The 112,868-nt window shown below is 59.5% G+C and carries 104 protein-coding genes, 4 tRNA genes and 2 pseudogenes (2 of these 110 cut by a window edge); 60 read left to right on the top strand and 50 right to left on the bottom strand.

What is annotated here, in order from left to right; all coding sequences use genetic code 11:
- From EAH78_RS13050 to hemB, 3 genes are all read left to right on the top strand, one after another.
- Positions 1-513, top strand: the 3' portion of a protein-coding gene (locus tag EAH78_RS13050; protein WP_140667887.1) for a glutathione S-transferase family protein. The gene continues 192 nt to the left of window position 1, outside the view; the window shows 513 of its 705 coding nt (coding positions 193-705); the start codon falls outside the window, past its left edge; it ends in the stop codon at positions 511-513.
- Between the two features lie 24 nt (positions 514-537).
- Positions 538-1,380 carry a PhzF family phenazine biosynthesis protein gene (locus tag EAH78_RS13045; RefSeq protein WP_140667886.1) on the top strand — a complete coding sequence of 281 codons (843 nt, stop codon included), beginning with the start codon at positions 538-540 and terminating at the stop codon, positions 1,378-1,380.
- Positions 1,381-1,648: 268 nt separating this feature from the next.
- Positions 1,649-2,623, top strand: coding sequence for a porphobilinogen synthase (gene hemB, locus EAH78_RS13040; RefSeq protein WP_140667885.1), 975 nt, complete (start codon positions 1,649-1,651; stop codon positions 2,621-2,623).
- A 124-nt stretch (positions 2,624-2,747) separates the two neighbouring features.
- Here hemB and EAH78_RS13035 read toward each other — a convergent pair whose 3' ends face one another.
- Entirely contained in the window at positions 2,748-4,283 is a 1,536-nt protein-coding gene (locus EAH78_RS13035; protein ID WP_140667884.1) for an FAD-dependent oxidoreductase, read from the bottom strand.
- Positions 4,284-4,467: 184 nt separating this feature from the next.
- On the opposite strand from EAH78_RS13035, the gene EAH78_RS13030 reads away from it, so the two are divergent.
- Complete coding sequence (locus tag EAH78_RS13030) at positions 4,468-5,562, top strand: DUF1615 domain-containing protein (RefSeq protein WP_140667883.1); 1,095 nt, start codon at positions 4,468-4,470, stop codon at positions 5,560-5,562.
- Between the two features lie 80 nt (positions 5,563-5,642).
- Here EAH78_RS13030 and EAH78_RS13025 read toward each other — a convergent pair whose 3' ends face one another.
- A complete protein-coding gene (locus EAH78_RS13025; protein ID WP_140667882.1) occupies positions 5,643-6,044 on the bottom strand; it encodes a hypothetical protein in 402 nt (133 codons plus the stop codon).
- Positions 6,045-6,305: 261 nt separating this feature from the next.
- Between EAH78_RS13025 and EAH78_RS13015 the strand changes: the two genes are divergently transcribed.
- Positions 6,306-6,929, top strand: coding sequence for a glutathione S-transferase (locus tag EAH78_RS13015; protein WP_140667880.1), 624 nt, complete (start codon positions 6,306-6,308; stop codon positions 6,927-6,929).
- 127 nt (positions 6,930-7,056) lie between these two features.
- Here EAH78_RS13015 and EAH78_RS13010 read toward each other — a convergent pair whose 3' ends face one another.
- A complete protein-coding gene (locus tag EAH78_RS13010) occupies positions 7,057-7,497 on the bottom strand; it encodes a CBS domain-containing protein (RefSeq protein ID WP_140667879.1) in 441 nt (146 codons plus the stop codon).
- 222 nt (positions 7,498-7,719) lie between these two features.
- Here EAH78_RS13010 and EAH78_RS13005 point away from each other — a divergent pair, with 222 nt between their 5' ends.
- Positions 7,720-10,080, top strand: a complete 2,361-nt coding sequence (locus EAH78_RS13005; RefSeq protein WP_140667878.1) for a DNA polymerase II — start codon at positions 7,720-7,722, stop codon at positions 10,078-10,080.
- On the opposite strand, the gene EAH78_RS13000 is transcribed toward EAH78_RS13005, so the two are convergent.
- Complete coding sequence (locus EAH78_RS13000) at positions 10,045-10,515, bottom strand: DUF1810 domain-containing protein (RefSeq protein ID WP_140667877.1); 471 nt, start codon at positions 10,513-10,515, stop codon at positions 10,045-10,047. The genes EAH78_RS13005 and EAH78_RS13000 overlap by 36 nt on opposite strands.
- Positions 10,516-10,545: 30 nt before the next feature.
- A complete protein-coding gene (locus EAH78_RS12995; RefSeq protein ID WP_140667876.1) occupies positions 10,546-11,367 on the bottom strand; it encodes an aldo/keto reductase in 822 nt (273 codons plus the stop codon).
- 232 nt (positions 11,368-11,599) lie between these two features.
- Between EAH78_RS12995 and EAH78_RS12990 the strand changes: the two genes are divergently transcribed.
- From EAH78_RS12990 to EAH78_RS12975, 4 genes are all read left to right on the top strand, one after another.
- A complete protein-coding gene (locus EAH78_RS12990; protein WP_140667875.1) occupies positions 11,600-12,349 on the top strand; it encodes a hypothetical protein in 750 nt (249 codons plus the stop codon).
- Between the two features lie 225 nt (positions 12,350-12,574).
- Positions 12,575-13,360 carry a sulfite exporter TauE/SafE family protein gene (locus EAH78_RS12985; protein ID WP_140667874.1) on the top strand — a complete coding sequence of 262 codons (786 nt, stop codon included), beginning with the start codon at positions 12,575-12,577 and terminating at the stop codon, positions 13,358-13,360.
- A gap of 278 nt (positions 13,361-13,638) precedes the next feature.
- A complete protein-coding gene (locus EAH78_RS12980) occupies positions 13,639-14,211 on the top strand; it encodes a DUF4174 domain-containing protein (protein WP_140667873.1) in 573 nt (190 codons plus the stop codon).
- A 426-nt stretch (positions 14,212-14,637) separates the two neighbouring features.
- Entirely contained in the window at positions 14,638-15,039 is a 402-nt protein-coding gene (locus EAH78_RS12975) for a DUF6124 family protein (protein ID WP_240051878.1), read from the top strand.
- 216 nt (positions 15,040-15,255) lie between these two features.
- Here EAH78_RS12975 and ampC read toward each other — a convergent pair whose 3' ends face one another.
- A complete protein-coding gene (gene ampC / locus EAH78_RS12970; protein ID WP_140667872.1) occupies positions 15,256-16,422 on the bottom strand; it encodes a class C beta-lactamase in 1,167 nt (388 codons plus the stop codon).
- Positions 16,423-16,584: 162 nt separating this feature from the next.
- Here ampC and EAH78_RS12965 point away from each other — a divergent pair, with 162 nt between their 5' ends.
- Entirely contained in the window at positions 16,585-17,469 is an 885-nt protein-coding gene (locus EAH78_RS12965) for a LysR family transcriptional regulator (protein WP_140667871.1), read from the top strand.
- A 104-nt stretch (positions 17,470-17,573) separates the two neighbouring features.
- Here the strand turns inward: EAH78_RS12965 and gudD are convergent, their stop codons facing one another.
- Positions 17,574-18,917, bottom strand: coding sequence for a glucarate dehydratase (gene gudD, locus EAH78_RS12960; RefSeq protein WP_140667870.1), 1,344 nt, complete (start codon positions 18,915-18,917; stop codon positions 17,574-17,576).
- A 21-nt stretch (positions 18,918-18,938) separates the two neighbouring features.
- Positions 18,939-20,285 (bottom strand): MFS transporter, encoded by a 1,347-nt coding sequence (locus tag EAH78_RS12955; protein ID WP_140667869.1) that lies wholly within the window; start codon positions 20,283-20,285, stop codon positions 18,939-18,941.
- Between the two features lie 269 nt (positions 20,286-20,554).
- Here EAH78_RS12955 and EAH78_RS12950 point away from each other — a divergent pair, with 269 nt between their 5' ends.
- On the top strand, positions 20,555-21,271 hold the full coding sequence (locus EAH78_RS12950) for a FadR/GntR family transcriptional regulator (RefSeq protein WP_140667868.1): 717 nt from the start codon (positions 20,555-20,557) through the stop codon (positions 21,269-21,271).
- Positions 21,272-21,314: 43 nt separating this feature from the next.
- Here EAH78_RS12950 and EAH78_RS12945 read toward each other — a convergent pair whose 3' ends face one another.
- Positions 21,315-22,232, bottom strand: a complete 918-nt coding sequence (locus tag EAH78_RS12945; RefSeq protein WP_140667867.1) for a DMT family transporter — start codon at positions 22,230-22,232, stop codon at positions 21,315-21,317.
- A gap of 97 nt (positions 22,233-22,329) precedes the next feature.
- On the opposite strand from EAH78_RS12945, the gene EAH78_RS12940 reads away from it, so the two are divergent.
- Positions 22,330-23,193, top strand: a complete 864-nt coding sequence (locus EAH78_RS12940) for a LysR substrate-binding domain-containing protein (protein ID WP_140667866.1) — start codon at positions 22,330-22,332, stop codon at positions 23,191-23,193.
- A 109-nt stretch (positions 23,194-23,302) separates the two neighbouring features.
- On the opposite strand, the pseudogene yegQ reads toward EAH78_RS12940, so the two are convergent.
- Positions 23,303-24,698, bottom strand: a pseudogene (gene yegQ, locus EAH78_RS12935) (tRNA 5-hydroxyuridine modification protein YegQ).
- Between the two features lie 177 nt (positions 24,699-24,875).
- On the opposite strand from yegQ, the gene EAH78_RS12930 reads away from it, so the two are divergent.
- Positions 24,876-25,940, top strand: coding sequence for an AI-2E family transporter (locus EAH78_RS12930; protein WP_140667864.1), 1,065 nt, complete (start codon positions 24,876-24,878; stop codon positions 25,938-25,940).
- Here EAH78_RS12930 and EAH78_RS12925 read toward each other — a convergent pair.
- The 3 genes from EAH78_RS12925 to EAH78_RS12915 all read right to left on the bottom strand — a co-directional run bounded on the left by EAH78_RS12925 (position 25,937) and on the right by EAH78_RS12915 (position 27,023).
- Positions 25,937-26,119 (bottom strand): hypothetical protein, encoded by a 183-nt coding sequence (locus tag EAH78_RS12925; protein ID WP_140667863.1) that lies wholly within the window; start codon positions 26,117-26,119, stop codon positions 25,937-25,939. The genes EAH78_RS12930 and EAH78_RS12925 overlap by 4 nt on opposite strands.
- Before the next feature lie 100 nt (positions 26,120-26,219).
- Positions 26,220-26,414, bottom strand: coding sequence for a hypothetical protein (locus EAH78_RS12920; protein ID WP_092270506.1), 195 nt, complete (start codon positions 26,412-26,414; stop codon positions 26,220-26,222).
- Between the two features lie 231 nt (positions 26,415-26,645).
- Positions 26,646-27,023 (bottom strand): hypothetical protein, encoded by a 378-nt coding sequence (locus EAH78_RS12915; RefSeq protein WP_140667862.1) that lies wholly within the window; start codon positions 27,021-27,023, stop codon positions 26,646-26,648.
- 246 nt (positions 27,024-27,269) lie between these two features.
- Here EAH78_RS12915 and EAH78_RS12910 point away from each other — a divergent pair, with 246 nt between their 5' ends.
- On the top strand, positions 27,270-28,088 hold the full coding sequence (locus EAH78_RS12910) for a shikimate 5-dehydrogenase (RefSeq protein WP_140667861.1): 819 nt from the start codon (positions 27,270-27,272) through the stop codon (positions 28,086-28,088).
- 23 nt (positions 28,089-28,111) lie between these two features.
- On the top strand, positions 28,112-28,630 hold the full coding sequence (locus EAH78_RS12905; RefSeq protein ID WP_140667860.1) for a cupin domain-containing protein: 519 nt from the start codon (positions 28,112-28,114) through the stop codon (positions 28,628-28,630).
- Between the two features lie 130 nt (positions 28,631-28,760).
- On the opposite strand, the gene EAH78_RS12900 is transcribed toward EAH78_RS12905, so the two are convergent.
- Positions 28,761-29,408: a YceH family protein gene (locus tag EAH78_RS12900; protein WP_140667859.1), complete on the bottom strand. Its 648-nt coding sequence runs from the start codon at positions 29,406-29,408 to the stop codon at positions 28,761-28,763.
- A 312-nt stretch (positions 29,409-29,720) separates the two neighbouring features.
- Between EAH78_RS12900 and EAH78_RS12895 the strand changes: the two genes are divergently transcribed.
- From EAH78_RS12895 to EAH78_RS12880, 4 genes are all read left to right on the top strand, one after another.
- Complete coding sequence (locus EAH78_RS12895; protein ID WP_140667858.1) at positions 29,721-30,461, top strand: glycosyltransferase family 2 protein; 741 nt, start codon at positions 29,721-29,723, stop codon at positions 30,459-30,461.
- Positions 30,458-30,736, top strand: coding sequence for a lipid-A-disaccharide synthase N-terminal domain-containing protein (locus tag EAH78_RS12890; RefSeq protein ID WP_140667857.1), 279 nt, complete (start codon positions 30,458-30,460; stop codon positions 30,734-30,736). Before EAH78_RS12895 ends, EAH78_RS12890 begins: the two co-directional genes overlap by 4 nt.
- Positions 30,737-30,739: 3 nt before the next feature.
- Positions 30,740-32,149, top strand: a complete 1,410-nt coding sequence (locus EAH78_RS12885; RefSeq protein ID WP_140667856.1) for an ArnT family glycosyltransferase — start codon at positions 30,740-30,742, stop codon at positions 32,147-32,149.
- 94 nt (positions 32,150-32,243) lie between these two features.
- Positions 32,244-32,753 carry a DUF1993 domain-containing protein gene (locus EAH78_RS12880; RefSeq protein WP_027925391.1) on the top strand — a complete coding sequence of 170 codons (510 nt, stop codon included), beginning with the start codon at positions 32,244-32,246 and terminating at the stop codon, positions 32,751-32,753.
- Between the two features lie 192 nt (positions 32,754-32,945).
- Here the strand turns inward: EAH78_RS12880 and sstT are convergent, their stop codons facing one another.
- Complete coding sequence (gene sstT, locus EAH78_RS12875) at positions 32,946-34,178, bottom strand: serine/threonine transporter SstT (protein WP_140667855.1); 1,233 nt, start codon at positions 34,176-34,178, stop codon at positions 32,946-32,948.
- 379 nt (positions 34,179-34,557) lie between these two features.
- Here sstT and EAH78_RS12870 point away from each other — a divergent pair, with 379 nt between their 5' ends.
- Positions 34,558-35,712, top strand: coding sequence for an MFS transporter (locus tag EAH78_RS12870; protein WP_140667854.1), 1,155 nt, complete (start codon positions 34,558-34,560; stop codon positions 35,710-35,712).
- A 4-nt stretch (positions 35,713-35,716) separates the two neighbouring features.
- Here EAH78_RS12870 and nhaR read toward each other — a convergent pair whose 3' ends face one another.
- Positions 35,717-36,616, bottom strand: coding sequence for a transcriptional activator NhaR (gene nhaR / locus EAH78_RS12865; RefSeq protein WP_140667853.1), 900 nt, complete (start codon positions 36,614-36,616; stop codon positions 35,717-35,719).
- A gap of 135 nt (positions 36,617-36,751) precedes the next feature.
- Here nhaR and EAH78_RS12860 point away from each other — a divergent pair, with 135 nt between their 5' ends.
- Both EAH78_RS12860 and EAH78_RS12855 read left to right on the top strand, forming a co-directional pair.
- Complete coding sequence (locus EAH78_RS12860; protein WP_140667852.1) at positions 36,752-36,994, top strand: hypothetical protein; 243 nt, start codon at positions 36,752-36,754, stop codon at positions 36,992-36,994.
- A 26-nt stretch (positions 36,995-37,020) separates the two neighbouring features.
- Positions 37,021-37,770 carry a TerC family protein gene (locus tag EAH78_RS12855; protein ID WP_140667851.1) on the top strand — a complete coding sequence of 250 codons (750 nt, stop codon included), beginning with the start codon at positions 37,021-37,023 and terminating at the stop codon, positions 37,768-37,770.
- Between the two features lie 73 nt (positions 37,771-37,843).
- Here EAH78_RS12855 and EAH78_RS32315 read toward each other — a convergent pair whose 3' ends face one another.
- Positions 37,844-38,014, bottom strand: coding sequence for a hypothetical protein (locus tag EAH78_RS32315; protein ID WP_170219118.1), 171 nt, complete (start codon positions 38,012-38,014; stop codon positions 37,844-37,846).
- Between the two features lie 166 nt (positions 38,015-38,180).
- Here EAH78_RS32315 and EAH78_RS12850 point away from each other — a divergent pair.
- From EAH78_RS12850 to EAH78_RS12840, 3 genes and pseudogenes are all read left to right on the top strand, one after another.
- Positions 38,181-38,908, top strand: a pseudogene (locus EAH78_RS12850) (peptidase C39 family protein).
- A gap of 93 nt (positions 38,909-39,001) precedes the next feature.
- A complete protein-coding gene (locus EAH78_RS12845) occupies positions 39,002-39,208 on the top strand; it encodes a DUF6021 family protein (protein ID WP_076028026.1) in 207 nt (68 codons plus the stop codon).
- 17 nt (positions 39,209-39,225) lie between these two features.
- On the top strand, positions 39,226-39,444 hold the full coding sequence (locus EAH78_RS12840; RefSeq protein ID WP_140667849.1) for a hypothetical protein: 219 nt from the start codon (positions 39,226-39,228) through the stop codon (positions 39,442-39,444).
- A 56-nt stretch (positions 39,445-39,500) separates the two neighbouring features.
- Here the strand turns inward: EAH78_RS12840 and pbpG are convergent, their stop codons facing one another.
- Together pbpG and folD are read right to left on the bottom strand one after the other, a co-directional pair.
- The gene (pbpG, locus tag EAH78_RS12835) at positions 39,501-40,439 is read right to left on the bottom strand and encodes a D-alanyl-D-alanine endopeptidase (RefSeq protein WP_140667848.1); all 939 of its coding nucleotides are present in this window, start codon (positions 40,437-40,439) and stop codon (positions 39,501-39,503) included.
- Between the two features lie 235 nt (positions 40,440-40,674).
- Positions 40,675-41,529, bottom strand: coding sequence for a bifunctional methylenetetrahydrofolate dehydrogenase/methenyltetrahydrofolate cyclohydrolase FolD (gene folD / locus EAH78_RS12830; protein ID WP_140667847.1), 855 nt, complete (start codon positions 41,527-41,529; stop codon positions 40,675-40,677).
- Positions 41,530-41,803: 274 nt separating this feature from the next.
- Between folD and EAH78_RS12825 the strand changes: the two genes are divergently transcribed.
- The 11 genes from EAH78_RS12825 to EAH78_RS12770 all read left to right on the top strand — a co-directional run bounded on the left by EAH78_RS12825 (position 41,804) and on the right by EAH78_RS12770 (position 52,266).
- A tRNA-Arg gene (locus EAH78_RS12825) sits at positions 41,804-41,880 on the top strand.
- 32 nt (positions 41,881-41,912) lie between these two features.
- A tRNA-His gene (locus EAH78_RS12820) sits at positions 41,913-41,988 on the top strand.
- Between the two features lie 57 nt (positions 41,989-42,045).
- A tRNA-Leu gene (locus EAH78_RS12815) sits at positions 42,046-42,130 on the top strand.
- A gap of 77 nt (positions 42,131-42,207) precedes the next feature.
- Positions 42,208-42,283: transfer RNA gene (locus tag EAH78_RS12810), tRNA-His, on the top strand.
- Between the two features lie 395 nt (positions 42,284-42,678).
- Positions 42,679-43,989, top strand: a complete 1,311-nt coding sequence (tig, locus tag EAH78_RS12805; RefSeq protein ID WP_140667846.1) for a trigger factor — start codon at positions 42,679-42,681, stop codon at positions 43,987-43,989.
- A gap of 93 nt (positions 43,990-44,082) precedes the next feature.
- Positions 44,083-44,718 carry an ATP-dependent Clp endopeptidase proteolytic subunit ClpP gene (gene clpP / locus EAH78_RS12800; protein ID WP_027926070.1) on the top strand — a complete coding sequence of 212 codons (636 nt, stop codon included), beginning with the start codon at positions 44,083-44,085 and terminating at the stop codon, positions 44,716-44,718.
- A 112-nt stretch (positions 44,719-44,830) separates the two neighbouring features.
- Complete coding sequence (gene clpX, locus EAH78_RS12795) at positions 44,831-46,114, top strand: ATP-dependent Clp protease ATP-binding subunit ClpX (RefSeq protein WP_007946893.1); 1,284 nt, start codon at positions 44,831-44,833, stop codon at positions 46,112-46,114.
- A gap of 161 nt (positions 46,115-46,275) precedes the next feature.
- Positions 46,276-48,672, top strand: coding sequence for an endopeptidase La (gene lon / locus EAH78_RS12790; protein WP_027926069.1), 2,397 nt, complete (start codon positions 46,276-46,278; stop codon positions 48,670-48,672).
- A gap of 148 nt (positions 48,673-48,820) precedes the next feature.
- Positions 48,821-49,093 carry an HU family DNA-binding protein gene (locus tag EAH78_RS12785; protein ID WP_027926068.1) on the top strand — a complete coding sequence of 91 codons (273 nt, stop codon included), beginning with the start codon at positions 48,821-48,823 and terminating at the stop codon, positions 49,091-49,093.
- 233 nt (positions 49,094-49,326) lie between these two features.
- The gene (locus tag EAH78_RS12775) at positions 49,327-51,198 is read left to right on the top strand and encodes a SurA N-terminal domain-containing protein (protein WP_140667845.1); all 1,872 of its coding nucleotides are present in this window, start codon (positions 49,327-49,329) and stop codon (positions 51,196-51,198) included.
- 228 nt (positions 51,199-51,426) lie between these two features.
- Entirely contained in the window at positions 51,427-52,266 is an 840-nt protein-coding gene (locus tag EAH78_RS12770; RefSeq protein ID WP_140667844.1) for a DUF2242 domain-containing protein, read from the top strand.
- Positions 52,267-52,609: 343 nt separating this feature from the next.
- Here EAH78_RS12770 and EAH78_RS12765 read toward each other — a convergent pair whose 3' ends face one another.
- Positions 52,610-53,650 (bottom strand): AraC family transcriptional regulator, encoded by a 1,041-nt coding sequence (locus tag EAH78_RS12765; protein ID WP_140667843.1) that lies wholly within the window; start codon positions 53,648-53,650, stop codon positions 52,610-52,612.
- Between the two features lie 3 nt (positions 53,651-53,653).
- Entirely contained in the window at positions 53,654-54,784 is a 1,131-nt protein-coding gene (locus EAH78_RS12760) for a carbon-nitrogen hydrolase family protein (protein WP_140667842.1), read from the bottom strand.
- Positions 54,785-54,993: 209 nt separating this feature from the next.
- Between EAH78_RS12760 and EAH78_RS12755 the strand changes: the two genes are divergently transcribed.
- Together EAH78_RS12755 and EAH78_RS12750 are read left to right on the top strand one after the other, a co-directional pair.
- Positions 54,994-57,033 carry an NADPH-dependent 2,4-dienoyl-CoA reductase gene (locus EAH78_RS12755; protein WP_140667841.1) on the top strand — a complete coding sequence of 680 codons (2,040 nt, stop codon included), beginning with the start codon at positions 54,994-54,996 and terminating at the stop codon, positions 57,031-57,033.
- A gap of 163 nt (positions 57,034-57,196) precedes the next feature.
- The gene (locus EAH78_RS12750; protein WP_140667840.1) at positions 57,197-58,114 is read left to right on the top strand and encodes a 1-aminocyclopropane-1-carboxylate deaminase/D-cysteine desulfhydrase; all 918 of its coding nucleotides are present in this window, start codon (positions 57,197-57,199) and stop codon (positions 58,112-58,114) included.
- Between the two features lie 13 nt (positions 58,115-58,127).
- On the opposite strand, the gene EAH78_RS12745 is transcribed toward EAH78_RS12750, so the two are convergent.
- The 3 genes from EAH78_RS12745 to EAH78_RS12735 all read right to left on the bottom strand — a co-directional run bounded on the left by EAH78_RS12745 (position 58,128) and on the right by EAH78_RS12735 (position 60,948).
- Positions 58,128-58,676, bottom strand: coding sequence for a cytochrome b (locus EAH78_RS12745; protein WP_140667839.1), 549 nt, complete (start codon positions 58,674-58,676; stop codon positions 58,128-58,130).
- A 189-nt stretch (positions 58,677-58,865) separates the two neighbouring features.
- Complete coding sequence (phnX, locus tag EAH78_RS12740; protein WP_140667838.1) at positions 58,866-59,693, bottom strand: phosphonoacetaldehyde hydrolase; 828 nt, start codon at positions 59,691-59,693, stop codon at positions 58,866-58,868.
- 145 nt (positions 59,694-59,838) lie between these two features.
- Entirely contained in the window at positions 59,839-60,948 is a 1,110-nt protein-coding gene (locus tag EAH78_RS12735) for a 2-aminoethylphosphonate--pyruvate transaminase (protein WP_140667837.1), read from the bottom strand.
- A 109-nt stretch (positions 60,949-61,057) separates the two neighbouring features.
- On the opposite strand from EAH78_RS12735, the gene EAH78_RS12730 reads away from it, so the two are divergent.
- Positions 61,058-61,918 carry a LysR substrate-binding domain-containing protein gene (locus EAH78_RS12730; RefSeq protein WP_140667836.1) on the top strand — a complete coding sequence of 287 codons (861 nt, stop codon included), beginning with the start codon at positions 61,058-61,060 and terminating at the stop codon, positions 61,916-61,918.
- 104 nt (positions 61,919-62,022) lie between these two features.
- Here the strand turns inward: EAH78_RS12730 and EAH78_RS12725 are convergent, their stop codons facing one another.
- The gene (locus EAH78_RS12725) at positions 62,023-62,895 is read right to left on the bottom strand and encodes a LysR family transcriptional regulator (protein WP_140667835.1); all 873 of its coding nucleotides are present in this window, start codon (positions 62,893-62,895) and stop codon (positions 62,023-62,025) included.
- Between the two features lie 267 nt (positions 62,896-63,162).
- On the opposite strand from EAH78_RS12725, the gene EAH78_RS12720 reads away from it, so the two are divergent.
- A complete protein-coding gene (locus EAH78_RS12720; protein WP_140667834.1) occupies positions 63,163-64,488 on the top strand; it encodes an MFS transporter in 1,326 nt (441 codons plus the stop codon).
- Positions 64,489-64,557: 69 nt separating this feature from the next.
- Positions 64,558-65,949, top strand: a complete 1,392-nt coding sequence (locus tag EAH78_RS12715) for an FAD-dependent oxidoreductase (RefSeq protein ID WP_140667833.1) — start codon at positions 64,558-64,560, stop codon at positions 65,947-65,949.
- Here EAH78_RS12715 and EAH78_RS12710 read toward each other — a convergent pair.
- Positions 65,946-67,346, bottom strand: a complete 1,401-nt coding sequence (locus tag EAH78_RS12710) for a type VI secretion system Vgr family protein (protein ID WP_140667982.1) — start codon at positions 67,344-67,346, stop codon at positions 65,946-65,948. The two genes, EAH78_RS12715 and EAH78_RS12710, sit on opposite strands and share 4 nt — an antisense overlap.
- Before the next feature lie 233 nt (positions 67,347-67,579).
- Between EAH78_RS12710 and EAH78_RS12705 the strand changes: the two genes are divergently transcribed.
- Positions 67,580-68,287 (top strand): YebC/PmpR family DNA-binding transcriptional regulator, encoded by a 708-nt coding sequence (locus EAH78_RS12705; protein WP_123432313.1) that lies wholly within the window; start codon positions 67,580-67,582, stop codon positions 68,285-68,287.
- Between the two features lie 130 nt (positions 68,288-68,417).
- Here the strand turns inward: EAH78_RS12705 and EAH78_RS12700 are convergent, their stop codons facing one another.
- The 9 genes from EAH78_RS12700 to EAH78_RS12660 form a co-directional block, all read right to left on the bottom strand.
- Positions 68,418-69,731 carry a leucine-rich repeat-containing protein kinase family protein gene (locus tag EAH78_RS12700; RefSeq protein WP_140667832.1) on the bottom strand — a complete coding sequence of 438 codons (1,314 nt, stop codon included), beginning with the start codon at positions 69,729-69,731 and terminating at the stop codon, positions 68,418-68,420.
- Positions 69,732-69,811: 80 nt separating this feature from the next.
- Positions 69,812-70,942 carry a cell division protein ZapE gene (gene zapE / locus EAH78_RS12695; protein WP_140667831.1) on the bottom strand — a complete coding sequence of 377 codons (1,131 nt, stop codon included), beginning with the start codon at positions 70,940-70,942 and terminating at the stop codon, positions 69,812-69,814.
- A 309-nt stretch (positions 70,943-71,251) separates the two neighbouring features.
- Positions 71,252-72,298, bottom strand: a complete 1,047-nt coding sequence (locus EAH78_RS12690; protein WP_140667830.1) for an ABC transporter substrate-binding protein — start codon at positions 72,296-72,298, stop codon at positions 71,252-71,254.
- Between the two features lie 18 nt (positions 72,299-72,316).
- On the bottom strand, positions 72,317-73,432 hold the full coding sequence (locus tag EAH78_RS12685; protein ID WP_140667829.1) for an NAD(P)/FAD-dependent oxidoreductase: 1,116 nt from the start codon (positions 73,430-73,432) through the stop codon (positions 72,317-72,319).
- Positions 73,429-74,784, bottom strand: a complete 1,356-nt coding sequence (locus EAH78_RS12680) for an NAD(P)/FAD-dependent oxidoreductase (RefSeq protein WP_140667828.1) — start codon at positions 74,782-74,784, stop codon at positions 73,429-73,431. Before EAH78_RS12680 ends, EAH78_RS12685 begins: the two co-directional genes overlap by 4 nt.
- A 196-nt stretch (positions 74,785-74,980) precedes the next feature.
- Positions 74,981-75,271 carry a (2Fe-2S)-binding protein gene (locus tag EAH78_RS12675; protein WP_027925044.1) on the bottom strand — a complete coding sequence of 97 codons (291 nt, stop codon included), beginning with the start codon at positions 75,269-75,271 and terminating at the stop codon, positions 74,981-74,983.
- Between the two features lie 7 nt (positions 75,272-75,278).
- Positions 75,279-76,073 carry an ABC transporter permease gene (locus EAH78_RS12670; protein WP_140667827.1) on the bottom strand — a complete coding sequence of 265 codons (795 nt, stop codon included), beginning with the start codon at positions 76,071-76,073 and terminating at the stop codon, positions 75,279-75,281.
- 6 nt (positions 76,074-76,079) lie between these two features.
- A complete protein-coding gene (locus EAH78_RS12665; protein ID WP_140667826.1) occupies positions 76,080-76,949 on the bottom strand; it encodes an ABC transporter permease in 870 nt (289 codons plus the stop codon).
- Positions 76,946-77,965: an ABC transporter ATP-binding protein gene (locus tag EAH78_RS12660; protein WP_140667825.1), complete on the bottom strand. Its 1,020-nt coding sequence runs from the start codon at positions 77,963-77,965 to the stop codon at positions 76,946-76,948. Before EAH78_RS12660 ends, EAH78_RS12665 begins: the two co-directional genes overlap by 4 nt.
- Positions 77,966-78,207: 242 nt before the next feature.
- Here EAH78_RS12660 and EAH78_RS12655 point away from each other — a divergent pair, with 242 nt between their 5' ends.
- Positions 78,208-79,044 carry an IclR family transcriptional regulator gene (locus tag EAH78_RS12655; RefSeq protein WP_140667824.1) on the top strand — a complete coding sequence of 279 codons (837 nt, stop codon included), beginning with the start codon at positions 78,208-78,210 and terminating at the stop codon, positions 79,042-79,044.
- 134 nt (positions 79,045-79,178) lie between these two features.
- On the opposite strand, the gene EAH78_RS12650 is transcribed toward EAH78_RS12655, so the two are convergent.
- Together EAH78_RS12650 and EAH78_RS12645 are read right to left on the bottom strand one after the other, a co-directional pair.
- Positions 79,179-79,931, bottom strand: coding sequence for an anti-sigma factor family protein (locus tag EAH78_RS12650; protein ID WP_140667823.1), 753 nt, complete (start codon positions 79,929-79,931; stop codon positions 79,179-79,181).
- Positions 79,928-80,434, bottom strand: coding sequence for an RNA polymerase sigma factor (locus EAH78_RS12645; protein ID WP_140667822.1), 507 nt, complete (start codon positions 80,432-80,434; stop codon positions 79,928-79,930). The genes EAH78_RS12650 and EAH78_RS12645 overlap by 4 nt, the downstream gene beginning before the upstream one ends.
- A 316-nt stretch (positions 80,435-80,750) precedes the next feature.
- On the opposite strand from EAH78_RS12645, the gene EAH78_RS12640 reads away from it, so the two are divergent.
- The 5 genes from EAH78_RS12640 to EAH78_RS12620 all read left to right on the top strand — a co-directional run bounded on the left by EAH78_RS12640 (position 80,751) and on the right by EAH78_RS12620 (position 86,205).
- Positions 80,751-82,304, top strand: coding sequence for an amino acid adenylation domain-containing protein (locus tag EAH78_RS12640; protein WP_240051880.1), 1,554 nt, complete (start codon positions 80,751-80,753; stop codon positions 82,302-82,304).
- On the top strand, positions 82,301-83,626 hold the full coding sequence (locus EAH78_RS12635; protein ID WP_140667820.1) for a hypothetical protein: 1,326 nt from the start codon (positions 82,301-82,303) through the stop codon (positions 83,624-83,626). The genes EAH78_RS12640 and EAH78_RS12635 overlap by 4 nt, the downstream gene beginning before the upstream one ends.
- Positions 83,627-83,681: 55 nt before the next feature.
- A complete protein-coding gene (locus tag EAH78_RS12630) occupies positions 83,682-84,446 on the top strand; it encodes an enoyl-CoA hydratase-related protein (RefSeq protein WP_140667819.1) in 765 nt (254 codons plus the stop codon).
- 122 nt (positions 84,447-84,568) lie between these two features.
- Complete coding sequence (locus tag EAH78_RS12625) at positions 84,569-85,663, top strand: catalase family peroxidase (protein WP_140667818.1); 1,095 nt, start codon at positions 84,569-84,571, stop codon at positions 85,661-85,663.
- The gene (locus EAH78_RS12620) at positions 85,660-86,205 is read left to right on the top strand and encodes a cytochrome b (protein ID WP_140667817.1); all 546 of its coding nucleotides are present in this window, start codon (positions 85,660-85,662) and stop codon (positions 86,203-86,205) included. Before EAH78_RS12625 ends, EAH78_RS12620 begins: the two co-directional genes overlap by 4 nt.
- A gap of 52 nt (positions 86,206-86,257) precedes the next feature.
- Here EAH78_RS12620 and EAH78_RS12615 read toward each other — a convergent pair whose 3' ends face one another.
- The 3 genes from EAH78_RS12615 to EAH78_RS12605 form a co-directional block, all read right to left on the bottom strand.
- Positions 86,258-87,409, bottom strand: coding sequence for a M14 family metallopeptidase (locus EAH78_RS12615; protein ID WP_140667816.1), 1,152 nt, complete (start codon positions 87,407-87,409; stop codon positions 86,258-86,260).
- 90 nt (positions 87,410-87,499) lie between these two features.
- Positions 87,500-87,877: a cupin domain-containing protein gene (locus EAH78_RS12610; RefSeq protein ID WP_161599683.1), complete on the bottom strand. Its 378-nt coding sequence runs from the start codon at positions 87,875-87,877 to the stop codon at positions 87,500-87,502.
- A 19-nt stretch (positions 87,878-87,896) separates the two neighbouring features.
- Positions 87,897-89,933 carry an NADH:flavin oxidoreductase gene (locus EAH78_RS12605; protein WP_140667814.1) on the bottom strand — a complete coding sequence of 679 codons (2,037 nt, stop codon included), beginning with the start codon at positions 89,931-89,933 and terminating at the stop codon, positions 87,897-87,899.
- Between the two features lie 135 nt (positions 89,934-90,068).
- On the opposite strand from EAH78_RS12605, the gene EAH78_RS12600 reads away from it, so the two are divergent.
- From EAH78_RS12600 to EAH78_RS12575, 6 genes are all read left to right on the top strand, one after another.
- Positions 90,069-90,728, top strand: coding sequence for a TetR/AcrR family transcriptional regulator (locus tag EAH78_RS12600; protein ID WP_032833623.1), 660 nt, complete (start codon positions 90,069-90,071; stop codon positions 90,726-90,728).
- A gap of 32 nt (positions 90,729-90,760) precedes the next feature.
- Entirely contained in the window at positions 90,761-91,600 is an 840-nt protein-coding gene (locus EAH78_RS12595) for a pyrroline-5-carboxylate reductase family protein (protein ID WP_140667813.1), read from the top strand.
- 41 nt (positions 91,601-91,641) lie between these two features.
- Positions 91,642-92,643, top strand: a complete 1,002-nt coding sequence (locus EAH78_RS12590) for an ABC transporter substrate-binding protein (protein ID WP_140667812.1) — start codon at positions 91,642-91,644, stop codon at positions 92,641-92,643.
- 154 nt (positions 92,644-92,797) lie between these two features.
- Positions 92,798-93,661: an ABC transporter permease gene (locus EAH78_RS12585; protein WP_430539933.1), complete on the top strand. Its 864-nt coding sequence runs from the start codon at positions 92,798-92,800 to the stop codon at positions 93,659-93,661.
- A complete protein-coding gene (locus EAH78_RS12580) occupies positions 93,651-94,742 on the top strand; it encodes a quaternary amine ABC transporter ATP-binding protein (protein ID WP_140667810.1) in 1,092 nt (363 codons plus the stop codon). The genes EAH78_RS12585 and EAH78_RS12580 overlap by 11 nt, the downstream gene beginning before the upstream one ends.
- 55 nt (positions 94,743-94,797) lie before the next feature.
- Complete coding sequence (locus EAH78_RS12575) at positions 94,798-95,016, top strand: hypothetical protein (RefSeq protein ID WP_140667809.1); 219 nt, start codon at positions 94,798-94,800, stop codon at positions 95,014-95,016.
- Between the two features lie 167 nt (positions 95,017-95,183).
- Here EAH78_RS12575 and EAH78_RS12570 read toward each other — a convergent pair whose 3' ends face one another.
- Entirely contained in the window at positions 95,184-95,525 is a 342-nt protein-coding gene (locus EAH78_RS12570) for a DUF6124 family protein (protein WP_140667808.1), read from the bottom strand.
- 129 nt (positions 95,526-95,654) lie between these two features.
- On the opposite strand from EAH78_RS12570, the gene EAH78_RS12565 reads away from it, so the two are divergent.
- The gene (locus EAH78_RS12565) at positions 95,655-96,296 is read left to right on the top strand and encodes a S24 family peptidase (protein ID WP_140667807.1); all 642 of its coding nucleotides are present in this window, start codon (positions 95,655-95,657) and stop codon (positions 96,294-96,296) included.
- Positions 96,297-96,335: 39 nt separating this feature from the next.
- On the opposite strand, the gene EAH78_RS12560 is transcribed toward EAH78_RS12565, so the two are convergent.
- The 4 genes from EAH78_RS12560 to EAH78_RS12545 are packed head-to-tail and all read right to left on the bottom strand — an operon-like array spanning position 96,336 to position 101,894.
- Positions 96,336-98,285: an acetyl/propionyl/methylcrotonyl-CoA carboxylase subunit alpha gene (locus EAH78_RS12560; protein ID WP_140667806.1), complete on the bottom strand. Its 1,950-nt coding sequence runs from the start codon at positions 98,283-98,285 to the stop codon at positions 96,336-96,338.
- Complete coding sequence (locus tag EAH78_RS12555) at positions 98,285-99,097, bottom strand: gamma-carboxygeranoyl-CoA hydratase (protein ID WP_140667805.1); 813 nt, start codon at positions 99,095-99,097, stop codon at positions 98,285-98,287. The genes EAH78_RS12560 and EAH78_RS12555 overlap by 1 nt, the downstream gene beginning before the upstream one ends.
- A 13-nt stretch (positions 99,098-99,110) precedes the next feature.
- The gene (locus EAH78_RS12550) at positions 99,111-100,718 is read right to left on the bottom strand and encodes a carboxyl transferase domain-containing protein (RefSeq protein WP_140667804.1); all 1,608 of its coding nucleotides are present in this window, start codon (positions 100,716-100,718) and stop codon (positions 99,111-99,113) included.
- 12 nt (positions 100,719-100,730) lie between these two features.
- A complete protein-coding gene (locus EAH78_RS12545; protein WP_140667803.1) occupies positions 100,731-101,894 on the bottom strand; it encodes an isovaleryl-CoA dehydrogenase in 1,164 nt (387 codons plus the stop codon).
- A 328-nt stretch (positions 101,895-102,222) separates the two neighbouring features.
- Here EAH78_RS12545 and EAH78_RS12540 point away from each other — a divergent pair, with 328 nt between their 5' ends.
- The gene (locus tag EAH78_RS12540; protein WP_140667802.1) at positions 102,223-103,920 is read left to right on the top strand and encodes an AMP-binding protein; all 1,698 of its coding nucleotides are present in this window, start codon (positions 102,223-102,225) and stop codon (positions 103,918-103,920) included.
- 675 nt (positions 103,921-104,595) lie between these two features.
- Here the strand turns inward: EAH78_RS12540 and EAH78_RS12530 are convergent.
- From EAH78_RS12530 to EAH78_RS12520, 3 genes are all read right to left on the bottom strand, one after another.
- Entirely contained in the window at positions 104,596-105,495 is a 900-nt protein-coding gene (locus EAH78_RS12530; protein WP_140667801.1) for a hydroxymethylglutaryl-CoA lyase, read from the bottom strand.
- A gap of 145 nt (positions 105,496-105,640) precedes the next feature.
- On the bottom strand, positions 105,641-106,042 hold the full coding sequence (locus tag EAH78_RS12525) for a MerR family transcriptional regulator (RefSeq protein ID WP_027925069.1): 402 nt from the start codon (positions 106,040-106,042) through the stop codon (positions 105,641-105,643).
- Between the two features lie 222 nt (positions 106,043-106,264).
- Positions 106,265-107,194 (bottom strand): LysR family transcriptional regulator, encoded by a 930-nt coding sequence (locus tag EAH78_RS12520; protein ID WP_046032527.1) that lies wholly within the window; start codon positions 107,192-107,194, stop codon positions 106,265-106,267.
- Positions 107,195-107,347: 153 nt separating this feature from the next.
- Here EAH78_RS12520 and EAH78_RS12515 point away from each other — a divergent pair, with 153 nt between their 5' ends.
- The gene (locus tag EAH78_RS12515) at positions 107,348-108,577 is read left to right on the top strand and encodes an acyl-CoA dehydrogenase (RefSeq protein WP_140667800.1); all 1,230 of its coding nucleotides are present in this window, start codon (positions 107,348-107,350) and stop codon (positions 108,575-108,577) included.
- A gap of 126 nt (positions 108,578-108,703) precedes the next feature.
- Here the strand turns inward: EAH78_RS12515 and EAH78_RS12505 are convergent, their stop codons facing one another.
- Together EAH78_RS12505 and xthA are read right to left on the bottom strand one after the other, a co-directional pair.
- On the bottom strand, positions 108,704-110,044 hold the full coding sequence (locus EAH78_RS12505) for a substrate-binding domain-containing protein (protein ID WP_140667799.1): 1,341 nt from the start codon (positions 110,042-110,044) through the stop codon (positions 108,704-108,706).
- Between the two features lie 189 nt (positions 110,045-110,233).
- Complete coding sequence (xthA, locus tag EAH78_RS12500) at positions 110,234-111,046, bottom strand: exodeoxyribonuclease III (RefSeq protein ID WP_140667798.1); 813 nt, start codon at positions 111,044-111,046, stop codon at positions 110,234-110,236.
- A 293-nt stretch (positions 111,047-111,339) separates the two neighbouring features.
- Here xthA and EAH78_RS12495 point away from each other — a divergent pair, with 293 nt between their 5' ends.
- Together EAH78_RS12495 and EAH78_RS12490 are read left to right on the top strand one after the other, a co-directional pair.
- Complete coding sequence (locus EAH78_RS12495) at positions 111,340-111,990, top strand: GNAT family N-acetyltransferase (protein ID WP_140667797.1); 651 nt, start codon at positions 111,340-111,342, stop codon at positions 111,988-111,990.
- A gap of 66 nt (positions 111,991-112,056) precedes the next feature.
- Positions 112,057-112,868: the 5' end (the start) of an autotransporter assembly complex protein TamA gene (locus EAH78_RS12490; RefSeq protein ID WP_140667796.1), read on the top strand. Its footprint extends 916 nt past the window's final position; the window shows 812 of its 1,728 coding nt (coding positions 1-812); the start codon lies at positions 112,057-112,059; the stop codon falls past the right edge of the window.

Here is a 112,868-nt window from a genome sequence, read left to right as displayed (position 1 = left end):
TTGAGCCCCAACAACAAGATTCCGGCGATCCTTGACCCCCACGGCCCCGAGGACAAACCCCTGCCATTGTTCGAGTCCGGGGCGATTCTGATTTACCTCGCCGACAAGAGCGGGCAATTGCTGGCGCAGGAATCGGTCGCGCGTTACGAGACAATTCAATGGCTGATGTTTCAGATGGGCGGCATCGGGCCGATGTTCGGCCAGGTTGGTTTTTTCAACAAATTCGCCGGCAAGGACTACGAAGACAAACGGCCCCGCGACCGTTATGTCGAGGAAAGTAAACGTTTGTTAAATGTTTTGGATGGACGTCTTGAAGGGCGCGACTGGATCATGGGCGAACGCTACACCATCGCCGACATCGCGACTTTCCCGTGGGTGCGCAACCTGATCGGCTTCTACGAGGCCGGCGATCTGGTGGGCATCAAGGACTTCAAGAACGTCACGCGCGTGCTGGAGCGCTTCTTGGCGCGGCCGGCGGTGATCCGTGGGCTGGAAATCCCTAACCCTAAATAGAATGTGTCACGAACAAGGAAGATCATGCGTTCATTCGATTTCAAGCAAGTAGATGTCTTCAGCCGCGTCGCCCTCAAGGGCAATCCGCTGGCGGTGGTGTTCGGGGCCGATGCGCTCAGTGATGAACAAATGGCGGCGTTCGCGACCTGGACCAACCTCAGTGAAACCACGTTCGTGCTGGAACCGCGTGATCCGCGGGCCGACTACCGCGTGCGGATCTTCACCACCCTGAACGAATTGCCCTTCGCCGGTCATCCGACCCTGGGCACTTGCCATGCCTGGCTTGAGGCGGGAGGCGTGCCCAAGGGCGAGGAGATCATTCAGGAATGCGGCGTCGGGCTGGTGCGGGTCCGTCGCGAAGGCGCAGAGCTGGCCTTTCTTGCGCCACCCCTGATCAACGCCGGTCCGGTGGACGTCGAAGTAGTGGAGCGCGTGCGCCGCGGGCTCGGTCTGGAGGTCGGGGCGATTGTCCGGGCGCAGTGGGTGGATAATGGTGCCGGCTGGTTGGCGGTGATGGTCGCGGACCGCCAGCAGGTGCTGGACTTGCAACCGGATCACTCGCAGATGCTGGGGCTGGCGGTCGGCGTGATCGCACCGTGGGATAGCGAGCGTGATGGCGATGACGCGCAATTTGAAGTACGGGCCTTCATCTCCGGGGACGGCATGCCGGAAGATCCGGCGACCGGCAGTTTGAATGCCGGGATTGCGCAGTGGTTACTCGCCGAGGGGCTGGCGCCAGCGTCCTATGTGGTTAGTCAGGGCCTGACGATGGGACGGGCGGGGCGCATTCAGGTGGATCAGGTGGGCGATGAAATATGGATTGGCGGGGCGGTGGTGACCTGCATTACCGGCACCCTGAAGCTCTGAACCTGGAGTGAGCCTCTGTGGCGAGGGGGCTTGCCCCCGTTCGACTGCGAAGCAGTCGTTGAGATTCTGGGGCCGCTTCGCAACCCAACGGGGCGGTGCGGCGGTCCGACAAGCCCCCTCGCCACAAAGGGTTTTGTGTTTGCCGGGGGGATTATTGCCGAATCGGTAAGGGTTTGTTCCGCGCCTGAGGTTTGTACCTTGCACCGCGCAAGGCATAAGCTTCGCCCCCTACGACGTTCGTCCAATCCTTCGTTTTCCAGGAATGCCCATGTCCAGTCAGTTCCCCGAAGCACGTCCACGCCGTCTGCGCCGCAATGCGAGCCTGCGCAGCCTGTTCCAGGAAACCGAATTCAGCCTGAATGACCTGGTGCTGCCGATTTTCGTCGAGGAAGAAATCGACGACTTCGTGCCGATCAAAAGCATGCCCGGCGTGATGCGCATTCCGGAGTCGAAACTGGCTGGCGAGATCGAACGCTACGCCCGCGCCGGTATCAAGTCGGTCATGACCTTCGGCGTGTCGCATCATCTGGACAGCAGCGGCAGCGACACCTGGAGCGACAACGGACTGGTGTCGCGCATGTCGCGAATCGCCAAGGATGCCGTGCCGGATATGATCGTGATGTCCGACACCTGCTTCTGCGAATACACCGACCACGGTCATTGCGGCGTGATGCACAACCACGAAGTCGATAATGACCAGACCCTGATCAACCTCGGCAAACAAGCCGTGGCCGCTGCTCGGGCGGGCGCCGATGTGATTGCCCCGTCGGCGGCCATGGACGGGCAGGTGCAGGCGATTCGCCGGGCGCTGGACGACGCCGGTTTCAGCCAGACGGCGATCATGGCCTATTCGACCAAGTTCGCTTCGGCGCTCTACGGCCCGTTCCGTGAGGCTGGCGGCAGCGCGCTCAAGGGCGACCGCAAAAGCTATCAGATGAACCCGATGAACCGCCGCGAAGCGGTGCGCGAATCGCTGATGGACGAACAGGAAGGCGCTGACGCATTGATGGTCAAGCCGGCCGGCGCCTACCTCGACATCATCCGCGACATCCGCGAGGTATCGCGTTTGCCGCTGTCGGCGTATCAGGTCAGCGGCGAGTACGCGATGATCAAATTCGCCGCGCAAGCGGGGGCGATTGATGAGGCGCGTGTGGTGCGAGAAAGCCTGGGGGCGATCAAGCGGGCGGGGGCGGATCTGATCTTCACCTACTTCGCCATGGACCTGGCCCTGGCCGGGATCTGAACCCCGACATAGATCCAATGTGGGAGCGGGCTTGCTCGCGAAGGCGGTATTTCAGTCAATACATGTACTGAATGACACACCGCCTTCGCGAGCAAGCCCGCTCCCACATTTTTATCGTGTTGAATCAGGGAGTGCCGAAGTACGGCCGGATCCCGTGGTGCTTGAAATACCGCTCAATCACCTTCGGATCGGAACACGTCTCGGCAATCGCCACATACGTGTCCGGTCGCAGCAGGTAGAACCCGTTACGCCCCAGCCCCGCCGCGTCAAACGCCGGTCGCCAGTCAAACACATGCAAGGGCAGATGATGCTCGATGCACCAGGCGATCATTTCGTCGCTGGTGTCGCCATACACGTGCACCTGCCAGATCGGATTTCTCAGCGATTCAAAGTTGTCGCCTTCGCCATCATGCGCCCAGGGCAGGCGATCGCCGCCGTGAACGTGCCCGGCAACGCCGGTGCTCAACGGCGTGCCGCGATAGTTGAGGGTGATCTGCGAGACCGTGCGGAACAGGAACTCGCGGGACGATTCAAACGAGGCCATTTTGGGAATCACGAAGGGCGCCAGCCGTGTCCGTAGCACATCGGCCAGGCGTCCTTCTGCGGTGGCGAAACTGAACACGCGATCGGTGGTGGCGACGAGTTTGCGCGCAAAGGCGATTCGCTCGGTTTCATAGGTATCGAGCAATTTGGCCTCGGCTCCGCCACTCAACACCGCGGCGAATTTCCACGCCAGGTTGATCGCATCGCCAATCCCGGTGTTCATGCCCTGGCCACCAGCCGGGCTGTGAACGTGGGCGGCGTCGCCCAACAAAAACGCGCGGCCGGTGCGAAAGTGATCGGCGACCCGGTGATGCACGCGGTAGGTCGAGAACCAGTTCACGTGTTCGATCTGGACCTTCATGTGCTCGATGGCCCGGCTGCTGACGTCCTCAAAACGCAGGGTTTCGGCTCGGTCCGCACGCTCGTCGCGTACCGTGCCGATCAGCCGGGCTCGACCTTCGCCGGCCAGTGGGAACACGGCAAGGAAATCCGCTTCATCAAGGTCCACGTGCAGTTCGCCGTTGATTGCCGGCCCGCTGGCCTGCACATCCGCCACGTAGAAAATCTGTTGGTAGGTGCCACCGGGAAACCCGGTGTCCAGCGTTTTACGCACTATCGAGCGGGCGCCGTCGCAACCGGCCAGGTAACACGCCTGGCAGGTTTCCTGTTGGCCATCGGGCAGGCGCAAGCGGGCGGTGATGCCATCGCCAGTTTCTTCGAAGTCCTCCAGTTCGATGCCGCGTTCCACCTTGATGCCGAAGGTTTCAAGACGCTCGATCAGTAGTCGTTCGTGATGGTCTTGTGGAAAGATTTCCATGAAGGAATAAGGTGTCAGGCCAGCGCCGATGTTGCTCAGTGGCAACCGTGCAACCGATTCACCGCTGACCCAGAAATTGGCGCCCGCCACGCGATGACCGTTTTGCACCACCGCTTCGCTGAGGTCGAGTTGGCGATACAGCTCCAGCGTCCGCGCCTGGACCGCCAGCGCACGCGACGTGGTACCGGGCGCCGACGTCTTGTCGATAATCCGCACGCGGATCCCCAGTTTGCTCAACCACAGCGCCAGGACCAACCCGGTCGGGCCGGCGCCGACGATCAGTACGTCGCTACGGTGCATGAGCCTGTCCTCCTCGGTGACTGGCTCAAGTATGGTTCAGTCGCAGCCGGCAGGAAGGCTGACCGCCCAACGGAAAAGGTCCCGCTGACCTGACGATGGAACAGCGGGCGGCCGCAGGAGTCATAGCCTGCGCCATGCCATTGGTCGTATGGTTAACCCGGCTCAACGGATTTGATGGAGCACCATGCAAGCCAATAGATTGATCATGGGGGGCACGGCGCTGTTGCTGCTGGCCGGTTGCGGCACGCAGCGCACGCAGGAGCCGCCGGCGCGCCCGCCCGCCGAGGTCAAGGCCGAAATCGTGCGCCTGCTGCCGGCCAAAACCACGGATCGCCAGGGTTGGGCCACCGACATTTATGCAGCCTTCGCCGCCCAGAAGATCTATCCGTCCACGCAAAACCTGTGCTCGGTGCTCGCCGTGACCGAGCAGGAATCCACTTTCCAGGTCGACCCAACCGTGCCGGGCCTGGGCAAGATCGCTCGGGACGAAATCGACCGTCGCGCCGCTAAAGTCCACATTCCCAGCCTGTTGATCAGCGGTGCGCTGCAGGTGAAATCACCCAACGGCAAAAGCTACAGCGACCGACTCAACGCTGCGCGCAGTGAAAAGGAACTCAGTGCGATTTTCGATGACTTCATTGGCATGGTGCCCATGGGCAAGACCCTGTTCGGCGGCTTCAATCCGGTACACACCGCCGGGCCGATGCAGGTCAGTATCGAGTTCGCCGAGCAGCACACGCGGGACTATCCGTATCCGGTGGAAGGCTCGATTCGCCATGAGGTGTTCACTCGGCGCGGCGGCATGTACTTCGGCATCGCCCATTTGCTCGGTTACCCGGTGAGCTACACGCAACCGCTGTATCGCTTCGCTGATTTCAACGCCGGTTGGTACGCCAGCCGCAATGCGGCGTTTCAGAACGCGTTGAGCCGGGTGTCAGGCATCCCGTTGGCGCTGGATGGCGATCTGGTGCGCTATGACTCGATCATGCCCGGTACCACGGAAGTGGCGGTGCGCAGCCTTGGCAAGCAGTTGGGGATGCGCAATACGACCCTTCGTAATCAATTGGAGGAGGGCCAAAGCCTGAAATTCGAGGAGACGGAACTTTACCGGCGAGTGTTCGCGTTGGCCGATCAGGCCGAGGGCAGGGCATTGCCTCGTGCCGTATTGCCGGGGATCGAACTGCAAAGCCCGAAAATCACCCGAAAACTCACCACTGCATGGTTTGCCAAGCGGGTCGATGAGCGCTATCAGCGCTGTATGAAGCGAGCTGGCCAGTAACCCTGATCAAACATAAGGCGTAAAAAAACCCGGCGGATCAGGCCGGGTTTTTCATTGAGTACTGCGGTAAAGCCCTGCATTTATGCGGCGCGGCTTTCGATCAGCCGGTCGGAACCACCTTCGGCAACGCGGTTCTGCATCAGACGATCGGAGCCATCAGCGGCTACACGATTCTCGATCAGGTGGTCGGAGCCATCAGCGGCTACACGGTTTTCGATCAGATGGTCAGAACCATCAGCGGCTACGCGGTTTTCCATCAGATGGTCGGAGCCATCAGCGGCTACGCGGTTTTCCATCAGATGGTCGGAACCATCAGCGGCTACACGATTCTCGATCAAACGATCCGAACCACCTTCAGCCACGCGGCTTTCAATCAGACGATCCGAACCGCCTTCAGCAACTACAGGTTGAGCAGAAGTTGCGGCAAAAGCGTTGACTGCAAAGACCGAGAAAGCGATAGCGATGAGGGTTTGGCGTTTCATGATGGTGTGCTCCGGGGTGTTTATTGGTTGGTATGGAGCGGATGTTACGCCGAGGATTTTTTATGAGAACTTCATTGATGTGATGGTGAACATCGACAGTATTGATAGACCCTGTGAGTCGCCCCACGCGGGCGTGATGGTTCAGTCGTCGGATGGTGTGGGTAGGGGGGATCGACGCTTCTACACTGATTAGCTGGATCACCACGACCGGCAGGTGACGCCTCTAATGACCCCATTTTCGTCTCGCCAGGAGGCCGCACCATGTATCAACTCTATGGACACCAGAACTCCGGCGCGGCGGCAATAGAAGCGGCGCTGGAGCTGTGCGAAATTCCTTATCGCTTCATCGACGTCGAATTGTCCACGGAGGCCGCCGAGGCACTGGAGAAGCTCAACCGACTCAAGCAGATCCCGACGCTGCAACTGCCCGATGGCAGCATCCTGACTGAAAGTGCGGCGATCCTGATTCATCTCGGGCTGACCTTTCCCAAGTCAAACCTGTTACCGTCACTGGCCGCTGACCGCGATCAGGCGATCCGTGGCCTGACGTACATCGTCAGCAATTGCTACGCGGCCATTGGCATCATCGATTACCCCGAACGCTGGTTGGCCGAGACGGATGAGGCGTCCAGGCAAAACCTTATGGCCGGCGCCCGCGCGCGATTGCACTGGAGCTGGGAGCTGTTTGCCGATCAGTTTTCCGGCGAGCTGTATTTGGGGGATGAGACGCCGGGTGCGCTGGATGTGCTGGCGGCGGTGGTGTCGAGGTGGGCCGGCAGCCGGGAGCATTTACGCAACGCCCGTCCCGGTTTTTTCGCGTGGCTGGAGCGCATCGACCGGCACCCGACACTGGCACCGGTCTTCGCCCGGCATTGGCCAACCTGAACACCGAAGTTCGAATGTGGGAGCGGGCTTGCTCGCGAAAGCGGTGTGTCAGTCAGCATTTTTGTTAACTGATACACCGCTTTCGCGAGCAAGCCCGCTCCCACATTTGATTTATGGTGTACCCGGATTATTCGCCGCGGATGTACTGCTCCAGTTGGCGAATCAGTTCAGCCTGTTCGGCAATTGCTTCCTTGACCAGGTCGCCGATCGACAGCAAGCCAATCAACTTGCCGTCCTCCACCACCGGCAGGTGGCGCAGGCGTCTGTCGGACATGATGCCCAGGCAGGTGTCGACGGTTTGATGGGTGTCCACGGTGATCACCGGGGACACCATGATGTCGCGCACCGGCGTACCCACCGAAGAACGGCCATGCAGCACCAGTTTGCGTGCGTAATCACGTTCACTGATGATGCCCAGCACCTCGTCATTTTCCACCACCAGCAAGGCGCCGACGTTTTTCTCGGCCATCTTCATCAGCGCTTCCAGCACCATGTGATCAGGTTTGATCTGGTGCACTTCCTGATTCTTCTGATCTTTGAGCTTGAGCAGTTGGGCGACGGTTTTCATGGTGGCTTCTCGGGTGTTGTCGTTGTCCTTGAAGAATCGTAGACCCAAGCGCTGAGGGCAAGGGAGAAAGCGGCAGATAACACTCAAAAAACGCCATTCGGGGGTTTTTCTTCGGTAAACCGCGGGTAAATCCCATAGGAAAGTCGAAAGTATCGTGCATGACCCGCTGCCCCTCGATGACGCGTAGAATTGCCGCCTGAATCAAAACGTGAGGTTGCAGTGGTGGATTTACAGCAGGGCTTCGTCCTGACCCGGCATTGGCGCGACACCCCCGCCGGCACGGAAGTCGAGTTCTGGCTGGCGACCGACAGCGGTCCCCGGCGCATCCGCCTGCCTCATCAACCGTCGGTGGCGTTCATTCCAGCCGCCCAGCGTGAACAGGCGCAAGAGGTGCTGCGCGGCGAGAAAAACGTCGAGCTCAAGCCCTTGGCCCTGCTGGATTTCGAGCATCGCCCGGTGCTCGGCCTGTATTGCCAGCAGCATGGCCAGTTGATGCGCCTGGAAACCGCGCTGCGCAAGGCCTGCGTCGAGATGTTCGAAGGCGATGTCCGACCGCCCGAGCGCTACATGATGGAGCGTTTCATCACGGCGCCGGTGATCTTTGGCGGAACGCCCGATGCGGACGGCCTGCTGCTCGACGCGCAGATGAAACCCGACCCGAAATACCGTCCCAACCTGCGGCTGGTCTCGCTGGACATCGAAACCACCGCGCAGGGCGAGTTGTATTCCATTGCCCTGGAAGGCTGCGGCGAGCGCCAGGTGTACATGCTCGGGCCACCCAACGGCGATGCCAGCGCGGTGGATTTCCAGCTCGAATACTGCGACTCGCGAACCGTGCTGCTGAAAAAACTCAATGAATGGTTTGCCTGCCACGACCCGGACGCGATCATCGGCTGGAACGTCGTGCAGTTCGACCTGCGCGTCCTCCACGAGCACGCCCGACGCCTGGGCGTACCGCTCAAGCTTGGGCGCGACGGCGAAGAGATGCAGTGGCGCGAACACGGCAGCCGCAACCATTACTTCGCGGCAGCGGCGGGGCGCCTGATCATCGACGGCATCGAATCCCTGCGCTCGGCGACCTGGAACTTCCCCTCGTTCAGCCTGGAAAACGTTGCGCAAACCTTGCTCGGTGAGGGCAAGGCGATCAGCACGCCGTATCAGCGCATGGACGAAATCAATCGCATGTTCGCCGAGGACAAACCGGCCCTCGCCACCTACAACCTCAAGGATTGCGAGCTGGTAACGCGGATTTTCGCCAAGACCGAACTGTTGACCTTCTTGCTGGAGCGGGCCAGCGTCACCGGTTTACCGGCAGATCGCAGCGGCGGCTCTGTGGCGGCGTTCACTCATCTCTACATGCCGTTGATGCACCGCCAGGGTTTTGTGGCGCCGAACCTGGGCGGCAAGTCACCGCGGGCCAGCCCCGGCGGTTTTGTCATGGACTCGCAGCCGGGCCTGTACGAATCGGTGCTGGTGCTCGACTACAAAAGCCTCTATCCGTCGATCATCCGCACTTTCCTGATCGACCCGGTCGGGCTGATCGAAGGCCTGCAGCATCCCGACGACAGCGACTCCGTGCCGGGTTTTCGCGGGGCACGTTTTTCACGAACCCGGCATTGCCTGCCGGCCATCGTCGCCCGGGTCGCCGAGGGCCGCGAAACCGCCAAGCGCGAACACAACGCGCCGCTGTCCCAGGCGCTGAAGATCATCATGAATGCCTTCTACGGCGTGCTCGGGTCCAGCGGCTGCCGCTTCTTCGACACGCGTCTGGCCTCGTCGATTACCTTGCGCGGCCACGAAATCATGCTGCGCACCCGGCAGTTGATCGAAGCCCAAGGCCACACGGTGATCTACGGCGATACTGACTCCACCTTCGTCTGGCTGCGCCGCGCCCACGGTCAGGAGGAGGCCGCGCAGATCGGCCACGCGCTGGTGGATCACGTCAATCAGTGGTGGCGCGAACATGTACGAGAGGAGTACGGGCTGGAAAGTGCCTTGGAATTGCAGTTCGAAACGCACTACAAACGCTTTCTGATGCCGACTATCCGTGGTGCGGAGGAGGGCAGCAAAAAGCGCTACGCCGGTCTGGTCACCCGCGCCGATGGCACCGATGAAATGGTCTACAAAGGCCTGGAAACCGTGCGCACCGACTGGTCACCGTTGGCCCGGCAATTCCAGCAAGAGCTGTACTCGCGGATCTTCCACCGCAAGCCTTATCAGGATTACGTGCGCGATTACGTGCAGAAAACCCTGGCCGGCGAGTTCGACGACCGACTGATCTACCGCAAGCGCCTGCGTCGTACCCTCGACGACTACGAGCGCAACGTGCCGCCCCATGTGCGTGCTGCGCGCATCGCCGATGACTTCAACGACCGCCAGGGCCGTCCGCGTCAGTACCAGAACGGTGGCTGGATCAGCTATGTGATCAGCGTCGCCGGGCCCGAACCGCTGGAGATCCGCAGCGCGCCCATCGACTACGACCATTACGTCACGCGGCAACTGCAACCGGTGGCAGACGCGATCCTGCCGTTTGTGGACGATGACTTCTCAACCTTGATTGGTGGGCAAATGGGCCTGTTTTAAGTCCAGCAACGACAGTGTCCAATCGTCCGGTATGCCGTGGAAATATTGCTCAAGGGCTCGATGAAAAAGACTCTTATCCGGGGCGACCTGGGCAAACAGCGTCATCGAGGAGTGAAATTTCAGGTCGTCGGGATGGCCGAAAATCTCGGTGATCGAGCGCTGTTTGACGTTCAGCACCAATTGCGTGCACGTACACAATCGTGGACCCAGCAGTGGATGCTCCAGATACGCCACGGCTTCCTTTTCGGAGCGAATGGCAAAGTAGCGGGACATCTCGCTGCCGCCCAGTCCGGCAAACTGCGGAAAAATGAACCACATCCAGTGACGGCGTTTTTTACCGGCGTTCAGTTCTTCCTGAACCCACTCAAAGACCGGGTCTTGAGCCTGGACGAAACGTGGCAAGTTAAAAGCATCGAGCTGATCGGTGCTTCGCATGCAGAAACCCTCTGACAATACGACGATGGCTCAGACCATGGCCAATCGCTGTTTGCGTCGTGGCGCGTGAAACGCGTGGTCCAGCGCCTCCAGATCCCCGGGTTCGAGCCGCACTTGCGCGGCTTGCGCATTCAATTGTACGTGTTCAGGCTTGACCGCTTTGGGGATGGCGATCACGCCGGGTTGCCGCAGGATCCACGCCAGCGCTACCTGAGCCGGTGTCACCCCGTGACGGGCGGCAATCTTTGCCAGCGTCGGATGCGTCAGCATTTCACCGCCCTGACCGATAGGACAGTACGCCATCAGTGGCTGCTGATGTTGTTGGCTCCAGGGCAGCAAATCAAATTCGATGCCGCGCTCCTCCAGGTTGTAGAGCACCTGATTGGTGGCGCAGGCCGATGAGTTCAGTTCATGCAGATCGTCCACATCGAAATTGGACACGCCCCAACGGCCAATCTTGCCGTCTTCACGCAGGCGTTCGAAGGCTTCGACAGTTTCTTCCAAGGGATACTGGCCACGCCAATGCAGCAGGTACAAATCGATGTAATCGGTTTTCAAGCGCCGCAGGCTGCGCTCGCACGCCTGGGGGATGCCTTGGCAACTGGCGTTGTGCGGGTAGACCTTGCTAATCAGAAAGACCTGGTCACGCAGACCGGTGATGGCTTGCGCGACCACTTCTTCGGCGCCGCCTTCAGCGTACATTTCCGCGGTATCGATCAGCGTCATGCCCAATTCGATGCCCAGGCGTAGCGCCGCGACTTCACGCGAGCAGGCCGAAGGGTCCTCGCCCATACGCCAGGTGCCCTGGCCAATGACCGGTACGTTGACGCCAGCCAGTTCAAGGAACCGCATGAAAACCTCCTGTGCGCAATTCGGCGGATACTCAGTTGGCAGTAAAATAGCCCGGTGGTTCCATGGAACGCCACATTCCAGGTAAAAGCGAACACGACGAAATATCACTTTTCGGTGGTTGGCGGTTTCGTTCACGGATCACCGGCACTGCACTTTTTTGGCATTTATGGCTCTATCCTTGGGCAACTGGCGGCGATCCCCACCGCTGGCCCATGCCCAAGTTCAAGAACCCATGGCTCGAGTGTTACCCCGCATCACCTCACCGATCCGCCGCCGTTGCTTGCTTATGGTTGGCTTGGCGTTGTTTTTTGTCAGCGGTTGCAGCCAGCAACAGGGCAATGACATCGTCAGCCAGTTCCGCGAAGGACGTCCCCAGGAGTTTCTGCAGACCAGCGTCGACCGTATGGCCACGCTGGCGATGCGTGACAACCTCGACAGCCTCTATGTGTTGATGAGCAAGCTTTACCTGCGCAACCCCGAGGAGCTGAAAAAGTCCGGCTTCCTTAATGCCCGGACCGCTGGCAAGCAAGTGCGCATGGCCATCGAGCAGCAACAGCCACTGCCCACCCTTGGCGGCAAAAAAGACCTGGCGGCGCTCAGGTATGCCATGAGCCCGGAGTTTCTCGGAGACCGGGTCGGCGCCTTCATCTATGCCATCGGCAGCATGCTGGTGACCGCACATGGCAATCGCCTGGAGTTCTACATGACGGATGCGATAAACCCGACCTTCGTCAGTAATGCCGCGCGCAACATCGAGATCGCCACGTGGATACTCAGTCAGCGGCAAACCAAACAAGGCGAACCGTTGCTGTTCTCCAACGAGATCTCGGAGGAGGGCAGCAACCTGAGTTTCGCCGTGGAGTTCGGCAAGATTGTTGCGCGGCTGGATTTGCTGACGCAGATGCTCGACGAACGCTACCGGCGGATCGGCTTGAATTATGCGCAGAGCCTGTTGTTCCTGAATTTCCTGCCGGTGCAATAAGTCCCGACACAGATCCTGTAGGAGTCAAGCTTGCTCGCGATAGCGGTATAGCACTCTCCTATATTTTGGCTGACAGTTCGCCATCGCGAGCAAGCTCGGACGCTACAGGGGAAGGGGGGTGGTTAGATCTCGGGCATAACGATAGTCCGCATCGATATAAGTGGTTATAAGAAAAATCGCTATGCTGCGGACCAGATTTCTCCTGCGGTCTTTGTGGACGTCTCAATGGATTTAGTGAACATCGGGTTGATCGTTGCCGGGTTGGTGGTTGGCTTTATTGTTGGCATGACTGGCGTCGGTGGTGGGTCGTTGATGACCCCGATTCTGCTGTGGTTCGGTATCAATCCCGCGACGGCGGTCGGTACTGATTTGCTATACGCGGCGATCACCAAATCCAGCGGCGTGCTGGTCCACAGGAAAAACAACAACATCGACTGGGCGATTACCGGCTGGCTGACCCTTGGCAGCGTGCCGGCGGTGGCATTGACGCTGTGGTTCCTGAGCAGCTTGCACACCGCGCCTGAAACAATGAACGCCATCATCAAACAGGCGCTGGGGTTCGTCTTGTTCGCCACAGCATTGGCGATTCTCTTCAAGAAACGCCTGCTCGATTTCGCTCACAAACGCGCCGGTGGCAACTACAACCCCAGTGGCAAGCGCCTCAACGGCATGACGGTGATTACCGGCCTGGTGCTGGGCACCATGGTTGCGCTGACGTCCATCGGTGCTGGCGCCCTGGGCACCGTGGCGCTGTTCATTCTGTATCCGCTGCTGCCTACCCGTCGCCTCGTCGGCACCGAAATCGCCCACGCCGTGCCGTTGACCCTGGTCGCCGGGCTTGGCCATGCGAGCATGGGCAACATGGACTGGCACGTGCTGGGCTTCTTGTTGATCGGTTCGCTTCCGGGGATCTGGATGGGCAGTCATTTGACTGGCAAGATCTCCGATGAGGTGTTGCGCCCTTGCCTGGCGACGATGTTGGTCCTGATTGGCTACAAATTGGCGTTCTGACTCCGATCGATTCGCCAGCCTCTCTCGCGGGTGAAAATCTCTAGAAGGTGTCTGTCCGGGTCATCGAAATACACCCGCCGTCCACCTGTGTAGTCATTGATTCCCTTCGGCCGCTGCTTGCCCGGGTCCGTCCACGGCGATGAGATTAGCCCAGTCTGTTGCGCAATGACCGCCCTGACCTAAGCTTGGGTCAAGGCGAAACACAATTGCGGTGCGTCACCCGGAACGAACGCCGCGATGCGCAATCATTAGAGCGTGGTTATCAAAAGGAGATGCGCATGCTCATCAGGTTTTTGACCCTGACAACCTTGCTGGCTTTCGCCGGTCCCTTGTTCGCAACCGAAAGCGATTCACCCTTGGATATCGACAAAGGCCGGTCCCGGCCCTTGATTATCATTGCGCCCAGTACCGTCGATCCGGTCTGGGTCGGGCTGAAAAAGTCACTGGACGATCCCGCTAACAAAGAGGGCATTGCCCAGCGCAACATCCGGGTGTACAGCGTGCTGAACATGTTCGGCCAGCTCGACGGCAAGGACCTTGGTCAGCAGGACACCATGGCGCTGATCCGCTCCCTGAAACTCGGTGCGGGGGCATTGCCCAAAGTGATCCTGATCGGCAAGGACGGCGAGATGAAGCTTGAGAGTTCGGGGGAAGAAACCAAGTCGGTCGATTTGAAGAAAGTGTTCGACACCATCGACGCCCTGCCTGCGGCCGAGAAAGAAGTCACGGCGCCGGCGGTGGTGACTGCGCCTGCCGAGGCCGAACCGGTCAAAGGGGCCAAAGGCACCAAGGCAACCAAGTCTGGCAAACCCGCCAAGCCGACCAAGCCCCCTGAAATGCCCGATGACTGAAAGGCCATTTGAACAACCGATACCTGTGGCGAGGGGGCTTGCTGTGGCGAGGGGGCTTGCCCCCGTTGGAGCGCGAAGCGGTCCCGCTTTTTATGTTCTCAGATCTTGCGTCTGCTTCGCAGCCGAACGGGGTGATGCGGCATTCCGACAAGCCCCCTCGCCACAGGGTTTGAGTCGACCGTTTACCCGTTATAGCGATACCCGACCGTCACCGTCACCGCCCACGGCTGCGTGATCGGACGACGATTGCGGGCATAGCAACAAAAAATGGGCGATCTAAACGATCGCCCTTTTTTTTGCGGGTGAAGTATCCGCCTTCACGGGCTTCGGAAATTTCCTTCAAGTTGTGTCGCACTTGATGAACTGGTGTCTGTAAGCCCGCACCGCTAGCCTTCGTGGAAGTCCGCGATATTGAGGGACCCAAGGATGAAAACACCCGTGAAAAAAGGAGCCTCGCCTGTGAAAAAGTTCAGCAAGCCTCAATCAGAAATTCCTGACGATACCGATCATCCCGCGCCTGTGAAGGTGTGCGGGACCGCCGACGTGGCGGTCATTCCACGCCCCAGGCGTACGCTCTCGCCCCAGCCTATTTTCACCATTGCCCCCGGAGTCGACACGCGGACGCTACTGAAACAAGCTTGCGAAACCCTTGCGTCGCTGACTGCGCTGCTTGAGAACTTTGCCGCAAAACTGGAAGCGCCAAACCGCGGTGAAATATTTTCAATTCAGCAGTTGGCGATGGTCGCCGAGTTGTTGGTGACTCAGGCGTGGGACAACCTTGTTGCGGATAGGGAAGCCTCTGGCGGTGGGCCAGAGACCCGGCATTAAACAGGCGTAAAAACGAAAATGGGTGACCTCAAGAGGTCACCCATTTTCTTCGTCGACACTGAACCCTGTGGCGAGGGGGCTTGTCGGAACGCCGCATCGCCCCGTTCGGCTGCGAAGCAGGCGCAAGATTCGAGAATAAAAAAGCGGGACCGCTTCGCAGTCCAACGGGGGCAAGCCCCCTCGCCACAAGTGAATGGTTGGACTTGCCAGTTGAGACTATTCGCTCAGGGCACTCAATATCGTGTGGGCGATTTTGATCCGCTCGGGATTTGGATAGTTTTTGTTGGCCAGGATCACGATGCCAATGTCCTTCGACGGCACAAACGCAACGTAGGCACCGAAGCCGCCTGTGGAGCCGGTTTTGTTGAGCAACACGTTTTCCGGCTGCGGCTGCGGCGGGTTCAACCACTTGACCTCGTGAGCTTCCATTGCCATCTCGGTCGAATTGCCGGCGAGCAGCCGATCCAGTGTGACCGGGTAGGGGTAGAGCTCCCAGCCCAGCCCCTGTGTCATCTCACCCACCGTGTAATAACCGGTGTGAGTGGCGGCGATGGCTTGCTGCAATGGCTTTTCCAGTCCTGCCGGTTTCATGTTCGCTTCAACATATTTAATCAGGTCCGAAGCACTGGTTTTCACGCCGTACGCTTCGGAATCCAGTGCACCCGGTCCGACACGCACCGGCTTGTCGTCCTTGCTGTAACCCTGAGCGTAAAGCCCCATCTGCGCTTGCGGGACCTTGAGGTAGGTGTGCTTGAGGCCCAGTTTCGGCAGCAAGGTTTTTTCCATCAGGTTATCGAACGGCTGGCCCATGCTGTGGGCGGCAAGATAACCGAACAGCCCTATGCTTGGGTTCGAATACAGGCGATGGGTGCCAGCAGGGTAAACCGGTGTCCACCGTTTGAAGTAACTGAGCATCGTGTCTGCATGGTCAGCGTCGTCGGGGAACTGCAGCGGCAACCCGCCAGCGGTGTAAGTGCCCAGCTGCAACACACTGATGCGATCGAACGCACTGCCGCGCAATGCCGGTAAAACTGCGCTGGCAGGGGCGGACAGGGACAGCTTGCCGCTGGCCTGCGCGTACCCGCCCAGCGTAGCGGTGAAGGTTTTGCTGACCGAACCGATTTCGAATAGCGTGTCCTGGCTGACCGGTTTACGATCCTCTTTAGAGGCCACGCCGTAATTAAAGTAATGCTGCTGACCATTCTGGGTGATCGCGACGACGAGCCCCGCGATGTTCTGTTGCTGCATCACGGGACCGACGGCGGCGTTGACCAGGGTTTCGAGTTGCTGGTGAGACGAGGTCGCTGCAATACAGGGTGCTGCGCCGAGGATAAGGGAGAAAGCACCGTAGGACGCAAGTCTTGGCAATTTGTTTGTGTACATGTCAGATCCACTCTTCATGAGTTGTGTCGATGGTAACCCGCTACACTCCATGCGCTCTTGCAAATCGGGCTACCTGATAGGCGAGCCAAATCTAGGCAGTCCGCCGAGCGTCGACAAACGACGATATTTCGGGTGAGCCATTAGAAAAACTATGGAGTTGGCATGATTCGTCCTCACTTGCCGCTGAATGCGTTGCGCGCTTTCGAGGCTTCCGCGCGCCATTTGAGTTTCACTCGGGCGGCGGTGGAATTGTTCGTTACGCCTGCGGCGGTGAGTCATCAGGTCAAAAGTCTCGAAGCCCAACTCAACGTAACACTGTTCAAACGCTTGTCACGCGGGCTGATGCTGACCAGTGAAGGTGAAACCTTGCTGCCGGTCCTGCGTGAGTCTTTTGACCGAATCGCCGAAACGCTTGAGCGGTTCGAGGGCGGGCACTATCGGGATGTGTTGACAGTGGGGGCGGTGGGGACGTTCGCGGTCGGGTGGTTATTGCCGCGGCTGGCGGACTTCCAGGAGAAACATCCGTTCATAGATTTACGGCTGTCGACCCATAACAATCGGGTGGACGTGGCCGCTGAAGGGCTGGATTACGCCATTCGGTTTGGCAATGGCGCTTGGCACGGGATTGAAGCGCAGCGGTTGATCGAAGCGCCGCTGTCGGTGCTGTGCGTTCCCGAACTTGCCCGGCAGTTAAACGCGCCCGAGGACCTGTTGAAACAAACGTTGTTACGTTCCTATCGTACAGACGAGTGGCCCGAGTGGTTTCTGGCTTGCGGGTTACCGCCCAACACGGCACCCACCAGGAATATTGTTTTCGACTCGTCGCTGGCGATGATGGAGGCCGCGCTTCAAGGTGCTGGCATTGCATTGGCGCCGCCGCTGATGTTTTCCCGTCAACTGGCGGCCGGTGCTATCGAGCAACCGTTCGCCATCGGCATCACCACCGGCAGCTACTGGCTCACCCGCTTGCAGTCTCGCCCCGAAACGGCGGCGATGACGGCGTTCAAGGCCTGGATACTGCAAGCATCCGAAACGCCACCCTTGTAGGAGTGAGCCTGCTCGCGATGGCGGAGTATCGGGCGGCATCCATGTTGAATGTGCCGGCCTCTTCGCGAGCAGGCTCACTCCTTCAAGGAGTAAAGCGGCAGAAGTCAGCGCACCAGGCACGGCCGTTTATTATCGAATTTCCAGCCCGGGATCAGGAACTGCATCGCCACGCTGTCATCCCGCGCCCCCAGCCCCATGCCTTTGTACAGTTCATGGGCCTTGCCCAACTGGTCCATGTCCAGCTCAACCCCTAACCCTGGTTTCTTCGGCACCTGCACACAACCCCCGACGATTTGCAGTGGGGCTTTGGTCAAGCGCTGGCCGTCCTGCCAGATCCAGTGGGTGTCAATGGCGGTGATGTCGCCGGGCGCAGCCGCTGCAACGTGGGTGAACATTGCCAGGGAAATATCGAAGTGATTGTTGGAGTGCGAGCCCCAGGTCAGGCCCCATTCATGGCACATCTGCGCCACGCGAACCGAACCCTGCATGGTCCAGAAATGCGGGTCGGCCAAGGGAATGTCCACCGATTGCAACTGAATGGCGTGGCCCATTTCCCGCCAGTCGGTGGCGATCATGTTCGTCGCGGTTTTCAGCCCTGTGGCACGGCGAAACTCGGCCATGACTTCGCGCCCCGAGTAACCGTTTTCCGCGCCGCACGGGTCTTCGGCGTAGGCCAGAACGTGATGCTGATCACGGCACAAGCGAATGGCTTCCTTGAGTGACCACGCGCCATTCGGATCGAGCGTAATGCGTGCGTCCGGAAAGCGTTCGGCCAGCGCGGTGACGGCTTCGATTTCTTCATCGCCACTGAGCACGCCGCCCTTGAGCTTGAAGTCCTTGAAGCCGTAGCGGGTGTGAGCGGCTTCAGCCAGACGAACCACCGCGTCAGCGGTCATGGCTTTTTCGTGACGTACACGAAACCAGTCGTTATCGGCGTCCGGTTCGCTGCGATAGGCCAGGTCGGTTTGATTGCGATCACCCACATAAAACAGGTAACCGAGCATCTTCACTTCGTCACGCTGCTGGCCTTCGCCGAGCAGGGCGGCGACCGGCACGTCCAGATGCTGACCGAGCAAGTCGAGCAGGGCGGCTTCCAGGCCGGTGACTGCGTGAATGGTGATCCGCAGGTCGAACGTCTGCAAACCGCGCCCGCCGGCATCACGATCGGCAAAGGTCTGGCGCACCTGGTTGAGGATCTTCTGATAAGTGCCGATCGGGCTGCCGACCACCAGCGCGCGGGCGTCTTCCAGTGTCTGGCGAATACGCTCGCCACCCGGTACTTCACCGACCCCGGTGTGACCGGCGTTGTCCTTGAGGATCACGATATTGCGGGTGAAAAACGGACCGTGGGCGCCGCTCAGGTTGAGCAGCATGCCGTCGTGGCCGGCCACCGGAATCACCTGCATGCTGGTGATGATCGGGGCTTTTGCGCAGTCTTGTGGGTGCATTTTCTTGTCCTTATAAACGAATCAGGCGTGGTTGGGCGTTGGTTTGCCCAACGCAACGGCCGGTGCGGTTTTGGGTGTGTTGCGTGCGGCAAAGACAATGATCGCGGCGATGATCGAGGTCGCGGCCAACCCGTACAGGCCGCCCTGAATCGAACCGGTGTGTTCTTCCAGCAGGCCGAAGGTGGTCGGCGCAACGAAACCGCCGAGGTTGCCCACCGAGTTGATCAACGCAATCACGCCAGCAGCGATACGCGCATCCAGATAGGCCTGGGGGATCGGCCAGAACAGCGACGAAGCGGACTTGAAACCCAGTGCCGCAAAGCAGATCGCAACAAAGGCAAAGATCGGCCCGCCCGTCGTCGACATGAACATCCCGGCGGCGGCAATCAACAGTGCAGCAGCCACCCAGGCTTGCTGGTGTTTCCATTTGGCCGACAGGGAAGCAAAGGCATACATGCCGATAATCGACAGCAGCCAAGGGATCGAGTTGAACAGCCCGACCTGAATATCACTGAGGTCGCCCATCTTCTTGATGATGCTCGGCAGCCAAAAGGTCGCGGCATAGATAGTCAGCTGGATGAAGAAGTAGATCAGGCAGAACAGGATGATCTGGCGATCCTTGAGCAGTTTGCCCAACGACGGTTTGATCGGCGTCGCGGCTTCGCGGGCCAGCTGTTCGTCCTCGATGGCGTTGACCAGCGCATCCTGTTCTTCGCGGCTCAGCCATTTGGCGTCGTGGGGTTTGGAGTCCAGCCAGCACCAGACGAACACGCACAGCCCGACCGAAAACATCCCTTCAATGAAGTACATCCACTGCCAGCCGTGCAACCCGAAACCGTCGAGTTGCAGGAGCAATCCGGACAGCGGGCCGGAAATTAACGAGGCCATCGCCGAACCGCTGAGAAAGATCGCAATCGCCTTGCCGCGCTCAACCCCGGGCAACCAGCGTGTGAAGTAATAAATCACCCCCGGAAAGAACCCGGCTTCGGCCACGCCCAGCAGGAACCGCAGGATGTAGAAGTGAGTTTCGTTCTGGATGAACGCCATGCCAGCGGCCACCAGGCCCCAGGTCAGCATGATGCGGGTCAGCCAGATGCGTGCGCCGACTTTTTGCAGGAGGATGTTGGAAGGGACCTCGAACAGCGCATAACCGATGAAGAACAGCCCGGCCCCGAGGCCATAGGCGGCAGCGCCGATTCCCAGGTCGTGTTCCATGTGGGCGCGGACGAAGCCGATGTTCACACGGTCGATGTAGTTGACGATGAACATGATGACGAACAGCGGCAGGACGTGGCGTTTCACTTTCGAGATGGCGGACTTCAGGACCGAATCGGCACCGTCGTGCATCCCTGATACGGATGTATTCACTTGGTTTCTCCCACTGATTATTTTTATGCGGGTTGTTGCGTTGTTGATAGACATCATACAACTACGTTTTTTTAATGTGCAAGGGGTGAGGTCCAACGAAATGGTGGTTTCAAGCGAGTTTTTATGCTTTTTCTGGTGTTGCCAGGCGGACTGCTTACCCGAAATCAATCCAGGTGTTGAGTGTTGTCATACAAGTAAAGTGCTGTTTTCCAGAGATCCCAATCCCGCGCGGTGCTACGATTCCGTTAGCCCAGTTCCGGACCATCGCCATGCAACCTGACCTTGACACGCCAGCCCCAAAGCGCAGCCACAACCTCGCTCACGACCTGGTCGCCAAACTGACCCAGAGCATCCTGCTCGGCCAGATGCTGCCGGGGGACAAGTTGCCGTCGGAGAATTCCATCGTTCAGGCACACGGCGTCAGCCGCACCGTGGTGCGTGAGGCGATTTCAAAATTGCAGGCGTCGGGGCTGGTGGAAACCCGTCACGGCATTGGCACGTTTGTCATCGAACGGGCGCCGGAGCAGGGCTTGCGGTTGAACGTCGATACCGCACTGGGGGTGCGCAGCATTCTGGAGTTGCGCATGGGTCTGGAAACCCAGGCCGCTGCGCTGGCGGCGATGCGTCGTACGGACCTGCAACTGGCGCAGATGCGTGAAGCGCTGGACGATTATCAGGGCTTGCTGGCCAACAATGACAGTTGCGTCGAGGCCGACAAGCGCTTCCACCTGTTGATCGCTGAAGCGACCGGCAATGTGTGCTTCACCGACATCATGCAGCACCTGGGCAGAGCGATGATCCCACGAACCCGGGTCAATGCCGCCGAGCGCGGGGCGGCGGATTTGAGCAAGTTGGGGCAACTGGCAAACCTCGAACACGAAGCGATTCTCAACGCCATCAAGCGCCAGGACCCGGACGCAGCGCGGGCGGCGATGTGGCTGCACCTGACCAATAGCCGCGATCGCTTTTCCGCGGGTGGTGCCTGAGCTTTATTCTGCGACCTCGACCCATTCTTTTGCGCCGCTTGGGTCATGACCGGGCGGGGCTCGCCGCGAGCACCGCAGGCCGGCGTTCCAGATTCAGCGCCAGCACGCTGATCAACACCACGAGGGCGCCGACGCCAACCGTCAGCGTTGGTTGTTCACCCAAGGCATAGGCCGCCATGGCCATTGCCGTCGGTGGGATCAGGTACAGCGTCACACTGGCGCGGCTCAAGTCCACGTGCGCCAGCACAAATGCCCAGGCCAGATACGCCAGCGCACTGGGAAACACGCCCAATGCCAACACCGCCCACTGCACATGCGCCGGAGCACTGACGACCTCGCGGGCCAGTCCCGGCAGGTAGATCAGTAACAGCGCCGTGCCCGACCACACCGTGTAACAGACCAGTGTCAGTCCGTCGTAGCGCCCGGTTTGGTGCTTCTGCAAGGCAAAGTAAAAGCTCCACGACACCGCCGCCAGCAGGATCAGCCATCCGTTTACGTCGACGCTCCCCAGTCCGCGATCACCGGCCACCACAATCACCACGCCGACCAGTCCCGCCACGATGCAGCCCCAGCGCCAGAAGCTGACCCGGTCCTTGAATACAAAGCGCGCCAGCAATGTGCTGAACAACGGCGTCGACTGCGCCAACACACTGGAGGCGCCGGCGCTGACATGCTGTTGGCCGATGTTAAGTACAACGTGATGCAGGCTCACCGCAAAAAAACCGAGCATCATCAGCAGCGGCAGGTCGCGAAGCCTGGGCAGGCTGATGCCTTTGAACGCGGCAACGACCGCCATGAACGCAGAGGCAATCAGAAACCTCAGCAGAGCCAGATGGCCGGGGTCGTAGGACTGCAAGCCGATATGAATGCCGGTCGGTGAATAACCCCAACAGGCAATGACAAAGGCCATCGCCAGGATGATTTTAATCGGCGAGTGGGCAGGGCGGGTGAGTGGCTTCATGGTCGGGCACCTTGGGTATGTGTGCCGAGTATCTGAAGCAAAACGGTTCATCACAACTGACTTATACTGCGCCAACTGTTCACTTTTGGTGATGATTATGGAGCTGGCGCAGATTCGCATGTTCAAGACCGTGGCCGACGTCGGCAGCATCGCCCGGGCCGCCGAGTTGCTGCATTGCGTACCGTCCAACATTACGGCGCGGATCAAGGCGCTGGAGACGGAGTTGGGTGTGGCGCTGTTTCTGCGTGAGGGCCGGGGGCTGCGCATCAGTCCGGCGGGCCAGACGTTTCTGTCCTACGCCTCGAAAATCCTGGCGCTGACCGTTGAAGCCAAACGCGCACTGGACCCGGCCGCCGACCCCTCCGGGCCGCTGCGCATCGGCGCCATCGAGTCCTCGGCCACCGGCCGGCTGCCGCGCCTGCTGGCGAAGTTTCACAAGCGCTATCCCGCGGTTGCGCTGGAACTGACCACCGGCACCTGGGGCCAATTGCTGGATGACACACTCAACCATCGGCTCGACGGTGCGATTGTCGCGGTGGATGTCGAGCGCTCCCAACTCAAGCGCACGCCGATGTACCGCGAAGAGCTGTTGCTGATTGCCTCGACATCGTTGGGGCCAGTGCGAGGCATCGCGGATTTGCAGGACAAGACCGTGTTCATGTGGCCCCAGGGTTGTCCGTACCGGGCGGCCCTGGAACATTGGTTGTTGCGTCAGGGGCAGGCGCTGCCGATTGTCAGCCTGGCCAGTTATGGCGCGATTGTCGGGTGCGTCAGCGCGGGGGCCGGCGTCGCGCTGGTGCCTAAAGGGGTGTTTGATCAGTACGCCAAAGGAGCGGGGTGCGCAGGGTTTGAGTTTCCCGAGCTGACGGCCATCGACAATCTGTTTTACTGGCATGAAAACGCCGGGGTTCACCCGGCGCGAGAAGCGTTTGTAGCGATGTTGCGCGAGGAGTTCGCCTGATCAATCGGAACGCGCTGTTACTGTGGCGAGGGAGCTTGCTCCCGCTCGGCGGCGAAGCCGTCGTAAATCCACAGAATGCGATCTACCTGACGAACCGCGATGGTAGTGTTTAGGGGCGCTTCGCACCCCAGCGGGAGCAAGCTCCCTCGCCACAGGGTTGTGTGGCAGGATCATTGGTTTCAACCTGCGCAAACATCGCGCATCAACAACCCGAACTTCAGATCCACCGCATCCGGAATTGGCACATACACCGTATGCCCATCCCCCGGCGCCACTTCTATCGGCTCGCCTTTGCCATTTTGCAATTGATGCAAGTCGAAATGGAAATTGCCCTTGGGCGTCATCAATTCCAGATGATCCCCCAGCGCAAACCGGTTCTTCACCTTGATCTCCGCCAGTCGCTCACGGCGCTCACCGGTCAACTCCCCGACAAACTGCTGCCGCTCCGACACCGAGCTGCCGTGCTGATAATTCTGGTATTCGTCATGTACGTGCCGACGTAAAAAACCTTCCGTATAGCCACGCTGCGCCAGTGACTCCAGATCGGTCATCAGGCTGCGGTCGAACTCACGCCCGGCGGCGGCATCGTCGATGGCTCGGCGATACACCTGCGTGGTGCGCGCGCAATAGAAGTGGGATTTGGTCCGCCCTTCGATCTTCAGCGAATGCACGCCCATGTGCGTCAGACGCTGGACATGTTGCACGGCGCGCAGGTCCTTGGCATTCATGATGTAGGTGCCGTGTTCGTCCTCGAAAGCCGGCATCAGTTCGTCCGGCCGATTGGCCTCCTGCAACAGGAACACCTGGTCGGTGGGCGCGCCGATGCCCAGGGTCGGTTCGGGCTGATACTGCTGGACGATCTCGCCCAAGTGATTTTCCGTGGCCTCCTGCGCCGAATATTTCCAGCGGCAGGCGTTGGTGCAACTGCCTTGGTTGGCATCGCGCTTGTTCATGTAACCCGACAGCAAACAGCGTCCGGAATACGCCATGCACAACGCGCCGTGGACAAACACCTCCAGCTCCATGGCCGGCACTTGCTGGCGGATTTCGCCGATTTCTTCCAGGGACAGTTCCCGCGACAGGATGATCCGGCTCAAGCCCTGTTGCTGCCAGAATTCGACACTCGCCCAGTTCACCGTGTTGGCCTGCACCGACAGGTGAATCGGCATCTGCGGGAAGTGCCGACGCACCAGCATGATCAAACCCGGGTCCGACATGATCAGCGCATCCGGCGCCATGGCAATCACCGGCGCCAGGTCCTTGAGGAAGGTCTTGAGCTTGGCGTTGTGCGGCGCAATGTTCACCACTACGTAAAAACGCTTGCCTTGGGCCTGGGCTTCCTGGATGCCGAGGGCGAGGTTGGCGTGATCGAATTCGTTATTGCGCACCCGCAAGCTGTAGCGCGGTTGGCCGGCGTACACCGCATCGGCGCCGTAAGCTAAGGCATAACGCATGTTTTTCAGGGTGCCCGCGGGGGCGAGCAGTTCGGGGGCAAGGAGAGTCATGGCAGGATCGGTCGCAAAAGCGTTGGAGAGTAAGTGTCCCGGCCATGGCGTTCATTGATCTGGATCTATGCTTGATGAACAAACGGATGGCACTCGCGCGAACCGTGGCGGACTAAGCAATAAGGACGGCTCTTCATTTAAGGAGTCTGAGTCCCTGCGCACTGACACGGATCGGACATGAACGAAGAAGAAACCGTAAAAAACAAATCACTGGTGGTCTTGCTGGGGGTGGTGACCGTCGCGTTTATCTGGATTTTGTTGCCGTTCTACGGCGCGGTGTTCTGGGCGGTGATCCTCGGCATCCTCTTTGCGCCGATGCAACGTCGACTGCAATTGAAACTGGGCTGGGAACGTAACCTGACGTCGCTGCTGACGCTGAGCATCTGTCTGGTGATTGCGATCCTGCCGGTGATCGTCCTCAGTTTCTTCCTCGTTCAGGAAGGAGCGATGCTGTACAAAACCATCGAAAGCGGAGAATTGGACATTGCGGGGTACGTGTCGCACTTCAAGCACAGCCTGCCGCCGTTCTTCCAGCACCTGCTTGACCGGTTCGGCGTGGGCGAATTGAACGGGCTGCGCGAGAAAATCATCAAGAGTGCGGTGACGGGTAATGAGTATTTCGCCACTCAGGTGTTCAGTCTCGGTCAGGGCACGTTTGATTTTGTCGTGAGCTTTTTCATCATGCTCTACCTGCTGTATTTCTTTCTGCGCGACGGCGCCGAGTTGGCACGCAAAGTTCGCTCGGCCGTGCCGTTGGAGGAACATCAGAAACGTCGGTTGCAACTCAAGTTCAATCGCGTGGTGCGGGCGACGGTGAAGGGCAACCTGCTGGTGGCGATGACGCAGGGCGCCTTGGGTGGCTTGATTTTCTGGTTTCTGGACATACCGAGTGTGTTGCTCTGGGCGGTGTTGATGGCGTTTCTATCGCTGTTGCCAGCGGTAGGGGCGGGGATCATCTGGGCGCCGGTGGCAGCGTTTTTCCTGCTCAGCGGGGCGATGTGGCAGGGCGTGGTGCTGGGGTTGTACGGGATTTTTGTAATTGGCCTGGTGGATAACGTGCTGCGGCCGATCCTGGTAGGCAAGGACACCAAGATGCCGGATTACCTGATCCTCATCTCAACCTTGGGTGGTCTGGCCATCTTCGGCCTCAACGGCTTTGTCATCGGTCCGTTGATCGCGGCCCTGTTCATGTCGAGTTGGGCCATCTTCATTGAAACCAAACCGAAGGTGCAGTTGCCTTAGGCGCTGAGTCGGCCCTGGCCGATACGTTGCGACAAGGCCTGGGCGGCCGGCAGTGAGGTGAGCGGTCCGCTGATCGCTTCGCCGTCCTGTACCAGATACCAACAGGCGAGCAATCCCAGCTCTCTGAGCTGTGCGGGAACGGCGCTGCCGATAACGGACATGATCTGAACCTGGGACATAAGTACCTCCATCAATCGATGGAGCTACCTTACGGACCCGGCGCTCAATCGGACAATCAACGCTTTCGATAGTCGTCATTGACGCCGATGAGTGTTTGCCTCAGTCGACGACCAGATCCAGCATGTGAACCACTTCCTGCTCATTGAGCAGGCCTTTGCGCACCAGGTTTTCGGCCAGCAGCGAAAGGAACTTGGCGCTGCGATGGCCTTCCAGGTGCTTGAGTTCGGTCAAGGCGTCATACACTTTGCTGGAAGTGCACAAACCGACATTGCGGTGCGGGTTTTGCGTGGGCATGAGGTCGTCCTTGTTGTTATCAACCTGTTATTTGCGGACAGATCCCAGCTTGCGGACCTGACATGACATAAATATGACCGTTTGGCGCAAGGCGAGAGCGGGTCGAGTCAATCTTGCCAATTTGAGCCGCAGACGCTGTCCCCACAGCGACCTTGACGCGATTTATCCAGACGTTCGCCGACGAGCGGTCACAAAAAAGCCCCGCTGTTGAGGCAGGGCCTGGTGAGGGTGTTACCAGTGGCCATAACCGCGGGGAGGGCCGTAGTAACCGCGCGGGCCGTAATAGCCGCGTGGCGGGCCGTAGTAAACCGGCGGTGGACCGTAATAGACCGGCTGTTGCACGTACACCGGTGCTGGCTGGTAATAAACCGGTGGCGGTTGCTGTACGTAAACCGGTGCCGGCTGGTAGACCGGTTGTGGTTGTACATAGACCGGACGGTTGGCGTTAATCAGGGCCGAACCGACGATGGCCGTACCCACAATCGCGCCAAAGACCGCTGGGCCTTGCCAGCAGTTACCACAACCACCGCCACCACCATGGGCTTGTGCCTGTCCTGCGATAGCGAGTGCGCCGATCAGCAAGGCAACTGTGGGGATTTTACGGATCATGATAATTCCTCGGTTCTTCGACCCGGCGCTTGCGTCTGCAATAGACCCAAGCATTGTCGCGGGGCTACTTCTAAGACAGCGTTTTTTTCAAAATCAGCACAGCAAATAGGTAAATTTTGTGTAAGGTCTGTACCGGTTTACTGACGGGCCCGCACCAGCGCCCGCCGCCATGCCGTTATGATCGAACAGGCCTGATGGAATGGCTAATCCCGTCCATCTGAAAGTGCTACTGAAGGAGAAAGTTTCATGCAGATGAACCCCAACCGAGACACCCAGCTGTGTATGTCGCTGTCCGGGCGCCCCGGCAACTTCGGCCTGCGCTTTCACAATCATCTGTACGAACAATTGGGCCTGAATTTCTACTACAAGGCCTTCAGCAGCCAGGATCTGCCCGGCGCCGTGGGTGGCATTCGCGCCTTGGGTATTCGTGGCTGCGGCGTGTCGATGCCGTTCAAGGAAGCGTGCATTGCGCTGGTGGATGAACTGGACGCTTCCGCGGCGGCCATTCAGTCGATCAACACCATCGTCAACACCGGTGGCCACTTAAAGGCCTACAACACCGATTACATCGCCATTGAGCAACTGCTCAAAACCCACGAAGTCCCCAAGGATTCGACCTTTGCCCTGCGTGGCAGCGGCGGCATGGCCAAGGCCGTGGCCAGTGCGTTGCGCGACGGCGGGTACAAGAACGGCTTGATCGTCGCCCGCAATGAGCGCGCCGGTCGTGCCCTGGCTGACTCGCTGGGTTATCAGTGGCAAGCGGAGGTGGGCGCTCAGCGGCCGCAAATGCTGATCAACGTCACACCGATCGGCATGACGGGCGGCCCGGAGGCCGATCAATTGGCATTTGAACCTGAAACCATCAGCGCTGCCGAGACTGTCTTCGATGTGGTGGCGATCCCCTCGGAAACACCGCTGATCGTGCGCGGGCGTTCTGAAGGCAAACGGGTGATTACCGGGCTGGAAGTGATCGCCATCCAGGCGCTGGAGCAATTCGTGCTGTACACCGGTGTCCGGCCGACCGATGAGCAGTTCCGCAAAGCTGTGGAATTTGCCCGCAGCTAGGACCCGCAGCCAGGAGAAGCCCCATGCATCCGCGCATTCTCAATCTCAACCAGGTCGATCTTGAACCGTTACCTGAAGCCATGGCGCCCTCGGGCGATACGGCGGGTCGTTACCAGCAGCGAATCGCCCGCGTCGGTCAGCAATTGGGCGCGCAGAAGCTGGGGTATCGGCTGTACGTGCTGGAACCGGGCATGCGCGGCAGCCCGTTTCACAGTCATCGGGTTAACGAAGAGATGTTTTACGTCGTGGCCGGGGAAGGGGAGGTGCGCCTCGGTGCCGAGCGTTCCCCGATCCGCGCGGGCGACGTGATCGCCTGCCCGCCGGGAGGTCCGGAGGCGGCGCACCAGATCATTAACACCAGCAACGCGCAACTGCGCTATCTGGCGGTCAGCACCCAGCAATCGCCGGAGATTTGCGAGTACCCCGATTCCGGCAAATACGCGGTGATGGACGATTTCAAGGTGGATGCCGAGGGCAATGCCTCAGGCTTCGTCGCCATCGCCCGACCAGGCGACGGTGTGGATTACTGGGACGGTGAGTAATAACAGATGCCACCTATTCAATGCGGGAGCGGGCTTGCTCGCGAAGAGGTCCTGACATTCACCATCCTGGGTGACTGATACACCGCCTTCGCGAGCAAGCCCGCTCCCACATTCGATTTGTATGGAATGACTATTCGAGGCGGGCCAGGCGTTCTTCCAGTGCTGCGATTCGCGCTTCGAGCTCTTCAATCCGTTCTACCGACACACCACCAGAAGCGCCACGATCAACCGGGTTCTGCCGCGCCGCCAGGATAACTTCGATGTCCGCCGGATCACCCAAGGCATGCATGTACCGGTCTTCCCGCTGCCCGGCCTGCTTCGGGATCAACAACGCCAAACCCCGGGCAATCAAGCGTTCCAGCTGATGCACCACTTGTTCGGTGTCTTCAAATTCATGCATGCGCCCGCTGCGGGTCAGCAGTTCATTGACGGTCTGCGGGCCGCGCAAGAATAACAACCCCGTCAGAATCACCTGGGCCGGCACCAGCTCCAGCGCCTTGTCGACCTTGTGCTCCCAGCGATCCGCGCGGCTGCCCATCACCAGTTTGGCGAATCCGCGTCCTTCCAGCGCCCGCAGGCTCTGGCCGACCTGGCCCGGGGTCAGGTTCATCACCGGCTCGCGGCTGGTTTTCTGGTTGCAGGCGATCACCAGAGCATTGAGGGTCAACGGATAGGTTTCCGGGCTGGTAGCCTGTTTCTCGATCAACGAGCCCAGAATGCGGATTTCCGTGCTGTTAAGCCGTGGCTCGTCGAAGGTCGTCTCTTGCTCAGTGCTCATGGTCTGCATCCTTACCCGATTCATGTTTTTCACGTGCGTGGATGCACTTTAGATTGGCGAGCGCCAATGGCAACTGAATTCGTCGTTCCCACACAGCAGCGTTGACGAAACATGAATGAAATATTAACGCCATTTTTACAATTTGACGGGCACCGTAGGCGTGCCCGCGCGACCACCTGCGCGAGCCCTGAAAGGCGCAGTAGCCGCGGGCTACAGCGTTCCTAACCACTGATCCATGCATCGAGTCAATCGGTGTGCGCCACCTTTATTCGCCCCTCATAACTGAAAAACAAAATGGGCGAGAGAGACTCCATGAGCCAAGACATTTTTGTATCCGTACTGATTCCCGCCAAAAACGAAGCCAACAACCTCAAGCCGCTGCTTGAGGAGATCCGCGTGGCCCTGGCCGACGAGGCTTACGAAATCATTGTCGTCGACGATGGCAGCACCGATGCCACCCTGCACGAACTGCGGCAAATCCGGCACAACGGCCTGAGCGCCTTGCGCATCCTGCACCATGAGCGTTCCCTGGGGCAGAGCACGTCGCTCTACCACGCCGCGTTCGAGGCGCGCGGACAATGGCTGGCCACCCTCGATGGCGACGGGCAAAACGACCCGGCGGACATTCCCGGCATGCTGGCACTGGTGCGCGGCGAGCCGGGGCGAGTCGACGTGCAACTGGTCGCCGGGCATCGGGTCAACCGCCGTGATACCGCGAGCAAACGCTGGGCCTCGCGCTTCGCCAACGGCCTGCGCAGCCGCTTGCTCAAGGACGCCACCCCGGACACCGGTTGCGGCTTGAAGCTGATCGAGCGCGCGGCGTTTTTGCGCCTGCCGTACTTCGACCATATGCATCGTTTTATTCCGGCACTGATCCAGCGTCATAACGGCCGGATGATCGTCCACCCGGTCAATCACCGCCCGCGCACCGCCGGGGTGTCCAAGTACGGCAACCTCGACCGCGCCCTGGTGGGCATCCTCGACCTTATCGGGGTCTGGTGGCTGATCAAGCGCACACGCCTGAACACCCAAGCACAGGAGATCGAAGGATGAATCTCTCCCGCGAAGCCTTGTGGCTGGTGGTCGGTTTTGTCGGTCAGATCGCCTTTACCGGGCGCTTTATCCTGCAATGGCTGTACAGCGAATACAAACAACGCAGCGTGATCCCGACGAGCTTCTGGTACCTGAGCATCGTCGGCAGCACACTCTTGCTCGTGTACGCCATTTACCGGGAAGACCCGGTGTTCATCGCCGGCCAGGCCTTCGGCACCCTCGTTTACTTTCGCAACTTACAGTTGATCGCCAAAAGCAAAAACCTGAAGGAGTAGGTCATGCGCGGATCGTTATCGACCCGAAATATTACGTTGCTCGCGGCGGTCGCCATGGCGCTGCTGTTTTTCTGGGGATTGGGCAGTGTGCCGTTTCTCAGCGTCAACGAGGCGCGTCGCGCCGTCACCGTGCGCGAAATGCGCGAAGCCGGGAGCTGGTTACTGCCGTACATGAACGGCGACTTGTACCTGTCCAAACCGCCGTTTTTCTATTGGGCGGGGCTGGTGTCGACGGCCGTGCTGGGCAGTGTGTCCGAGTGGAGCGTGCGCTTGCCCTCGGCGCTGGCCGCGACCTTGTGCTGCATCGGCACCTATTGGTACGGCGTCCGGCAGGCCGGGCGTCAGGTGGGTTTGTTCGCCGTGGTGTTCCTGGCCGCAAACGGCGCCTTCAGCCTGTTCGCCCGCCGCTCGGAAATAGAGATGTTGTTGACCCTGCTGTGTTTTGGCGCGTTGCTGGCGGCGTGGCAGTTCATCTTCCAGCAGGGGCGGGTGCTGTGGAGCCGGCTCAGTTACCTGCTGTTAGGTTGCGCGCTGCTGACCAAAGGGCCGGTGTGCCTGTTGTGGGTGACGGCACCGATCCTGACGTACGCCTTGATTTACCGCGATGCCCGCGCCAAAGCTTACCTGTGTGACGGATGGGGCTGGCTGATTGCCGTGGTGTTGGGCAGTTCCTGGTACGTGGCGGTGTCGTTGAGTCAGGGCTGGGGGATCTGGTCGTCGATCATCAGCGAAGACATCATGAACAAGATCGACGGCCAAGGCGCCGAAGCCTGGTACGCGTATTTGTTGTATCTGGCCGGTGATTTCTTTCCGTTCTGGCTGATTTTGTTTGTGCAGCCGCGCAAGTTCTGGGCAATGATCCGCTCGCGCCGTGAGGCGGCCATGCTGCTGTGTTGCACACTGTTGCCGCTGCTGATTTTCTCCCTGTTCACCGAAAAACATGGCAAGTACCTGTTGCCGGTTTACCCGTCCATGGCCTTGCTGCTGGCCATGCACTGGGCCGCCGTGCTCGAAGGCCTGCAAGGACGCTGGCGTACCTGCCTGGCCACGGTTCCCTACGTGATGCTGGCCGGGTTTGTGGTGTTTTATGTGTTCGTCGAAGCACGGGTGCTGTCGCATCGCGTCGGAGGTCTGGAACAGGTCGCCACGTTGTCCGCCGGGCAGCCGGGCCAGAAGGCCTACAGCGTCGGTGAGCCGGATATTCGTCTGGTCTATTACATGGGCCGGCCCGTCGTGCCGCTGACCCTTGCTCAGTTGCAAGGGGATGAGCGCCCGGCAGGGCTGCTGTTTGTGCAAGAACCCCTCGACCCGCAATTGCAGAACCTGGCGTCGTGCAAGGTCGGCGAAGTCAATCCCTATCTGAAACCACACCGCGCCGCGCTGCTGGTGCGCATGGGGGGTGAGTGCCATTAAGGTCTACGGCAGCTGAAAAAAGACCCATGGCAGGAGGGGCGGGCATGGCTATAATCGGCCGACGTTTCCCCTCCTGTTACCACACGAGACTGCCATGACCATTTCCCTGTACGACGCCTCCGTCCCTGTTTTCAAGCAAATGCTCACCGCTCTCAGCGATGTGCTGAACAAGGCCGAAGCCCATGCGACCGCCAAAAACATCGACCCGAACGCGTTTCTGCAAGCACGTCTGTTCCCGGACATGTTCCCGCTGGTGCGTCAGGTGCAGATCGCCGTTGATTTCGCCAAAGGCGTTTCTTCGCGTCTGGCCGAAGTTGAAGTGCCGAAGTACGAAGACACCGAAACCACCTTCGCCGAACTGCAAGCGCTGCTGACCAAGGTTCTGGCCTACATCGCCGAGATCAAGCCGGAGCAGATCAACGGCAAGGAAGGCATCGAGATCGTTACTCGTCCAGGCACGCCTAAAGAGAAGCGATTCAGTGGCCAGGCTTACCTGCTGAGCTACGGTTTGCCGCAGTTCTTCTTCCACGTGACCACTGCTTACGCACTGCTGCGTCACAACGGTGTGGAAGTGGGCAAGCGCGATTACATGGGCGCGTTCTAAACCGTCCAGGTACAAAAAAGCCCCCGCAGCCTTTGGTTGCGGGGGCTTTTTCATGTGCCTGCATTCTTAACTTCGCCGCAGCCCCCTGTGGGAGCGGGCTTGCTCGCGAAAGCGGTGTGTCAGCCAACGGTTATATTGAGGCTGACGGCCCCTTCGCGAGCAAGCCCGCTCCCACAGGTTTTGCGGTGTTTGTCAGGCCAGGCGTTCGGCTTTGCGTTCTTCACCCAGGCAAGCCGCCGCCGTGAACAGTACATCAGTGGACGAGTTCAGCGCCGTTTCCGCCGAGTCCTGCAATACGCCGATAATGAAACCAACCGCCACCACCTGCATGGCAATCTCGCTCGGGATACCGAACAGGCTGCACGCCAGCGGAATCAGCAACAGCGAACCACCCGCCACGCCCGAAGCGCCACAGGCGCAGATCGCTGCGACGACGCTCAGCAGGATCGCAGTCGGAATATCCACGACGATGCCCAAGGTATGCACCGCCGCCAGGGTCAGCACGGTGATGGTGATCGCCGCGCCGGCCATGTTGATGGTCGCGCCCAGTGGAATCGACACCGAGTAGGTGTCTTCATGCAGACCCAAGCGCTTGCTCAATTCCAGGTTGACTGGAATGTTCGCCGCAGAACTGCGAGTGAAGAACGCGGTGATGCCGCTCTCGCGCAGGCACATCAGCACCAGTGGATACGGGTTGCGGCGCAGTTTCCAGAACACGATGATCGGGTTCATCACCAGGGCCACGAACAGCATGCAGCCGAGCAGCACGGCCAACAAATGCGCGTAGCCGATCAAGGCACCGAAACCGGAGGTGGCGAGGGTCGAGGCCACCAGGCCGAAAATCCCCAGCGGGGCAAAACGAATCACCAACCGCACGATCACGGTGACGCCATTGGACAGGTCACCCAGCACTTCACGGGTGGTGTCGCCGGCATGGCGAATGGCAATGCCCATGCCGATGGCCCACGCGAGGATGCCGATGAAGTTGGCGTTCATCAGCGCACTCACCGGGTTATCGACCACGCTCAGCAGCAGGCTTTGCAGCACTTCGCCAATACCCCCCGGCGCAGTGACCGCAACGTCTTGCGTGGACAGCACCAGATTCGACGGGAACATCATGCTGGCCACCACTGCGACCACCGCCGCCGCGAACGTGCCGAGCAAATACAAAAACAGGATCGGCCGGATATGGGTTTCCTGGCCGTGCTTGTGGTTGGCGATCGACGCCATGACCAGCACGAACACCAGAATCGGCGCGACGGCTTTCAGCGCCGAGACGAACACCTTGCCAATAAACCCAGTGGACTTCGCCACTTCAGGCGCAAACAGGGCCAGGGCAATACCGGCGATCAGGCCGATGATGATTTGCGTGACCAGGCTGGTGCGTTTAAGGCGTTGAAATAGAGAAGGGGATGAAGCGGTCATAAAACAGCATCTCTGATTTTTTATAGGAGGAGGGTTTCGCAGGTGTGCGGCAACATACAGGGCAGGCCGCAGACGGGAAACCGAAAAGGAAACACAGGGTGTAACGCGCTGATTACCTGTGGCGAGGGAGCAAGCTCCCTCGCCACAGGTTTAGTGTCTCGGCTTAACAGGGTGTAGGTTTTTCAGGGCGCGGACTTTATCACAGCGCAGGAACGATCCTTCAGACCTGTGACGATCTGCCACTCGCGCATTAAACGAGATAAGCAGGTTCGTGCAACCCGCTTTGGAAACACTCTGTTAAGATTCGCCATCCTCATTTTCAAGTCTGCCAGTGGGCCTTCGGGCTATTCGCTGGTGTCGTCGTTTTCTGGAGTTGTGCATGCTGTTGCCCATTCTTCTGTTGTCTGCCGCCGGTTTCACGGTGCTGACCACGGAATTCGTCATCGTTGGCCTGTTACCGGCCATCGCCCGCGACCTTGAAGTCAGCATCCCGCAAGCGGGTTTGCTGGTGACCTTGTTCGCGTTTACCGTCGCCGCCTTCGGGCCGTTCCTGACCGCGTACTTCGCGCGTTTTGAACGCCGCAAGCTGTTCATCTCGGTGCTGATCATGTTCGGTCTGGCCAACACTCTCGCCGCGTTTGCGCCGAATATCTGGGTAATGGCCTTCGCCCGGTTGGTTCCCGCACTCGGCTTGCCGGTGTTCTGGGCCCTGGCCAGCGAGACGGCGGTGGACATTGTCGGGCCGGACTACGCCGGGCGGGCCATCGCCAAGATTGGTTTCGGCATTGTCTGCGCCACGGTGTTCGGCATTCCGGTGGGCACGCTGATTTCCGATGCGTTCGGCTGGCGCAGCGCTTTCGGCATTCTGGCGGTCATCGCCTTTGCCAAGGCCATGTTGCTGTTTATCTACCTGCCCAAAACCAACCTGCACCAGCATCAGGTGAGTTTCCGTTCGCAATTCAAGATCCTGCGCAGCCCGCTGATGATCGGCCATGTGCTGCTGTCGGTTGTGGTCTTCAGCGGCATGTTTACCGCCTATACCTACCTGGCGGACATCCTTGAGCGCCTGGCCGGTTTCAACGGCACGGTGGTCGGTTGGTGCCTGATGGGCTTCGGCGCAGTCGGGTTGATCGGCAACTCGCTGGGCGGCCGCGCGGTGGATCGTCATCCGCTGATCGCCTCGGTGATGTTCTGCGCGTTTATGATTGCCGGTCTGGTGGCGCTGGTGCCGAACATTCATTCGCCCCTCGGTCTGGCGGCGGCGATGGGCATCTGGGGTGTGACGCAGGCGGCGTTGTTCCTGGTCAGCCATGTGCGCCTGATGAAGGCGGCGCCCGAAGCGCCGGCCTTCGCCGCCTCGCTGAACATTGCCGGGGCCAACCTCGGCATCGGCCTGGGCGCGATGGTCGGCGGTCGGGTGATCGACAACTTCGGTCTGCAAGGCCTTGGGTTTGCGGCTGCCGCTTTTATCCTCGCCTCGATCCTGCTGGCGATTGCGCTGATGACCTTCAAGCCGCGTGAAGTCTGCGCCTGAGGCTTCACAGCTCGGTGAACAGCTCGCGTCGGGCACCTTCGGTAATGGCGACAATGCCGGGGTGCTTGACCTTGCGTTCCACTGAAATGGCGTAGAACGACTCGGTCACGGCGTCGGTCTGGCCAATCACCTCCACGCCATATTGGCGTTTCACTTCATCGGCAATCACGCTCGGGCCGATGAAGATCCCGCTGCCGGACTGACCAAACGCCTGCATCAACGCGCTGTCATCGAACTCCCCGACTATGCGCGGCTGGATCTGCTGCTCGGCGAACCAGCGCTGCAAGCGGTTGCGCACCACGGTTTCCGGCCCCGGAATCAACAGTGGTGCGCCGTGCAGACTGCGAGGGAAATCCTGCCCGTACTGCGCGGCCAGTTCCACCGTGGCGAAGAAGCTGATCCCGCATTCCCCGAGTTTCTGGCTGTAGCCCTTGATGTCCAGGTGCGAGGGCATAGGACTGTCGGAAATCACCATGTCCAGGCGCTGGATCGCCAGGTCGGCGAGCAACCGTTCGAGTTTGTCTTCGCGACAGGTGATGCGCAGCGGCTCGCTCAATTCCATCGTTGGCGCGATCAGCCGATAAACGATGGACTTGGGCACAACGTCCGCCACACCGACGCGAAACTGAATCTGCTGCTCGTTGGGCTGTGCTCGCAACATCAATTCCAGTTCGCCGCCCAGCTGAAACATCTGCTCGGCGTAGGGCAGGGCCTGACGACCCGCCTCGGTGAGCTCGAGTTGCCGGCCTACCCGTTGAAACAGCTCGATGCCGTAGGTTTGCTCAAGCAGGGAAATCTGCCCGCTGATGGTCTGCGGTGTCAGGTTCAGCTGCTCGCAGGCGCGCACGATGCTGCCGGTCTTGGCCACCACCCAGAAGTAATGCAATTGCCGATAGTTGAGCATGATGGTCTACAGTTCGTAAAAATCGAAGTATAGCCGCTAAAAATACGAATTTTCCTGAAGTGTTTGCCTCCCTAGAATGCGTCGCTATCAACGGGCCATCAACTCGGTACCGTTTGTTCTAACGAGGGAAGCATCATGAAGATCACCACCACGGCTGTGCTGTTTGCGTCTTTACTGGTACTGGCCGGTTGCGACCAGGCCGAAAAAAGTGCTCAGCAATTGATGGGCAAGGCGGCTGAGAGCGCCAAACAGGCGATTGATGATACTCACAAAGCGGCCGAACAAGCGCTCAGCGACGCCACCGGCGGCCTGATCAGCAAGAAAGAGTCAGCGGGCGAAGACAAAGAAAAAACCGAAGCTTCGTCCCAGGAAATCTAACGTCTAATACGAGTCAGGACTGACCCATGGAATACCTTTTAGAACTTGCTGCAAGCCCCACCGCCTGGGTCGCCCTGGCCACGTTGATTGTCATGGAGATCGTGCTGGGCATCGATAACCTGATCTTCATCTCGATCCTGACCAATAAATTGCCCGAGCAACATCGGCAGAAGGCCCGCCGCATTGGTATCGGCATGGCGCTGATCCTGCGTCTGGGTCTGCTGAGCACCATCGCGTTTATTGTCCAGTTGACGGCGCCTGTGATCGAAATCCTCGGCCACGCGTTCTCCTGGAAGGACATGATCCTGATTGCCGGCGGCCTGTTCCTGTTGTGGAAAGCCACCACCGAGATCCATCACAGCATGGACCCGGCACCGGAAGATCCGAAGTCGGCGACGTCGACCGTGACCCTGGGCTTCGCCGCTGCAATCGGGCAGATCCTGATGCTGGACATGGTGTTTTCCATCGACAGCATCATCACGGCGGTCGGCATGACTGAGCATTTGCCGATCATGATCATCGCGGTGGTGGTGTCGGTACTGGTGATGTTGCTGGCGGCTGATCCGTTGGCCAAGTTCATCAACGACAACCCGACGGTGGTGATGCTGGCGCTGGGCTTCCTGATCATGATCGGCATGACGCTGATCGCCGAAGGCTTCGGCGCCCACGTACCGAAAGGCTACGTCTACGCGGCCATGGCGTTCTCGGCAACGATCGAGTGCTTGAACATGATGTCGCGTCGAGCCAAACAAAAGCGCATCACTGCTGATGCTTGATCGGCTGTAAATGAAAAGGCCGCCTGAATACGAAAGTGTTCAGGCGGCCTTTTTTTTGAAGACGGAAAATCACTCAGTGCACGGTGGCGTGACGAGCAGCGGACTTTTCAGTGGTTTCCTCAGGCGTCGATTGAATCGGGTAGTGATGGTGGCGCCGGGTAATGCGCAGGACTCCCCACAACATGGCGGCGGCAACGGCCAGCCAGCCGGAAATCAACATCACGATCGTCATTGTCAGGCTCATCGTGCCTCCTCTTTGCCCTGCATCGGGCACACACGCTATGCAACTGACAGTCTAGTCGGTGCTGTGTGTCAGACAATTGACCAAAGGTCGTCTGTCACTAACCAGTTCGCTCTATCGAATGCACGTAACTGCCGGTTAAGGCTATACCGGCGTCGCGCGGCATCCTATGATCGACAGCCAAGCCGGGAGCCTGTTGCCCGGCGTCTGAACAAGAGAGTGAAGATGGATCGGGTATTTTCTCGAATTCGCACGGCGGCGTTGATTGTGGGCTGTGTTGTCGGGTTGGCAGGGTGCGCCGGGAGCGTTGCGCCTGAGATCCAGCGTCTGCCGGAACGGGTGGAACTCAGTGGTACGTTCTATCGCGGACAAGCCTTTCAAAGCGGACCGCAAGTGTTGGCCAGCCTGTTGGCGCAGCAGGGCATCGTGATTACCCCGGGCCTGTTGGAAAAGCCCCTGCATGTGCCGGGCGCCGAGGATAAGTTGCAACAGAACATGCAGAACCTGGCCCGCGAATACGGGATGGTGGTTTATCCCCTCGACAGCACGTTGCCCGCATTGTTGACTCAGGTCGCTGCCGGCTATCCGGTGATGGTGCGCTTCACCGAAGGCACCGCGCTCTGGGCCGAGCCGCGCTATGCCATTCTCGCCGGCTATAACCGCAAGAAGCAGACCGTGTTGCTGCGCGCGGGGATGAATCATCGGAACATGATGAGCTTCAGTTCGTTTGAGTCGTCGTTCAAGGACGCGGGTGGCTGGGCCGTGCTAATCCAGAAGCCGAACCAGATTCCGGCCAACGTCGATCAGCAGCGTTGGCTCAAGGCGGCGAACGATTTGGGGCAGGCCGGCCAGGAGCAAGCGGCTGCTCGAGCGAAGAAGGCCCTGACCACGCAGTAAGCGTCCGTTCGTCATTCTGCAGGCACTGCTGCGTGCGGCGGCTCTCTAAAGAACAGTGCCCGGATTTGTCCGGGCCATTTCAAGGAGGCGCCCATGGCAAATTCCACTACCCCTGTCGGTCCGCATTCGTCTGAACACTCTTCGGGCGATGAGTTGGGCTTCGATCCCGATTCGCCGGACCTCGCCGACCCCCAGGTCGATCCCATCGGTCCCGCCAAGGCGCCCAGGGACGTGAAGCCGGGCGACAACCCCAAGGCGCCAGCGAAGCCTTATGACCCCCTCGCTGACCTGAAACCCTGAGCCCTGATGAGGTGCCTATGTCTACCGATTCGAGTTTTGACGACAAACGTCCGGACAGCGTTCCCACAACACCCCAAGAAGACATCGACCCGGTGATGGACCCTGATAGCCCGCTGCGCGATCCTCTGGCCAGGCCGCTGGTGGTGCCGACAGAGCATCCCCACGACGGCTGGAGAGATCCGAGCAAGGGGGATGGCATTCCGGATGACGATCAAATGCCGCTGCCCAACGACTGATAAATACCAGACGAAAAAAAGCCCCGATTGTCCGGGGCTTTTTTGTGGGCGCCTGTTTATTTCGATGCTTCAACCACGCCGCTCTGGCGGTGCTTGAGGTTCTTGTCGGATTTGTACTGCAAGGCAACGGACGGCACGTCTGCGCCCTTGCCGGTTTCGACCCAGTTGCGGATACGGGTGGCATCGGCAAAGTGGGTGTACTTGCCATAAGCGTCAAGGATGACCAGCGCAACCTGGCGATTACCCATGCTGGTCACCAGCACCAGGCAGTGGCCCGCTTCGTTGGTGAAGCCGGTTTTGGTCAGCTGGATGTCCCAGTTCTGCTTGCCGATCAAATGGTCGGTGTTGCGGAAACCCAGGCTGTAGTTGGGCTTGCGGAACGACACGGTTTTTTCCTTGGTGGTACTCAGCTCGGTCAGCAGCGGGTACTTGTGCGCGGCCACCAGCAGTTTGCTCAGGTCGCGGGCGGTGGACACGTTGTGCGGGGACAGGCCGGTCGGCTCGACGAAGTGGGTGTTGACCATGCCCAGCGCCTTGGCCTTGGCGTTCATCGCGGCGATGAAGGCTGCATAACCGCCCGGATAGTGGTGGGCCAGGCTCGCGGCTGCACGGTTTTCCGAAGACATCAGGGCGATCAGCAGCATTTCCCGGCGTGGCATTTCGCTGTTGAGCTTGACCCGGGAAAATACACCCTTCATTTCCGGGGTGTCGCTGATGTTGATGTTGATGTACTCGTCCAAGTTCTGTCGGGCTTCAACGATGATCAGGCCGGTCATCAGTTTGCTGACAGACGCAATCGGCACCACCACGTCAGGGTTACTGGCGTAGATGATTTTGTTGGTCTGCATATCCATGACTAATGAGCTGCCCGAAGCAAGTTTGAGATGTTGCGCATCTCGAGGCGCAGCGGTGGTATCGCCAGCGCTGGCGATTGGCGTGATGAAAGTCCCTGTAACTGCAAAAAATAGGCTCAGGATGGAAAGACGGATTTTCACGCTGGCAGACTCATTATGTGTTGATAAGCCGTTTTGTAACGGGCTATTTCGTAAAAGCGCGACATTCTGGAGTATGGCTGAATAACTGTCGATGGTTGTTCAAGTAACAGGTGAAAGTCCTGTAAAACATGAAAAAAATGTCATTTTCAGGCGGGTGGCAGGGCTTTTACTTCGGCAAAAAGAACCCCGCCATGGGCGGGGTCATTTGAAACGCTTTTTACATCTGCTTTGAAACTCAGCTGTGCAGGGTTTCTGCCGCGTACAGCGTGTTTTCCAGCAGGCAGGCACGGGTCATCGGGCCAACACCGCCCGGGACCGGAGTGATCCAGCCAGCGCGGGGCAGGGCGGTTTCATAGATCACGTCGCCGACCAGTTTGCCGTCATCCTGGCGGTTAATCCCGACGTCGATCACGATCGCGCCTTCCTTGATCCACTCGCCCTTGACCAGGCCCGGCTTGCCAGCGGCCACCACCACCAGATCGGCACGGCCCACGTGGCCGGCCAGGTCCTTGGTGAAACGGTGGGTGACGGTCACGGTGCAACCGGCCAGCAGCAATTCCATCGCCATCGGGCGGCCAACTATGTTGGACGCGCCGACAATCACTGCATCCATCCCGTAAAGATCGACACCGGTACTTTCCAGCAGGGTCATGATGCCTTTAGGGGTGCAGGGGCGCAGCAGTGGAATACGCTGGGCCAGGCGACCGACGTTATAAGGGTGGAAGCCGTCGACGTCTTTGTCCGGACGAATGCGCTCCAGCAATTTGGACGCGTCGAGGTGTTCAGGGAGAGGAAGCTGAAGCAGAACGCCGTCGATTGCCGGGTCGTCGTTCAGACGATCGATCAGGTCGGTCAGCGCTTCTTGAGTGGTTTCGGAAGGCAGGTCATAGGCTTGGGAGATAAAGCCGACCTCTTCACAGTCTTTACGCTTGTGCGAGACATAAACCTGAGAGGCGGGATCGCTGCCGACCAGGATCACGGCGAGGCCGGGTGTACGCAAGCCTTGCTCGCGACGCTCGGCAACTCGTTTGGCGATCTGCTGGCGCAGGCTGGCGGCGATCGATTTGCCGTCGATTAGTTGTGCAGTCATTGCGCGTGATTAACCATCGAGAGGGGAAAAAAAGAGAACGCATTCTCGCATGTCATGAGGTGAGGGCAAAGGCGCTTGGTCTGCAAATTCCCCTAACTCCTTTAATTAAATGAATTTTTTTTAAAAAGGATTTGACGACCCTCGGGGGCCTCTATACTATTCGTCGCACTTGTCGGGCACAGCCTAGCACTGGTTAGGAAGGTCAAGTGGAACTGCGGTTTCGCAAGACTGGAAAGCACTTAGTTTGTAGTCCTCCAAGAGTACAAATTACAAGGCGCCCGTAGCTCAGCTGGATAGAGCATCCGCCTTCTAAGCGGATGGTCGCAGGTTCGAGTCCTGCCGGGTGCGCCATTAGGCAGCTTTGGCACAAGTAGCGCAATATGGTGGGCGTAGCTCAGTTGGTAGAGCACGGGATTGTGACTCCCGTTGTCGAGGGTTCGATCCCCTTCGTCCACCCCATATTTCGAAAGGCGCCAGATTAACAGTCTGGCGCCTTTGCTTTAACAGCTTCAACCCGCGGATGTGGTGGAATTGGTAGACACACTGGATTTAGGTTCCAGCGCCGCGAGGCGTAAGAGTTCGAGTCTCTTCATCCGCACCAAATAAAGCTTCACTCATGCCGATCGGCCTGGTTGGGGTCAGCAAAGAAGTTGTTTTACTTCTTTGTCACGCAATATGGTGGGCGTAGCTCAGTTGGTAGAGCACGGGATTGTGACTCCCGTTGTCGAGGGTTCGATCCCCTTCGTCCACCCCATATTTCGAAAGGCGCCAGATTTAACAGTCTGGCGCCTTTTTTGTTTTGGCGGGTTCAGCGACTGCTGGTTCTGGGTCGCAGGGGCAGGGCGTTTCGTCGTATTTGTGTTGCTCGATGATGCCGCGCTGCCCGCCGGCCTTGTTCGCAAGATCGGCTGTCAGGGAGATGATTGGCAACCGCTTCTATATATAGAAGGGTTGGCGCAGGGCCCTGGCGTGATCGGTTGTGTTTGCCATTGGCGCGAGGTGCATTCGTGCATTCGCGCCTATAAATTGCCTGCTGCGTTTTTACCCGTTTTCAGTAGGGTGACTTCTTGAGTATGACCCACTAGAATGCATGCCCTTGATTCTGGGGTCGGAAACGGCCGGCTAACGTCTGTGCAACGAGGAATATCCATGCAAGTTTCTGTTGAAAATACTTCTGCTCTTGAGCGCCGCATGAGCATCACCGTGCCGGCTGAGCGCATCGAGACTCAGGTCAACAAGCGTCTGCAGCAGACTGCCCAAAAGGCCAAGATTGCTGGCTTCCGTCCAGGCAAAGTGCCAATGAGCGAAATCAAGCGCCGTTTCGGTGCTGATGCGCGTCAAGAAGCCGTGGGCGATGTGATCCAGTCTTCTTTCTACGAAGCTGTTGTTGAGCAAAAGCTGAACCCGGCTGGCGCACCTTCGATCGAGCCTAAGTCGATCGAAGCGGGCAAGGACCTGGAATACGTCGCTATTTTCGAAGTGTTCCCTGAGTTCACCGTTGCCGGTTTCGAAGGTATCACCGTAGAGCGCCTGAGCGCTGACGTGGCTGATGCCGATCTGGACAAAATGCTGGACATCCTGCGCAAGCAGAACACCCGTTTCGAAGTGGCCGATCGCGCTGCCCAGAACGAAGATCAGCTGAACATCGATTTCGTCGGCAAGGTTGACGGTGAAGTGTTCGCAGGCGGTTCCGCCAAGGGTACTCAGCTGGTGCTGGGTTCCGGCCGCATGATCCCTGGCTTCGAAGACGGTCTGGTTGGCGCTAAAGCCGGCGAAGAGCGTGTTCTGAACCTGACGTTCCCTGAGGACTACCAGAACCTCGACCTGGCCGGCAAGACTGCCGAGTTCACCGTCACCGTGAACACTGTTTCCGAGCCAAAACTGCCAGAGCTGAACGAAGAATTCTTCGCTCAATTCGGCATCAAGGAAACGGGCATTGAAGGCTTCCGCACCGAAGTTCGCAAGAACATGGAGCGCGAACTGCGTCAGGCGATCAAATCCAAGGTCAAGAATCAGGTAATGGACGGTCTGCTGGCCACCAACCCGATCGAAGTGCCTAAGGCTCTGCTGTCCAACGAAGTTGACCGTCTGCGCGTGCAGGCTGTTCAGCAGTTCGGCGGCAACATCAAGCCTGACCAACTGCCGGCCGAGCTGTTCGAAGAACAAGCCAAGCGCCGCGTTGTACTGGGTCTGATCGTGGCTGAAGTGGTCAAGCAATTCGACCTCAAGCCTGACGAAACCCGCGTTCGCGAAATGATTCAGGAAATGGCCTCGGCCTACCAAGAGCCTGAGCAGGTTGTGTCCTGGTACTACAAGAACGACCAGCAACTGAACGAAGTTCGTTCGGTTGTGCTGGAAGAACAAGTTGTGGATACTGTTCTGCAGAAAGCTAGCGTGACCGACAAATCGGTCTCTTACGAAGAAGCAGTCAAGCCGGTAGAAGCTCCACAAGCCGACTGATCGTTTTTGCAGTAAGAAGCACACACCATAAGCCAGCCTTCGTGCTGGCTTATGCGTATTCAAGACATAACTATTTGGGAGTGACTGCAGAGCATGTTCCGTAATTCGTATATTCAGCAGAACTCTGATATCCAGGCCGCAGGCGGCCTGGTCCCGATGGTTGTCGAGCAGTCTGCTCGTGGCGAGCGCGCCTATGACATCTACTCGCGCCTTCTCAAGGAACGAGTGATCTTTCTGGTTGGTCCGGTAGAGGACTACATGGCCAACCTGATCTGTGCGCAATTGCTGTTCCTTGAAGCGGAAAATCCGGACAAGGACATCCATCTCTACATCAACTCGCCGGGCGGTTCGGTGACTGCGGGCATGTCGATCTACGACACCATGCAGTTCATCAAGCCAAACGTGTCGACCACCTGTATCGGTCAAGCGTGCAGCATGGGCGCGTTCCTGCTGACCGCCGGTGCGCAGGGCAAGCGTTACTGCCTGCCGAACTCACGTGTGATGATTCACCAGCCACTGGGCGGTTTCCAGGGCCAGGCTTCGGATATCGAAATCCATGCCAAGGAAATCCTCTTCATTCGTGAGCGTCTCAACACGCTGATGGCCAAGCATAGCGGGCGCACTCTTGAAGAAATCGAGCGCGACACCAACCGCGATAATTTCATGAGTGCAGAAGCTGCGCGTGATTACGGGTTGATCGACGAAGTGATCAGCCAGCGCCCCGCTTAAAATAAGCAGCTCAAAATAAGGTTGGTCGGCGTGTCTGATCACCTGCGGGCTTGAAAAAGCCCGCAATAGCCTTCATCTTGTGTTGCAAGCCTATCGGATTTGGATCGAACGAATGACTGACACCCGCAACGGCGAGGACAACGGCAAGCTGCTCTATTGCTCCTTCTGTGGCAAAAGCCAGCATGAAGTACGCAAATTGATTGCCGGCCCCTCGGTCTTTATCTGCGACGAGTGCGTCGACCTGTGCAATGACATCATCCGAGAGGAGGTGCAGGAAGCCCAGGCCGAAAGCAGCGCGCATAAATTGCCCTCGCCTAAAGAAATCAGCGGCATCCTTGATCAGTACGTAATTGGTCAGGAACGTGCGAAAAAGGTTCTGGCCGTAGCGGTGTACAACCACTACAAACGCCTGAATCAGCGTGACAAAAAGAATGACGACGTCGAACTCGGCAAGAGCAACATCCTGCTGATCGGCCCGACAGGCTCGGGTAAAACCCTGCTTGCCGAAACACTGGCTCGTTTGCTGAACGTTCCGTTCACCATCGCCGACGCAACCACCCTCACCGAGGCGGGTTACGTAGGTGAAGATGTCGAGAACATCATTCAGAAGCTGCTGCAGAAGTGCGATTACGACGTAGAAAAAGCCCAGATGGGCATTGTCTACATCGACGAAATCGACAAGATTTCGCGCAAGTCTGACAACCCGTCGATCACCCGGGACGTTTCCGGTGAAGGCGTGCAGCAGGCGCTTCTCAAGTTGATCGAAGGCACGGTCGCTTCCGTTCCGCCTCAAGGTGGTCGCAAGCATCCGCAGCAGGAATTCCTTCAGGTCGACACCCGTAACATCCTGTTCATCTGCGGTGGTGCGTTCTCCGGTCTGGAAAAGGTTATTCAAAACCGTTCCACGAAAGGCGGCATCGGTTTCAACGCGGAAGTTCGCAGCAAGGAAGAAGGCAAGAAAGTCGGTGAATCCCTGCGTGAGGTCGAGCCTGACGATCTGGTCAAGTTCGGTCTGATCCCGGAATTCGTCGGTCGTCTGCCGGTACTTGCCACGCTGGACGAGCTTGATGAGGCTGCGCTGATGCAGATTCTCACCGAGCCGAAAAATGCTCTGACCAAGCAGTATGCCAAGTTGTTCGAGATGGAAGGCGTGGACCTGGAATTCCGGGCCGACGCACTGAAATCGGTCGCCAAACGTGCCCTGGAACGCAAGACCGGTGCCCGTGGACTGCGCTCGATTCTCGAAGGTGTATTGCTCGACACTATGTATGAAATCCCCTCGCAATCCGAGGTGAGTAAAGTAGTGATCGACGAAAGCGTTATAGAAGGCAAGTCCAAGCCACTGTATATCTACGAAAACAGTGAGCCTGCTGCCAAGGCCGCGCCAGACGCTTAAGCGTCACGCAGCTGGTACAAAGAAGGGGCCTTCGGGCCCCTTTGCTTTTACTGCGTTTTATCACTGTCTTTGCGCTTGTTTTTTTTGAAGGCAGCCCCCATCTTGGTTTCAAGCTTACTTCCATCTGTTTCCGGCCTTATGGCCGCCGTAGAGGCGAAATCATGAAGACAACCATCGAATTGCCTCTCCTGCCATTGCGTGATGTTGTGGTTTATCCGCACATGGTTATCCCGCTGTTTGTGGGGCGCGAGAAATCCATCGAAGCCCTCGAGGCCGCGATGACGGGCGACAAGCAGATCCTTCTGCTGGCTCAGAGAAACCCTGCTGACGATGATCCCGGTGAAGATGCACTTTATCGCGTAGGTACGATTGCGACCGTTCTGCAGCTGCTCAAGCTGCCTGACGGCACCGTAAAGGTTCTGGTCGAAGGCGAGCAGCGGGGCGCCGTGGAGCGCTTCAGCGAAGTGGACGGCCACTGCCGTGCCGAAGTCTCGTTGATCGACGAAGTCGACGCGCCAGAGCGCGAGTCGGAAGTATTCGTGCGCAGCCTGCTGGCTCAGTTCGAACAATATGTACAGCTGGGCAAGAAAGTCCCGGCTGAAGTCCTGTCGTCGCTCAACAGCATCGATGAGCCAGGCCGCCTGGTCGACACCATGGCCGCGCACATGGCGCTGAAGATCGAGCAGAAGCAGGAAATCCTCGAAATCATCGATTTGTCGGCCCGGGTCGAGCACGTTCTGGCCTTGCTGGATGCCGAAATCGACCTGCTGCAAGTCGAAAAACGCATTCGCGGTCGTGTCAAAAAACAAATGGAGCGCAGTCAGCGCGAGTACTACCTGAATGAGCAGATGAAGGCCATTCAGAAGGAGCTCGGCGACAGCGACGAAGGCCACAACGAAATCGAAGAGCTGAAAAAGCGCATCGATGCCGCTGGCCTGCCCAAAGATGCCTTGGCCAAAGCCCAGGGTGAGCTGAACAAGCTGAAACAAATGTCGCCAATGTCCGCGGAAGCGACCGTGGTGCGTTCGTACATCGACTGGCTGGTTCAGGTGCCGTGGAAGGCCCAGAGCAAAGTACGCCTGGACCTTGCGCGCGCCGAAGACATTCTGGACGCAGACCACTACGGTCTGGAAGAAGTCAAAGAGCGGATCCTCGAATACCTCGCCGTGCAAAAGCGTGTGAAGAAAATTCGTGGTCCGGTGTTGTGCCTGGTCGGTCCTCCTGGTGTGGGTAAAACCTCGCTGGCGGAGTCGATTGCCCACGCCACCAACCGCAAATTCGTGCGTATGGCCCTCGGTGGTGTGCGTGACGAAGCTGAAATCCGTGGTCATCGCCGTACTTACATCGGTTCGATGCCAGGAAGATTGATTCAAAAGATGACAAAGGTGGGCGTTCGCAACCCGCTGTTCCTGCTCGATGAAATCGACAAAATGGGCAGCGACATGCGTGGCGATCCGGCGTCGGCGTTGCTGGAAGTGCTCGACCCCGAGCAGAACCACAATTTCAACGATCACTACCTGGAAGTCGACTACGACCTGTCCGATGTGATGTTCCTGTGCACCTCGAACTCCATGAACATCCCGCCGGCATTGCTGGACCGGATGGAAGTGATTCGCCTGCCGGGCTACACCGAAGACGAGAAGATCAACATCGCCGTTAAATACCTCTCGCCGAAGCAGATTACTGCCAACGGCTTGAAGAAAGGCGAGCTGGAATTCGACGCCGAAGCGATCCGCGACATCATCCGCTACTACACCCGCGAAGCCGGTGTGCGTGGGCTGGAGCGCCAGATTGCCAAGGTCTGCCGCAAGGCGGTCAAAGAGCATGCGATGGAAAAACGCTTCTCGGTGAAAGTCACTGCCGAGATGCTCGAACACTTCCTGGGCGTGCGCAAATTCCGCTACGGCCTCGCTGAATCGCAGGACCAGATCGGTCAGGTGACCGGGCTGGCGTGGACGCAAGTGGGCGGCGAATTGTTGACCATCGAAGCTGCGGTGGTACCGGGCAAGGGCCAGTTGATCAAGACCGGGTCCCTGGGTGATGTGATGGTCGAATCGATCACCGCCGCACTGACCGTGGTTCGCAGCCGTGCGAAGAGCCTGGGGATCCCCCTGGACTTCCACGAGAAGCGCGACACGCATATCCATATGCCGGAAGGGGCGACCCCTAAGGACGGCCCTAGCGCCGGTGTGGGCATGTGCACGGCCCTGGTGTCGGCTCTGACCGGGATTCCGGTGCGTGCAGACGTCGCGATGACGGGTGAAATTACCCTGCGTGGCCAGGTGTTGGCGATTGGCGGATTGAAGGAAAAACTGCTCGCTGCTCACCGTGGCGGGATCAAGACAGTGATCATTCCTGAAGAGAACGTACGCGATCTGAAGGAAATTCCTGACAATATCAAGCAAGATCTGCAGATTAAACCGGTTAAATGGATTGACGAGGTCCTGCAAATTGCGCTGCAATACGCGCCGGAGCCCCTGCCTGATGTGGCTCCAGAGATCGTTGCAAAGGATGAAAAACGCGAGTCTGACTCTAAGGAAAGAATTAGCACGCATTAGTAGCATTTGGCCGGGTGGCTTCCTTGACAGCTTTTTAGAGCCCTTGTTATAAAGCGGCTCTTAAGTGTCTGTAGGCCATTCAGCACTCGTTTTTGTTTTCACCAAAAAAACTTAGAATCATACTCAAATAGATATAAGGGGACTTAGAGTGAACAAGTCGGAACTGATTGATGCTATCGCCGTATCTGCGGACATCTCCAAAGCCAGCGCTGGTAAAGCCCTGGATGCAGTAATCGAATCCGTCACTGGCGCTCTCAAGGCTGGCGACTCCGTTGTTCTGGTTGGTTTCGGTACTTTCTCCGTTACTGATCGTCCAGCTCGCATCGGTCGTAACCCACAAACCGGTAAGACGCTGGAAATCGCAGCAGCCAAAAAACCAGGTTTCAAAGCCGGTAAAGCACTGAAAGAAGCTGTCAACTAAGTTCGATTCAGGTTTTTGCCTATCCGGGTCGGGGTCATGCCTGACCTGGCAGCGGAGCGGTAGTCCAGTCGGCAAGTTGCCGGTCCGAGACACCGAGGGTCGCATGTTCGAACCCTCGGTCCGCTCCGCCAGTTACGAGAAGGCGCATCCCCGGATGCGCCTTTCTTCTATCCGGATTCTACCCACGCTCCACGGTTGCCTAATTTTGAAGTTCAACCGTTTCTGGGGGACGCATGCTGCAGAATATCAGGGACAATTCACAAGGCTGGATTGCCAAGACCATTATCGGGGTCATCGTTGCACTGATGGCTTTGACCGGTTTCGATGCCATTTTCAAGGCCACTACGCACAGCAATGATGCGGCCAAGGTCAATGGCGAAGAAATCAGCCAGAACGAGCTTAGCCAAGCGGTTGATATGCAACGCCGTCAGCTCATGCAACAGCTGGGCAAGGATTTCGATGCTTCCTTGCTCGATGAAAAAATGCTGCGCGAATCGGCCCTCAAAGGCTTGATCGATCGCAAATTGCTGCTGCAAGGCGCACAGAACTCGAAGTTCGCTTTCTCCGAAGCTGCCCTGGACCAAGTGATCCTGCAGACGCCTGAATTTCAGGTCGACGGCAAGTTCAGCCCTGAGCGTTTCGATCAGGTGATCCGTCAGCTCGGTTACAGCCGTATGCAGTTCCGCCAGATGCTGGCTCAGGAAATGCTGATCGGTCAGCTGCGCGCTGGCCTGGCGGGTAGCGGTTTTGTCACCGACGCACAGGTTCTGGCGTTCGCCCGTCTGGAAAAACAGACCCGCGATTTCGCTTCCCTGAACGTCAAGGTTGACCCGGCAGCGGTGAAGCTGACCGACAATGAGGTCAAGGCTTACTACGACGAACACGCCAAGGAATTCATGACGCCGGATCAGGTGATCATCGATTACCTGGAATTGAAGAAGTCCTCCTTCTTTGATCAGGTCGCCGTCAAGGACGAAGACCTGCAAGCGGCGTATCAGAAAGAAACCGCGAACCTGTCCGAACAGCGTCGGGCCGCGCACATTCTGATCGAAGTGAATGACAAAGTGACCGAGGCGCAAGCCAAGGCCAAGATCGAAGATGTGCAGGCGCGTCTGGCCAAAGGCGAGAAATTCGAGGCCCTGGCCAAAGAGTTCTCCCAGGACCCGGGTTCGGCCAACAATGGTGGTGACCTCGGTTACGCAGGTCCTGGCGTCTACGACCCGGCCTTCGAAAAGGCCCTGTATTCGCTGGCCAAAGATCAAGTCTCCGAGCCGGTTCGTACCGACTTCGGTTTCCACCTGATTAAGCTGTTAGGTGTGGAAGCACCTGAAGTGCCGACGTTTGCCAGCCTGAAAGACAAGCTGACCCGCGAGCTGAAAACCCAGCAAGTCGAGCAGCGTTTCGTCGAGGCAACCAAGCAACTGGAAGACGCCTCGTTCGAAGCGTCCGATTTGGCCCAGCCGGCGCAAGACCTGAAACTGACCATCCACACCTCCAAGCCATTTGGTCGTGAAGGCGGTGAGGGCATTGCCGCTAACCGTGCAGTGGTGACCGCTGCGTTCAGTCCTGAAGTGCTGGATGAGGGTGCCAACAGCACCGCCATCGAACTCGATCCGGAAACCGTGATCGTGTTGCGCGCCAAGGAACACCTGAAACCAGCACAGCTGCCTCTGGAAGCCGTTAATACGGCCATCCGCGCGCAATTGGCCAAAGAGCACGCCAGCTCTGCCGCCAAGACCAAGGCTGAACAGCTGATTGCCAGCCTGCGAGACGGCAAGACTCCGCTGGACAAGGCAATCGACGGCCAGAGCTGGAAAGTGACCGAAGCGGCTACCCGCGCTCAGGAAGGGGTTGACCCGACTGTGTTGCAAGCGCTGTTCCGGATGCCCAAGCCTGCCGCCAAGGACAAGCCGACCTTCAGCAACGTGACCCTGGCCGATGGTAGCCTGGTGATCGTGCGTCTGAACAACGTGAACGAAGCGGCCGCGCCGACCGAAGAAGAGAAGGCTCAATACCGCCGCTTCCTCGCCTCGCGCATTGGCCAGCAAGACTTCGCGGCTTACCGCAAGCAGCTGGAAAGCGAAGCGGACATCAAGCGTTATTGATGCCGATTGAGCTTTTCGCTACATAGAAACCCCAGCCGAAAGGCTGGGGTTTTTTATTCACGGAAGGAAAGTGAAACGGTTATCCGTCGCCGGAGACGGAGATACAGCGACCTTTTCGCGTGAATGGGAGTCTTTACACTTGTATCTGTTTTAAGACACTAATCGATGCTCCGCTAAGCATCGATCTGTTGCACAATACGCCCCGGACCGTTTTCCTCAGGATGTTCAATGTTTAAATCAATTCCCATGCGTCTCGTCGGGTTGGCACTGGTGCTCGCTGCTGCCGGCTGCTCCTCCAAGAAAGCCGCGATTTATGAGCATGAGAACTTCTCCGACTCCGGCACCTTTTCGCGCAACTACCCCGTGAGCGATGCGCAAACCTGCGAGGCCGCCCGCCGCGCCTTGCTCAGCCAGGGTTACATCATTACCAGCAGCGACCCCAAGCTGATCAGTGGACACAAGAGTTTCCAGCAGACCGGCGACACGCACATGGAGATCAGCTTCAGTGTGGTCTGTACCGATGACGGCAGCGAAGGGCACCACGCGACCATGTTCGCCAACGCCCTGCAGGACCGCTATGCGCTGAAGAAAACCAACAACTCAGCCAGCCTTGGCGTCGGTGTGTTGGGCTCGGTGTCGATGCCGATCGGCTCGTCCGACGACTCGATGGTCAAGGTCGCCAGCGAAACCGTTTCGTCGGCCAAGTTCTACGAGCGTTTTTTCACCCTGGTCGAATTGTTCCTGCCACCGGAAGCGAAGAAAGCCGCACATATCGTCGAAAAACCGAAAACCGACCTCGGCGTACCTGAACCCCAGGCAGCGCCTGCGGCGTTGGCACCCACTCCGGCCCCAGCGGTAGAGCCAGCGCCAGCCCCAACCCCGGTCGCCGAACCTGCGCCAGCCCCGGTTGCCTCTGAACCGGTTGCTCCACCGGCTGAGACTGCCCCGATCACCCCTGAACAAAAAAGCGAGCCGGCACCGACCACAGAAGCGGTCACGCCCCCACCGCAGTCGGACTTGCCGCCGCCAAGCGAGCCGATTCCGGCTATGCCCATCTCTGGTCAGTAAAAGCTAACCGACGGGATCGGGTCAAACGACACCGATCCCGTAGGCGCTTAACGTTCATCTGCGTCAGCCAGGCCGTAGTCCTACAGCCTGTATCGAAAAAAACCTGTGATAAATTCCTGACCGCCTGCTACGTTTTATCAAGTAGCCGCTGAGCGGTGCGCCTGCGTCATTTTTCTTTCACAGGGGCACTTTATGCTCAAGGCGTTGGTCATTTATTCAGGCATTTTTTAAACGAGCGCTGGGGGATTCAAAAATGGACGAATATCAAGAAGAGCTGCTCGAGTACCAGGCGTTTGAACTGGACCCGCTGGAACCCGCCGAAGACGCTACCGAGCTGTAAGCGTCAAGCGGATTGGCGATGGCTGCGGCGAAACTCGCCGGGTGTCTGGCCACTCCAGCGTTTGAACGCCCGTTGGAAGGCTTCTGCTGAAGCGAAACCCAGCAGGTAGGCGATTTCTCCAAACGCCAGTTCGGTATCGCGGATGTAGGTCATGGCCAGGTCGCGACGGGTGTCGTTGAGAATCGCGCGAAATTGCGTGCCCTCTTCGGCCAGTTTGCGGCGCAAAGTCCAGGTGGGCAGCTTCAGGCGTGCCGCCACTTCTTCCAGGTCGGGTTCCCGGCCACCATTGAGCAACGGCCCCAGTAACTGAGTGATGCGTTCACGCAGGCTGCGGGTGCGTGTCAGCTGTTCCAGTTCCCGTTCACAGAGTTGCAGCAGATGTCGCCAGGTGCTCGGACAGTGTTCCGGGTTGCGTTGAGCGAGGCTGGCCAGGCTCAGGCGCAGTTGATTGTGCTCGGCACCAAACTGTATCGGGCAATCGCCCAGCAAGGCATAGACCTCGCGGTAATTCGGCGCGTCGAATTCGATCTCGATGCGCTCTGCGCGCAGCGGGACAGGGCTGATGCTCGACAACTGGTGCAACCAGCCGGCGATGATTGAATCCACCACAAAACGATTGTAGGTGTTGTAGGGGCTGATGGAATAGAAGCGCAGCCACGCGCCCTGAGCGTCTTCATGAAAACTCGATTGACCGCGATAGTTGGAGCCGTACAAAGCTTCGAAACGAATCAGGCAGCGTGCGGCTTCCCGAACCGTTGGCGCTTGCGCAGCCGTCACGCCGGCCAGACCCGCCTGGCTCAGGCGACTGAGCTGGCCCATGCGCAAACCCAGCGCAGGGTCGTCCGTCAGTTGAATCGCCCCATGGCCCAAACGCATATAGCGCGGGATCGACAGTCGGGCACCGGGCTCCGCCAACCGGGCCGCATCCAGCCCGTATTGATCGAGCAACGGTTGCGGGTCTGCACCGTGGCTGCGTACGGCATCGGCCAGGCTATGGACGAAACCCACCGATAAATCCCCGAGGCGCATCGGTAGCGGTTTCATGGGTTACAACCAGAGGTTCAGCAACCGCGCGCCACGGGCATTGCCGTCGGCGAACTGTTGACCGTTGTTGCTGAGAAAACTTTGCCCGGCGCTGCCCTTGTCCCAGAACTGCCCGCGCAGGAACACGCTCATGCCGGCAATGGCCTGGCTCGCGGGTGGTTGGGCGGTCAGGGTCAGGCGATGCCAGGCCTGACCTTCACTCAGCTCACCGGGCTTGATGCTGACAGAGGCCGGTGTCGGTAATCCGCGGTAACCGCGCCACGGTTTGTCCCAAGTGTCACGGCCGATGACGTACGCCGGAACGGCGACCAGTTGCACGCCCAGATCGTCGAGTTTGCGGTAATTGTCCGGGTACCAACTGTCGCTGCCGATCAACACGCCCAAGCGTCCGGCAGGCGTATCGACGACGGTGAGAGCCTGTTGTTCATTGGCCTTGATGCCTTCAGGCTCCTCGAACACCGGGTGCATCTGGCGTTGAGGCTGGCCAATCGGCAGTCCATCGCGACCAAAGATGACACTGCTGTTGTACAGCGCACCGCGGCCGATTTTCAGTGTGCCGTCGATGACGCTCGGCTCCGGCAGCACAATGGTGCCCGCCACCAGCGTCACGTGAAACTCTTTCGCCAGCCCGCCGAACAGGGCCTGGTAATTCTTGGCCATGCCTTTGGCCTTCATTCGCAAATGGGCATCGTCGATCCGGCTGTCGCCCTTGGCGCTGATCAGCGCGCGAACGAACTGCAACGGATTGCTCGCCGCCAGCCAGTTCATCGCTTCCTGGATCGTCGTGGCCTGGTACAGCTCATCTTTCTCGCCGCTGACCATCAACCAGGTGCCGACATGTTCGGGCAGCACAACGATGGTCTTGTCGTTGAGCAGGCCTTGGTCTTGCGCCTTCTGCAAATAGGCGGCGAGCTTGCGATGCAGGCGCTCGGGGCTTTGATAATCGGTCGGGAAGAGTTCGGGCTGGATGCCCAGCAGGTTGCCGCGATCGGCGGGTGTGCCTTGATCGATGGCCAGGTTGATGCGCAGGTCCGACAGGTAATGGCCCACCGGACGATCCGCGGCCCACATGGCGTAGGTTGTCAGGGCGGCAATGATCGCCATGGAAAAGGTCAGGTACAGAAGTTTGCGCATGGGGAAGCAGTCAACGGTCGTGTGCAGGGTTTGCGGCTAGGGTAGGGCGCCTGTTGGCGCTTGCCAAGGGGCGCTGCGCATTTGGATCAATAAGTTGTCAGTTTCGGTCATTGAGTGACAGCGATGCGACTCTTAGTCTGTCGAGCATGACTGACAGGAGCCGAAGAGCTCCTGCACTTTTTCCGTGATCGCTCGATGTGGAGTTACAAATGGCCGCCGCTCACTACCCGCACCTGTTGGCCCCGCTGGACTTGGGTTTTACCACGCTGCGCAACCGCACCCTGATGGGGTCGATGCACACCGGTCTTGAGGAGAAACCCGGCGGTTTCGAACGCATGGCGGCGTACTTTGCCGAACGTGCGCGTGGCGGCGTTGGCCTGATGGTCACCGGCGGCATTGGCCCTAACGACGAGGGCGGGGTGTATTCCGGTGCGGCCAAGCTGACCACCGAGGAAGAAGCGCTCAAGCACCAGATCGTGACGCGCGCCGTGCACGAAGCGGGCGGCAAGATCTGCATGCAGATCCTCCACGCCGGCCGGTATGCCTACAGCCCGAAACAGGTCGCGCCGAGCGCCATTCAGGCTCCGATCAACCCGTTCAAGCCCAAAGAGCTGGACGAGGAAGGCATCGAGAAACAAATCAGCGATTTCGTCACCTGTTCGGTTCTGGCACAAACCGCCGAATACGACGGCGTCGAGATCATGGGCTCGGAAGGTTATTTCATTAACCAATTCCTCGCTGCCCACACCAACCACCGCACCGATCGTTGGGGCGGCAGCTACGAAAACCGTATGCGCCTACCGGTGGAAATCGTCCGTCGTGTGCGTGAAGCGGTCGGTCCGAACTTCATCATCATCTTCCGCCTGTCGATGCTCGACCTCGTGGAAGGCGGCAGCAGCTGGGAAGAAATCGTCACCCTGGCCAAGGCCATCGAACAGGCCGGTGCAACGATTATCAACACCGGTATCGGCTGGCACGAAGCGCGGATCCCGACCATCGCCACCAAAGTGCCGCGTGCGGCGTTCAGCAAAGTCACCGCCAAACTGCGTGGCTCGGTGAGCATTCCGCTGATCACCACCAACCGCATCAACACCCCGGAAGTGGCCGAGCAGATTCTGGCCGAAGGCGATGCCGACATGGTGTCGATGGCGCGGCCGTTCCTCGCCGACCCGGACTTCGTCAACAAAGCCGCTGAAGGCCGCGCCGATGAAATCAACACCTGCATCGGTTGCAACCAGGCATGCCTGGACCACACCTTCGGCGGCAAGTTGACCAGTTGCCTGGTCAACCCGCGCGCTTGCCATGAAACCGAACTCAACTACCTGCCGGTGCAGCAGATCAAGAAAATCGCCGTGGTCGGTGCCGGTCCTGCGGGGCTTTCCGCTGCGACGGTGGCCGCCGAGCGCGGGCATCAGGTGACGCTGTTTGATTCGGCCAGCGAAATCGGCGGTCAGTTCAACGTCGCCAAGCGCGTGCCGGGCAAGGAAGAGTTCTTCGAAACCCTGCGCTATTTCAACCGCAAATTGCAGACCACCAACGTCGAGGTGTGCCTGAACACCCGCGTCGACGTGGCTCGATTGGTCGAGGGCGGTTACGACGAGATCATTCTCGCCACCGGCATCGCGCCACGGACCCCGGCGATTCCCGGTGTGGAAAATGCCAAAGTGTTGAGCTACCTGGACGTGATCCTGGAGCGCAAACCGGTGGGCAAGCGGGTTGCGGTGATCGGCGCGGGCGGTATCGGGTTCGACGTATCGGAATTCCTTGTGCATCAAGGCGTAGCCACCAGTCAGGACCGCGAAGCGTTCTGGAAGGAGTGGGGTATCGATACTCACCTTGAAGCGCGCGGCGGCGTGGCCGGCATCAAGGCTGAGCCGCATGCACCGGCCCGTGACGTGTTCCTGCTGCAACGCAAAAAATCCAAGGTCGGCGACGGCCTCGGTAAAACCACGGGCTGGATTCACCGTACAGGACTGAAGAACAAGCAAGTGCAGATGCTTAACAGCGTCGAATACTTGAAGATCGACGACGAAGGCCTGCACATTCGCATCGGTGAAACCGGCGAGCCGCAAGTGTTGCCGGTGGACAATATCGTGATCTGTGCCGGACAGGATCCACTGCGTGAATTGCAGGACGGGTTGGTCGCGGCCGGGCAGAACGTGCATTTGATTGGTGGCGCGGACGTGGCGGCGGAGCTGGATGCCAAGCGGGCGATCAATCAGGGTTCGCGGTTGGCTGCTGAGTTGTAATCAAACCCTGTGGCGAGGGGGCTTGCCCCCGTTCGGCTGCGAAGCAGTCGTAAAATCTGTGTCGCCTCCGAAATGTTTGGGGCCGCTACGCAGCCCAACGGGGGCAAGCCCCCTCGCCACAGTGACTGCTAAGATGCCAGCTCTTTATCCAGAGCCGGCATCGATGCTTCTCCCTCTGAACGACTGGCTACCCCAAGCCCCTCTCGACCCCCTCCATCTCGACTGGCTCACCACCGCCGGTATCGAAGTTGCGATTCTGCGTCTCGACGAAATTGACTCACTGATCAGCGGAAACAAGTGGTTCAAGCTCATCGAGCACCTCAACGCCGCCAACCTCGCCGGTGCCAACGGCATCATCAGCCTGGGCGGTGCCCACTCCAATCACCTGCATGCGCTGGCCGCCGCCGGCAAACGCTTCGGTTTCAACACCGTGGGATTGCTGCGCGGTCATCCACAAGACACCCCGACGGTGACGGACCTGCAGACATTCGGCATGCAACTGCACTGGTTGGGTTACGGCGGCTACCGGGCGCGGCATGAACCGGGTTTCTGGCAACCCTGGCAGGCGCAATACCCCGATGTTTATCCGGTGCCCGAAGGGGGCGGCGGTCTGCGTGGCGCGCGAGGGTGCGTATCGTTGAAGGCAATGGTCGACGATCAATTGAATCATTTGGGATGGAGTGACTACGACAGTTGGTGGCTGGCCTGCGGAACCGGCACCACCCTGGCCGGCCTGGTGTTGGCCGAGGCAGGTGAACGCAAAGTGTATGGCGCAATGGCGGTGCCCGACGATCACGGCGTTGCGCAACAGATCGAATCGATACTGCAAGACGCCGGTGTACCGCAACGTAACTTCGAACTATTGGATGCGAGCCGTGGCGGCTTTGCCAAAGTCGATCAGCCGTTACTCGACTTCATCGAGCAAACCGAACAAGCCAGCGGTGTACCTTTGGAGCCGCTGTACACCGGCAAGGCACTGCTGATGCTCAAGCAGCGAGTCGAGGCTGAGCATTTTGAAAAGGGTACACGTTTGATTTTTATCCACACCGGCGGCTTGCAGGGCCGCCGGGGATTTCAATAAATACGGGCTGTGTTCAACCGCGCTTGGGCATCATCCGCAGCAAGGTGTTATCCCGCACTACGTAATGGTGATAGATCCCGGCCACAGCGTGCAGGCCGATCAGCCAGTAGCCGATGGTGCCGCCCAGTTCATGCCAGCCCTGGATCTGCTTGGCCAACACCTTGTCTTCCGAAACCAGCATCGGCAAGTCAAAGCCGTAAAACATCACTTGATTACCCTTGGCGCTCGTGACCAGCCACCCGAGAATCGGCATCGCGATCATGAAAATGTACAACGCCCAGTGCATCAATTTCGCCAGCGTGGTTTGCCACTGGGGCGAGGCGGGGAAGATCTGCGGGGCGGGGCCCAGGCTGCGGGCGAACAAGCGCAGCCAGACCAGCACGAACACGGTCAGGCCCAGCATGTAGTGCGATTCAACGATCAGCGCGCGACCGCCACTGCCTTTCGGAAAGATCCCGCGAAACTCGATACAGGCGTAAACCAGCGCCAGCAAGACCAGCATCAACCAATGCAGCGTGATCGATACGGTGCTGTAGCGTGATTCGGAATTCTTCCAGGGCATACGGTGTTCCTCACAGGTCTGGTCTGAAACCACCGTTCTTGAGCGACGGTGTTCCTTAACTGTAATCCGCTTTGGCGGATTTGCCTTGAGTGATTGTGCCGTATAACGCTTTGGTTCAGCTGATTGACATCAAAAAAAACGCCAGTTCCGTAATAGAACTGACGCTTTTTTATGCTCGGAAAACCGCGATCAACTGCTTTGCGGCATTTCGCCTTTTGCCAGGCGCTTGTTGATGTCGGCGATCACTTGCGGCAAGTCAGTGATGGTGTCGATCATGTAGTGCGGACGCGAGCTTTCGAACATGGCGTGGATGCGCTTGCGTTCGCTCTCCAGCTTATCGCTGCCGAGGGCGCGATAGCCTTCGTAGTCCAGGCCCAGCGCGTTGCCCGAGCAGATCAGCGCCACGGTCCACATGCCGGCACGACGACCTTCAAGAATGCCCGGCACGGTGTCGTCGATCTTCACGCAGGCGGCGACGTCGTCGATGCCCAGCGCAATCACGTTGGCCAGGGCCTGAGCCGGCCATGGGCGACCGTTGGGGACTTCGTCAGTGGCGACCACGTGGTCGGCGACGTAACCGTTGGTGGCGGCCAGCTCGACCACTTTGTCCATGACTTGTTTCGGGTAACCGGAGCACGAGCCGATCTTGATCCCTTGCTGACGCAGGTTGGCGATGGTGTCCAGTGCGCCCGGAATCAGGGCCGAGTGTTCGGCGATTTTTTCGATTTGCAGTGGCATGAAGCGTTTGTAAATGGCGGTGACATCATCGTCGGTCGGTGCGCGGCCGAACACGGCGCGATAACGCTCGGCAACTTGTGGCTGATCGCACAGGGTACGGATGTGGTCCCACTTGCCCATGCCCATCGGCCCACGGGCTTCTTCGATGGAGACCTGGACGTCGAACTCGGCGAAGGCTTCGACGAAAATCTGGGTGGGAGCGAAGGAGCCGAAGTCAACGACGGTGCCGGCCCAGTCGAGGATGGCGGCTTGCAGTTTGGTTGGGTTTGCGTAGTTCATGTCGATAAAATTCCTGAGTTGGCAATGCAATTCAAATGTAGGAGTGAGCCTGCTCGCGATGGCGGTTGTTCATTCAGCATCTTCGTCGACTGACATGGCCGCATCGCGAGCAGGCTCACTCCTACAAGGGGATTTTTGGTGTGGCTTAGATTTCGAGCACTTCCATCTCGCGCAGCACTTCGGCCACCGCCGCCACGGCCGCGTGCATCTCGGCCTGGTTGACGTGGCCGATGCAGCCGACGCGGAAGGTTTCAACCTGGGTCAATTTGCCGGGGTAGAGGATGAAACCCTTGGCCTTGACCCGTTCGTAGAATTCCTTGAACTGGTAGCGTGGATCTTTCGGTGCGTGGAACGTGACGATGATCGGCGCTTGAATGGCGGCGGGCAGGAAGCTACGCAGACCGAGTTTGGCCATGTCTTCAAGCAACACTTTGCAGTTGTCGGCATAGCGTTGATGCCGCACCGGCAAGCCACCTTCTTCGTTGTATTGCAGCAGGGCTTCGTGGAGCGCCGCGACCACATGGGTCGGCGGGGTGAAACGCCATTGACCGGTCTTGGCCATGTAGGTGTGCTGGTCGAACAGGTCCATCGCCAGCGAGTGAGAGTTGCCAGCGGCATTCGCCAGCGATTCTTTGCGAGCGAAGACGAACCCCATGCCCGGTACGCCCTCCAGGCATTTGCCCGAGGCGGCGATCAGCGCGTCGAACGGCACCTGTTGTGCATCCACCGGCAGCGCGCCGAAAGAGCTCATGGCGTCGATAATCAAGCGCTTGCCGTGTTGCGCAATCACATCGGCGATTTCCGGCAGCGGATTGAGGATGCCGGTGCTGGTTTCGCAGTGAATCAGTGCGACGTGGGTGATGCTGGCGTCGGCGTGCAGCAGGCGGTCGACGTCGGCGGCGGTGGTCGGTTCGTCTTCAGCGGTTTCGAAAGTACTGAAGGCGCGGCCGAGCACTTCGCAGATCTTCGCCAGGCGTTTGCCGTAGGCGCCGTTGATCAGCACCAATACTTTGCCGTCGCGGGGCACCAGTGTGCCGATCGCTGCCTCGACCGCGAAGGTGCCGCTGCCTTGCAGGGGCACGCAGTGGTGGCTGGCGCCGCCGTTGATGATCGCCAGCAATTGCTCGCAGAGGCTGGCGGTCAGTTGATTGAAGCGGTCATCCCATGAACCCCAGTCGACCATCATCGCCTGACGGGTGCGGGCCGATGTGGTCAGTGGGCCGGGGGTGAGCAGGATGGGTTCGGCAATACTCATTCTCGTGTCCTCGCATTCGATGGGATGAAGCTACGGGACATAAATTGCAATTTGCCGTGCTATCAATCAAATTGTTTGTTGTTATGCCAGCCATCAGTGAGAGTTATTCATGAACCTGTTCCAGCTTCGGGCCTTTGATGCCGTGGCCCGCGAAGGCAGCTTCACCCGCGCCGCCGCGCGGTTGTTCATCAGCCAGCCGGCGGTGACCGGGCACATCAAAGCCCTGGAAGAGCATTACCAGATCACCTTGTTGCGCCGCACCGCACGACGGGTGGAACTCACGGAGGAGGGCACCAAACTGGCCGCGATCACCCGAGCCATGTTCGGCCTGGCGGAAGAGGCGCAGGTGATGCTCGAAGCGAATCGGCAATTGCTGACCGGGCGCCTGGAAGTGGCGGCGGACGGGCCGCACATGGTTATGCCGATGCTGGCTAGCCTGCGCGCGCGTTATCCTGGCATCACCGTGAACCTGCGATTGGGCAACGCCCAGGATACCCTGGCGGCGTTGTTGTCCGAGCACGCCGACGTGGCGGTGTTGACCGAGGTTGAACCGCGCAAGGGCCTGCACTTACAGGCGTTGAGCGAATCGCGGATTTGCGCGTTGGTGCCCGAAAGTCATCCTTGGGCGAAGGCGAGCAGCGTCAAGCTCAAGGCGCTGGATCAGGTGATCATGGTCTTGCGTGAGCCGAGTTCGATTACCCGGCGTACGTTCGATCAGGCCTGCGATCAGGCGAAGGTCAATCCACGGGTGTTGCTGGAGCTGGACAGTCGGGAGGCGGTGACCGAGGCGGTGGCGGCGGAGTTGGGGGTGGGCGTGGTGTCGTCGGTGGAAGTCAGCCATGACCCACGGGTGGCGGCGGTGCCGATAATTGGCGAGGGGCTGGTGAACCGGCACATGATCGGGTGCATGGAGCGGCGGCGGGATTTGCGCTTGATACAGGCGTTTTTTGAGTTGGCGCCGGTTAGTTAGACCGCGGCGCGGCCATCGCGGGCAAGCCACGCTCCCACAGGGTTATGCGAACGCCACAAATCCAGTGTGGGAGCGTGGCTTGCCTGCGATGAGGCCCGACCTGCCTACACAAGACTCTCTCGCACCATCTCCAGAAACGTCGCCACCACTCGCCGCGAACTCTGTTCGCGCAAGCACACCAGCGTTTCCGTCAGCCGTCGTGTGCAATCAGTAATCGGTAACGCGCACACCCTAGAGTCAGCACCGAACTCGGCGGCCGACACCACCCCAACCCCAATCCCGACCACCACCGCCTCGCGCGCCGCTTCCCGTCCTTCCACCTGAATCGCCGGGCGAATGCGATACCCGGCCCGGGCCATTTCCTCTTCCAGCGTCTGCCTTGTCACCGAACCGATCTCTCGCAGCACCAACGGCGTGTCATCCAGATCCGCAAGGCAAATCGATTCGCGATCCGCCCACGGATGATGGTGTGAAACAAACGCCACCATCGGGTCATTGCGCAGGGGCAACGAGATCAGCCGCTCATCACTGACATCCCGGCCCAGCAACGCCAGGTCGGCCTGATAGTTGAACAGACGAAACAACGACTCATCGGTGTTGCCGGTTTCTATCTTCACGCTGATGCCCGGATAGCGTTCGCAGAACCGCGCGATCTGCGGCAGCACATGCACCGGCGCATCCACCGCGAGGATCAGGCTGCCAGTTTGCAAGGCCTGCGAGTCCTGCAACAGTTCCTGGGCTTCGGCCTCGATCACGAACAGCCGCTGCGTGATAGCGAGCAAGCGTTCGCCCAGATCCGTCAGGCGCACCGAGCGTTTGTTGCGGTGGAACAGCAACACACCGAAGCGCTCTTCGAGTTTGCGCACCTGGTCGGAAATGGCCGGTTGCGTGAGAAACAGCCGCTCGGCGGCTTTGGTAAAGCTTCCGTGGACGGCCACGGCGTGGAAGGCTTTGAGTTGGGCGTGGGAAACCGACATCGAAACCTCCAGTAACAAGCTGAGCTTATTTTGGAAATACGATAAATCGATTTCACTTATTAATCAGTAATTGTTTTTATCCACCTCAGCCCCGGTGACTGGTCAGTCGAACAGCCGCGGTGGCCATGAGCCTGTGCGTGCAACAGCAGGACTCATCTGACCGGTATCGCGACAGGGAATCCGCGATACCGCAGTGCTCAACAATAAAAACACAGGCGTTTTCTTCCAATTCTGCCGGCACACTCACACCCTGAGGTCAGAACCACCATGAACACTCCCATCGGCACCATCAAGCGCTGGCGCGTGCAGATCTTCGCGATCACCTGGCTCGCCTACGCCGCTTTCTACTTCACCCGCAAAGCATTTTCCGTGGCCAAACTGGGGATCGCCGAAGACCCCACCTTCATGCTCGACAAAATGGCCATGGCCAACCTCGACGCGATCTACCTGGCGGCGTACGCCCTCGGGCAGTTCACCTGGGGCATGCTCGCCGACCGCTTTGGCCCACGGGTCGTGGTGCTCGGCGGGTTACTGATTTCGGCGGCAGCAGCGCTGGTGATGGGCACTTACGCGACATTGCCGATCTTCGCGACCTGCATGTTGATTCAAGGGTTGGCGCAGTCCACCGGCTGGTCCGGGCTGTGCAAAAACCTCGGCAGTTTCTTCCCTGCGCAGCAGCGCGGCAGAGTGCTGGGGTTATGGAGTTCCTGCTATGCCTTTGGTGGGCTGGTGGCATCGCCGTTTGCAGGCTGGTGGGCGTATACGCTGATCGGCACCTGGCATGCGGCGTTCATTTCCAGTGCGGCGGTGGTTGGGCTGGTCGCCGTGCTGTTTTTTATTTTTCAACGCAACACGCCGCAGGACGTCGGTCTGCCGGCGGTGGACATCGAACCCGAGTTGACCGCTGAAGAGGCTGACGCGCAAAGCAAGATCAGCATGCTGGAACCCTTGAAGGAAATCCTGCGCAACCGCACGGTATTGGTGCTGGGCCTCGCGTACTTTCTGCTGAAACCGGCGCGTTACGCGATTCTGCTGTGGGGCCCGGTGATCGTGTTCGAGCAAATGCCGTCTGTGGGCAAGGTCGGTGCGGCGATCATCCCGACCGCGTTTGAACTGGCCGGGTTGCTCGGGCCGATCCTGCTCGGTCTGGCGTCGGACAAAGTGTTCGGTGCCCGCCGCATGCCGGCCTGCGTCCTCAGTCTGCTGGCGCTGACCGTGACCCTGGCCTTGTTCATGGGCGCGCTGCACACCGGCAGCGTCTTGCTGGTAGTCATACTGTTGTTTGTCATGGGCCTGACCCTGTACGGGCCGGACTCGATGATCAGCGGCGCGGCAGCGATTGATTTCGGCACTGCCAAGGCGGGCGCGACGGCGGCGGGTTTCGTCAACGGTTGCGGTTCGGTCGGGGCGATTCTCGGCGGATTGCTGCCGGGTTATTTCGACTCGGTCACGGTGTTCATTGTCTTCGCCGGCTGCGCGTTGTTCTCGGCCCTGGTGTTGATCCCCCACTGGAACAGCCGCCCGGCTGGCCTGCGAACCAACTACCCCTTCGTACCCAATCGGGCGATGGCAATCAAACCCCTGCGTACCTGAATCCTGTCCCTCGCAGCCTGCTGCACCGGCGGCAGGCTGGCGTGTGGGCATCTGACTGGAGATTTCCCCATGAGACCCTTTTGGCTGGACCAGGCCTTAAAGGCTGATACGTCCGACAACTGCCCGGCACTGGACGGCGACACCCGTGCAGACGTGTGCATCGTCGGTGGCGGCTACACCGGTTTGTGGACGGCGATCATGCTCAAGGAGCAGAACCCGGAACTCGATGTGGTGCTGATCGAGGCCGACATCTGCGGTGCCGGCGCCAGTGGCCGCAACGGCGGATGTGCGCTGTCGTGGTCGGCCAAGTATTTCACTCTGGAGCGGTTGTTCGGCGTCGAAGAAGCCGTGCGCCTGGTCAAGGAATCCGAACGCAGCATTTATGCGATTGGCACCTTCTGCGAACAGTACGGTGTGGAGGCCGATTACCGCCTCGATGGCACGCTCTACACCGCGACCAATCGCGCCCAGTGTGGCTCGACCGATGCAGTGATTGCCGCGCTGGAGCGCAACGGCATCAACTCGTTCACCCAGCGCCCGGTCGCCGACGTGCAACGCATGGCCGGTTCCAGCAAGCATCTGGAGGGCTGGTTTTCCCCGGCAGCGGCCAGTGTACAGCCGGGCAAACTGGTGCGCGGCTTGCGCCGGGTGGCGTTGCAATTGGGCGTGAAGATTTACGAGAACACCGCGATGACCGGGTTGGAGGAGGGCAAGCCAGCGGGGATTCAAACCCGCAACGGCACCGTTCGCGCAGACCGCGTGGTGCTGGCGATGAACGCCTGGATGGCCCGGGCGTTCCCGCAGTTCGAACGCAGCGTGGCGATTGTCTCCAGCGACATGTTGATCACGGAACCGCGCCCCGATCTGCTCAACGAGATCGGCCTGACCAGCGGCGTTACGGTGCTCGATTCACGGATTTTCGTGCACTACTACCACAACACCCCGGACGGGCGAATCATGCTCGGCAAGGGCGGCAACACCTTCGCCTATGGCGGGCGGATGTTGCCGGTGTTTGATCAACCATCGCCGTACGCCAGGTTGTTGAAAGACAGTCTCAATGAGTTCTTTCCTGCGTTCGCCGACGCCAAGGTCGAGGCGACCTGGAACGGACCGTCGGATCGTTCGGTCACCGGTCTGCCGTTCTTTGGCCGGATGAGCGCCAGCGGGAACGTGTTCTACGGGTTCGGTTATTCCGGCAGCGGCGTTGGGCCGTGCCACATGGGCGGGCAGATTCTGGCCTCGATGGTGCTGGGGCTGGACAACGCCTGGACCCGTTCGCAGTTGGTGAACGGTCCCTTGGGTTACTTTCCACCGGAGCCGATTCGTTATCTCGGCTCCCTGATGGTGCGCAACGCCATCCGCCGCAAGGAGCGCGCCGAAGACCACGGGTGCCGGCCACGGCACCTGGACGTGCGCCTGGCCAAGTTTGCCGCGGCGGCCGGCAAGGCGGACAAGGGCTAGCGATTGATCAGCCAATCGAGCAGCAATCGCCCATCGCTGCGGGGTTGATAGGCGGCGCGGGGCTTGGGCGGATTGAAAACGGTGGCGCACAGCACCGGGCGATCCGGGTCGCTGTCGAGAAAGCTGATGAGCACTTCGGTGCCGGCCAGCGGCAGGCTGGAGGGATCAATCCCGGCTTGCGGTGTAGCGAAGGCAACGGGAAGCCACAGGCCGGCGGATTCATCCGCGTCCTCTTGCAGTGCGGGCCACAGCCGCACGTGGATTTGATGTTGTTCATCCAGCGCTGCCGGTTGTCCGGCGACGCCCAGCACTACCGCCCGCTGATAGCCCGGAATGCTCGGCCGAATGTGTGTGAGTGCGGGCCTGAATTCCGTTGACCAGGGAATGGCGGTGAACTGATTGCTGTAGCGACGGGGACGTTGGTCGGCGAGGATCGAAGGCTGTTGCCCGCCGTGTTGGACATCGGTGATCAGCCACTGATCGTTGAAGCCCGACACAGGATGTTCCGTCACTTGCACGATGCTGCCACTGCGTAAACCGGCTTGATTGCTTTGCCCTTCAATCTGTCGATGCTGGCAGCGCAGACGCTCCAGTGAGCGGCGACTGAGCTGCTCGCGGTGCGCCTGTTCAGGGGCGGGGCGACCGGTCAAAGGGGATGTTTTGCCAAAGGTGTGGTTGGCGGCGCCGTTCCCCATTGCCTGAAATCCGCGATTGTTGGCGACGCGGCGGGCAGGCAGGGCACGCGCGTTGTGGCGTTGAGACAGCTCACTGATCACCGGTAAAGAAGTCCCGCTGAGCGCATCCTCATGAAAGGGAAGCAGGATCGGTTCCTGGGGGAATGCCTGACTGTCATCCGCCAGCACCAGCACATGCCCGTCGCACCGGTGTTCGAAGTGATAGTGGATGCCTTCTTCTTCGCAGAGTCGCTGCATCAGTGTCAGGTCGGATTCTTCGTATTGAATGCAAAACGGCCGGGGCGGGTAGTGCACGCTGGCCAGTTCCAGGCGATAGCTGTCCTGGGGCAGCGCATGTTCCTGGAACAATTGACGCAGGATTGCCGGCACGCTGAGGTGATGAAACACCCGACGGCAGCGGTGACGGTCGAGGGTTTGCAGGTGCGGCACCAGCACCAGGTGATAGCCGATGCAATGCGGGCCGCGGTGTTCACGGCTGGCGCTGTGAAGAATGCCGTGAACAGCGATGCGATCGCCCATCATCAGCAGGGCCGGTTGGTGCAGCAACGGGTCGAGGTTCATCGCCGGTGCCAGGCCAATCACTTCAATGTCGAACCGGTAGGGCCGGTTCAGGCCTTCGGCGCCACGAAATTGCAACACCTGCAGGCTTAAACCGCTGTCGAGGAGGGTCAGGGTGTAGAGACTTTCCTTGTCGTTGTGCATCGAGTGCGCTTCTGCCATGGATTCCGGACGCGAAGGGTACGAAACCGCGCCCCTTAATGGTCACCGCAAATCGCTGTTTCAGAATCGCCCTACGAGTGCTGGCGAAAATGTCGATCGGTGAAGCCAGCGGACCCGTCCGCATTTTTTGGTCGATTGCCAACTTTAGGCCGTATAAACTTGCGCAACGCGTCGGCCAATAGATGTCTCGGCGCCACAGATCAAGAGAGTGAGTAATGGGCGCACAGTGGAAGGTTAAACACAAAGAAGCGGCATCCAACGCCAAGGGCAAGATTTTCGGCAAACTGGTGAAAGAAATCACCATTGCTGCGCGCAACGGCGCCGATACCGCCACCAACGCACACCTGCGACTTGTGGTTGAGCAGGCCAAGAAAGCCTCGATGCCCAAGGAAACCCTGGATCGCGCGATCAAGAAAGGCGCGGGCCTGTTGGGCGAAACCGTGCAATACCATCGCGTGACTTACGAAGGCTTCGCCCCGCATCAGGTGCCGCTGATCGTTGAATGTGTGACCGATAACATCAACCGCACTGTGGCGGAAATCCGCGTGGCGTTCCGCAAGGGCCAACTGGGCGCTTCCGGCTCGGTGGCGTGGGACTTCAACCATGTCGGCATGATCGAAGCGTCCCCGGACAGCCCGGACGCCGACCCGGAAATGGCGGCGATTGAAGCCGGTGCCCAGGATTTTGAGCCAGGTGAAGAAGAGGGCACTACCCTGTTCCTGACCGAACCTGCGGACCTGGACGCGGTGCAAAAAGCACTGCCGGAGCAGGGTTTCACGGTGTTGGCGGCGAAACTGGGCTACCAGCCGAAAAACCCGGTCAGCGGTTTGAGCGATGAGCAGATGGCTGAGGTTGAAGCGTTCCTTGAAGGCCTCGACAACCATGATGATGTGCAGGATATGTTTGTCGGTCTGGCGGGTTAAGTATTCCAGCAGGTGCGGCTTTGTCGTCTGACAGGCCGCCTTCGCGAGCAAGCCCGCTCCCACATTTAATCTTCAGTGCGACATAGATCTAGTGTGGGAGCGGGCTTGCTCGCGAATGGCCGCAAAGCGGTCACCTATCTTGCAGCTCCCGCACAATCTCGCCAAACCCCGGCCGCTTCAGCACTTCGGGGTGACAGCAGCGTTCCTGCAACACTTCCAGCTCCTCACGCGCAACATCGCTCAACCCCGAGTCGATGCGCTCCAGCAATTCCCCCAGCAACACCCCAAACGCCCGCACCTCGATCCGTTGCAGCGCCCGGCTTTCAGGGCTGTCGACGGTCGCGTGGAAAGACGCGGCGCCAAAATCCCCCAGCAGGCAATCACCGTCCTCGTTCCACAGGATATTGTGGCCGTAAAGGTCGCCGTGGGTGATGCCGTGTTGGTGCAAATGCCTGGCCACCGAGGCGATGCCATGGGCGATGCGCATTGCCACGCCCGCGCTGAAGCGGGTGTCATCGGTGTAGACGTCCCGCGTGCAGGACGCCAGGCTCGGCAGCGCGGCCAGGTTGCGATAACTCGGATCGATCAGTTGCATCACCAGCCCGGCCTGTTGCTCGGGATGACCGACGATTCGGCCTTCGACGCGGATCAGGTTCGGGTGAAGGCCGGCGGTGATGCAGGCGTTCATTTCGTGTAGGGGCGAACCATCGCTGGTCATTTCGCCCTTGTAGAGCTTGACCGCAACCTGCGTGGCCGGTTGCCCCGGTTGCGCCCAGGTGGCCCGATGAATCACCCCCGAAGCGCCTTCGCCCAATTGCTGCTCCAGGTGCAATTGCTCCCAGGGAATCCGCGGTGTGGCTTCCAGTGCTGCGGCATCCGCTTCGGTTTCCAGCGGATTACCGGCATACGCCAGCCACGTCAGGCTGGGCAGGGCCAGCAGCCATTCGGGCAGTTCCTTGAACTGATTGGCGGCGATGCGGATCAGTTCGAGTCGATGGCACTGGCTCAAGCTGCGGGGCAGGCGCTGCAAGCGATTGCCGGCGAGCATGAGTTTTTGCAGGTTCGGGCGGTCGCCCAGTTCGGTGGGCAGTTCAGTGATGCGGTTGTCAGTCAGGATCAACCAGCGCAGCAACGGCGGCAGCGCGGCGGCAGGAACCGTTTCGATGGCATTGGACCTGAAGCCGATCATCGTCAACGCGGCGCATTGGCCCAGGCACGCGGGCAGTTCGGTGAACAGGTTGTCCGAGCAGAACAGCACGCGTAAACGGGTCAGGCGATGCAGGTCATTCGGCAGGCTGCGCAAGGCGTTGCCGCTGAGGTTGAGCACCTCCAGCGAGTCCGCCAGGTCGAAAATTTCCCGCGGGAATTCTGTCAGGCCGCAGGCCAGGTCCAGGCGGGTGATGCCAGTCAATTGGCCGGCGCGCAGTTGGGCGAGGGTATCCATGGGCGGGTTCGCTATTGATCAGAGAAAGGCGCGGGGGCCTGGAAATGGGCGACATGATAGCGGTAAAGGAGGCTCGCCTGTCAGGCCGGTGCGCGCACTTCCAGCAACTGGCCCAAGCGGCTGCGCGTGCGCGCCAGATCGATGGCATCGCCGCCGAGGCTTTCGCGCAATGATTGCTGGCCGAGCAGCGTCAGGTGTTTGTCCTGATCGTATAGAACGTCGATCAAGTTCATAAACCGCTGCTGTGCGGCGATCGAACAGTCGGCGAGGTTCGGCAGTTCGTCGATGATCCAGTGATCGAAGCGCCGGCACAATTCCAGGTAATCCATGACGGCCGTGGGGTGTTCGCACAGATCGTCAAAGGTGAAGCCGATGGCCCGCTCTTCGCAATGCCGCGCTTGAAGGTGCCGGGTGCCGACCGCCAGTTGCAACGGCGGGGTGACGCGTTCAGGCAGGTTCAACGCCTGACGCTGCGCCACGCTGCCCGGCCAGACATACCGGCCTTGGGTAAACACCTGCTGCGCATGGGTTCTGACCTGACTGCGGTAGTCATGCGGGCCTCCGACTTCCATCACTTGCATGCGGGCGTGGATCAGGTCGATGACCGGCTTGAAACGTGCGTGGTAGAGCGGGTTGGGTAACAAACCTTCCGGCGGATAATTGGACGTCACCAGCAGCAGAATGCCGCGACGAAACAGCGCCTTGAACAGCCGCGTGATGAGCATTGCATCGCCAATGTCATGGACGTGAAACTCGTCGAAACACAACACCCGGCAATCGCACAGCAGTTCATCGAGGGTGAAGGCCAGCGCATCGGGCTGATCGCGATGGGTGAACATGCCCTGATGCAAGCGGGCAAAGAATTCGTGGAAGTGCAGTCGCTGCTTTTGCTCGAGCGCAATCGCCTGGAAAAAGCCGTCGAGCAACCAGCTTTTGCCGCGTCCAACCGCGCCGTGCAAATAAAGACCGGGGAGCGCTTTCGTCGACGCGCCGAGGAGCGCGGTGGCGTGTTGCGCCATGCAGTCGATCACTTGCTGCTGGCTGTGACTGAGGGTGTAGCCCTGGGCGTGGGCTTTCTGGCGGAAGTAATCGTGGACGGCTTTACCGGCTGCCGTGCCGCTGGCAGGCGAGGCAAGCGCCTTGCCGAAAAGGCTGCGCAAGGAAGGCAAGCGTGGTGTCAGTCGCGAACGGCTGGGCGGTCGAGCGGCCATTGTCATGTCACCCCGAAGTCGTCAGGCCGGCTCCCCGAGCAGCGGCGGCGTAGTGTAACCAGATGGGTAATTGCCCATCCAGTCATGTCGACGGACGAAACGGATTGGTTGAGCGCCGTTGGGGCAATTCAACATGAGAGGCTAGATACGGCAGGGCTTTTGTGGCGAGGGAGCTTGCTCCCGCTCGGCTGCGCAGCAGTCGTAAATCCTGTCAGCGCGGTCTACCTGACACACCGCGCTGCCGGGATGGGGCCGCTGCGCAGCCCAGCGGGAGCAAGCTCCCTCGCCACAGGAACCCCCGTCGGTTATCTACCGCTCAATAGTGCGATTCCAGCGGTCGTTCCACGCCGGGCGCAGTTCGTTGACCTGATCCCAATCGATGGCAATCGCTGTTTCCAGGTACTGCTTCATCGCCTCGACCTGGCCGCGCGTCTTGTCGGTGGTCGGGGTGTTCGGGTTGGACGGGATCTGGTCGCCGTCCTCGAGTGCGGCAGCTTGCGCTTCAGGCGTCAGCAAAAACGCGGCGAGTTTTTGCGCCAGTTCTGGCTGGGTGTTGTTGGCGATGGCGCACTCCGCGACGTTGAGCACCACGGCGCCTTCCTTCGGTTGTGCGTACTCGACCGGCATGCCTTTGAGCTTCAGCGCGGTGACTTGAGTCGGGGTCAGCGGGAACAGTGCGGCTTCGTCGGTCTGGAGCATTTCGGAAATTTTCGCCGAGCTCGGAATGTATTCCAGCACGTTGCGCCCGACGGTGTTCGGCCAGGCCTTGAAGCCCGGCTCGACGTCGGTTTCGCTGCCGCCCTGAATGCGGTTGAACATCAGGAAACCGTGCAGGCCGAAGGTCGACGAGGCCATCGACTGGAACACCAGTTTGTCCTTGAAGCGCGGGTCGGCCATGTCCATCCACGACGTCGGCGCGCTCCAGCCTTTCTCCTTGAACAACCGGGTGTTGTACGCCAGCCCGGTAACGCCGAGGCTGACCGCCACGGCCTGATCCTTGATTCGGCCCTTGGCCGGAATCTGCGCCAGGGTCGGGCTGTCCTCAAGCTTGTCGCACAGGCCCATGGCGATGGCGCGGTACATGATGCCGTCGTCGAGGAACATCACGTGCAACTGCGGGTTGCCTTTGCTGGCCTGGACCTTGGCCAGGATGTCGGCGGAGGTGCCCGGCACGATGACCACTTTGACGTTGTTGGCTTTTTCGAAAACCGGCAACACCTTGTCGGCGTACAGCCGCTCCATGGTCCCGCCGTTCATGCCCAGGTAAAGCGTCGGCTCGGCGTGAGCCTGGGTCACCGTGAGCAGGGCGCTCAGGCATGAAAGTCCGAGCAGTGCAGTGCGTTTGAAATGATTCATTGGCGCGACCTTCCTCTATCAAGCTACGGAAATGGAGTGAAACCGGGTGATGGAAAACGCATCCAGCGACGTCGACGGGGCGCCGTTGCAGATGATCTCGGTGAGTGCCTGGCCCACCGCCGGCCCGATCTGGAAGCCCGCACCGGCAAAGCCGAACGCGTGCAATAGCCCGGGTTGAGTGCTGCTGTGGCCGATCACCGGTTGGCGGTCGGGCAGATAACCTTCGGTGCCGCTCCAGGTGCGAATCGCCTGGGCGCCTTCAAGAAACGGATAGAGCTCGACGGCCTGACGCAGGATTTCGATCACCGCCTGTTGGCCGGGACGCGCCCGGGCCGCGTCGAGGGCAAAACCCTGGCCACCGCCGAGCACGCAATTGCCGCGAGCGACCTGGCGGGCATAAATACCGCCGCCTTCGACGCCGGTGCTGGCGTTCATCACCAACGGCAACGGTTCGGTGACCAGCATCGCCGGGTGGCCGGCATGCATGGGCACCGCTTCGCCGAACTGTTCAGCGAGGCGGCCGGCCCAGGCGCCGGCGCAGTTCAGCAGCCACGGCGCGTGCAGTTCCAGACCGCTTTGGCTGCTGACCCGAAAGCGTTGGCCGTCATGCTCAACGGCAGAGACGGCACATTGCTCATGAACCTGTGCGCCGTGGCGCCGCGCGGCTTGGGCAAAGGCGGGGGAGACCAGTCGCGGGTTGGCGTGACCGTCGTCGGGGCAATACGAAGCGCCGACGGCGACATCGCCGACCCAAGGAAAACGTGCGCGTAATTCAGTGCGATCCAGTAGCTGCAAATCGAGGCCGAAACCCTGGCTGCTGGCGGCGTAATCCTGCAATGCGCGCAAGTCGTCGAGGCTGCGTGCGAGCTTCAAATGGCCGCTGCGCTGATATTCACCGTCGATGCCAATCAACTGTGGCAGTTGTCCCCAGATTTCGTGCGCCCGTTGCGACAAGGGCAATTGCGACAGCGGCCGACCCTGACGCCGCACGCCGCCATAGTTGACGCCGCTGGAATGCGAACCGCAAAAATCCCGCTCCAGCAATGCCACGCGACGTCCGGCTTTGCTGAGAAACAGCGCGGCCGAGGCACCGACAATGCCGCCGCCGATGATGATGGCGTCGACTTCAATCACGATTCGACCTCCAGGCCAAACGGCAGCGGCTTGACCGGCGCCTGCGCGCGGAGCCGACCGATTTGCGACACGGCGCGCTGGCTCTCGCCGGCAATGATTTCTGCGGTGGCCGCGCCGCACATGCGCCCTTGGCAGCGGCCCATGCCCGCGCGGCAATGGGCTTTGACCCGGTTGATTTCCCAGTGGCCTTCGCGCACGACCTGCCGGATGTCACCAGCGCGCACTTCTTCGCAGCGGCAGATCATCACCTCGTCCGCGGTGTTGGCTGCCCAGTGTTCAGGGAAGATGAAGGCCTGTTCCAGCCCTTTGCGAAAGGTGTTTATCCGAGTGAGCGATTGCTCCAGCTGGACGCAACGCTGTGGCGCGATCGGGTGGCCGTTGTCTTCGAGCACCGCCAACGCCGCCCGTTCACCGGCCATTTCCGCAGCATCGGCGCCCATGATTCCAGCGCCATCTCCGGCCAGATACACCTCGGCGACACTGCTGCGTCCGGCCCTGTCACGTTGCGGCAGCCAGGCGCGGTTGAGCGGGTTCCAGGCAAATTCGCAGCCGAGCAAATCGGCGAGTTGGGTTTCACTGCGCAAGCCATGGGCGAATGCGACGGCGTCGCACGCCAGTTGATGTTCGCCCTTTGCATCGGACCAGTTCAGCGACCGCACGCGCTGTTCGCCATCGATGCGTTGCAAGGTGGCGCCCTGATGCACCGGGATGCCGTGAGCGCTCAGCCAGCTGCGGTAATAAATACCCTTGGCCAGCGTCGCCGGTTGCGAGAGCAAGCCGGGCAGGGCGCGGACCTGAGCACTGAACGGCGAACTGTCGAGCACCGCGACCACCTTCGCACCGGCCTTGGCGTATTGATACGCGACCAGGTACAGCAACGGACCGCTGCCGGCGAACACCACGCGTTCGCCAATGGCGCAGCCCTGGAATTTCAGAGCGATCTGCGCGGCGCCGAGGCTGTAGACGCCGGGCAATGTCCAGCCTTGCACGGGCAGGATGCGATCGGTGGCGCCCGTGGCGACAATCACGCGGGAGAACTCGATGCGTGCGGCGCGACCTTCATGCAGCGTGTCGAGCGCATCCGCTTCGGCGTTCCACACCAAGGTGTCGGGCCGATAGTCGAGTTGTTCGCGCAACGTATCGAGGGTCTGATGCAGCGCCTTGGCCTTGCGCGCTTCGAAGCCATACAACTTGACCGCCGAGCGTTTGAAGTTGGCCGGCTGACGCCGATAAATCTGCCCGCCACCGCGTGCGGCTTCATCCAGCAACACCGGGCGAACGCCCTGCGCAACCAGCGTCTGCGCCGCCCGAATCCCGGCAGGGCCGGCACCGATGATGACTACCGGCTTCATACCCGCCACCCATCAAACGATCGCCACAAATCCCCTGTGGGAGCGGGCTTGCTCGCGAAGGCGGCGGTACTTTCAACGTAGGTAGTGACTGATACTCCGCATTCGCGAGCAAGCCCGCTCCCACATTTGATTTGTGTCGATTGCATGTGTCGTGATCGACGCTGAATCCCTGTGGGAGGACAGTTGAAAAGTGTGTTCATAGCGAGCGCCCCGGTTCGCGGGTGATGTGGTGGTCGGTCTCAAGCAGCGTCGAGCACGCGCGCACGCGTCGGCCGTCGCCCAGGCGGACCCAGCAGTCCTGGCACGCGCCCATCAGGCAGAACCCGGCGCGGGGTTCGGCGCTGAAGTCGCTGCCGCGCAGGTGCTCGCTGCAGGTCAGCACCGCGGTCAGCACGGTGTCGCCGAGCAGGGCGCTGGCCGGTTGGCCGTCGAGGGTAAAGTTCACGGCCGGGCGGTCGCCTTCGGCCAGTCGTTTCAGCAAAGCCATGGCGCCCTCATTGTTTTCCCACCAGCACCCGATCCAGGCCGTAGACCCGATCAAGCAGAATCATGGTCAGCGCGGTCAGCGCGATCACCAAGGCCGACACCGCCGCCATCATCGGATCGATGGATTCAGTGGCGTACACGTACATGCGCACCGGCAGGGTTTGCGTGGCCGGCGAGGTGACGAAAATCGACAGTGTGACTTCGTCAAAACTGTTGATGAACGCCAGCAACCATCCCCCCGCGACCCCCGGCAGAATCATCGGCAAGGTGATTTCCCGGAACAGCGTGAAGCGCCCGGCACCGAGGGATTGCGCGGCATATTCGGCGCTGCGATCCAGGCCGATGGCCGAGGCCAACACCAGTCGCAGCACATACGGCGTGATCACCAGCACATGGGCGAAAATCAACCAGGCGAAACTGCCGTTGACCCCCATCAGCGCAAACAGACGCAGCAGGGCAACGCCCAGCACCAGGTGCGGAATGATGATTGGCGATAGAAACAGACCGTTGAAAAAGTCCCGTCCGGGAAACTCGAAACGGGTGATCGCCAACGCCGCTGGCACCGCAATCAAGGTCGCCAGGCTGGCGGCGCAGAACGCCAGGATCAAACTGTTGTAGAACGCATCGACAAAGTCGGCGCGCTCGAACACCGCACGGAACCAGCGCAGGGAAAACTCGGTGGTCGGCAGGCTCAGGGTGTTTTCCGGGGTGAACGCGACGAGGCAAACCACCACCAGCGGGGCGAGCATGAACACCACCACCAGGGCATGAAACAGCAGGGCGAAAGGACCGTTCTTGGACATGACAAGTTATCCCAATGACTTCTTGTAGCGGCCTTCGATCATCCGGTTCCACGACAGCATGATCAGCAGATTGAGCAACAGCAGCGCCACGGCAATTGCCGCGCCCATCGGCCAGTTCAGCTCCGACAGGTACTGGTCGTAGATCAGCGTGGCGACCATTTTCAGGCGACGCCCGCCCAGCAGGCCGGGGATCGCAAATGAGCTGGCGGCCAGACCGAACACGATCAAGGTGCCGGACAGAACGCCGGGCATGATCTGCGGCAGAATCACCTGGCGCATCACCGTGAAGTGACTGGCGCCGAGGGACATCGCGGCTTGTTCGGCGGCCGGGTCGAGTTTCTGCAGCGAGGTCCAGACCGGAATGATCATGAACGGCAGCATCACGTGAACCAGTGCAATCACCACCGCGAACGGCGTGTACAACAGCTTCATCGGCGAACCGCCGAAGGCTTGCAGGGTTTGATTGACCAGGCCGTCGGCGCCGAGCAACAGGCTCCAGCCGAACGCCCGCACCACCACCGAAATCAGTAGCGGCGTGAGGATCAAAATCAGAAAAATCGAACGCCACGGTGCGCCCATGCGGCTGAGGATGTAGGCCTCGGGCACGCCGATCACCACGCACAGCAGGGTGGTCAGGGCGCTGATCCACATCGTGCGCAGAAAGATTTCGTAGAAGTACGGGTCGCCCAGCAGGTTGCTGTAATGACTGAGCGTGTAGGCGTCGCCCTTGATCCCCGAGCTGTAGTCGAAGACGTTGAACGACAACACCAGCGTCAGCAGCAGCGGGATGGCCAGCAAGCTGATGTACAACGCCAGGGCCGGTGCCGACAACAAGTAACCCTGACGTCTCTGGCGAACGGCGGCCAACGTATTCATGCCGACACCTCGTCGACCGTCAGCACCCGCAGCAGTTTTGCGTCCCAGTCGAGACCCACCGCCGTGCCTTCGTTCAATGGTGTCGAACCGTCGTTGCGGCGCACCACGCTGATGTCGCCCAGGGCCGTGGAGACGCCGTACAACCATTGGCTGCCGAGGAAGAAGCGGCTGGCGATCTTGCCTTGCAGACGCCCTTGGTTTTGTTCGTGCAAATCGATTTTTTCCGGGCGCAGACTCAGGGTCAGGTCGCCGCCACTGCGCACCTGCACCACGCCGGCGCTGTCACGCTCGCCGGGCAGCAGGTTGGCTTTGCCGACGAAGCCGGAAATGAACTCGGTGCGCGGGTGTTCGTACAGGGTGTAGGGCGCGTCGATTTGCGTGATGCGCCCGGCCTGCATCACCACCACGCGGTCGCTGATGGACAGCGCTTCGGATTGGTCGTGGGTGACCATCAGCGTGGTGATCCCGACTTCGCGCTGGATGCGGCGGATTTCGAACTGCATCTCTTCGCGCAGGTTGGCGTCGAGGTTGGACAGCGGCTCGTCGAGCAGCAGCACCGGCGGCTCGATCACCAAGGCCCGGGCCAGTGCCACACGCTGGCGCTGACCACCGGACAGTTCGCGGGGATAACGCTCGGCATGTTGATCCAGTCGCACCAGTTTCAGCACCCGGGCCACGCGTTGCTGCAACCCGGCGGCCGGCACTTTGCGCATCCGCAGGCCGAAGGCGACGTTGTCCTTGACGGTCATGTGCGGGAACAGCGCGTAACTCTGGAACACCACGCCCAGGCCACGGCTGGCGGGTTTGGTGTGGGTGATGTCGCGGCCGTCGAGCAGGATGCGCCCGCTGGTGACTTCGACGAAGCCGGCGATCATTTGCAGGGTGGTGGTTTTGCCGCACCCGGACGGACCGAGCAGGGACACGAACTCGCCTTTTTCCACCGAGAGGTGGGTGGCGACGACGGCGTCGATCTCGCCGTAACGTTTGCCGAGTCCTTCAAGTTGCACAAAAGCCATGACTGCGCTCCACCTGAGATTGTTATGCGTCACCCGAAGGCGCGCTTTTTTGTATGGGCAGATACGAAAAGGTCTTGCTGGGTGCGTTGGCGCTCGACTGGAGTCGGCTGCCGCTGTTGTTCGAATCGCCCCTGTGGACGCAGATTAGGACGAAGACTAGGATGGGCTCAATGGCCTATTTCACTGAAGCGATGACTATTTTCAATTTCATTCAGTGAGTAAATTTATTGTCGGGAAACTACATGTCAGATTCCACTGAGCGGAATGAAAACAAAAATGAAGTCGGTGTCGGTGCGGTCTCCCGATTGTTTGCAGTACTGCGCAGCCTCGGTGACACCGTCGAAGGCGGGGAGCGCGTGACGCAACTGGCGCAACGCATCGGCTTGTCGCAACCGACCACGCACCGTTTATTGCGCAGCTTGATGGACGAAGGCATGGTCGAGCAGGATGTGCGCAGCAAACGCTATCGCCTGAGCCTGGATTTTTTTGCCTTGGCCGCGCGCGCGGGCAATACCGGAAACCTGCGCGAACTGGTGCGTCCGTCGCTGCTGCGGCTCTCGGCTTCGCTGGGAGATTCGTTATTTTTACTGGCACGCAGCGGTTTTGACGCGATCTGTCTGGACCGCAGCGAAGGGCCTTTTCCGATCCGCACGTTCACCGGCGATATTGGCGGACGCGTGGCGCTGGGCGTGGGGCAGGGCAGCCTGGCGATTCTGGCGTTCCTGCCGGAAGAGGAGCGCGATACGGTGATCCACTACAACTTGCCGCGACTCAAGGATTTCCATCTGTACGACGAAGTGTTCCTGCGCTCGGAAGTCGAGACCGTGCGCGCGCTGGGGTATGCGGGGCGTAACACCGGTGTGCTGCAAGGCATGGCCGGGGTGGCGGTGCCGATTCTGGATCGAGAGGGGCGGGCGGTGGCGGCGTTGAGTGTGGCGACGGTCAGTGACCGGCTGGGTCCGGATCGATTACCGACGGTGGTGGAGATGCTCAAGCGCGAAGCGGCGATGATCGGGCCGCGGATTAACCCATTCGATCCGCTGCTGCGCCGGCCTTCGCAGGTGTTTGGGCAAGGCTGAACACATTCTCCCGATCATCGCTGAACCCCTGTGGGAGCGGGCTGCTCGCGAAGGCGGTGTGTCAGACACATCTATACCGACTGACACACCGCCTTCGCGAGCAAGCCCGCTCCCACATTTGATCAGCGGTGTGTTCAGAACTGCTCCGTCTGCCTGAGCATCTTCGCCGCCGGCGTATCGCTGGGGCTGACCATTGCGTAGTTGTAGCCGCTGCCCGACCAGTACTCGGCCTGCAACTCGCCATCGCTGCGACTGCCCCGTGGCAGGAAGACGTTTTTCGGTCCCGGTGGCCGCACGTAGAAGCTGATCTTGTGCCCGCCCTGATCCTCGTAAACCACCATCGCCGCCGGCCCTTGTTCGGTGCTGAGCAAACGGCCACTGACCGGTTTGAAGCCTGAACCTGACAGGTCTGGCAGGCGATTGGCGCGGGTAAAATAGCGGTCGAGCCAACCCTGCATGTCGCCATCGTCGCTGACTTTGTAGTCCGCCGGCAGGATGCCTTGCTGGGCGATCAGCCGGTAAGCCTGCAGGGCATCGGTCATCGGCAACGGGGGGCTGGGCAGGGTCATTTGGCGCGCTTGCCAGCCGCTCAACCCACCGACGCTGACGGCGATCAACAGCACCGCTGCGCTGGCCAGATGGCGGCGCGACTGGCGTTTGAGGCGCTGGCGAATCAGCGCCGGGTCGAGGTCCGGGTTGGCGGTGTCGTGCAGGGCGCCGCTCAGGGCCGCGCGCAGTTGTTGGGCGTCGTGCTGCCAGGCGCGCACTTGCGCCGCCATTTGCGGGTTGCTGGCCAGATACGTCTCCACCAGACGTCGGTCGGCGTCGGTGAGTTGGTGATCGACGTAGGCGTGCAGGTCACGCTCGCTCGGGGGCATGCTGATCATTTGAGTATCCGCAAAGAAGGGCTGGTGATTTCGCCGTCGCTGAGCTGGCGCAAGGCTTGGCGGGCGCGAGACAGGCGGGACATCACGGTGCCGGTGGGGACGTCGAGAATCTCGGCGACCTCTTTATAACTCAAACCTTCCACCGACACCCAGAGCAGTAAGGCGCGCTGTTCGGTGGTGAGCCGGTCGAAGGCTTGCAGCGTCGATTGGGCAATCACCGTGCGTTCGACCGATGGCTGTGCGTCGTCACGCCCGGTAAAGAATTCGAGCATCCGCGCATAGCGCCGGGAACGGCGGTGGGCATCCAGAAACTGCCGGTACAGTATCGAAAACAGCCAGGCGCGCAGGTCGCCTTCAGGACGTTTGTCCGCCCAACTCGACAGCGCTCGCTCCAGGCTCGACTGCACCAGATCGTCGGCGCTGCTGGGATTGCGCGTCAGTGACACGGCGAAACGCCGGAGCCTGGGAATGATTTCTCTGAGTTGTTCGTCGATATCGTTCATGGGAAAGGGCGGGTTCTGAGTCAGTGAAGGGCGGCAGTCACAAGGAAGACGCCGTCTAACGCAGGTTATTCCCTCTAGCGTAAAAGAAAATCCCACGGCCTGTATTTCGTAGGAACGTTCCTCTTTGGTTGTAATCCATGTAATGGCGTCAAACGTCGTGGCTCAACCCCCGTAACAAGCGCAAGCGGCATTGCGTCCAGCCAGTGAATCGGCTCGGCGCAACCGTCCGGTCTTGAGCTTAAACATTGAGCCCGATGAGATTTTTGACATGCAAGAGCACTCAATCACCCTCAAACCTGCATTGACCTATTCGCCGATGCCTGCGACTGCTGTTGATCAGGACCTTTGGCAGACAATGGGGCGTGGGCCGACGGTCAAGCCCGCGTTCTCCTTGATTCATCAAGCAATCGAAGCGCACGCCGTGACCCACCCGCAAGGTGTTGCGGCTCTTTGGCAAGGTGAGTCCATCACTTACAACGAATTGAACAGACAGGCCAATCGACTGGCTGCCGAGTTGATAAGCCAGGGCGTCCAGCCTGGTGATCACGTTGCCCTGTTCGTGGAACGTTCGATCCCCATGCTGGTGGGCATGTTGGCCGTATTGAAGGCGGGCGCGGCCTACATTCCCCAGCACGTGGGGATCACCCCGGCACCGCAATTGCGCCACATCATGGAGGTTGCCGCCACGCGTCTTGTGCTGACGCTGTCGAACCTCGAGTCGCAGATTCCCCTGACAGCGGCTCAGCGCTGCATTTGCCTTGATGATTTCATGACAGTGCCAACCACCTCATCGGACGAATTGAACGTGGCCGGTACGCCGTCAACGACCCCGGATCAACTGTGCTTCCTGTTGTTCACCTCCGGCACCACCGGGCAGCCCAACGGCGTTCGGGTTACCCACCGCAATGTCTGCAATATTCTGCTGACGGAACCGGGCAACCTCGGCATGGAGCCTGGGCTCAAGGTCGGGCAGATGCTGAACATCGCCTTCGATATGGCCGCGTGGGAGATCCTGGGTTGCCTGGCGCATGGCGCGACGTTGATGATCCGGGGCAAAGACATTGCTCAGACCGCCGAGCAATGCGACGTGCTGATCGCCACGCCGTCGATTCTCGGCACACTCGATCCCGCACGTTGCCAACAGGCCAAGGTCGTGGCCGTTGCCGGCGAGCCGTGCCCCCAGCCACTGGCCGATCGCTGGTCGTCGTTTTGCACGTTTTACAATGCCTGCGGCCCGACCGAGACCACCATCGTCAACACCATGCAGCGTTATCGGACCGGAAGGCCCCTGACCATCGGCAAACCCACGCCCAATAACACGGTGTACGTGCTCGATGAAGACGGTCGACAGTGTGCCATTGGGGTGCGAGGGGAGATGTGGGCGGGCGGGGATTGCGTCACAGCGGGTTACCTGGGGAATGCTGCGCTCACCGCCGAACGTTATCGGCCCGACCCATTTCTTGGTCAGGACCGGATGATGTTTCGGACTCGCGACTTGGGGCGCTGGACGGAGGAGGGCGAACTCGAACACTTGGGGCGCATCGACGATCAGGTCAAGGTGCGGGGTTTTCGGGTCGAACTCGACAGTGTGTCGGCGGTGCTGGAGTCATGCGGATCCTGCGAGCGAGCGGTGACGCTGAAACTCGACAGTCGTCATCTGGTGGCCTTCGTCAGCCCTGCGTCCACCGACATCGAGGCGGCGCGACGTCGCTGCGAGGCGCGCCTCGCCTACTATTGCGTCCCTTCGTTGATCATCGCTCTGGACCACATTCCCCTGACTTCACGGGGCAAAGTCGACAAGTGGCTGCTGCTGGCCCAGGCGCAACAGGCCAGCCTTGATGCCTATGCTGTACCGAAGGTGAGCGCATGAGCACCGCCAGCGGTTTACCCGCCAAGCGTGCGCTGTGGCGACGCCTTGGAACGCTGCCGGTGTTTTCTCATTACAACCGTCTTCTGGCACTGGTCCTGGCACTTAATGGAGCCGCGCTGGCGCACGGGTTGAACGCCGGGCAATGGTGGACGTCCTCCGGTGTGGCCCTGCAAACGCTGGCGGGGCTGGTCTTGGCGAATCTGTCGATGGCGATTTTGATCCGCCAGCAATACGTCATCAATCTGCTGTTCTGGCTGGCCACCCGGGCCCCCACCCATTGGCCGCTGATGATTCGTCGCTCATTGGCCAGGGTCTATCACTTGGGTGGCCTGCACAGTGGCGGAGCCTTGGCCGCCATTGGTTGGTTCGTGGCATTGCTGGGCTCAATGGGATGGCATTGGATTGACGGCAGAGGCGGCGTTTCGACAGCGCTGCTTTGGGTCAATGCAGGGCTGCTGGGGGTGTTGCTGCTGGTGGCGACCATGGCGCATCCCTGGATTCGTTCCCGTTTCCACAATGGGTTCGAGCGAACTCACCGCTTCGGTGGCTGGGCCGCACTCGTCATGTTTTGGGGCTCGACCCTTCTGTTTGCCCGTGATCAAAACCCGCAAGTGCCGCTGCAAGAGGTGCTGGCCACCTCGGTGCCCTTCTGGATGCTGATGGTGCTGACGTTCAGCATTGCGTTGCCTTGGTTGCGATTGCGCAAAGTGCCGGTGCAATTACTCAGGACTTCATCCCACGCCGTCGTTGCCCGGTTCGGGCATGTCACGCCGTTTGCCGGTTCGTCCAACGCCATCAGTCTCAATCCGCTGTTGGAGTGGCATTCGTTTGCCAACATTCCCACGCCGGGGCAGGCCGGTTTTCGACTGATCATTTCCCGGGCCGGGGACTGGACCGGCGAATTCATCGAGCAAATGCCGACTCACGTCTGGGTCAAAGGCATTACCACCGCAGGCGTGGCGCACATTGAAACCCTGTTCAAGTCGGTGGTGTATGTCGCAACCGGTAGCGGTATCGGCCCGGTGCTGCCTCATCTGCTGGCCAAACAGGTGCCGATCCATCTGATCTGGTCGACCCGCAACCCACGAAAAACCTACGGTGACGAGCTAGTGGAGGAGATTCTCAAGGCCGAGCCCGATGCCTTGATCTGGGACACCGATGTGCTCGGCAAACCCGATCTGGTGCAACTGGCCTATGACGCGGTTCAAGCGACCGGTGCAGAGGCGGTGATCTGCATTTCCAACCAGACACTGACTCGGCGTGTGGTCGAGGAAATGGAAAGTCGCGGCATTCCAGCCTACGGCGCGATCTGGGATTCCTGAGCTGAGCGTGAGCGCTGGCCATTCAACCCTTCAACGATTATTCAAAGAGGTCACCATGCACACATTGATCGAACGTCATGATCGAGTCGTATTGATTCGTCTCAACCGCCCGCAAGCCCGGAACGCCCTGAGCAATGAGGTCATGCGCGAATTGCTGGACACCCTGCAACGGTTGGATCGGGATCCAGGGGTGGGGTGTTTCGTCCTGACCGGTACCGATGAGTTTTTCGCGGCCGGTGCCGATATCAAGGAAATGAGCCAAAAGTCCCATCTGGACATGGTCCATGAGGATTATTTTGCCGGGTGGGAAGCCTTTGCCTCGTTACGTACCCCCACGCTGGCTGCTGTCGCCGGTTATGCGTTTGGTGGCGGCTGCGAATTGGCGATGATGTGCGACTTGATCTTTGCTGCCGATACGGCGCAATTTGCTCAACCGGAAATCAAACTGGGCGTGATGCCCGGCATGGGCGCCACCCAGCGTCTCACGCACTTGATCGGAAAATCGAAAGCCATGGACATGATCCTGACCGGTCGCTCGATGTCTGCCCAGGAAGCCGAACGGGCAGGGCTGGTGTCGAGAGTGATTGCCGCCGCCGACCTGCTGGAAGACTCCCTGGCGGCGGCGCAGACCATCGCCGGTTTCGCCAAAACCGCCACCATGGCCGCGCGCGAAGCGGTTGATCGCGCGCTGGAGCACGGATTACGCGAAGGTCTGCTGTACGAGAGAAGGGCATTCCACGGTTTGTTTGCAACCCCCGGGCAAAAAGAAGGCATGCAAGCTTTTCTCGATAAACGTGAGGCGTGTTTTAACCCCGTGTGAGGGGGTTTGATTATTCGTCGCTCGCGGCGCTTTGAAAGAAACTACAGTTGAGGGGGAATAATCCTACGTGACGTTCGTCTCATAGCTCCTTCCCCCTGTGGCCGATGGCCCTGGAGTCTTTCATGGTTGATCGCTCAACACCGCCAACCGGGCCCACCCGGCCACCGCTGAGTGGCGCAAGCCTGACGTTACGCCTGGCCGGCATTGCCGTGGTGGTCGCCGCGCTGGCTGGGGCCTTTGCCTACGTCAACGGCACCTTTGACCCACAACGACTAACGCCGAAAAAACTGATCAACGTGCTGGAAACCAACAACGGCGTACACCCGGGTTTCCGGCGCAATCACGCCAAAGGCGTGTGTGTGATCGGGCATTTCGAAAGCAGCAGCGAAGCGCGCAATTATTCCACTGCCCAAGTGTTCAGCGAAGCCCAGACCCCGGTGGTCGGGCGGTTCGCGTTGCCTGCCGGCAATCCATACGCGCCTGACAGCGCCGTACCGATTCGCAGCCTGGCGTTGCGTTTCACCCAGGCCAACGGCCAGCAGTGGCGCACCGGGATGAACAGCATGCCGGTGTTCCCGGTGGGCACGCCTGAAGCGTTCTATCAGTTGCAGCAAGCCCAGTCGCCGCTTCCGGCCACGGGGAAACCTGATCCGGCGGCGGTGCCGGCATTCTTTGGTTCACATCCGGAATCGGCGCCGTTTCTGGCCTGGATCAAAACCGCCAAGCCTTCGGCCAGTTATGCGACGGAGACGTACAACAGCGTCAACGCGTTCTACCTGGTGAATGCGGCCGGTCAACGCCAGGCGGTGCGTTGGAACATGGTGCCGGTGGCACAGGATGCGGCGGGCGCCACAGCGCCTGAAGGCAGTGATTTTCTTGAGAAAGACCTGGTTCAGCGCTTGTCGGCCGGACCGTTGCGTTGGCAATTGATGATCACGCTGGCGAACCCGGGGGATCCGGTCAACGACGCCAGCAAAGCCTGGCCCGACGGTCGCAAAGTGCTGAATGCCGGCACCTTGGTGCTTGATCGCACACAGCCACAACTCAATGGCGAATGCCGCGACATCAACTACGATCCGCTCGTGCTGCCCAGCGGTATCGAAGGTTCCGACGACCCGTTGCTCGCGGCGCGTTCAGCCGGTTACGCCAGTTCCTATTTGCGCCGCACCAGTGAAGTCAGTCAGTTGCCCGCCGCTAAACAGGAGGCTCAACAATGAGCGCCCAACCTAACCATTTCGCGCCATTGGCGCGGCTGCTGCATTGGCTGATGGCGCTGATGATCATTGCGATGCTGTTTATCGGCGCGGGTATGGTCGCCTCGGTGTCCGAGCGTCATGAGTGGTTGATCCATCTGCACAAGCCGTTGGGCATTGCGATTCTGCTGCTGGTGATCGTGCGTTTGTTCGTGCGCTTTTCCACGCAACAACCGCCGTTGCCGGCAGATTTGCCGAGCTGGCAGGCGCTGGCGGCCAAAGCCTCGCACGTCTTGCTGTATGCCTTGATGTTCGTCTTGCCGTTGCTCGGTTGGGCGATGATTTCGGCGGCGGGTGATCCGGTGATGCTCAGCAACTCGTTCCAGTTGCCGTCGATCCTGCCGGCCAACGCCCAGGTGTTTGCGTATTTGCGCAAGGCCCATGGGTATCTGGCGTATCTGCTGTTTTTGACCGTGCTGCTGCATTTGGCGGCGGCGTTGTTTCACGGTTGGGTGCGGCGCGATGATGTGCTGGACAGCATGTTGCGGGGCAAGGATCGCGGCTGATCCGTTGTAGCGGCTGGCGCAGACTGCGCCAGCGGCTACATGAGCGAGGTAATCAGCGCAGGGTGTCGATCATATCGGCGACGGTGGTCAGCACGTCTTTACCCAATTGCTTGGAGCGCTTGCCGGACCAGCCTGTCAGCGCATTCGGCGCATCGTCGTTGTCCTTGAACGGCATCTCCAGGGTCAACGACAGGCAGTCGAATTTCTGACCGACGCTGTTGCAGGCCAGGGTCATGTTGGCTTTTCCCGGCTCGTCGCGTGTATAGCCGTGCTTGGTCTGGAAATCCTTGGTCAGGTGTTTCAGATGGCTGCGGAAATGCTCTTCGAGTTTTTCGATGCGCGGCGTAAAGCCCGGGTTGCCTTCGCAGCCGGCGGTGAACACATAAGGGATTTCTTCATCGCCATGGACGTCGAGGAACAGGTCGACGCCGTATTTTTCCATCTGCTGTTGCGCGAACAGCACTTCCGGGCTGATCTCCTGGCTGGCGCTTTGCCAGGCACGGTTCAGGTCCTGGCCCATGGCATTGGTGCGCAGGTGACCGTGAAAGGCGCCGTCCGGGTTCATGTTCGGGATTAAGTACAGGTCGGCGCTGGCCAGCAGTTTGTTCAACACCGGGTCGTCGTGCTTTTCCAGGCGTTCGATCACACCTTCCATGAACCATTCGGCCATGTGTTCGCCAGGGTGTTGCTGGGCGATCATCCAGACCTTGCGCCGACCTTCGGCACCGCTACCTTTGCGCAGCAACTGAATATCGCGCCCTTCAACGCTCTTGCCGGTGGCCAGCAGCTCGGTGCCGGCCTTGGTCAGTGCCTGTTCGATCAGCCAGTCGTGGCGGCCACGGCTGTAAGGTTCGAAATAGGCGAACCAGGCGTGGGTGGCTGTGGCTTCCAGGCTGAAGCGCAGGCAGTCGCCTTCGAAGATAGTCGGCACGCGGAACCAGTTGACGTGGTCATACGACGCAACGGCCTGATAACCGTCCCAGGCTTTGTTGTACGAAGACTTGCTGGCGTTGTTCAGGCGAAACCAATGCTCCTGACCGACGTGCAGGCCGCTGGCCTTGAAGTGGAACCATTGAAAATGCGGGCTGCGAGTGTCGGGCTTGATGGCCAGCAGCGCTTGAAGCGGATTGCTGATGTCCAGCACTTCAATGTTGCCGCTGTCGAAGTTTGCGCTGATGTCAAAGGAAGATTTGGCCACGCTCATAGTCGGTTCCTGAATATGATTTTTATGGCGGCTACTTTACACGCTGAAAAGGGATTAGGCGTTTGGAAAAAACGGCCCCTCGTGAAACCGTCATCGGCGCGTATAGATCACCATCAGGACGGCCCCCTGCACCGAGCCCGCACTGTGTGCCGCGTTCGGGGCGCGGCAACAGTAGTCGCCGACGTTCAGTGTGCGGTCCTGGTCGTAGAAGGAACCTTCCAGTACGAACAGTTGTTCCAGCTCGCCTTCATGGGTATGACTGGCAACTTGGGCGCCAGGGTCGACTTTCATCAGCATGGTTTTTTCGCCGCGTTCGCTGTCCTCGAACAGCGGTTTGATCCAGAAGCCTTCAGCCTGTGTCGGCAACCAGTCATCCATCGAGGACGAGTGATAAAGAGAGCCTTCAACCGACCCCTGGATGCCGTTTTTCCCGGCAATTTTCCATGAAGGTGTTTCATCGCTTGGCATGTTGTTCACCTGGGTTGGTTTACAAGTCCTTGACCAGTCGCAAGGCATCGTAGATCGCGGCGTGGGTGTTGCGCGCAGCCACGGCATCGCCAATGCGAAACAACTGGAATTGGCCAGCCGGGTTGGTCACCACCTGTTGTGGGTTGCCAACGATCAGGTCCTGATGTTCGATCACACCGCCGTTGCTGGAAGCGGACTTCAATTCGAAATACAGTTCATCCAGCGGTCGGGTGCCGTGGTTGACCACCACTTGATCGACGCGTCGGACCTTGCGCGCACTGCCGTAATCGCTGTCGATCGTGGCCAGCAGATCCTGCCCCTCGCGCTCGACCGCGAGCAACCGGAAGGTGACGGTGAAGGTGGTATCCAATGCTTGCAGCGAGCGCATGTAAGGCACCAGATTCATCGCCATGACTTCCGGCGCGAAGGTCCGGTCTGGCGTCATGATCTCGACTTTTGCGCCACTTCTGGCGATGAACTCGGCAGCCTGCAGCGCAGCGTGATCACCGGCGTCGTCGAACAGCAGGACATTGCGCCCGGGTTTCACATCCCCGGCAATAATGTCCCAGGTGGAGACCACCAGGTCATTGCCTGTCGAGAGAATCCCTGTATGGGGTAGGCCACCGGTGGCGATGATCACCACGTCCGGGTTTTCATCGTGGACGGTGCTGGCCTCGGCCCAGGTATTGAAACGAAAACTGACGCCGCGGGCCAGGCACTGAGCCATGCGCCATTCGACGATGCTGATCATTTCCCGCCGGCGTTCCGATTGCGCGGTGAGCCGAACCTGGCCGCCGGCCTGATTGGCGGCTTCGAACACCACCACCTCATGGCCGCGCTCGGCCGCCACTCGCGCCGCTTCCAGCCCGGCGACGCCGGCCCCGACAATCACAATCTTGCGTTTGCCCGCCGCCTTGGGAATGTCATGGGGCATGCTGGTTTCGCGGCCGGTGGCCGGGTTGTGAATGCAGTAGGCAGCACCGCCCTGATAGATCCGGTCCAGGCAATAATTGGCGCCGACACAGGGGCGAATATCTTCTTCGCGACCTTCGATAATCTTGCGCACTATATGCGGATCGGTCATGTGCGCGCGGGTCATGCCCACCATGTCGATCTTGCCCGAGGCGATGGCATGGCGGGCGGTGGCCACGTCCGGAATCTTCGCCGCGTGAAAGGTGGGGAAGTCGGTGGCGGCGCGAATCTCGCCGGCGAAGTCCAGGTGCGGTGAGTTGCGCATGCCCTGGATCGGAATCAGGTCGGTCAAACCCGCGTCGGTGTCTATGTGGCCGCGGACAACATTGAGAAAGTCCACCATGCCGCTGTCTTTCAAGCGCCTGGAGATGTCCAGGCCATCCGCCGCGGTCAGTCCGCCGGGCATTAACTCGTCGCCGGTATAACGCACGCCGACGATGAACTCGTGGCCGACGCGCTGGCGAATGGCGCTGAGGATGTCGAAGGTAAAGCGCAGTCGATTGTCGATGGAACCGCCATAGGGGGCATCGAGGTCGTTGGTCAGTGGCGACCAGAACTGATCCATTAGATGCCCATAGGCTTGCAGTTCGATACCGTCCAGGCCCGCAAACTTCATCCGTTCGGCAGCGTCGGCATAGTCCTTGATGATGCGTTCCACGTCCCAGTCTTCCATCTTCTTCGGGAAGGAGCGATGGGAGGCTTCACGCTCGAACGAAGGTGACACCACGGGCAGCCAGTCGCCCTTGTCCCAGCGCGTGCGCCGGCCAAGGTGCGTCAACTGGATCATGACGGCCGCGCCATGTTCGTGGCAGGCGTCGCTCAGGTCGCGCATCCAGCCGACCACCTCGTCCTTGTAGGCCAGAATGTTGTTGAACACCGGCGGGCTGTCCCGGGAAACCGCAGCGGAACCTGCGGTCATGGTCAAGGCCACGCCGGCCTTCGCCCGTTCCACGTGGTAAGCGCGATAGAGCTCCTTGGGCATGCCATCCACGGGATAAGCCGGTTCGTGGGCGGTGGTCATGATGCGATTTCGTAAAGTCAGGTGCTTCAACTGATAGGGCTGGAGGAGCGGATCATTCAGCATCGTCAAGACTCTCCGAAAGCGGGCAAGGACCTGTGTTGAAATTACGTTAGGGTGAAATGTACACCTGTGTCAACACTATGGACACAGGTGTACATTTTGCTTGCGCGGTGTTGTGTGAGCGGCTAGGATCGAGCCATGAACGAACAAACCAAAGCAGTAGAAACCGGCTGGAGAGGGTCACTGGAAGGGTGGCTCGATGCAGCGTATGAAAGCCTGACCGAGTGCGGCGTAGACACGGTGCGGGTGATGCCGCTGGCCAAAAAGCTGGGGTTGTCGAGAACCAGCTTTTACTGGTTTTTCAAGGATCGCGAAGAGCTGCTCGCGGCTTTGATCGAGCGTTGGCGGGTGAAGAACACCGGTAATCTGGTCGCCCAGACCGAGTGTTATGCCGAGAGCATTGCCGAAGCGATGCTGAATGTTTTCGACTGTTGGCTGAACCCCGATCTGTTCGATTCACAGTTCGAATTTGCCATGCGCAGTTGGGCCTTGCAGTCCGCTGAAGTGTCCGAGCATATCCGCGTGGCCGACATTGCCCGCCGCGAAGCCTTGATCCGCATGTTCATGCGCTTCGACTACACCTATGAGGGGGCCGATGTGCGGGCCCGCACGATTTACCTGACACAGATTGGCTACATCAGCACCAACACCCGAGAGGATATCGGGGAGCGAATGCGGCGGATTCCCGAGTACGTGAAGATCTTCACCGGCCAGGAACCCCTGGAGCGTGAGTTGAAACGCTTCTACTCCCGCCATGGGTATGTGATGGATGAAGTTTCATCGTCGACCCAGGACTGATCGCAGCGTCTGACTGACGAAGGCAGGTTCACATGAACGAAGAACCCACGATAGGCATTATCGGTGGATCGGGATGGCTTGGCCGTTCGATTGCCCTGGCAATGCTCGACAAGGCGTTTGTCCAGCCCGGGGCTTTGGTGCTTTCGAACCGCAGTGCGAGCAACCCGCTGACGAGTGCCAAGTGGTCAGAGGTGACCGTAACGAGCGACAACCAGGCGCTGGTGGAGCGCTGTGAGGTGGTCATCGTGTCCGTGCGCCCCGAGCAGTTTGCCGAGGTAGAAATCTGCGCTGAAAACCGGCTGGTGATTTCCTTGATGGCAGGCGTTTCTCTGGAAGATGTAGTGCAGCGTACCGGCAGTCGGCAGGTGATTCGCGCCATGGCCAATGCCGCCGCCGAAATCGGCAAATCCTATACGCCCTGGCTGGCGACTCAACAGGTCAGCGAAGAGCAAAAAGCCTTCGCCCAGTGCTTGTTCGAAACCTTTGGGGGTGCCGATGAAGTCTTCAGCGAAAGCCATTTGAACTACCTGACGGCGTTGGTCGGCACAGGGCCTGCTTACCCGGCTTTGTTGGCTCGCAGCCTGTTTCAGCATGCCGTGAGCAGCGGTCTGCCACCGGCGATCGCCCAGCGCGCTTCCCATGCAGTGGTGGTGCAAGCCAGTCAGTTGATTGGCAATGGGCGCTCCGTCGACGAACTCTTGCAGGCGCTCATCAGTTATCGCGGGGTCACGGCGGCAGGTCTCGACGCCATGCTCGCCAGCGGATTCGATAAAACAATAAAAGCAGGCCTGGATTCAGCGGCCTCGGTCGCCAGTTCCATGAATCCCTTTGCCCATTCTGCTGACACGAAAGAAGGTCCAATGACGCGGTAGTTGGCCCTCCTTAACTCTGGCCGCAATCGAGGTTAGCGTTTATGAATTTAAAGTCTTTCTCGAAAACGGGACTTGCACTCGGCATCGTCGCCTTCAGCGGTTGGGTGTCAGCCTCCGAGTGTGGTGATGTGACGATTGCCAACATGAACTGGCAATCGGCTGAAGTCATGGCCAACGTCGACAAGCTGATTCTTAATGCGGGTTACGGTTGCAATGCCGATCTGGTCACCGGGGATACGGTTCCGACCATCACCTCGATGGTCGAGAAGGGCCGGCCTGACATCGCACCTGAAGGCTGGATCGACCTGGTTCCGGAGGTCGCCAGAAGCGGTATTCAAAGTGGCAACCTGATCCAGGCGGCAAACTCGTTATCCGACGGCGGCTCGCAAGGCTGGTGGATTCCGAAATACATTGCCGATGCCCATCCGGACATCAAAAGCTTCGAGGATGTGAAAAAGCACCCCGAACTGTTCCCGGCCCCTGACGACAAGAAAAAAGGCGCGATCTACAACGGCCCGCAAGGTTGGGGCGGCACCGTGGTCACCAGTCAGTTCTATAAGGCCTACGACTTCGAGAAGGCCGGTTTCGTGCTGGTGGACACCGGTTCGGCCGCAGCGCTGGATGGCTCCATTGCCAAAGCCTACGAGCGCAAGGCGCCTTGGCTGGGGTTTTACTGGGAGCCGACCGCTTTACTGGGCAAGTACCCCATGGTGAAGCTGGACAATGGCCATCCGGTCGATGCTGCGGAGTGGAAACGTTGCAATACCGTCGCTGACTGTCCTGATCCAAAACCCAATGGCTGGCCGATTGATCGGGTCTACACCCTCACCACCAAAACCTTCGCCGCTCGCTCGCCAACGGTCATGGCGTACCTGAACAAGCGCGCCTGGTCCAACGAGACGGTGAATAAACTGATTGCCTGGATGACTGACAACCAGGCCACCGGTGAGGAAGGCGCCAAGTATTTCCTGAAAAACAATGAAGCGCTCTGGACTAAATGGGTGACCCCTGAAGCCAGCGGCAAAATCAAGGCTGCGCTTTAATCCACTTGGGTCGATGCGGCTCGCCTGTTCGCGCTGCATTGAACCTCGCGCACCGATAACAATAAAAACACCCACGTATTGAAACGACCTGCCAGCTTTCTACGGTCTTCTACAAAAGGGGAATGTCATGGAGTGGTTACTGAGCTTTCCACACATGGAGGACGAAAGACTCCGGGCCTTGAAAAAGGTCATCGATGGCGCCTTTCGTAACTTCACCAGCACTTACGGCGACAGCTTCGAAGCCTTTTTCCAGCCGTTGCAGGTTTTCCTCAATCAGTCCGAAAGGTTCATGACCACGACGCCATGGCCGATCATCATTGTGCTGGTCGCCTTGATTGCCTGGTTCGCCAGCCGCAGTTGGAGAATTGTCCTGGGGTGCGTGTTCACACTGATGGCTATCGGTTATCTGGACATGTGGTCTGACACGATGAAGACCCTGTCGATGATCTTCGTCTGCACGGTGATATCCATCGTCATCGGTTTGCCGACCGGGATCGCGATGGCCCGTTCCAACCGTCTGCAGAACGTTGTCAGCCCGGTATTGGACGTAATGCAGACCCTGCCGAGCTTTGTCTATTTGATTCCAGTGGTGATGTTGCTGGGGATTGGCAAGGTCGCGGGGCTGATTGCGGTTGTGATCTACGCCTTGCCGCCGATGATCCGCTTGACCAACCTCGGCATCCGTCACGTTGACGCCGAGATGCTGGAGTGCGCCGACGCCTTTGGCTCGTCCAGTTGGCAGAAACTGAAAAACGTCCAGTTACCGTTGGCATTGCCCTCGATCATGGCCGGCATCAACCAGACGATCATGATGGCGCTGGCCATGGTGGTCATTGCGTCGATGATTGGGGTTCAAGGCTTGGGCCAACCGGTACTCAAGGCTATTTCCAATCAATATTTCACCCTGGGCATTTTCAACGGGCTGGCCATTGTCGGGATTGCGGTGATCTTCGACCGAGTCAGCCAAGCTTATGGCCGAAGACTGCAAAAGCATTTGGAGAGAGTTCATGGCCACTAATCTGACCAACGATTTCGGCATCGAAATCAGGCATCTCTACAAGATCTTCGGTTACCAGGCACAGGCCAGTATCGAGCGGGTCAAACAGGGCATGAGCAAGGCTGAGCTGTTGAGCAATCACAGTCATGTGCTGGGATTGAAGGACATCAATATCAGCATGCCGTCCGGGGGGATTCAGGTGATCATGGGGCTTTCCGGTTCGGGCAAGTCGACCTTGATCCGCCATATCAACCGATTGATCGAACCCACCGCCGGCGAAGTCATCGTGGGTGGCGTGGATGTGCTCAAAATGAGCCCGACTGATTTGCGAGAGTTTCGACGACATAAAATTTCCATGGTGTTCCAGAAATTCGCGCTGCTGCCAAACCGCACCGTGCTCGACAATGCGGTGTATGGGCTGGAGATCCAGGGTATGTCCCGTGACAGGCAGGTAGAAATCGCCACAGGCTGGTTGGACCGGGTAGGGCTCCAGGGTTACGCAAGTCACTATCCCAATCAGCTGTCCGGAGGCATGCAGCAGCGCGTCGGCCTTGCCCGGGCATTGGCCAGTGATGCGCCAATTCTGTTGATGGATGAAGCGTTTTCGGCCCTGGATCCTCTGATCCGCATGGACATGCAGTCGGTGCTGCTTGACCTGCAAAAAGAGATCAAGAAGACCATCGTGTTCATTACCCATGATCTTGATGAGGCACTGCGTATTGGTGATCGCATCGCGATCTTGCGTGACGGTGAAGTGGTGCAACAAGGCACCCGACAGGAAATCGTCATGACGCCTGCCGATGATTACATTGCCAACTTCGTCAAAGAAGTGAATCGGGGGCGGGTGATTGGCGTCGAGGCCATCATGCGGCCCATTGTCCAGGTGAAAGGCGGAGCGACGCTGACCGTACCCATGGGGACGTCATTGGAGTCAGCGGTCAAAAGACTGGTTGAGGCGGGGTTCGATGAATTGGTGGTCACTGACAGTCAGGGGCAGCCGGTAGGGCAGTTGGCGCTGAAGTCGATCATCGCGACGATGGTCACCTCGGCAGTGAGTGAAGAATCACAGGACGTTCAGCCAAGAGTAAAGTCGAAAGCGTGACGGCTTACCGAAGTAAAACCGAGGGAAATTGCGGAGTGCAGAGGGGGCGTCCTCCATGACGCCGACGCAGCTTAGATACTGTGCGATTGATTCTCAAGTGCTTTTTTTACAATCGTTTGGCCCAATGAGCCGGGCTTCTCTTGCCAACCAATATTCTTTTGATATTATCCGCGCCATCGAATTTGCAGCACCCAAAGACTTCATTAGCCTGAAGGTAAAAGCCAGAATAACTGGCAAAAAAAGACCCGGCAAAAAGCCGGGTCAAAAACCGTGATTAGCCTGATGAGGAGATGTCCAGGAGACCGACCTAAGGTCACTTGGACAATCGACTGATCTCGCGACCAGCTGCATGCAATAATAATCATTCTCGTTTGCAAGTCAAATGATTTTATCTGCTCGATTGGAAACCTCTTTCCTGTCCTCCCCAAACGCTCGCCCGTTTCATGCGTTCCGATGCCCCTGCAACGACCGATCGATCATCGCTTTGGCCATATCGATCATGTGCACCGTCGAATAGGCCAGGTCGCGGCTTGGACCGTGCAGGTTGCTGGCTGATTCATGCGCAGTCGCCGCAGCGCATCGCAACAAATCAAAGGCATGAATCAGTGCCTCTTCTACGCTGATGTCCGGGTTCACATCAAAAAACCGCTCCACGGCAGCGGGTTCGGACACAGCTGGTTTCAAGTAATAATCCAGCGCTCGCTGTGCGGCGGCATTGCCTTTGGGCGAGGTCAGGGTGGTATCGATTTGCATATCTGGCAGGTCATTGCTGGGTAACGTCATGACGATGGCAAGCTCCGTGATAGATTCAGATCCGTGAATCCATCCTAGTACGAACTGTATTTGTGACTGGAATTTAAATACTACAAGTTGTGTTTTGTTGGTCGGAGTACCCCACGTATCGTGCCGCACATGGATAAATGGATTGAGTTAGTCAAAGCCAAGATGAGTGACCTCAAAGTCACTCAAGAGGTCCTCGCCGACCGCCTCGGGATGTCCCAGGGTGGCGTGGGTCACTGGCTGAATAAACGCCGTCAGCCGAGCATTCAAGACATGAATCGTGTCTTGCGTGCGCTCGGGATGGATTTTCTGGAAGTGGCGATGGTGATTCGTGAGGTCTTGCAGGACGACGAGCCTTGCCTGTCGCATAAGTACAACCCGTACTTCCGTTACCCGGTCAGTGAGTGGCGCGAGCCGATGCAGCTGCGTGACGGCGAGCTGGCGGTCTACGGCAAGCCGCGTTTCGAACTGACCGATTACCACGCGCAGGGTGCGGCGTTCTGGCTGGTGGTGGTGGGCGATGCGATGACGGCACCCACGGGTGTGAGCATCGCCGAGGGCATGATGATCCTGGTGGATCCGGCCATTGTGCCGGAGCCCGGAAAGCTAGTGATCGCGCAGTGGTCGGACAGCACCGAGGCGACGTTTCGCAAGCTGATCGAAGAGAGCGGGCAGCGTTACCTGGTCCCGCTCAATCCTACATATCCGAAAGCCCTTTACACCGACGACTGTCGAATTCTCGGCGTAGTGGTTCAGGCAACGGCCAAATTCTAATCAGATCGGTCCTCGTAGAACGTAGGACCGATCTTCATTTCACGCTTCTTCCAGTTCGACCAACGCACTGCCTTCGCTGACCATTTCGCCTTCCTGGCAATACAAGGCCTTGATCACGCCTGCGTGGGGCGCACGAATGCTGTGCTCCATTTTCATCGCCTCCAACACCACCAGTTGCGCCCCGGCTTCGACCGTTTGCCCGGCCTCTACCAGCACTCGCACGATGCTGCCGTTCATTGGTGCGGTGAGCCCACCTTGATGGCTGTGGCTGGCTTCGACGGCGCTGATCGGGTCGTAGGCATCGATGCGGCGCAGCTCACCTTCCCACTGCAGATAAACAGAGTCGCCACGGCGTATTGTCCGATGCTGGCGGCGTACACCGTTGTGTTCGGTCAGCAATTGCTCGCCTTTAAGCTGGGAAGTGCAGACATCGCCCAGGGTCAACGCGCGATCCTGGCCTTCGCAACTCAAGTGCAGGGTGATTTCTTTCGGCAATCCAGCCCGGAAACCATTGCTGATTGCCCATGGCGAACTCACGTCATCTGCGCGCGGTGCATCAGCCTGGCTCTGCGCAACGGCCTGCGCGGCGGCTTGCCAGAACGCGTCACTGAGGTCCGACGGCGCTGGCAACAATTGCTCCTGGAAACGCGGGATAAACCCGGTGTCCAGTTCAGCCGCGGCAAACGCAGGATGCGCGATGATCCGGCGCAGGAAGTTGATGTTGGTCTTGAGTCCGCCAATCGCAAACTCATCGAGCATGCTCAACAAGCGCAACCGTGCCTGTTCGCGATCCTCACCCCAGGCAATCAGCTTGCCGAGCATCGGGTCGTAGAACGGCGAAATTTCATCACCTTCCTCGACACCGCTGTCGACCCGACGTCCCGGGCCTGCGGCGGATTCTCGATACAGCTCCAGACGTCCAGTGGCCGGCAGGAAATCATTGGCCGGGTCCTCGGCGTAAAGCCGCACTTCAATCGCGTGCCCGATCAGCGGCACTTCGGCCTGGGTCATCGGCAGCGCCTCACCACGGGCCACACGAATCTGCCAGGCCACCAGATCGAGGCCAGTGATGGCTTCGGTGACAGGGTGCTCTACCTGCAGGCGCGTGTTCATTTCCATGAAGAAGAACTCGCCGCGCGAATCCAGCAAAAACTCCACGGTGCCGGCGCCGACATAACCGATGGCTTGTGCCGAGCGAACAGCAGCCTCGCCCATGGCACGACGCAGCTCCGGGCTCAAGCCTGGCGCGGGTGCTTCTTCGACGACTTTCTGGTGGCGACGCTGGATCGAACAATCTCGTTCATTCAGGTACAGGCAGTTGCCATGCTGGTCGGCAAAGACCTGGATTTCCACGTGGCGCGGTTTGAGCAGGTACTTCTCTACCAGCATCCGTGAGTCGCCGAAGGAGGATTTCGCTTCACGCTGGGCCGAGGCCAGGGCTTCGGCCAACTGACTGACGTCCTCGACCACTTTCATGCCTTTGCCGCCACCGCCGGCGGTGGCCTTGAGCAGCACCGGATAACCGATGCGCTCACACGCCTCGCGGAAGGTGTCAACGTCCTGCGCTTCGCCGTGATAACCCGGTACCAGTGGCACGCCGGCGGTTTCCATCAGCGCTTTGGCGGCGGACTTGCTGCCCATGGCATCAATGGCCGAGGCGGGCGGGCCGAGGAAGATCAGGCCAGCGTCTTCAATCGCACGGGCAAACCCGGCGTTCTCCGACAAAAAGCCGTAACCCGGATGGATCGCCTGAGCGCCGCTGGCCTTGGCCGCGGCAATCAGTTTGTCGATTTGCAGGTAACTGTCGGCGGCTTTGCTGCCGCCGATGTCGACGCGGATATCCGCTTCGCGGCTGTGTCGCGCTTCACGGTCAGTGGCGCTGTGCACGGCCACGGTGGTCAGGCCCAGCGCTTTGGCGGTGCGCATGACCCGGCAGGCGATTTCGCCACGGTTGGCCACCAGCAGGGTAGTGAGAACAGGTGCGCTCATCAACGCGGCTCCTTGGTGGTGGGGGCTTGCCAGCTCGGCGGACGCTTTTGCAGAAAGGCACGCAGACCTTCCTGGCCCTCAGGGCTGACGCGGATACGGGCGATGGCGTTTTCGGTGTAACGGCGCAGGGCCGGAGTCAGCGCGCCGTGGCCGACTTCACGCAACAAGTCTTTGCTGGTGCGCATGGCGGCGGGACTGTTGAGCAGCAGGTTGTCGATCCACTGTTCGATTTTTTGCTCCAGCTCGGTGCCCGGATAGCTTTCCGACAACAAGCCGATTTCACGCGCCCGTTGCCCGCCGAAACGTTCGGCGGTCAGCGCATAACGGCGGGCCGCGCGCTCGCCGATGGCCTGCACCACGAATGGGCTGATCACTGCCGGCGCGAGTCCGATGCGCACTTCCGACAGGCAGAACTGCGCGTCGTCGGTGCCAATAGCCATGTCGCAGCAACTGATCAGGCCCAGCGCACCACCGAACGCGGCGCCTTGCACCACGGCCAGGGTCGGGATTTTCAATTTGGCGAGGTTGTACATCAACTCCGCCAGTTCCCGGGCGTCGTCGAGGTTGGTGTGGTAATCGAGCTCGGCCGATTGCTGCATCCACGCCAGGTCCGCGCCGGCGCTGAAATGTTTACCGCGTCCACGCACCAGCAAAAACCGCAGGCTGGTGTCGCTGGCCACAGTGTCCAGCGCGAGGATCAGTTCGCGGATCATTTCTGCGTTGAAGGCGTTGTTCTTTTCTTCACGGCTGAGCCACAGGGTGGCGAAACCCCGTGGGTCGGTCAGCAGTTCGAGGGTCTTGAAGTCGCTCATGGTTTTCTCCCGATCACATCCGGAACACGCCGAAGCGGCTCGGTTCGATAGGCGCGTTCAACGACGCGGACAAGGCCAGGGCCAGTACATCGCGGGTCTGAGCGGGGTCGATGACGCCGTCGTCCCATAGCCGTGCGCTGGAATAGTAGGGGTGACCCTGTTCTTCGTATTGATCGAGGATTGGTTGCTTGATCTCGGCTTCCTGCTCGGCGCTGAAGCCTTGGCCGCTGCGCTCGGCCTGCTCGCGTTTGACCTGCACCAACACGCCCGCGGCTTGCTCGGCACCCATCACGCCGATGCGTGCGTTTGGCCACATCCACAGGAAGCGCGGGTCGTAAGCCCGACCGCACATGCCGTAGTTACCGGCACCAAAACTGCCGCCAATGATCACGGTAAATTTCGGCACCTTGGCGCACGCCACTGCGGTCACCAGTTTCGCGCCATGCTTGGCGATACCGCCAGCCTCGTACTTCTGGCCGACCATGAACCCGGTGATGTTTTGCAGGAACAGCAATGGGATGCCGCGCTGACAGGCCAGCTCGATGAAGTGCGCGCCTTTTTGCGCGGCTTCGGCGAAGAGGATGCCGTTGTTGGCGAGGATCGCGATGGGGTAACCGTGCAGATGGGCAAAGCCGCACACCAGCGTAGTCCCGAACAGCGCTTTGAATTCGTCGAACACCGAACCGTCGACCAGTCGCGCGATGACTTCGCGCACATCGAACGGCTGCTTGGCGTCCGCCGAGACCACGCCGTACAACTCATCGCTGGCGTAGAGCGGGGCAATCGGGGCGCGTTGTTGCAGTTCGCCGAGCTTGCGCCAGTTGAGGTTGGCAACGCTGCGTCGGGCAATGGCCAAGGCGTGTTCATCGCTCTCGGCGTAATGGTCAGCGACTCCGGAAATCTTGCAGTGCACATCGGCCCCGCCGAGGTCTTCGGCGCTGACCACTTCACCGGTCGCGGCTTTCACCAGCGGCGGGCCGGCGAGGAAAATCGTTGCTTGCTGGCGCACCATGATCGCTTCGTCTGCCATCGCTGGCACATAAGCGCCACCGGCGGTGCAGGAACCCATCACCACGGCAATCTGCGGAATGCCCATGGCACTCATGTTGGCCTGGTTGAAGAAGATCCGCCCGAAGTGCTCGCGATCCGGGAACACTTCATCCTGACGTGGCAAGTTGGCGCCGCCAGAGTCCACCAGATAGATGCAGGGCAGGCGATTCTGCTGGGCGATGGTCTGGGCGCGCAGGTGTTTTTTTACCGTCAGCGGGTAGTACGAACCGCCTTTCACCGTGGCGTCGTTGGCCACGATCATGCATTCGACGCCTTCCACGCGGCCAATCCCGGCGATCACGCCAGCGGCCGGAACGTCTTCACCGTACACCTCGTAGGCCGCCAGTTGGCTGATCTCAAGAAACGGCGAGCCCGGATCGAGCAAGCGATTGATGCGCTCGCGAGGCAGCAATTTGCCCCGCGAGGTGTGACGCACTTGAGCCTTCGCGCCGCCACCGAGCTGCACTTGGGCGAGCAGGGTGTGCAGGGCGTCGACCTGTTTGAGCATCGCCGCGCTGTTGGCGGCGAACTCCGCCGAACGGGGGTTGAGCTGGGTATGCAGGATAGCCATGGACAGCTCCGATTAGCGGGTTTCGTTGAACAGTTCGCGACCGATCAGCATGCGACGGATCTCACTGGTGCCGGCGCCAATTTCGTACAGCTTGGCGTCACGCAGCAGACGGCCGGCCGGGAATTCGTTGATGTAACCGTTGCCACCGAGAATCTGGATGGCGTCGAGAGCCATTTGCGTGGCGCGTTCGGCGCTGTAGAGGATTACGCCGGCAGCGTCCTTGCGCGTGGTTTCGCCACGCTCGCAGGCCTGGGCTACCGCGTAGAGGTAAGCGCGGCTGGCGTTGAGTTGGGTGTACATGTCGGCGACTTTGCCCTGGATCAGCTGGAATTCGCCGATGCTTTGGCCGAATTGCTTGCGGTCGTGGATGTACGGAACGATCAGGTCCATGCAGGCCTGCATAATCCCGGTCGGGCCGCCGGAGAGCACGACGCGCTCGTAGTCGAGGCCGCTCATCAGCACTTTCACGCCGCCGTTGAGTACACCGAGGATGTTTTCTTCCGGCACTTCAACGTCATCGAAGAACAGTTCGCAGGTGTTGGAACCGCGCATGCCGAGTTTGTCGAACTTGTTGCTGCGGCTGAAGCCTTTCCAGTCGCGTTCGACGATGAACGCGGTGATGCCGTGCGGGCCTTTTTCCAGGTCGGTCTTGGCGTAGATTACGTAGGTGTTGGCGTCAGGGCCGTTGGTGATCCAGGTCTTGCTGCCGTTGAGCACGTACTTGTTGCCACGTTTGTCGGCGCGCAGTTTCATCGAGACCACGTCGGAACCGGCGTTCGGTTCGCTCATGGCCAGGGCGCCGATGTGTTCGCCGCTGATCAGCTTCGGCAGGTACTTGGATTTTTGTTCGTGGTTGCCGTTGCGGTTGATCTGGTTGACGCAGAGGTTGGAGTGGGCGCCGTAGGACAGGGCAACAGACGCCGAACCGCGGCTGATTTCTTCCATGATCACCACGTGAGCCAGGTAACCCAGGCCAGCGCCGCCGTACTCTTCCGGCACCGTGACGCCCAGCAGGCCCATGTCGCCGAATTTGCGCCACAGGTCAGCGGGGAACAGGTTGTCGATGTCGATCTGAGCGGCGCGCGGGGCGATCTCTTTGGCGACGAAGGACTGAACCTGATCGCGCAGCATGTCGATGGTTTCACCGAGGGCAAAATTCAGGGATGGGTAGCTCATGGGGCACCTTTTGGCTTTTTTGTAGGGTGGGGAGGGCAGTGATCCGGCTCTCACCTTTACGTTAACGTAAGCCTGTGACGAATGGCTGTCAATCACCCTTTACGTTAACGTCAACTTGAGCGAGAGTAGAGCCAGTTCTGAAAGACCAGCGTTGCACTCTGTGGCGAGGGAGCTTGCTCCCGTTCGAGCGCGAAGCGGTCGCAAATCAGCAAGTGAGGTGTTTCTGATACACCTCGTTGTTGATTTCACGACTGCTGCGCAGCCGAACGGGAGCAAGCTCCCTCGCCACACAAGCCGCGCTCCTACAATAAAGACAATAGGGGTCGTCATGGATCAACACAGTGCAAGCCCGCAGCGCAGCTATACCCGTGGTTCCCAGGACAAAGCCTTGCTGGCGATGACCATCGGCCAGGCGTTCGATAACACCGTCGCGCAGTATCCGGCCGGGGAGGCGCTGGTCGTGCGCCATCAGCAGTTGCGCTACACCTGGCAGCAACTGGCCGAGGTCGTTGACCTGCATGCCAGAGCGCTGCTCGCGCTGGGCTTGCAGGCCGGTGATCGTCTCGGCATCTGGGCGCCGAACTGCGCGCAGTGGTGCATCAGCCAGTTCGCCAGCGCCAAAATCGGCGTAATTCTGGTCAACATCAACCCGGCGTACCGCAGTTCCGAGCTCGAATACGTGTTGAAGCAATCCGGTTGCCAATGGCTGGTCTGCGCTGGCGCGTTCAAAACCTCCAACTATCACGCGATGCTGCAAGGCCTCGTTCCTGAACTGGCCGAGCAATCCATCGGAAAGTTACACAGTGAACGCCTGCCTGATTTGCGCGGCGTCATCAGCCTGGATGCGCAACCACCGTCAGGTTTTCTGCCGTGGTCGCAATTGGCGGATCTGGCCCCCGGCGTTTCGATTGAACAGCTGCGTGAACGCCAGAACAGCCTGCATTTCGATCAGCCGGTAAACATCCAGTACACCTCAGGCACCACCGGATTCCCGAAAGGCGCGACCCTCAGTCACTACAACATTCTCAACAACGGTTACATGGTCGGCGAAAGCCTCGGCCTGACCGCCGATGATCGCCTGGTGATCCCGGTGCCGCTGTATCACTGCTTCGGCATGGTCATGGGCAACCTCGGCTGCATCACCCACGGCAGCACCATGATTTACCCGAACGATGCCTTCGATCCATTGCTGACCCTGACCACTGTCGCCGAAGAAAAAGCCACGGCGCTGTATGGCGTACCGACCATGTTCATCGCCATGCTCGACCAGCCCCAGCGTGCTGAATTCGATCTGTCGAGCCTGCGCACCGGGATCATGGCCGGTGCGACGTGCCCGATCGAAGTGATGCGCCGGGTCATCAACGAAATGCACATGAACGAAGTGCAGATTGCCTATGGCATGACGGAAACAAGTCCTGTGTCGTTACAGACCGGTCCGTTAGACGAACTGGAATTGCGCGTGACCACCGTCGGCCGCACCCAGCCGCAGCTGGAAAGCAAAATCATCGACGAGGCCGGTAACCTCGTGCCGCGCGGCACAATTGGCGAGCTGTGCACCCGTGGTTACAGCGTGATGCTCGGCTACTGGAACAACCCGCAAGGCACGGCGGAGGCCATCGATCAGGCCGGCTGGATGCACACCGGCGACCTGGCGAGCATGAACGATGAAGGCTACGTGTGCATTGCCGGACGCAACAAGGACATGATCATCCGTGGCGGCGAGAACGTTTACCCAAGGGAGCTGGAAGAGTTTTTCTTTACCCACCCGGCGGTGGCGGACGTTCAAGTGATCGGCATTCCGTGCTCGCGTTATGGCGAAGAGATTGTCGCCTGGATCAAATTCCACCCGGGCCACAGCGCCACCGAGCAAGAACTGCAAACCTGGTGCAAGGAGCGCATCGCACACTTCAAGACGCCGCGTTACTTCAAGTTCGTGGAGGAGTTTCCGATGACGGTAACGGGCAAGATTCAGAAATTCCGGATGCGCGAGATCAGTATCGAAGAACTGCGCGAAAACAAAGGCTAAATACCATCCCCTGTGGGAGCGGGCTTGCTCGCGAAGGCGGCGGATCAGTCGACATTTGCAGTGACTGACACACCGCCTTCGCGAGCAAGCCCGCTCCCACATTTGGACTAGGGGAAAACACAAATCCCGGAAAGCACAAAGGGGAGCCGAAGCTCCCCTTTAATTTTGTCGTTGCGCGTGCTCTTTTTTATTGTTGAGGGGCGGTCTGTTTTTGTTTTTAGTGACCGTGACCCTTTACCGCTGTTTTTGTCGATCCCCATCCGGGATCAAGAGCAAACGTATTTTTTTGAGCGCTGATCTACTTTTTCGCTAAGCGATCCAACCAGTTCGGGAGCTACCTGAAGGTAGTTTTATTGTTCTCTGCCCGGTTGCGGGTGGCTCCGAAAAGCACCCTGAAAAGCACATCCTCTCCAAAAAAATCTGTTAGCTGCGTCTCTGCCGTGTTGTTTTTGTTATGTCAGAGTCGTTACGTCTTATTTTTATTAGGGCTTGCTGCTTTTTTTGTTCTTGTTATGCAGTAGAGATAGCAGAAGCCGTGCCAACTTTTTAAAGTCCTTTAAAATCAATGATTTGAGATTGCGTAGGGTTTTTCGCCTCAGGGAAAACCCTGGAATCTGTTTCCGTGTTACTCGCTCGCACCCACCTTTGTGTCCGTGCGGTAACACCCGGACACACTCACTGTGCACTGCGAGCCTTGGCCACGCGCGAACCGCTCGGACGCCCCAGCACCGTGCAAATCTGCTGGCCGGCGAGGATCAATGCATCCAGGTCGATACCGGTTTCGATACCCAGGCCATTGAGCAGGTAAACCACGTCTTCAGTGGCAACGTTACCGCTGGCGCCCTTGGCGTACGGGCAGCCGCCGAGGCCGGCGATGGAACTGTCGAACACCGAGATCCCTTCCAGCAGGCTGGCGTAAATGTTGGCCATGGCCTGACCATAGGTGTCGTGGAAGTGCCCGGCGAGTTTTTCACGGGGCACGTCGGCCGCGACCACTTCGAACATCTTGCGCGTGGCGCCAGCGGTGCCGGTGCCGATCGTGTCGCCCAGCGACACTTCGTAACAGCCCATGGCATAGAGTTCGCGCGCCACCAAGGCGACTTGCTCGGGGGCGACGTTACCTTCGTAAGGGCAGCCCAGCACACAGGACACGTAACCGCGCACGCTCACACCGTGTTGTTTGGCTGCGTCCATGATTGGCACGAAACGCTCAAGGCTTTCGCTGATCGAGCAGTTGATGTTGCGTTGGGAGAAGGCTTCAGACGCGGCGGCAAACACCGCGACTTCCTTGACCCCGGCCGCCATCGCGTCTTCAAACCCGCGCAGGTTGGGGGCGAGTGCGCCGTAGGTCACGCCGGGTTTGCGCCGGATCTGCGCGAAGACCTCGGCGGAACCGGCCATTTGCGGCACCCACTTGGGCGAGACAAAGCTGCCGACTTCTATATAGCCGAGGCCTGCGGCGGTCAGGGCGTCGACCAGTTGCACTTTGTCGGCCACGCTGATCGGTTGAGCTTCGTTTTGCAAACCGTCGCGGGGGCCGACTTCGACCATGCGTACGTGGGTGGGTAGAGACATGGGAATCGACCTGTTGTTATGGGCGAACATCATTCTAATGTGGGAGCGGGCTTGCTCGCGAAAGCGGACTTACATTCAACATCTATGTTGACTGACTAGACCACTTTCGCGAGCAAGCCCGCTCCCACACTAGATCCTCGTATGGTTACTGAATGACCTTCTGGTTCTGGATGGTCTGTTCCAGCGCCTGAGTGCAGCGTTCCTGCGCGGTATCCAGTTCCAGCTTCATCTGCTCGATGTCGAGCATCTGCTGTTCCAGCTGTTCGCGGCGCTCGGCGATCTTGCTCAGCATGGTTTGCAATTGTTTCTGATTGCCGCCGGTGGGGTCATACAACTCGATCAGCTCGCGGCACTCGGCCAGGGAGAAGCCGATGCGCTTGCCCCGCAGGATCAGTTTCAGACTGACCTTGTCGCGAGGCGAGTAGATACGTTCCTGGCCGCGACGCTCGGGGCTGAGCAGGCCTTGTTCCTCATAAAAGCGGATGGCTCGCGTCGTGATGTCGAGCTCGCGGGCGAGGTCGGAAATGCTATAGGTCTGGCTGCTCATGGAAGCGCTCGAAAAAGGTCATGGCGCTAAGCTAATGGCAGGTTGACGTTTACGTCAAGGGGCGGAGGTGTTCTGTGTCATGACCGGCCCCTTCGCGAGCAAGCCCGCTCCCACATTGGATCTGCGTCGAACGCAAAATGCTACGTTCACTGAAGTTCAAGTGTGGGAGCGGCGGTGCGACGATTCGACTTGCTCGCGAAGGGAGCGCCTCGGTCCAAAGTCCTACACCTTTTCAAGCTTCTTCTCATGCGCCGTCACCTGCTGGCACAACTCGATCATCTGCTCGCGCATCCAGCGGTTCGCCGGGTCCTGGTCGGTGCTTTCATGCCAGTAAAGGTGAGTTTCCACCGGCGGCACGTCATTGACCGGCAGGCTGAAGGCGTGCAAGTCATTGCGACGGGCAAAGCGCTCCGGCACGGTCATGACCATGTCGGTCTGCTGCAATACTTGCGAGGCCATCAGGTAATGCTGGGACCGTAGGGCGATCTTGCGCTGAATGCCCATTTTTCCCAGTGCCAGGTCGACATGGCCCAGACCGCTGCGGCGGCTGGAAATGTGGATGTGGGTCAGCGACAGGTAATCATCGAGGGTGAATTTCTCTTTGCCCGCCAGCGGATGGCCCTTGCGCATGGCGCACACGTAACGGTCTTCCATCAACTTGACGTGGCGCACTTGCGGGTCGGTGTTGAGCGGTGCATCCACGGCAAAGTCGAGACGCCCGGCCGCCAGTTCCTTGGTGGTTTCGCGGCGCTTGGACAGAAAGCTTTCGATGATCACCGTCGGCGCCAAGCGGCGCAGACGCTGGAACAGTGGCGGCAGGATCACCGCTTCGGTGAGGTCGGTCATGCTGATGCGGTACGTCTTGACCGCTTGCAGCGGGTTGAAAATGCGGCTTTCCTGCACCGACACCCGCAGCAAGGAGAGGGCGTTACGCACCGGCCCGATGATGTTTTGGGCCATGGGCGTCGGCACCATGCCCTGGGCGGTGCGCACAAACAACGGATCGTTGAAGGTCTCGCGCAGGCGGGCCAGAGCGTTCGAGACCGCTGGCTGGGTAATGCCGACAATCTGCCCGGCGCGGGTCAGATTGGCTTCGGTGTAGATCGCGTCGAAGACGATGAAAAGGTTGAGGTCGACCTTGCTCAGATTCATTGCGCTGCACTCTTATTGTTGGTTCTCAATCACCCGATCATATATCGGTGATGAATGTTAATACACGCCGAGAATAGGCTAGGTAAATTATCAACGCTGTTCTAGCATCGATGCATGACCAAAAACAACCTCTGCCCAAGAAGGTAAATGCTCATGGATTTCGCTTATTCGCCCAAGGTTCAGGAACTGCGTGAGCGCGTGACCGCGTTCATGGACACTTACGTTTATCCCGCCGAAGCCGTGTTCGAGCGCCAGGTTGCCGAAGGCGATCGCTGGCAGCCGACCGCGATCATGGAAGAGCTCAAACTCAAGGCCAAGGCCGAAGGCCTGTGGAATTTGTTTCTGCCTGAGTCCGAACTCGGCGCCGGCCTGACCAACCTCGAATACGCGCCGCTGGCCGAGATCATGGGCCGCTCGTTGTTGGGTCCGGAGCCGTTCAACTGCTCCGCGCCAGACACCGGCAACATGGAAGTGTTGGTGCGCTACGCCAACGAAGAACAGAAACAACGCTGGCTCGAACCGCTGTTGCGCGGTGAGATCCGCTCGGCATTCGCCATGACCGAGCCGGACGTTGCCTCCTCTGACGCCACCAACATGGCCGCCCGTGCCGTGCGTGATGGCGATCAGTGGGTCATCAACGGCAAGAAATGGTGGACATCAGGCGCCTGCGACCCACGCTGCAAGATTCTAATCTTCATGGGGCTGAGCGATCCGGATGCGCCGCGCCACGCCCAGCACTCGATGATTCTGGTGCCGGTGGATACCCCGGGCGTGAAGATCGTCCGTCCATTGCCGGTGTTCGGTTATGACGACGCACCGCACGGTCACGCCGAAGTACTGTTCGAAAACGTCCGCGTGCCGTACGAAAACGTCCTGTTGGGTGAAGGACGCGGCTTCGAAATCGCTCAGGGTCGTCTTGGCCCAGGCCGGATTCACCACTGCATGCGTTCGATCGGCATGGCTGAGCGGGCGCTGGAATTGATGTGCAAACGCTCGGTCAGCCGTACCGCGTTCGGTAAGCCGTTGGCGCGTCTGGGCGGCAACATCGACAAGATCGCCGACTCGCGGATGGAAATCGATATGGCCCGCCTGCTGACGCTGAAAGCGGCGTACATGATGGACACGGTGGGCAACAAGGTGGCGAAGAGCGAAATTGCGCAGATCAAGGTGGTCGCGCCAAACGTGGCCTTGCGCGTCATCGACCGGGCGATCCAGATCCACGGCGGGGCAGGGGTTTCCAACGATTTTCCGCTGGCCTACATGTATGCCATGCAGCGCACCCTGCGCCTGGCCGACGGCCCGGATGAAGTGCACCGCGCAGCGATTGGCAAGTTCGAGATCGGCAAGTATGTGCCGAAAGAGCTGATGCGTAGCGGGCAGTAACCTGTGGCGAGGGGGCTTGCCCCCGTTGGACTGCGTAGCAGTCCCTCTCCTTTTAAAGGGATAGGAGGGGCCGCTTCGCGACCCAACGGGGGCAAGCCCCCTCGCCACAGTGGTCAGCATTTCAACTCAATACACCCAAACCTCAACCCGCCGATTCTTGATCCGCCCCTCATCCGCGCTATTCGCCGCCACCGGCATTTCCGCTCCAAAGCCACGAATCTCGCGAAACACCACGCCGCTTTTCACCAGTTCCCGCCGCACCGCCATCGCCCGCAGCTTCGACAGCAGATCGGCGCGGGCCGGGTCGCTCTTGGCATCGCCAAAGCCGACCAGCGTGACCTCACGATTGGTTTTGTCATGTTGCTTTATATAGTCGAGCACCCGCGACAGGTCCTGCTGTGCCTTGTTGTCGAGCGTCGCACTGCCTTCTTCAAAACGGAAATTCACCGACAGCCGCTGCGCATGACGACTGAGCGCCTGATAGCCCTCCGGCATCAATGCATTGGGCGTGACCGTGATGGCCTGGACCGTCTGGGCGATAAAACCGTTGGCCGCGACAATCGCCTGGCCTTTGCTGCTTTGCGCGAACACGGCCAAGGCCTCGGCCCAAGGGTTTTTCCCATGCGGCGGCAGGTAAAAAAACAGTCGGCGAGATAACGGATAGTCTTCCGTGGCGATCAGGCTGTTAAGCGGCAACATCGCCTGGGATTGGCCATCGACGATTGCCACGGCTTTGGCCTGGCGCACGTAGGGCAGGCCGATGAAACCGATACCTTGCGGGTCAAGACTGACGGCATCGGACAATTGCTCGCTGGATTCGAAGCGTTTCGCGGCGTAGCTCAGAGTTTTCCCACGACGACTGAGGACTAATTCCTTGAACGTGTCGTAGGTGCCCGACTGGTCATCCCGCGCATATAAATGAATCGCGCCACCGCTGCCGCCGAGTTCTTCCCAGGTTTTGGCTTCCCCACTGAAGATTCGCGCCAGTTGTTCGGTGTTGAGCTGGTTCAGTGGGTTTTGCGGGTGAAGGATGATCGCCAGTCCATCAATGGCGATGACTTGCTCGGCGTCGGGACTTTTGAAGTCGCCCAAGGGTTCGAGGTCTACCACTTCACTGTCCTTGATCGGACGCGAGGAGGCGGCGAGGTCGGCTGTGGCATTTTTCAGCGCGGTGAAGCCGGTGCTGGAACCGTGCGCCGCCACTTCCACCACAACGCGACGGCCCTGTGCCGTTTCGCCGACGATACGCAATTCGTTGGCGGTGTCCGCTGCTTCACTGTGAACCTTGAGCAGGCCCTGTTCGCGCAACATCCCTTCGACCAATGCCGGGCCCAATGCCGCGCCGATGGTGTTGGAGCCCTGGATGCGCAGCACCGGGCCATTGGCGGGTGTTGGTAAATCAGCGGCCGATGCCGTCAAGGGCAGGCCGGCGCACAGCATCCATAGAAACAAAACGCGCAGCGTCATGCCCGCACCTTAAAAAATCAAAGAAAGTGCGGGGAGAATAAGTCAGTAAGATTTCCGAAAGATGACAGTTATCTAATGTGGGAGCGGGCTTGCTCGCGAAGGCGTCGTATCAGTCGACATAAAAGTCGCATGACACACCGCTTTCGCGAGCAAGCCCGCTCCCACATTAGAAGTTCTTATGTCTTGAGATCAGCTCAATTCAAGCCAGATCGGCGCATGATCGGAGGGTTTTTCCATTCCACGCAGGTCGTAATCCACGCCCGCATCCTTGACCCGTGGCAACAAGCCATGGGACGCCATGATCAAGTCGATGCGCAGCCCGCGCTTGGGTTCGTCTTCAAAGCCACGGCTACGGTAGTCGAACCAGCTGAAACGGTCAGCCACGTCCGGGTTCAGGTGACGGAAACTGTCCACCAGGCCCCAGTTTTTCAGGCGGGCCATCCACTCGCGTTCTTCTGGCAGGAAGCTGCACTTGCCGGTTTTCAGCCAGCGCTTCATGTTGTCCGGACCGATGCCGATGTCGCAGTCTTCCGGGGAAATGTTCACATCACCCATCACTACCACCGGCTGATCATTGCTGAACTGGCTTTCCAGCAGTTGCTGCAGGTCGCTGTAGAAGCGTTGCTTGGCCGGGAATTTGGTCGGGTGGTCGCGGCTTTCGCCCTGTGGGAAATAACCGTTCATGATCGTCACCGGCACGCCATTGGCGTCGGCGAACGTGCCCCAGATGAAGCGGCGCTGAGCGTCTTCTTCATCGGTGGCGAAGCCTTTGTGCAGGGCCAGCGGTTCTTTGCGCGAGAGCAGGGCGACGCCGTAGTGGCCTTTCTGCCCATGAAAATAAACGTGATAGCCCAGCGCTTGAACCTCGGCCAGCGGGAACTGGTCGTCGTGAACCTTGGTTTCCTGGAGGCCGATCACGTCTGGCTGGTGTTTTTCAATCAGCGCCGCCAGCTGATGCGGGCGAGCGCGCAGCCCGTTGATGTTGAAGGAGACGATCTTCATGGTCGGCAGTCCTGGCAAAAGGGCGATGCTAGCTGACATGTAGGAATCGGGCCAGTGTGGGGTGAGGGGATTCGTGTTCGGCGGTAGGTCTTTCATCGCCAATGCAGGCTTCATCGCGAGCAGGCTCACTCCTACCGTCCGAGTCTGGTCTATACCTGTGGGAGCCGAGCGTGCTCGCGATGGCGTCATCACAGTCAACACTGATATCGATCAGTAGGGAACTGTGTCAGCACCGATAGGCTCGTACCAAGAAGAGCACAGCCATTTGAGCTGTACCGGGGAGATCAACCGCTATGCCTGAAACCTCGACCGCCATCGCCGACATTCACATGCTGGACAGCGGCTATGCCCACGAAGCGCGCTCCCTGCTGTACCACGCCTACCGGCACGAGCCGACCTTCGGATTCCTGTTCGAGGCGGAACGGCCTGGTTATGAGCATCGGGTGCGAGCCACTGTGCGCGAATTGGTCAAACAGCACTTCCTCCAGGATTTGCCAGCCATCGGCCTGCTGGTCAACGACCGTTTGATCGGCATCGCGCTGATCGCGCCGCCGCAACGACGCCTGGGTATCACCGAAAGTTGGGCCTGGCGTTTGCGCATGGTGCTCAGTGCCGGTTTCCGCTGCACCCGTCGCTACCTCGATTACCACGCCGCCGTCGCGGCCTGCGTGCCCAGTGACTCGGTTCACGTGCTCCCGCTGTTGGGCATTCACCCGCAATTCCAGGGTAAACATTTCGGCGAGCAACTGCTGCAAGCGGTGCATAACTGGTGCGCCGTCGATGAAACTTCCCAGGGCGTAATCCTGGACACCGGGAATCCTCGCTATCTGGAGTTCTATAAGCGTCAGGGGTACGAGGAAATTGGCGAGGTCGCTGTAGGACCGATTCGCGAACACGTTTTTTTCCACGCCAATCCGCAGGTGTTGCAAACCGCAACGGCATAAACGGTAGAACTTTAACGCCAAGCGAGGCTCTATCACGCTCCCAAGCTCGTGATAGCATCCGCGCCTATGAGATTTCCAGGACGAATTACCAGTGGCGCGTTGATGCTGTTCACCAGCTGCGCGGCGCTGGCGCAAAGTGAATTGGATGTGCGGATCAAACCGTCCAACGATGAACTGAAAGCCAATATAGAGGGCTATATCGGCAGCGTCGGCGATCGTGACGAAGAAGCGTTGTTGCGCTTCAGTCGTGGCGCCGAGGAGCAGGCGCGCAAGGCCGCCCAGGCCTTGGGTTATTACCAGCCGCAGATCGACAGCGATGTGAAGGGCGGCAAGACGCCGCGCCTGGTGCTCAACATCGACCCCGGCGAGCCGGTGCACCTGCGCAATGTCACGATTCGCATCGATGGCCCGGCCGCTTCACTCAAATCCTTTCGTGTGCCCCAAGGCGCATCGCTGAAAACCGGGGCGGTGCTCAATCATGGTCACTACGAAGACGCCAAGCGCCTGATCCAGAATCAGGCCTCGCGTTTCGGTTTTTTCAGTGGTCACTTCACCAGCCAGAAACTATCAGTGGACCCGCGCGCCGGCGTGGCCGATATAGAACTGGTCTACAGCAGTGGCCCGCGTTATTCGCTGGGCAAGGTCAGCTTTGAGGGCGATTCGCCGTTCGACGAAGACCTGCTGCAACGTATGGTGCCGTTCAAGCAAGGCGCACCTTACGACTCCGAACTGATCGCGGAACTCAATCAGGCCATGCAATCGAGTGGTTACTTCGAAAGTGTGCGGGTGGACGCGACGCCGACGGCATCGAAAAACGATGTGATCCCGGTTGACGTCAAACTCGAAACCCGCAAACCACGGACCATGGGCCTGGGCCT

This window comes from Pseudomonas arsenicoxydans (assembly GCF_006438915.1).
Taxonomy (GTDB): Bacteria; Pseudomonadota; Gammaproteobacteria; order Pseudomonadales; family Pseudomonadaceae; genus Aquipseudomonas; species Aquipseudomonas arsenicoxydans_A.
The sequence above is the reverse complement of the archived record's forward strand: the minus strand, read 5'-3'. Positions and strand labels throughout refer to the sequence as shown.

What these genes read in the sequence shown, in the direction of transcription:
- EAH78_RS13045 (WP_140667886.1), top strand. Translation starts at nt 538, where the DNA reads ATGCGTTCATTCGATTTCAAGCAAGTAGATGTCTTCAGCCGCGTCGCC.
- hemB (WP_140667885.1), top strand. Translation starts at nt 1,649, where the DNA reads ATGTCCAGTCAGTTCCCCGAAGCACGTCCACGCCGTCTGCGCCGCAAT.
- EAH78_RS13035 (WP_140667884.1), bottom strand. Translation starts at nt 4,283, where the DNA reads ATGCACCGTAGCGACGTACTGATCGTCGGCGCCGGCCCGACCGGGTTG.
- EAH78_RS13030 (WP_140667883.1), top strand. Translation starts at nt 4,468, where the DNA reads ATGCAAGCCAATAGATTGATCATGGGGGGCACGGCGCTGTTGCTGCTG.
- EAH78_RS13025 (WP_140667882.1), bottom strand. Translation starts at nt 6,044, where the DNA reads ATGAAACGCCAAACCCTCATCGCTATCGCTTTCTCGGTCTTTGCAGTC.
- EAH78_RS13015 (WP_140667880.1), top strand. Translation starts at nt 6,306, where the DNA reads ATGTATCAACTCTATGGACACCAGAACTCCGGCGCGGCGGCAATAGAA.
- EAH78_RS13010 (WP_140667879.1), bottom strand. Translation starts at nt 7,497, where the DNA reads ATGAAAACCGTCGCCCAACTGCTCAAGCTCAAAGATCAGAAGAATCAG.
- EAH78_RS13000 (WP_140667877.1), bottom strand. Translation starts at nt 10,515, where the DNA reads ATGCGAAGCACCGATCAGCTCGATGCTTTTAACTTGCCACGTTTCGTC.
- EAH78_RS12995 (WP_140667876.1), bottom strand. Translation starts at nt 11,367, where the DNA reads ATGCGGTTCCTTGAACTGGCTGGCGTCAACGTACCGGTCATTGGCCAG.
- EAH78_RS12990 (WP_140667875.1), top strand. Translation starts at nt 11,600, where the DNA reads ATGGCTCGAGTGTTACCCCGCATCACCTCACCGATCCGCCGCCGTTGC.
- EAH78_RS12985 (WP_140667874.1), top strand. Translation starts at nt 12,575, where the DNA reads ATGGATTTAGTGAACATCGGGTTGATCGTTGCCGGGTTGGTGGTTGGC.
- EAH78_RS12980 (WP_140667873.1), top strand. Translation starts at nt 13,639, where the DNA reads ATGCTCATCAGGTTTTTGACCCTGACAACCTTGCTGGCTTTCGCCGGT.
- EAH78_RS12975 (WP_240051878.1), top strand. Translation starts at nt 14,638, where the DNA reads ATGAAAACACCCGTGAAAAAAGGAGCCTCGCCTGTGAAAAAGTTCAGC.
- ampC (WP_140667872.1), bottom strand. Translation starts at nt 16,422, where the DNA reads ATGTACACAAACAAATTGCCAAGACTTGCGTCCTACGGTGCTTTCTCC.
- EAH78_RS12965 (WP_140667871.1), top strand. Translation starts at nt 16,585, where the DNA reads ATGATTCGTCCTCACTTGCCGCTGAATGCGTTGCGCGCTTTCGAGGCT.
- gudD (WP_140667870.1), bottom strand. Translation starts at nt 18,917, where the DNA reads ATGCACCCACAAGACTGCGCAAAAGCCCCGATCATCACCAGCATGCAG.
- EAH78_RS12950 (WP_140667868.1), top strand. Translation starts at nt 20,555, where the DNA reads ATGCAACCTGACCTTGACACGCCAGCCCCAAAGCGCAGCCACAACCTC.
- EAH78_RS12945 (WP_140667867.1), bottom strand. Translation starts at nt 22,232, where the DNA reads ATGAAGCCACTCACCCGCCCTGCCCACTCGCCGATTAAAATCATCCTG.
- EAH78_RS12940 (WP_140667866.1), top strand. Translation starts at nt 22,330, where the DNA reads ATGGAGCTGGCGCAGATTCGCATGTTCAAGACCGTGGCCGACGTCGGC.
- EAH78_RS12930 (WP_140667864.1), top strand. Translation starts at nt 24,876, where the DNA reads ATGAACGAAGAAGAAACCGTAAAAAACAAATCACTGGTGGTCTTGCTG.
- EAH78_RS12925 (WP_140667863.1), bottom strand. Translation starts at nt 26,119, where the DNA reads ATGTCCCAGGTTCAGATCATGTCCGTTATCGGCAGCGCCGTTCCCGCA.
- EAH78_RS12920 (WP_092270506.1), bottom strand. Translation starts at nt 26,414, where the DNA reads ATGCCCACGCAAAACCCGCACCGCAATGTCGGTTTGTGCACTTCCAGC.
- EAH78_RS12915 (WP_140667862.1), bottom strand. Translation starts at nt 27,023, where the DNA reads ATGATCCGTAAAATCCCCACAGTTGCCTTGCTGATCGGCGCACTCGCT.
- EAH78_RS12910 (WP_140667861.1), top strand. Translation starts at nt 27,270, where the DNA reads ATGCAGATGAACCCCAACCGAGACACCCAGCTGTGTATGTCGCTGTCC.
- EAH78_RS12905 (WP_140667860.1), top strand. Translation starts at nt 28,112, where the DNA reads ATGCATCCGCGCATTCTCAATCTCAACCAGGTCGATCTTGAACCGTTA.
- EAH78_RS12900 (WP_140667859.1), bottom strand. Translation starts at nt 29,408, where the DNA reads ATGAGCACTGAGCAAGAGACGACCTTCGACGAGCCACGGCTTAACAGC.
- EAH78_RS12895 (WP_140667858.1), top strand. Translation starts at nt 29,721, where the DNA reads ATGAGCCAAGACATTTTTGTATCCGTACTGATTCCCGCCAAAAACGAA.
- EAH78_RS12890 (WP_140667857.1), top strand. Translation starts at nt 30,458, where the DNA reads ATGAATCTCTCCCGCGAAGCCTTGTGGCTGGTGGTCGGTTTTGTCGGT.
- EAH78_RS12885 (WP_140667856.1), top strand. Translation starts at nt 30,740, where the DNA reads ATGCGCGGATCGTTATCGACCCGAAATATTACGTTGCTCGCGGCGGTC.
- EAH78_RS12880 (WP_027925391.1), top strand. Translation starts at nt 32,244, where the DNA reads ATGACCATTTCCCTGTACGACGCCTCCGTCCCTGTTTTCAAGCAAATG.
- sstT (WP_140667855.1), bottom strand. Translation starts at nt 34,178, where the DNA reads ATGACCGCTTCATCCCCTTCTCTATTTCAACGCCTTAAACGCACCAGC.
- EAH78_RS12870 (WP_140667854.1), top strand. Translation starts at nt 34,558, where the DNA reads ATGCTGTTGCCCATTCTTCTGTTGTCTGCCGCCGGTTTCACGGTGCTG.
- nhaR (WP_140667853.1), bottom strand. Translation starts at nt 36,616, where the DNA reads ATGCTCAACTATCGGCAATTGCATTACTTCTGGGTGGTGGCCAAGACC.
- EAH78_RS12860 (WP_140667852.1), top strand. Translation starts at nt 36,752, where the DNA reads ATGAAGATCACCACCACGGCTGTGCTGTTTGCGTCTTTACTGGTACTG.
- EAH78_RS12855 (WP_140667851.1), top strand. Translation starts at nt 37,021, where the DNA reads ATGGAATACCTTTTAGAACTTGCTGCAAGCCCCACCGCCTGGGTCGCC.
- EAH78_RS32315 (WP_170219118.1), bottom strand. Translation starts at nt 38,014, where the DNA reads ATGAGCCTGACAATGACGATCGTGATGTTGATTTCCGGCTGGCTGGCC.
- EAH78_RS12845 (WP_076028026.1), top strand. Translation starts at nt 39,002, where the DNA reads ATGGCAAATTCCACTACCCCTGTCGGTCCGCATTCGTCTGAACACTCT.
- EAH78_RS12840 (WP_140667849.1), top strand. Translation starts at nt 39,226, where the DNA reads ATGTCTACCGATTCGAGTTTTGACGACAAACGTCCGGACAGCGTTCCC.
- folD (WP_140667847.1), bottom strand. Translation starts at nt 41,529, where the DNA reads ATGACTGCACAACTAATCGACGGCAAATCGATCGCCGCCAGCCTGCGC.
- tig (WP_140667846.1), top strand. Translation starts at nt 42,679, where the DNA reads ATGCAAGTTTCTGTTGAAAATACTTCTGCTCTTGAGCGCCGCATGAGC.
- clpP (WP_027926070.1), top strand. Translation starts at nt 44,083, where the DNA reads ATGTTCCGTAATTCGTATATTCAGCAGAACTCTGATATCCAGGCCGCA.
- clpX (WP_007946893.1), top strand. Translation starts at nt 44,831, where the DNA reads ATGACTGACACCCGCAACGGCGAGGACAACGGCAAGCTGCTCTATTGC.
- lon (WP_027926069.1), top strand. Translation starts at nt 46,276, where the DNA reads ATGAAGACAACCATCGAATTGCCTCTCCTGCCATTGCGTGATGTTGTG.
- EAH78_RS12775 (WP_140667845.1), top strand. Translation starts at nt 49,327, where the DNA reads ATGCTGCAGAATATCAGGGACAATTCACAAGGCTGGATTGCCAAGACC.
- EAH78_RS12770 (WP_140667844.1), top strand. Translation starts at nt 51,427, where the DNA reads ATGTTTAAATCAATTCCCATGCGTCTCGTCGGGTTGGCACTGGTGCTC.
- EAH78_RS12765 (WP_140667843.1), bottom strand. Translation starts at nt 53,650, where the DNA reads ATGAAACCGCTACCGATGCGCCTCGGGGATTTATCGGTGGGTTTCGTC.
- EAH78_RS12760 (WP_140667842.1), bottom strand. Translation starts at nt 54,784, where the DNA reads ATGCGCAAACTTCTGTACCTGACCTTTTCCATGGCGATCATTGCCGCC.
- EAH78_RS12755 (WP_140667841.1), top strand. Translation starts at nt 54,994, where the DNA reads ATGGCCGCCGCTCACTACCCGCACCTGTTGGCCCCGCTGGACTTGGGT.
- EAH78_RS12750 (WP_140667840.1), top strand. Translation starts at nt 57,197, where the DNA reads ATGCTTCTCCCTCTGAACGACTGGCTACCCCAAGCCCCTCTCGACCCC.
- EAH78_RS12745 (WP_140667839.1), bottom strand. Translation starts at nt 58,676, where the DNA reads ATGCCCTGGAAGAATTCCGAATCACGCTACAGCACCGTATCGATCACG.
- phnX (WP_140667838.1), bottom strand. Translation starts at nt 59,693, where the DNA reads ATGAACTACGCAAACCCAACCAAACTGCAAGCCGCCATCCTCGACTGG.
- EAH78_RS12735 (WP_140667837.1), bottom strand. Translation starts at nt 60,948, where the DNA reads ATGAGTATTGCCGAACCCATCCTGCTCACCCCCGGCCCACTGACCACA.
- EAH78_RS12730 (WP_140667836.1), top strand. Translation starts at nt 61,058, where the DNA reads ATGAACCTGTTCCAGCTTCGGGCCTTTGATGCCGTGGCCCGCGAAGGC.
- EAH78_RS12725 (WP_140667835.1), bottom strand. Translation starts at nt 62,895, where the DNA reads ATGTCGGTTTCCCACGCCCAACTCAAAGCCTTCCACGCCGTGGCCGTC.
- EAH78_RS12720 (WP_140667834.1), top strand. Translation starts at nt 63,163, where the DNA reads ATGAACACTCCCATCGGCACCATCAAGCGCTGGCGCGTGCAGATCTTC.
- EAH78_RS12715 (WP_140667833.1), top strand. Translation starts at nt 64,558, where the DNA reads ATGAGACCCTTTTGGCTGGACCAGGCCTTAAAGGCTGATACGTCCGAC.
- EAH78_RS12710 (WP_140667982.1), bottom strand. Translation starts at nt 67,346, where the DNA reads ATGCACAACGACAAGGAAAGTCTCTACACCCTGACCCTCCTCGACAGC.
- EAH78_RS12705 (WP_123432313.1), top strand. Translation starts at nt 67,580, where the DNA reads ATGGGCGCACAGTGGAAGGTTAAACACAAAGAAGCGGCATCCAACGCC.
- EAH78_RS12700 (WP_140667832.1), bottom strand. Translation starts at nt 69,731, where the DNA reads ATGGATACCCTCGCCCAACTGCGCGCCGGCCAATTGACTGGCATCACC.
- zapE (WP_140667831.1), bottom strand. Translation starts at nt 70,942, where the DNA reads ATGGCCGCTCGACCGCCCAGCCGTTCGCGACTGACACCACGCTTGCCT.
- EAH78_RS12690 (WP_140667830.1), bottom strand. Translation starts at nt 72,298, where the DNA reads ATGAATCATTTCAAACGCACTGCACTGCTCGGACTTTCATGCCTGAGC.
- EAH78_RS12680 (WP_140667828.1), bottom strand. Translation starts at nt 74,784, where the DNA reads ATGAAGCCGGTAGTCATCATCGGTGCCGGCCCTGCCGGGATTCGGGCG.
- EAH78_RS12675 (WP_027925044.1), bottom strand. Translation starts at nt 75,271, where the DNA reads ATGGCTTTGCTGAAACGACTGGCCGAAGGCGACCGCCCGGCCGTGAAC.
- EAH78_RS12670 (WP_140667827.1), bottom strand. Translation starts at nt 76,073, where the DNA reads ATGTCCAAGAACGGTCCTTTCGCCCTGCTGTTTCATGCCCTGGTGGTG.
- EAH78_RS12665 (WP_140667826.1), bottom strand. Translation starts at nt 76,949, where the DNA reads ATGAATACGTTGGCCGCCGTTCGCCAGAGACGTCAGGGTTACTTGTTG.
- EAH78_RS12660 (WP_140667825.1), bottom strand. Translation starts at nt 77,965, where the DNA reads ATGGCTTTTGTGCAACTTGAAGGACTCGGCAAACGTTACGGCGAGATC.
- EAH78_RS12655 (WP_140667824.1), top strand. Translation starts at nt 78,208, where the DNA reads ATGTCAGATTCCACTGAGCGGAATGAAAACAAAAATGAAGTCGGTGTC.
- EAH78_RS12650 (WP_140667823.1), bottom strand. Translation starts at nt 79,931, where the DNA reads ATGATCAGCATGCCCCCGAGCGAGCGTGACCTGCACGCCTACGTCGAT.
- EAH78_RS12645 (WP_140667822.1), bottom strand. Translation starts at nt 80,434, where the DNA reads ATGAACGATATCGACGAACAACTCAGAGAAATCATTCCCAGGCTCCGG.
- EAH78_RS12640 (WP_240051880.1), top strand. Translation starts at nt 80,751, where the DNA reads ATGCCTGCGACTGCTGTTGATCAGGACCTTTGGCAGACAATGGGGCGT.
- EAH78_RS12635 (WP_140667820.1), top strand. Translation starts at nt 82,301, where the DNA reads ATGAGCACCGCCAGCGGTTTACCCGCCAAGCGTGCGCTGTGGCGACGC.
- EAH78_RS12630 (WP_140667819.1), top strand. Translation starts at nt 83,682, where the DNA reads ATGCACACATTGATCGAACGTCATGATCGAGTCGTATTGATTCGTCTC.
- EAH78_RS12625 (WP_140667818.1), top strand. Translation starts at nt 84,569, where the DNA reads ATGGTTGATCGCTCAACACCGCCAACCGGGCCCACCCGGCCACCGCTG.
- EAH78_RS12620 (WP_140667817.1), top strand. Translation starts at nt 85,660, where the DNA reads ATGAGCGCCCAACCTAACCATTTCGCGCCATTGGCGCGGCTGCTGCAT.
- EAH78_RS12615 (WP_140667816.1), bottom strand. Translation starts at nt 87,409, where the DNA reads ATGAGCGTGGCCAAATCTTCCTTTGACATCAGCGCAAACTTCGACAGC.
- EAH78_RS12610 (WP_161599683.1), bottom strand. Translation starts at nt 87,877, where the DNA reads ATGCCAAGCGATGAAACACCTTCATGGAAAATTGCCGGGAAAAACGGC.
- EAH78_RS12605 (WP_140667814.1), bottom strand. Translation starts at nt 89,933, where the DNA reads ATGCTGAATGATCCGCTCCTCCAGCCCTATCAGTTGAAGCACCTGACT.
- EAH78_RS12600 (WP_032833623.1), top strand. Translation starts at nt 90,069, where the DNA reads ATGAACGAACAAACCAAAGCAGTAGAAACCGGCTGGAGAGGGTCACTG.
- EAH78_RS12595 (WP_140667813.1), top strand. Translation starts at nt 90,761, where the DNA reads ATGAACGAAGAACCCACGATAGGCATTATCGGTGGATCGGGATGGCTT.
- EAH78_RS12590 (WP_140667812.1), top strand. Translation starts at nt 91,642, where the DNA reads ATGAATTTAAAGTCTTTCTCGAAAACGGGACTTGCACTCGGCATCGTC.
- EAH78_RS12585 (WP_430539933.1), top strand. Translation starts at nt 92,798, where the DNA reads ATGGAGGACGAAAGACTCCGGGCCTTGAAAAAGGTCATCGATGGCGCC.
- EAH78_RS12580 (WP_140667810.1), top strand. Translation starts at nt 93,651, where the DNA reads ATGGCCACTAATCTGACCAACGATTTCGGCATCGAAATCAGGCATCTC.
- EAH78_RS12575 (WP_140667809.1), top strand. Translation starts at nt 94,798, where the DNA reads ATGACGCCGACGCAGCTTAGATACTGTGCGATTGATTCTCAAGTGCTT.
- EAH78_RS12570 (WP_140667808.1), bottom strand. Translation starts at nt 95,525, where the DNA reads ATGACGTTACCCAGCAATGACCTGCCAGATATGCAAATCGATACCACC.
- EAH78_RS12565 (WP_140667807.1), top strand. Translation starts at nt 95,655, where the DNA reads ATGGATAAATGGATTGAGTTAGTCAAAGCCAAGATGAGTGACCTCAAA.
- EAH78_RS12560 (WP_140667806.1), bottom strand. Translation starts at nt 98,285, where the DNA reads ATGAGCGCACCTGTTCTCACTACCCTGCTGGTGGCCAACCGTGGCGAA.
- EAH78_RS12555 (WP_140667805.1), bottom strand. Translation starts at nt 99,097, where the DNA reads ATGAGCGACTTCAAGACCCTCGAACTGCTGACCGACCCACGGGGTTTC.
- EAH78_RS12550 (WP_140667804.1), bottom strand. Translation starts at nt 100,718, where the DNA reads ATGGCTATCCTGCATACCCAGCTCAACCCCCGTTCGGCGGAGTTCGCC.
- EAH78_RS12545 (WP_140667803.1), bottom strand. Translation starts at nt 101,894, where the DNA reads ATGAGCTACCCATCCCTGAATTTTGCCCTCGGTGAAACCATCGACATG.
- EAH78_RS12540 (WP_140667802.1), top strand. Translation starts at nt 102,223, where the DNA reads ATGGATCAACACAGTGCAAGCCCGCAGCGCAGCTATACCCGTGGTTCC.
- EAH78_RS12530 (WP_140667801.1), bottom strand. Translation starts at nt 105,495, where the DNA reads ATGTCTCTACCCACCCACGTACGCATGGTCGAAGTCGGCCCCCGCGAC.
- EAH78_RS12525 (WP_027925069.1), bottom strand. Translation starts at nt 106,042, where the DNA reads ATGAGCAGCCAGACCTATAGCATTTCCGACCTCGCCCGCGAGCTCGAC.
- EAH78_RS12520 (WP_046032527.1), bottom strand. Translation starts at nt 107,194, where the DNA reads ATGAATCTGAGCAAGGTCGACCTCAACCTTTTCATCGTCTTCGACGCG.
- EAH78_RS12515 (WP_140667800.1), top strand. Translation starts at nt 107,348, where the DNA reads ATGGATTTCGCTTATTCGCCCAAGGTTCAGGAACTGCGTGAGCGCGTG.
- EAH78_RS12505 (WP_140667799.1), bottom strand. Translation starts at nt 110,044, where the DNA reads ATGACGCTGCGCGTTTTGTTTCTATGGATGCTGTGCGCCGGCCTGCCC.
- xthA (WP_140667798.1), bottom strand. Translation starts at nt 111,046, where the DNA reads ATGAAGATCGTCTCCTTCAACATCAACGGGCTGCGCGCTCGCCCGCAT.
- EAH78_RS12495 (WP_140667797.1), top strand. Translation starts at nt 111,340, where the DNA reads ATGCCTGAAACCTCGACCGCCATCGCCGACATTCACATGCTGGACAGC.